The organism is Pseudoclavibacter sp. AY1H1, assembly GCF_002931055.1.
GTDB lineage: Bacteria > Actinomycetota > Actinomycetes > Actinomycetales > Microbacteriaceae > Pseudoclavibacter.
The window spans coordinates 1-113,332 of sequence record NZ_PSXX01000010.1; the positions used below are offsets into that span (position 1 = coordinate 1).

106 protein-coding genes and 2 pseudogenes (1 of these 108 cut by a window edge) are annotated in these 113,332 nt (G+C 68.6%); 49 read left to right on the forward strand and 59 right to left on the reverse strand.

Features of this window, described 5'->3' with window-relative positions; all coding sequences use genetic code 11:
* Positions 1–99 (reverse strand): annotated as a pseudogene (locus C5E05_RS14445) (P-II family nitrogen regulator); the annotation flags it as partial.
* A 2-nt stretch (positions 100–101) separates the two neighbouring features.
* Here C5E05_RS14445 and C5E05_RS14450 point away from each other — a divergent pair.
* Positions 102–392: a CGNR zinc finger domain-containing protein gene (locus C5E05_RS14450; RefSeq protein WP_104342323.1), complete on the forward strand. Its 291-nt coding sequence runs from the start codon at positions 102–104 to the stop codon at positions 390–392.
* Between the two features lie 22 nt (positions 393–414).
* Here the strand turns inward: C5E05_RS14450 and C5E05_RS14455 are convergent, their stop codons facing one another.
* Positions 415–1,335, reverse strand: coding sequence for a LysR family transcriptional regulator (locus tag C5E05_RS14455; protein WP_104244557.1), 921 nt, complete (start codon positions 1,333–1,335; stop codon positions 415–417).
* 70 nt (positions 1,336–1,405) lie between these two features.
* Here C5E05_RS14455 and C5E05_RS14460 point away from each other — a divergent pair, with 70 nt between their 5' ends.
* Entirely contained in the window at positions 1,406–1,900 is a 495-nt protein-coding gene (locus tag C5E05_RS14460) for a GNAT family N-acetyltransferase (RefSeq protein WP_104244559.1), read from the forward strand.
* Positions 1,901–2,006: 106 nt separating this feature from the next.
* Here the strand turns inward: C5E05_RS14460 and C5E05_RS14465 are convergent, their stop codons facing one another.
* The 3 genes from C5E05_RS14465 to C5E05_RS14475 form a co-directional block, all read right to left on the reverse strand.
* The gene (locus C5E05_RS14465) at positions 2,007–2,345 is read right to left on the reverse strand and encodes a P-II family nitrogen regulator (protein WP_104244561.1); all 339 of its coding nucleotides are present in this window, start codon (positions 2,343–2,345) and stop codon (positions 2,007–2,009) included.
* A 136-nt stretch (positions 2,346–2,481) separates the two neighbouring features.
* Positions 2,482–3,735: an ammonium transporter gene (locus C5E05_RS14470; RefSeq protein WP_104301531.1), complete on the reverse strand. Its 1,254-nt coding sequence runs from the start codon at positions 3,733–3,735 to the stop codon at positions 2,482–2,484.
* A gap of 157 nt (positions 3,736–3,892) precedes the next feature.
* Complete coding sequence (locus C5E05_RS14475; protein WP_181059623.1) at positions 3,893–4,942, reverse strand: phosphotransferase enzyme family protein; 1,050 nt, start codon at positions 4,940–4,942, stop codon at positions 3,893–3,895.
* A gap of 235 nt (positions 4,943–5,177) precedes the next feature.
* Between C5E05_RS14475 and C5E05_RS14480 the strand changes: the two genes are divergently transcribed.
* Together C5E05_RS14480 and C5E05_RS14485 are read left to right on the forward strand one after the other, a co-directional pair.
* The gene (locus C5E05_RS14480) at positions 5,178–6,509 is read left to right on the forward strand and encodes an aspartate aminotransferase family protein (RefSeq protein ID WP_219819548.1); all 1,332 of its coding nucleotides are present in this window, start codon (positions 5,178–5,180) and stop codon (positions 6,507–6,509) included.
* 235 nt (positions 6,510–6,744) lie between these two features.
* Positions 6,745–7,407, forward strand: coding sequence for a GAP family protein (locus C5E05_RS14485; protein WP_104342325.1), 663 nt, complete (start codon positions 6,745–6,747; stop codon positions 7,405–7,407).
* 224 nt (positions 7,408–7,631) lie between these two features.
* Here C5E05_RS14485 and C5E05_RS14490 read toward each other — a convergent pair whose 3' ends face one another.
* Positions 7,632–8,276: an NAD(P)-dependent oxidoreductase gene (locus tag C5E05_RS14490; RefSeq protein ID WP_104342326.1), complete on the reverse strand. Its 645-nt coding sequence runs from the start codon at positions 8,274–8,276 to the stop codon at positions 7,632–7,634.
* A 179-nt stretch (positions 8,277–8,455) separates the two neighbouring features.
* Here C5E05_RS14490 and C5E05_RS14495 point away from each other — a divergent pair, with 179 nt between their 5' ends.
* Positions 8,456–8,827, forward strand: coding sequence for a helix-turn-helix domain-containing protein (locus C5E05_RS14495; protein ID WP_104244573.1), 372 nt, complete (start codon positions 8,456–8,458; stop codon positions 8,825–8,827).
* On the forward strand, positions 8,824–9,675 hold the full coding sequence (locus tag C5E05_RS14500) for an SDR family oxidoreductase (protein ID WP_104342327.1): 852 nt from the start codon (positions 8,824–8,826) through the stop codon (positions 9,673–9,675). The genes C5E05_RS14495 and C5E05_RS14500 overlap by 4 nt, the downstream gene beginning before the upstream one ends.
* A gap of 18 nt (positions 9,676–9,693) precedes the next feature.
* Here the strand turns inward: C5E05_RS14500 and C5E05_RS14505 are convergent, their stop codons facing one another.
* From C5E05_RS14505 to C5E05_RS14515, 3 genes are all read right to left on the reverse strand, one after another.
* Entirely contained in the window at positions 9,694–10,131 is a 438-nt protein-coding gene (locus C5E05_RS14505; RefSeq protein WP_104342407.1) for a VOC family protein, read from the reverse strand.
* Between the two features lie 45 nt (positions 10,132–10,176).
* On the reverse strand, positions 10,177–10,941 hold the full coding sequence (locus C5E05_RS14510; RefSeq protein ID WP_104244577.1) for a class I SAM-dependent methyltransferase: 765 nt from the start codon (positions 10,939–10,941) through the stop codon (positions 10,177–10,179).
* 80 nt (positions 10,942–11,021) lie between these two features.
* Positions 11,022–11,768: a DUF429 domain-containing protein gene (locus C5E05_RS14515; protein WP_104342328.1), complete on the reverse strand. Its 747-nt coding sequence runs from the start codon at positions 11,766–11,768 to the stop codon at positions 11,022–11,024.
* 83 nt (positions 11,769–11,851) lie between these two features.
* Here C5E05_RS14515 and C5E05_RS14520 point away from each other — a divergent pair, with 83 nt between their 5' ends.
* Complete coding sequence (locus C5E05_RS14520) at positions 11,852–12,781, forward strand: DMT family transporter (protein ID WP_258064886.1); 930 nt, start codon at positions 11,852–11,854, stop codon at positions 12,779–12,781.
* Positions 12,782–12,829: 48 nt separating this feature from the next.
* On the opposite strand, the gene C5E05_RS14525 is transcribed toward C5E05_RS14520, so the two are convergent.
* The 4 genes and pseudogenes from C5E05_RS14525 to C5E05_RS14540 all read right to left on the reverse strand — a co-directional run bounded on the left by C5E05_RS14525 (position 12,830) and on the right by C5E05_RS14540 (position 15,923).
* A complete protein-coding gene (locus C5E05_RS14525) occupies positions 12,830–14,071 on the reverse strand; it encodes an MFS transporter (RefSeq protein ID WP_104342330.1) in 1,242 nt (413 codons plus the stop codon).
* A 41-nt stretch (positions 14,072–14,112) separates the two neighbouring features.
* A pseudogene (locus tag C5E05_RS14530) lies at positions 14,113–14,272 on the reverse strand (IS110 family transposase); the annotation flags it as partial.
* 216 nt (positions 14,273–14,488) lie between these two features.
* Entirely contained in the window at positions 14,489–14,830 is a 342-nt protein-coding gene (locus C5E05_RS14535) for a hypothetical protein (protein WP_146081129.1), read from the reverse strand.
* A 166-nt stretch (positions 14,831–14,996) separates the two neighbouring features.
* Positions 14,997–15,923, reverse strand: a complete 927-nt coding sequence (locus tag C5E05_RS14540) for a LysR family transcriptional regulator (protein ID WP_219819549.1) — start codon at positions 15,921–15,923, stop codon at positions 14,997–14,999.
* Between the two features lie 300 nt (positions 15,924–16,223).
* Here C5E05_RS14540 and C5E05_RS14545 point away from each other — a divergent pair, with 300 nt between their 5' ends.
* A complete protein-coding gene (locus C5E05_RS14545) occupies positions 16,224–16,562 on the forward strand; it encodes a DapH/DapD/GlmU-related protein (protein WP_258064887.1) in 339 nt (112 codons plus the stop codon).
* Positions 16,563–16,689: 127 nt separating this feature from the next.
* Here the strand turns inward: C5E05_RS14545 and C5E05_RS14550 are convergent, their stop codons facing one another.
* Together C5E05_RS14550 and C5E05_RS14555 are read right to left on the reverse strand one after the other, a co-directional pair.
* Positions 16,690–17,727, reverse strand: coding sequence for a hypothetical protein (locus C5E05_RS14550; RefSeq protein ID WP_104342333.1), 1,038 nt, complete (start codon positions 17,725–17,727; stop codon positions 16,690–16,692).
* 299 nt (positions 17,728–18,026) lie between these two features.
* The gene (locus C5E05_RS14555; RefSeq protein ID WP_146081130.1) at positions 18,027–19,403 is read right to left on the reverse strand and encodes a hypothetical protein; all 1,377 of its coding nucleotides are present in this window, start codon (positions 19,401–19,403) and stop codon (positions 18,027–18,029) included.
* Between the two features lie 123 nt (positions 19,404–19,526).
* Between C5E05_RS14555 and C5E05_RS19875 the strand changes: the two genes are divergently transcribed.
* The gene (locus tag C5E05_RS19875; protein ID WP_146081131.1) at positions 19,527–20,081 is read left to right on the forward strand and encodes a hypothetical protein; all 555 of its coding nucleotides are present in this window, start codon (positions 19,527–19,529) and stop codon (positions 20,079–20,081) included.
* 5 nt (positions 20,082–20,086) lie between these two features.
* Here C5E05_RS19875 and C5E05_RS14560 read toward each other — a convergent pair whose 3' ends face one another.
* From C5E05_RS14560 to C5E05_RS14575, 5 genes are all read right to left on the reverse strand, one after another.
* Positions 20,087–20,506, reverse strand: coding sequence for a hypothetical protein (locus C5E05_RS14560; RefSeq protein ID WP_104342335.1), 420 nt, complete (start codon positions 20,504–20,506; stop codon positions 20,087–20,089).
* Between the two features lie 232 nt (positions 20,507–20,738).
* The gene (locus tag C5E05_RS19880; protein ID WP_146081132.1) at positions 20,739–21,518 is read right to left on the reverse strand and encodes a hypothetical protein; all 780 of its coding nucleotides are present in this window, start codon (positions 21,516–21,518) and stop codon (positions 20,739–20,741) included.
* 677 nt (positions 21,519–22,195) lie between these two features.
* Positions 22,196–22,561 carry a GNAT family N-acetyltransferase gene (locus tag C5E05_RS19885; protein ID WP_146081133.1) on the reverse strand — a complete coding sequence of 122 codons (366 nt, stop codon included), beginning with the start codon at positions 22,559–22,561 and terminating at the stop codon, positions 22,196–22,198.
* A gap of 174 nt (positions 22,562–22,735) precedes the next feature.
* On the reverse strand, positions 22,736–23,263 hold the full coding sequence (locus tag C5E05_RS14570; RefSeq protein ID WP_258064888.1) for a hypothetical protein: 528 nt from the start codon (positions 23,261–23,263) through the stop codon (positions 22,736–22,738).
* A gap of 2 nt (positions 23,264–23,265) precedes the next feature.
* Positions 23,266–23,688 (reverse strand): PadR family transcriptional regulator, encoded by a 423-nt coding sequence (locus C5E05_RS14575; protein ID WP_308471903.1) that lies wholly within the window; start codon positions 23,686–23,688, stop codon positions 23,266–23,268.
* Here C5E05_RS14575 and C5E05_RS14580 point away from each other — a divergent pair.
* Together C5E05_RS14580 and C5E05_RS14585 are read left to right on the forward strand one after the other, a co-directional pair.
* Positions 23,648–23,749 (forward strand): helix-turn-helix domain-containing protein, encoded by a 102-nt coding sequence (locus tag C5E05_RS14580; RefSeq protein WP_258064054.1) that lies wholly within the window; start codon positions 23,648–23,650, stop codon positions 23,747–23,749. The genes C5E05_RS14575 and C5E05_RS14580 overlap by 41 nt on opposite strands.
* 99 nt (positions 23,750–23,848) lie before the next feature.
* Complete coding sequence (locus C5E05_RS14585) at positions 23,849–24,397, forward strand: recombinase family protein (RefSeq protein WP_104342338.1); 549 nt, start codon at positions 23,849–23,851, stop codon at positions 24,395–24,397.
* Positions 24,398–24,665: 268 nt separating this feature from the next.
* Here C5E05_RS14585 and C5E05_RS14590 read toward each other — a convergent pair whose 3' ends face one another.
* The 9 genes from C5E05_RS14590 to C5E05_RS14630 all read right to left on the reverse strand — a co-directional run bounded on the left by C5E05_RS14590 (position 24,666) and on the right by C5E05_RS14630 (position 39,919).
* Positions 24,666–26,213 carry a glycoside hydrolase family 1 protein gene (locus C5E05_RS14590; RefSeq protein WP_104307815.1) on the reverse strand — a complete coding sequence of 516 codons (1,548 nt, stop codon included), beginning with the start codon at positions 26,211–26,213 and terminating at the stop codon, positions 24,666–24,668.
* Complete coding sequence (locus tag C5E05_RS14595) at positions 26,210–28,162, reverse strand: beta-glucoside-specific PTS transporter subunit IIABC (RefSeq protein WP_104301498.1); 1,953 nt, start codon at positions 28,160–28,162, stop codon at positions 26,210–26,212. Before C5E05_RS14595 ends, C5E05_RS14590 begins: the two co-directional genes overlap by 4 nt.
* Positions 28,163–28,268: 106 nt before the next feature.
* Entirely contained in the window at positions 28,269–29,093 is an 825-nt protein-coding gene (locus C5E05_RS14600; RefSeq protein ID WP_104301496.1) for a PRD domain-containing protein, read from the reverse strand.
* Between the two features lie 122 nt (positions 29,094–29,215).
* Entirely contained in the window at positions 29,216–30,343 is a 1,128-nt protein-coding gene (locus C5E05_RS14605; protein WP_181059625.1) for a Gfo/Idh/MocA family protein, read from the reverse strand.
* 81 nt (positions 30,344–30,424) lie between these two features.
* Entirely contained in the window at positions 30,425–31,471 is a 1,047-nt protein-coding gene (locus C5E05_RS14610) for an NADPH:quinone oxidoreductase family protein (protein WP_258064889.1), read from the reverse strand.
* Positions 31,472–31,509: 38 nt separating this feature from the next.
* A complete protein-coding gene (locus C5E05_RS14615; protein ID WP_104342340.1) occupies positions 31,510–32,091 on the reverse strand; it encodes a GNAT family N-acetyltransferase in 582 nt (193 codons plus the stop codon).
* 248 nt (positions 32,092–32,339) lie between these two features.
* Positions 32,340–35,528, reverse strand: a complete 3,189-nt coding sequence (locus C5E05_RS14620) for a glycosyl hydrolase (protein ID WP_181059627.1) — start codon at positions 35,526–35,528, stop codon at positions 32,340–32,342.
* 167 nt (positions 35,529–35,695) lie between these two features.
* Positions 35,696–36,325: a TetR/AcrR family transcriptional regulator gene (locus C5E05_RS14625; RefSeq protein WP_104342342.1), complete on the reverse strand. Its 630-nt coding sequence runs from the start codon at positions 36,323–36,325 to the stop codon at positions 35,696–35,698.
* Positions 36,326–36,412: 87 nt separating this feature from the next.
* Positions 36,413–39,919 (reverse strand): glycosyl hydrolase, encoded by a 3,507-nt coding sequence (locus C5E05_RS14630; RefSeq protein ID WP_181059631.1) that lies wholly within the window; start codon positions 39,917–39,919, stop codon positions 36,413–36,415.
* A gap of 160 nt (positions 39,920–40,079) precedes the next feature.
* On the opposite strand from C5E05_RS14630, the gene C5E05_RS14635 reads away from it, so the two are divergent.
* Positions 40,080–40,703: a TetR/AcrR family transcriptional regulator gene (locus C5E05_RS14635; protein WP_181059633.1), complete on the forward strand. Its 624-nt coding sequence runs from the start codon at positions 40,080–40,082 to the stop codon at positions 40,701–40,703.
* 95 nt (positions 40,704–40,798) lie between these two features.
* On the opposite strand, the gene C5E05_RS14640 is transcribed toward C5E05_RS14635, so the two are convergent.
* The 3 genes from C5E05_RS14640 to C5E05_RS14650 form a co-directional block, all read right to left on the reverse strand.
* Positions 40,799–44,440, reverse strand: a complete 3,642-nt coding sequence (locus C5E05_RS14640) for a glycosyl hydrolase (protein WP_104342344.1) — start codon at positions 44,438–44,440, stop codon at positions 40,799–40,801.
* Between the two features lie 122 nt (positions 44,441–44,562).
* A complete protein-coding gene (locus tag C5E05_RS14645; protein ID WP_104342345.1) occupies positions 44,563–45,345 on the reverse strand; it encodes an SDR family NAD(P)-dependent oxidoreductase in 783 nt (260 codons plus the stop codon).
* Positions 45,345–46,178, reverse strand: coding sequence for an SDR family NAD(P)-dependent oxidoreductase (locus C5E05_RS14650; protein ID WP_104342346.1), 834 nt, complete (start codon positions 46,176–46,178; stop codon positions 45,345–45,347). Before C5E05_RS14650 ends, C5E05_RS14645 begins: the two co-directional genes overlap by 1 nt.
* Before the next feature lie 80 nt (positions 46,179–46,258).
* Here C5E05_RS14650 and C5E05_RS14655 point away from each other — a divergent pair, with 80 nt between their 5' ends.
* The 6 genes from C5E05_RS14655 to C5E05_RS14685 all read left to right on the forward strand — a co-directional run bounded on the left by C5E05_RS14655 (position 46,259) and on the right by C5E05_RS14685 (position 52,364).
* Positions 46,259–46,903 (forward strand): TetR/AcrR family transcriptional regulator, encoded by a 645-nt coding sequence (locus tag C5E05_RS14655; RefSeq protein WP_146080635.1) that lies wholly within the window; start codon positions 46,259–46,261, stop codon positions 46,901–46,903.
* A gap of 145 nt (positions 46,904–47,048) precedes the next feature.
* Positions 47,049–48,557, forward strand: a complete 1,509-nt coding sequence (locus C5E05_RS14660) for a sugar ABC transporter ATP-binding protein (RefSeq protein WP_104307828.1) — start codon at positions 47,049–47,051, stop codon at positions 48,555–48,557.
* A complete protein-coding gene (locus C5E05_RS14665) occupies positions 48,557–49,609 on the forward strand; it encodes an ABC transporter permease (RefSeq protein WP_104244625.1) in 1,053 nt (350 codons plus the stop codon). The genes C5E05_RS14660 and C5E05_RS14665 overlap by 1 nt, the downstream gene beginning before the upstream one ends.
* Positions 49,606–50,679: an ABC transporter permease gene (locus C5E05_RS14670; RefSeq protein WP_104300941.1), complete on the forward strand. Its 1,074-nt coding sequence runs from the start codon at positions 49,606–49,608 to the stop codon at positions 50,677–50,679. The genes C5E05_RS14665 and C5E05_RS14670 overlap by 4 nt, the downstream gene beginning before the upstream one ends.
* Positions 50,680–50,777: 98 nt before the next feature.
* Positions 50,778–51,809: a rhamnose ABC transporter substrate-binding protein gene (gene rhaS / locus C5E05_RS14675; RefSeq protein WP_104244629.1), complete on the forward strand. Its 1,032-nt coding sequence runs from the start codon at positions 50,778–50,780 to the stop codon at positions 51,807–51,809.
* Between the two features lie 222 nt (positions 51,810–52,031).
* On the forward strand, positions 52,032–52,364 hold the full coding sequence (locus C5E05_RS14685; RefSeq protein ID WP_104342348.1) for an L-rhamnose mutarotase: 333 nt from the start codon (positions 52,032–52,034) through the stop codon (positions 52,362–52,364).
* Between the two features lie 454 nt (positions 52,365–52,818).
* Here the strand turns inward: C5E05_RS14685 and C5E05_RS14690 are convergent, their stop codons facing one another.
* Positions 52,819–53,451 carry an NTP transferase domain-containing protein gene (locus C5E05_RS14690; RefSeq protein WP_104342349.1) on the reverse strand — a complete coding sequence of 211 codons (633 nt, stop codon included), beginning with the start codon at positions 53,449–53,451 and terminating at the stop codon, positions 52,819–52,821.
* A 411-nt stretch (positions 53,452–53,862) separates the two neighbouring features.
* Positions 53,863–54,897 (reverse strand): XdhC family protein, encoded by a 1,035-nt coding sequence (locus C5E05_RS14695; protein WP_104342350.1) that lies wholly within the window; start codon positions 54,895–54,897, stop codon positions 53,863–53,865.
* A gap of 168 nt (positions 54,898–55,065) precedes the next feature.
* On the opposite strand from C5E05_RS14695, the gene C5E05_RS14700 reads away from it, so the two are divergent.
* The 6 genes from C5E05_RS14700 (at position 55,066) to C5E05_RS14725 (ending at position 62,363) form a co-directional block, all read left to right on the forward strand.
* The gene (locus C5E05_RS14700; RefSeq protein ID WP_104342351.1) at positions 55,066–55,893 is read left to right on the forward strand and encodes an FAD binding domain-containing protein; all 828 of its coding nucleotides are present in this window, start codon (positions 55,066–55,068) and stop codon (positions 55,891–55,893) included.
* Positions 55,890–58,661, forward strand: a complete 2,772-nt coding sequence (locus C5E05_RS14705; protein WP_104342352.1) for a molybdopterin-dependent oxidoreductase — start codon at positions 55,890–55,892, stop codon at positions 58,659–58,661. The genes C5E05_RS14700 and C5E05_RS14705 overlap by 4 nt, the downstream gene beginning before the upstream one ends.
* Positions 58,662–58,755: 94 nt before the next feature.
* Positions 58,756–59,847, forward strand: coding sequence for an ABC transporter substrate-binding protein (locus tag C5E05_RS14710; RefSeq protein WP_104342353.1), 1,092 nt, complete (start codon positions 58,756–58,758; stop codon positions 59,845–59,847).
* Positions 59,848–59,851: 4 nt separating this feature from the next.
* On the forward strand, positions 59,852–60,676 hold the full coding sequence (locus tag C5E05_RS14715) for an ABC transporter ATP-binding protein (protein WP_104244643.1): 825 nt from the start codon (positions 59,852–59,854) through the stop codon (positions 60,674–60,676).
* A complete protein-coding gene (locus C5E05_RS14720) occupies positions 60,673–61,488 on the forward strand; it encodes an ABC transporter permease (RefSeq protein ID WP_258064018.1) in 816 nt (271 codons plus the stop codon). The genes C5E05_RS14715 and C5E05_RS14720 overlap by 4 nt, the downstream gene beginning before the upstream one ends.
* Complete coding sequence (locus C5E05_RS14725; RefSeq protein WP_104342354.1) at positions 61,485–62,363, forward strand: ABC transporter permease; 879 nt, start codon at positions 61,485–61,487, stop codon at positions 62,361–62,363. The genes C5E05_RS14720 and C5E05_RS14725 overlap by 4 nt, the downstream gene beginning before the upstream one ends.
* A gap of 54 nt (positions 62,364–62,417) precedes the next feature.
* Here the strand turns inward: C5E05_RS14725 and C5E05_RS14730 are convergent, their stop codons facing one another.
* From C5E05_RS14730 to C5E05_RS14760, 7 genes are all read right to left on the reverse strand, one after another.
* A complete protein-coding gene (locus C5E05_RS14730) occupies positions 62,418–63,785 on the reverse strand; it encodes an amidohydrolase family protein (protein ID WP_104342355.1) in 1,368 nt (455 codons plus the stop codon).
* 70 nt (positions 63,786–63,855) lie between these two features.
* A complete protein-coding gene (locus tag C5E05_RS14735) occupies positions 63,856–64,371 on the reverse strand; it encodes an adenine phosphoribosyltransferase (protein ID WP_104332571.1) in 516 nt (171 codons plus the stop codon).
* Positions 64,372–64,548: 177 nt separating this feature from the next.
* Positions 64,549–65,559, reverse strand: coding sequence for a LacI family DNA-binding transcriptional regulator (locus tag C5E05_RS14740; RefSeq protein WP_104342356.1), 1,011 nt, complete (start codon positions 65,557–65,559; stop codon positions 64,549–64,551).
* 100 nt (positions 65,560–65,659) lie between these two features.
* Positions 65,660–66,517: a DUF6807 family protein gene (locus C5E05_RS14745; protein WP_104342357.1), complete on the reverse strand. Its 858-nt coding sequence runs from the start codon at positions 66,515–66,517 to the stop codon at positions 65,660–65,662.
* Entirely contained in the window at positions 66,514–67,581 is a 1,068-nt protein-coding gene (locus C5E05_RS14750) for a Gfo/Idh/MocA family protein (RefSeq protein WP_104342358.1), read from the reverse strand. Before C5E05_RS14750 ends, C5E05_RS14745 begins: the two co-directional genes overlap by 4 nt.
* A gap of 118 nt (positions 67,582–67,699) precedes the next feature.
* Entirely contained in the window at positions 67,700–69,040 is a 1,341-nt protein-coding gene (locus C5E05_RS14755) for an MFS transporter (RefSeq protein WP_104342359.1), read from the reverse strand.
* Between the two features lie 111 nt (positions 69,041–69,151).
* Complete coding sequence (locus C5E05_RS14760; RefSeq protein WP_146081135.1) at positions 69,152–70,207, reverse strand: FUSC family protein; 1,056 nt, start codon at positions 70,205–70,207, stop codon at positions 69,152–69,154.
* 309 nt (positions 70,208–70,516) lie between these two features.
* Between C5E05_RS14760 and rhaI the strand changes: the two genes are divergently transcribed.
* Genes rhaI through C5E05_RS14780 form a run of 4 tightly spaced genes read left to right on the forward strand, consistent with a single transcriptional unit; the run spans position 70,517 to position 76,519 of the window.
* Entirely contained in the window at positions 70,517–71,683 is a 1,167-nt protein-coding gene (gene rhaI, locus C5E05_RS14765) for an L-rhamnose isomerase (RefSeq protein WP_104305669.1), read from the forward strand.
* 42 nt (positions 71,684–71,725) lie between these two features.
* On the forward strand, positions 71,726–73,762 hold the full coding sequence (locus C5E05_RS14770; protein WP_104342361.1) for a bifunctional aldolase/short-chain dehydrogenase: 2,037 nt from the start codon (positions 71,726–71,728) through the stop codon (positions 73,760–73,762).
* Positions 73,759–75,240 (forward strand): rhamnulokinase family protein, encoded by a 1,482-nt coding sequence (locus C5E05_RS14775; protein ID WP_104342362.1) that lies wholly within the window; start codon positions 73,759–73,761, stop codon positions 75,238–75,240. Before C5E05_RS14770 ends, C5E05_RS14775 begins: the two co-directional genes overlap by 4 nt.
* Positions 75,241–75,259: 19 nt before the next feature.
* A complete protein-coding gene (locus C5E05_RS14780; RefSeq protein ID WP_104244852.1) occupies positions 75,260–76,519 on the forward strand; it encodes an alpha-hydroxy acid oxidase in 1,260 nt (419 codons plus the stop codon).
* Positions 76,520–77,438: 919 nt separating this feature from the next.
* Here the strand turns inward: C5E05_RS14780 and C5E05_RS14785 are convergent.
* From C5E05_RS14785 to C5E05_RS14805, 5 genes are all read right to left on the reverse strand, one after another.
* The gene (locus tag C5E05_RS14785; protein ID WP_104305672.1) at positions 77,439–78,302 is read right to left on the reverse strand and encodes a Cof-type HAD-IIB family hydrolase; all 864 of its coding nucleotides are present in this window, start codon (positions 78,300–78,302) and stop codon (positions 77,439–77,441) included.
* 10 nt (positions 78,303–78,312) lie between these two features.
* On the reverse strand, positions 78,313–78,525 hold the full coding sequence (locus C5E05_RS14790) for a DUF2945 domain-containing protein (RefSeq protein ID WP_104244848.1): 213 nt from the start codon (positions 78,523–78,525) through the stop codon (positions 78,313–78,315).
* Entirely contained in the window at positions 78,522–78,716 is a 195-nt protein-coding gene (locus tag C5E05_RS14795) for a hypothetical protein (protein WP_146081136.1), read from the reverse strand. The genes C5E05_RS14790 and C5E05_RS14795 overlap by 4 nt, the downstream gene beginning before the upstream one ends.
* 69 nt (positions 78,717–78,785) lie before the next feature.
* Positions 78,786–80,231: an amino acid permease gene (locus tag C5E05_RS14800; protein ID WP_104342364.1), complete on the reverse strand. Its 1,446-nt coding sequence runs from the start codon at positions 80,229–80,231 to the stop codon at positions 78,786–78,788.
* 78 nt (positions 80,232–80,309) lie between these two features.
* Positions 80,310–81,857 carry an aminotransferase class I/II-fold pyridoxal phosphate-dependent enzyme gene (locus C5E05_RS14805; RefSeq protein WP_104342365.1) on the reverse strand — a complete coding sequence of 516 codons (1,548 nt, stop codon included), beginning with the start codon at positions 81,855–81,857 and terminating at the stop codon, positions 80,310–80,312.
* Between the two features lie 75 nt (positions 81,858–81,932).
* Here C5E05_RS14805 and C5E05_RS14810 point away from each other — a divergent pair, with 75 nt between their 5' ends.
* Positions 81,933–82,838 carry a LysR family transcriptional regulator gene (locus C5E05_RS14810; RefSeq protein WP_104342366.1) on the forward strand — a complete coding sequence of 302 codons (906 nt, stop codon included), beginning with the start codon at positions 81,933–81,935 and terminating at the stop codon, positions 82,836–82,838.
* On the opposite strand, the gene C5E05_RS14815 is transcribed toward C5E05_RS14810, so the two are convergent.
* The 4 genes from C5E05_RS14815 to C5E05_RS14830 all read right to left on the reverse strand — a co-directional run bounded on the left by C5E05_RS14815 (position 82,804) and on the right by C5E05_RS14830 (position 86,362).
* Entirely contained in the window at positions 82,804–83,310 is a 507-nt protein-coding gene (locus tag C5E05_RS14815; RefSeq protein WP_104342367.1) for a GNAT family N-acetyltransferase, read from the reverse strand. The genes C5E05_RS14810 and C5E05_RS14815 overlap by 35 nt on opposite strands.
* Before the next feature lie 28 nt (positions 83,311–83,338).
* Complete coding sequence (locus tag C5E05_RS14820; RefSeq protein ID WP_104342368.1) at positions 83,339–84,364, reverse strand: beta-propeller fold lactonase family protein; 1,026 nt, start codon at positions 84,362–84,364, stop codon at positions 83,339–83,341.
* On the reverse strand, positions 84,361–85,326 hold the full coding sequence (locus C5E05_RS14825; protein WP_104342369.1) for a Gfo/Idh/MocA family protein: 966 nt from the start codon (positions 85,324–85,326) through the stop codon (positions 84,361–84,363). The genes C5E05_RS14820 and C5E05_RS14825 overlap by 4 nt, the downstream gene beginning before the upstream one ends.
* 121 nt (positions 85,327–85,447) lie before the next feature.
* Complete coding sequence (locus C5E05_RS14830; protein ID WP_104342370.1) at positions 85,448–86,362, reverse strand: helix-turn-helix transcriptional regulator; 915 nt, start codon at positions 86,360–86,362, stop codon at positions 85,448–85,450.
* A gap of 140 nt (positions 86,363–86,502) precedes the next feature.
* On the opposite strand from C5E05_RS14830, the gene C5E05_RS14835 reads away from it, so the two are divergent.
* The 4 genes from C5E05_RS14835 (at position 86,503) to C5E05_RS14850 (ending at position 89,399) form a co-directional block, all read left to right on the forward strand.
* The gene (locus C5E05_RS14835; protein ID WP_104305681.1) at positions 86,503–87,057 is read left to right on the forward strand and encodes a cyclophilin-like fold protein; all 555 of its coding nucleotides are present in this window, start codon (positions 86,503–86,505) and stop codon (positions 87,055–87,057) included.
* Positions 87,054–88,289, forward strand: coding sequence for an MFS transporter (locus tag C5E05_RS14840; RefSeq protein WP_181059635.1), 1,236 nt, complete (start codon positions 87,054–87,056; stop codon positions 88,287–88,289). The genes C5E05_RS14835 and C5E05_RS14840 overlap by 4 nt, the downstream gene beginning before the upstream one ends.
* Positions 88,286–88,939: a GNAT family N-acetyltransferase gene (locus tag C5E05_RS14845; RefSeq protein WP_104342371.1), complete on the forward strand. Its 654-nt coding sequence runs from the start codon at positions 88,286–88,288 to the stop codon at positions 88,937–88,939. The genes C5E05_RS14840 and C5E05_RS14845 overlap by 4 nt, the downstream gene beginning before the upstream one ends.
* 235 nt (positions 88,940–89,174) lie before the next feature.
* Positions 89,175–89,399, forward strand: a complete 225-nt coding sequence (locus tag C5E05_RS14850) for a hypothetical protein (protein ID WP_104244826.1) — start codon at positions 89,175–89,177, stop codon at positions 89,397–89,399.
* Between the two features lie 1,011 nt (positions 89,400–90,410).
* Here the strand turns inward: C5E05_RS14850 and C5E05_RS14855 are convergent.
* Positions 90,411–91,907 (reverse strand): RNB domain-containing ribonuclease, encoded by a 1,497-nt coding sequence (locus C5E05_RS14855; RefSeq protein ID WP_104342372.1) that lies wholly within the window; start codon positions 91,905–91,907, stop codon positions 90,411–90,413.
* 61 nt (positions 91,908–91,968) lie between these two features.
* Positions 91,969–92,577: a hypothetical protein gene (locus C5E05_RS14860; RefSeq protein ID WP_104297956.1), complete on the reverse strand. Its 609-nt coding sequence runs from the start codon at positions 92,575–92,577 to the stop codon at positions 91,969–91,971.
* A gap of 169 nt (positions 92,578–92,746) precedes the next feature.
* Between C5E05_RS14860 and C5E05_RS14865 the strand changes: the two genes are divergently transcribed.
* The gene (locus C5E05_RS14865) at positions 92,747–93,805 is read left to right on the forward strand and encodes a hypothetical protein (protein ID WP_181059652.1); all 1,059 of its coding nucleotides are present in this window, start codon (positions 92,747–92,749) and stop codon (positions 93,803–93,805) included.
* Positions 93,806–93,856: 51 nt separating this feature from the next.
* On the opposite strand, the gene C5E05_RS14870 is transcribed toward C5E05_RS14865, so the two are convergent.
* Positions 93,857–94,609, reverse strand: coding sequence for an IclR family transcriptional regulator (locus C5E05_RS14870; protein ID WP_219819551.1), 753 nt, complete (start codon positions 94,607–94,609; stop codon positions 93,857–93,859).
* 165 nt (positions 94,610–94,774) lie between these two features.
* Here C5E05_RS14870 and C5E05_RS14875 point away from each other — a divergent pair, with 165 nt between their 5' ends.
* From C5E05_RS14875 to C5E05_RS14905, 7 genes are all read left to right on the forward strand, one after another.
* Positions 94,775–96,130 carry an NAD(P)-binding domain-containing protein gene (locus C5E05_RS14875; protein WP_181059654.1) on the forward strand — a complete coding sequence of 452 codons (1,356 nt, stop codon included), beginning with the start codon at positions 94,775–94,777 and terminating at the stop codon, positions 96,128–96,130.
* Between the two features lie 87 nt (positions 96,131–96,217).
* Positions 96,218–97,567, forward strand: coding sequence for a TRAP transporter large permease subunit (locus tag C5E05_RS14880; RefSeq protein ID WP_104244818.1), 1,350 nt, complete (start codon positions 96,218–96,220; stop codon positions 97,565–97,567).
* Between the two features lie 12 nt (positions 97,568–97,579).
* Positions 97,580–97,843: a hypothetical protein gene (locus C5E05_RS14885; RefSeq protein ID WP_104244816.1), complete on the forward strand. Its 264-nt coding sequence runs from the start codon at positions 97,580–97,582 to the stop codon at positions 97,841–97,843.
* Positions 97,844–97,922: 79 nt separating this feature from the next.
* Positions 97,923–99,008, forward strand: a complete 1,086-nt coding sequence (locus C5E05_RS14890) for a DUF4870 domain-containing protein (protein WP_104342373.1) — start codon at positions 97,923–97,925, stop codon at positions 99,006–99,008.
* A 145-nt stretch (positions 99,009–99,153) separates the two neighbouring features.
* Complete coding sequence (locus C5E05_RS14895; RefSeq protein WP_181059656.1) at positions 99,154–99,945, forward strand: FadR/GntR family transcriptional regulator; 792 nt, start codon at positions 99,154–99,156, stop codon at positions 99,943–99,945.
* A 61-nt stretch (positions 99,946–100,006) separates the two neighbouring features.
* Positions 100,007–100,510 (forward strand): DUF5956 family protein, encoded by a 504-nt coding sequence (locus C5E05_RS14900; RefSeq protein WP_104342375.1) that lies wholly within the window; start codon positions 100,007–100,009, stop codon positions 100,508–100,510.
* A 97-nt stretch (positions 100,511–100,607) separates the two neighbouring features.
* The gene (locus C5E05_RS14905) at positions 100,608–101,303 is read left to right on the forward strand and encodes a cache domain-containing protein (RefSeq protein ID WP_104342376.1); all 696 of its coding nucleotides are present in this window, start codon (positions 100,608–100,610) and stop codon (positions 101,301–101,303) included.
* A gap of 58 nt (positions 101,304–101,361) precedes the next feature.
* Here C5E05_RS14905 and C5E05_RS14910 read toward each other — a convergent pair whose 3' ends face one another.
* Entirely contained in the window at positions 101,362–101,541 is a 180-nt protein-coding gene (locus tag C5E05_RS14910; protein WP_104244806.1) for a hypothetical protein, read from the reverse strand.
* 122 nt (positions 101,542–101,663) lie between these two features.
* Between C5E05_RS14910 and C5E05_RS14915 the strand changes: the two genes are divergently transcribed.
* The gene (locus C5E05_RS14915) at positions 101,664–102,110 is read left to right on the forward strand and encodes a VOC family protein (RefSeq protein WP_104342377.1); all 447 of its coding nucleotides are present in this window, start codon (positions 101,664–101,666) and stop codon (positions 102,108–102,110) included.
* Here the strand turns inward: C5E05_RS14915 and C5E05_RS14920 are convergent.
* The 4 genes from C5E05_RS14920 to C5E05_RS14935 form a co-directional block, all read right to left on the reverse strand.
* On the reverse strand, positions 102,100–102,483 hold the full coding sequence (locus tag C5E05_RS14920) for a hypothetical protein (RefSeq protein WP_104244804.1): 384 nt from the start codon (positions 102,481–102,483) through the stop codon (positions 102,100–102,102). The two genes, C5E05_RS14915 and C5E05_RS14920, sit on opposite strands and share 11 nt — an antisense overlap.
* Positions 102,484–102,658: 175 nt before the next feature.
* Entirely contained in the window at positions 102,659–102,916 is a 258-nt protein-coding gene (locus tag C5E05_RS14925) for a hypothetical protein (protein WP_104244802.1), read from the reverse strand.
* Positions 102,917–103,013: 97 nt separating this feature from the next.
* Entirely contained in the window at positions 103,014–103,814 is an 801-nt protein-coding gene (gene fabG, locus C5E05_RS14930) for a 3-oxoacyl-ACP reductase FabG (RefSeq protein ID WP_219819552.1), read from the reverse strand.
* A gap of 138 nt (positions 103,815–103,952) precedes the next feature.
* The gene (locus tag C5E05_RS14935; protein ID WP_104342378.1) at positions 103,953–104,921 is read right to left on the reverse strand and encodes an aldo/keto reductase; all 969 of its coding nucleotides are present in this window, start codon (positions 104,919–104,921) and stop codon (positions 103,953–103,955) included.
* 655 nt (positions 104,922–105,576) lie between these two features.
* Here C5E05_RS14935 and glnT point away from each other — a divergent pair.
* From glnT to C5E05_RS14955, 4 genes are read left to right on the forward strand one after another with little or no spacing between them, the layout of a single operon-like run.
* Positions 105,577–107,034 carry a type III glutamate--ammonia ligase gene (gene glnT, locus C5E05_RS14940; protein ID WP_258064890.1) on the forward strand — a complete coding sequence of 486 codons (1,458 nt, stop codon included), beginning with the start codon at positions 105,577–105,579 and terminating at the stop codon, positions 107,032–107,034.
* Between the two features lie 50 nt (positions 107,035–107,084).
* The gene (locus C5E05_RS14945) at positions 107,085–107,993 is read left to right on the forward strand and encodes a glutamine amidotransferase (RefSeq protein WP_104342379.1); all 909 of its coding nucleotides are present in this window, start codon (positions 107,085–107,087) and stop codon (positions 107,991–107,993) included.
* A complete protein-coding gene (locus tag C5E05_RS14950; RefSeq protein WP_104342380.1) occupies positions 107,981–108,763 on the forward strand; it encodes a protein glxC in 783 nt (260 codons plus the stop codon). The genes C5E05_RS14945 and C5E05_RS14950 overlap by 13 nt, the downstream gene beginning before the upstream one ends.
* Positions 108,764–108,784: 21 nt before the next feature.
* Positions 108,785–110,155: an FMN-binding glutamate synthase family protein gene (locus tag C5E05_RS14955; RefSeq protein ID WP_201297698.1), complete on the forward strand. Its 1,371-nt coding sequence runs from the start codon at positions 108,785–108,787 to the stop codon at positions 110,153–110,155.
* 109 nt (positions 110,156–110,264) lie between these two features.
* Here C5E05_RS14955 and C5E05_RS14960 read toward each other — a convergent pair whose 3' ends face one another.
* Positions 110,265–110,807, reverse strand: a complete 543-nt coding sequence (locus C5E05_RS14960; RefSeq protein ID WP_104342381.1) for an AAA family ATPase — start codon at positions 110,805–110,807, stop codon at positions 110,265–110,267.
* 321 nt (positions 110,808–111,128) lie between these two features.
* Here C5E05_RS14960 and C5E05_RS14965 point away from each other — a divergent pair, with 321 nt between their 5' ends.
* The 3 genes from C5E05_RS14965 to C5E05_RS14975 all read left to right on the forward strand — a co-directional run.
* Entirely contained in the window at positions 111,129–112,373 is a 1,245-nt protein-coding gene (locus tag C5E05_RS14965; protein WP_219819553.1) for an FAD-binding protein, read from the forward strand.
* Between the two features lie 188 nt (positions 112,374–112,561).
* Entirely contained in the window at positions 112,562–113,236 is a 675-nt protein-coding gene (locus C5E05_RS14970; RefSeq protein WP_104342383.1) for a TetR/AcrR family transcriptional regulator, read from the forward strand.
* A gap of 14 nt (positions 113,237–113,250) precedes the next feature.
* Positions 113,251–113,332, forward strand: partial view of a YhgE/Pip domain-containing protein gene (locus C5E05_RS14975; RefSeq protein WP_104342384.1) — the 5' end (the start) only. It continues 2,399 nt past the right edge of the window; 82 of the gene's 2,481 nt are visible here — the first part of the coding sequence; its start codon is at positions 113,251–113,253; the stop codon falls past the right edge of the window.

The window sequence follows — 113,332 nt, forward strand, 5'->3', positions numbered from 1 at the left end:
GCGCACGCGGACGACGTGGCTGACATCCGTCACCCACACCTTCCCGTCGCCGACGTTGCCGGTGCGGGCCGCCTCGACCACGACGTCCAGAGCCTTCTCTTGTGCGCTACGCCAGCACTGACGGCCAGGGCTGGCACGACTGGCACCTCCACGCGGTTGACGCCGACCGGCCTCTCGCTGAGCGCATCATGGTCGAGACGGCGCTCGCGGTTGTCGATCTCATCCGAGCCGACGAGATGAGGCGTCTCGGCACCTGCGATGCCGATCGCTGCGAGGGTGTCGTCGTCGACCTCACCCGCAATCGCACCAAGCGGTTCTGCTCGACGCGGTGCGCGAATCGGTCTGCCGTCGCGGCCTACCGAGCTCGCCGCCGCGAGCACCCGGAGCTCTGACGCGGAGCGTCGAGCGCGATGGTCATGCAGTCGCCGTGACTTGCGGCGTGGTCGCCGCCCTCACCTCCGCGGCTGTCGCGCTGAATGCGCGCACCAGTGGGTTCGCATCGCTGGCCCTGTGCGCGAGCTGGACCAGGCTGACGGCCCCAGTCGAGGCGAGCGGGACCGCGACAGCTCCGCGCGGCAGGGGTGCGGCCGCGCTGGCAGGGGAGACTGCGACGCCCAGTCCCGCCGCGACGAGGTGGAAGATGGTGCCCCACTCCGAGCCGCTGAGGCCGAGCCATGGTTCGATGCCTGCCTCGCGGAAAGGCTGCAGGGTGAGGGAATGGGCGCGCGACCCGGAGGCCTGGGGGAAGAGCACAAGTGGAGACGACGCGAGCTGGGTCGCAGTCACCGCTGCGGCTCCGGCCAGTGCGTGGCTGGCCGGGAGGACGGCAACGAAGGGCTCTGCGAAGAGGGTCGAGACCGTGAGGCCCGCGTGTTCGTCTGCGTCGCGCACGATCCCGACGTCGGCTGTGCCGCGCTCCAGGCGGTCCAGCACCGCCGTGGTGGGGCCCTCGTGGAGCTCGACGAGCACGTTCGGGCGGCTGCGTGTGAAGTGGTGCAGGATCGTGCTCACGATGCCAGCCCCGGACGAGATGAACGAGATGTCGATGCGTCCTGACTCGCCGCGCGCGACGCGGCGCGCCTCATCCACGTCGGAGGCGAGCAAGGCGAGCAGCCCCTGTGCTCTCGGACGAAACCCGCTCCCAGCTTCCGTCAGCTCGACGGAACGCGACGTGCGCGCGAAGAGCGTGACGCCCATCAGCTCTTCGAGCTGGCGAATCTGCTGCGAGAGCGCGGGCTGCGCGATGTGGAGGCGGGCGGCGGCGCGGCCGAAGTGCAGCTCTTCGGCAAGCGCGAGGAAGTAGCGGAGGTGGCGCAATTCAACCCGGGAATCCATACCTCAAGCTTATTGATCACGCGTGCAACCAGTATTGGACCTCTTGGTGTGTGAGCGGCACTCTGGGGGAATGCCAGAGCTTCAGACCCACATCACCGTGACCTCACTCGTTTCCGCTGACGACGCCGCAGCCTTCCGGGAGATCAGCGAAGCCTGGATCTCGCGCCTCTTCAGCGTGACGACCGACGATCGCAGGCTGCTCGACGATCCTCTCGGGCAGATCGTGGAGCCGGGCGGCGACGTGCTGCTCGCGCGCGCGGTCTCCGGCGGGGTCGTCGGCTGCGTCGCGCTCCTTCCCCACAGAGAAGGGGTGTTCGAGCTAGCGAAGATGGGCGTGTCGCCGGAGGCTCAGGGCTCGGGAGTGGGCCGGCGCCTGATCGCGGCGGCGATCGAGCGTGCCCCGCAGCTCGGCGGTCGCCTGGTCTTCCTCGGCTCTCACTCGAGTCTCCGGGCCGCGCTGCACCTCTACGAGGCGGCAGGGTTCACGCGCATCACCCGGGAGCAGCTGCCCGTGGACGACTACTACGCGCGGGCAGACACCTTCATGCGGCTCGAACTCGGCTGACACCAGCGCGCAAAGTTGTGGCCCGTTGCTGCTCCCAGTGCCGGGAACAGCAACGGGCCACAACGATCTGGGGCGCCGCGATGGCGTGAGCTACACGGTGCGCGGACTACACGGCCGCGGGGCCCGACTCGCCCGTGCGCACGCGGACGACGTGGCTGACATCCGTCACCCACACCTTCCCGTCGCCGACGTTGCCGGTGCGGGCCGCCTCGACCACGACGTCCAGAGCCTTCTCGAGCGTCTCGTCGGCGACCAGCACCTCGACACGCGTCTTGGCGCGGAACGAGACTTTCACGGCCTGCCCGCGGTAGAACTCGGTGAGGCCCTTCTGGTGGCCATGCCCCTCCACCTCGGTAATCGTGAGGCCCGTGAAGCCTGCGGCCTCCAGAGCATCCTTCACATCGTCGACCTTCGTCGGCTGGATCACTGCGGTCACGAGCTTCATCGGCGTGCGCTCCTCTTCTGTGCTGGCGTTGTCTGTGCGTTCTGGTCGTGGGGGTCGCGCGTCGACTGCGTGTTCTGATCGCGCGGGGTGAACTCGGACCTGCCGAGCACACCGGAGCGGCCTGTCTCCATCATGGTCAACGTGCCTCGAACTCGTAGGCGCTCTCGGCGTGGATGCCGCGGTCGAGACCAACTGACTCCACCTCGTCGGGCACGCGGATCGGCACGATCTTGTTCATGACCCACGCGATCAGGTACGTGACGACGAACGCGTAGACGCACGTGACGACGATGGCGACGAGCTCACGCCACAGGAGGCTCGGGTCTCCGCCGAAGAAGAGGCCCGCGATGCCAGCCGGTGCCGCGGCCGCGCCGAGGAACACCACGAACAGGGCCCCGACGATGCCGCCGATGCCGTGCACCGAGAACGCGTCGAGCGCGTCGTCGACCTTGGCACGGTTCTTCCAGCTGATGCAGAGCGCCACCACGGCACCCGTGATGAAGCCGAGGGCCAGCGCGCCGAGCGGGGTGACGGCGTCCGCTGCCGGGGTGATGCCGACAAGGCCCGAGATCATGCCCGTCGCCATGCCGAGCGTCGTGGCGTGCTTGTCGCGGATGCGCTCGATGAGCAGGTAGCCCAACGCGCCGGTCAGCGCGGACAGGGTCGTCGTGAGCACCACGTAGCCGGCGAGGAAGTTCGCGCCTGCGGCCGTTCCGCCGTTGAAGCCGATCCAGCCGAAGAAGAGGAGGCCGGCGCCGAGAAGGACGAGCGGCATGTTGTGCGGGCGGAGCTCCGTGTTCTTGCGGCGGCCGAGCACGAGGGCGAGGGCCACAGCCGAAGCGCCGGCGTTCATGTGCACCGCCGTGCCACCCGCGTAGTCGTGCAGGCCGAGGACGTTGCGCATCCACCCGCCGACCGTCTCGCCGTCGTCGCTCGTGAACGCGAAGACCCAGTGGGCGAGGGGCGCGTAGACGAGGATCGTCCACAGTGCGGCGAAGACCAGCCACGCCCAGTACTTCATGCGCCCAGCCGCACCGGATGCGACGATCGCGATGCTGATGGCGGCGAACAGGATGTAGAAGGCACCCCAGTAGGCGTCGACGGCGATGATGTCGCCCTCGGACGAGTCCGTCATGAACGACTCCATGCCGACGAACGCGAGCGGGTCACCGATGATTCCGGCGCCCCCCACCGAGTTTCCGAGCACCATCCCGTGCACGAACAGCACGTAGATGACGGCGACCACGGCCATCGAGCCGAAGACCATCATGGCCATGTTGAGCATGTTCTTGCTGTTGAGCATTCCTCCGTAGAAGAACGAGATTCCGGGGAACATCAGGAGGACGAGTCCGAATGCGGCGAGCATCCAGGCGAGATCGGCAGCGGGCATACATGGCTCCTTGTGTTGGGGTCATGGAGGGAGATGGCGTGCGGGATGCACGGGTGGAGCAGTCTGGGGAGCGGGCGGCTCGCGGGCGCGCCACGCTCGTGATGGGGCTTTGGGCCTCGGGTGCGCGGCGGCGGTCAGCGGACCACAGCCGCGAGGGTCAGTCGATGAGCCAGGTCGGGGAGGCCAGGAACCGGTCGGCGGTGAACAGTGCGGCGTCGATGACGCCACCGCCCTGCAGGTCCGGCGGGAGCGCCTCATCGCGGTGGGTCGTGCTCCAGCCGAGCATCGTGAGCGTGCGCACCATGGAGAGGGCGCAGCCGAGCTCGAGCTGCGCATCCGTCAGTCGTCCCTCGGATCGATACCCATCGATCCAGTTGCGGGCCATGACGCGTGCCTCGGGCTTGTGCTCCTGGAAGGTGAGCGCCGACGCGAAGTCGTAGAGGAACCAGCTGAAGCCGGAGTCGTCGAAGTCGATGACGATCAGCCGCTCGCCGTCCCGGATCACATTCGTGGGGCGCAGGTCGGAGTGCACGAGCCCCCAGTCCTGCCAGCCAGCTGGCGCGGCCTGCACGAGGCTGAGAGCCGACATCTCGGCGCGCTCCAGCTGGTCGAGCTGCGCCGGCGTCAGCGAGGCGCGGCGCCAGTCGCCCCACCTCGCGGTCGAGCCGAGGAGGTCGGGGAGACCCCACGTGAACCGGTCGAACCCCGCCGGTCGCCGCCAGCTGCGCGCGTGGTCGTGGAGGCGGGCCGTGATCTGCCCGAGCTCCGTGAACCACGGCGTCGCGTCCTCGACGTCCTGCAGGATCGAGCCGCGAACATGCTCGAAGTACACAGCCTTGAGGGCCATCCCGTCGGGCGACGGGATGCTCTGCGTCACCTGTCCGTCGGCGCCCGGGATGGGAGACGGGACCTCCGCGCATCCCGAGTCGCGGATCGCCTCGACCCACAGCATCTCCGAGCGGAGCTGGCCCTCACCCTCCTGGTAGCCGGGCTGCTGCAGGCGAACCACGCCGATCGGCTGGCCTGCCAGCTCGACGAGGTACGACGCGTTCTCGGAGACGGAGATGAGCTGCGTCGCGGCCTCGGGCGGGAGCCCGAACGCTGCGAGCATCCCGTCGTGCAGCCAGGCGGGAGCCGATTCCCCCTTGACGAGGGCGTCGAAGACGCGCAGCCCCGAGACGGGTTGCTTGAGCGTTGCCTCGATCATGGTCGTCTCCTCGGGCTGGGGCGATTCGTGCAGCGGATGCACGGCTCGCGGCGGCTCTGGTGTGTGCCGGCTGAGTGCGGGGTGATCCATGTCTAGGTGCTGATTCGCTGAAGATGAGCGATGTACGGGCACTCGTTACACACGATTTACCAGGAGGAAACAGTGCGCTCGACTGGGCCGGACAGGATCGAAGCGCCGACCGGGCGAAGCGCGCCCGCGGGAGAGGACACGTCACGTGAGCAGATCGACGATCATGGACGGCAACAGCTACCGGGTGGGGGAGTCCTCAGCGGCGGCCGAGACCGAGGCCATGGTCGAGCGGCGAACGCGGCTCCTCGGACCCTCCTACCGGCTCTTCTACTCGAACCCCGTCCACCTCGTGCGGGGCAGCGGCACGTACCTCTACGACAACGACGGCGTCGAGTACCTCGACATGTACAACAACGTCGCGAGCCTCGGCCACGCGCATCCGCGGGTCGTGGCGGCGATGGCGGCGCAGGCTGGCACCCTCAACACCCACACCCGCTACCTGCACGAGGCGATCCTCGACTACACGGAGGACCTGCTCTCGACGATGCCGGCGGAGATCGGCCAGGTCATGTACCAGTGCACGGGGTCGGAGGCGAACGACCTCGCCCTGCGCGTCGCCGCCGCGTACACCGGCGGCAGCGGCGTCATCGTCACGAGCGAGGCGTACCACGGCACCTCTGGACTGACCTCGGGCGTCTCCCCGGCGCTCGGCAGCGGGCAGACGCTCGGGCTCGAGGTGCGCACCGTGCCAGGGCCGGATACCTACCGAACCGCCCCCGAGCTGGTCGGCGAGAAGCTCGCCGCCGACATCCGAGCGGCCATCGCCGACCTCGCCAGGCACGGGGTGAAGTTCTCGGCCTTCCTCGCCGACTCCGTCTTCTCGTCCGATGGCGTCGCCGCCGACCCGAGCGGCTTCCTCAAACCGGCGTTCGACGCCGTGCACGAGGCCGGCGGCGTGTGGATCGCCGACGAGGTGCAGCCGGGCTTCGGTCGCCTCGGACCCCGCATGTGGGGCTTCGCGAGGCACGACATCGTGCCCGACATCGTCACCATGGGGAAGCCCATGGGCAACGGCATCCCCGTCTCCGGCATGGCCGCGCGCCCCGAGGTGCTCGAGCCCTTCGCCACGAACATCCCGTACTTCAACACGTTCGGCGGGAACCCGGTCGCGATCTCCGCCGCGCAGGCGGTGCTCGATGTGCTGCGCGACGAAGGGCTGCCGGAACGTGCGGCGAGCGTCGGTGACCAGCTGCGCGCCGCGATCCGCTCGGTTGGGGATGCGCGCATCGGCGACGTCCGCGGCGCCGGGCAGTTCACGGGCGTCGAGATCGTCTCCGACGCATCCAGCAAGGAAGCCGACGGGGTGACAGCGCTCGCGCTCGTCAACGCGCTGCGCGAGCACCGCGTGCTCACCTCGACGGCAGGTCCCAGCAACAACGTGCTCAAGGTTCGGCCGCCCCTGTCGTTCCAGGAGCACGACATCGACCGGTTCACGGATGCGCTCGCCGCGGCGCTCGCGGACGTTCCGGTGCGCTGAGGCGAGGGCGCGCGGTCGCGGACTCGGACTGCGGTCGCCGCTGCCAGCCCCCGATCTGCCCTACCCCGGGCCGCCTGACCAACTTCAGTGCTCATCCAGGGCCTGGCCGGCTTTGAGGAGCGTTTTCAGCCGAATGAGCACTGAAGTTGGTCAGGCGCGGCGGGCATCGCGGCCGACGAGGCGAGTCAGCGGACGGCCCGCCCGGTAGAGTCCACGGCATGCGGGGGAGCGAGGGGTGAGCGGCGGTCTGGTCGCCGCGCTCATCGGCCTCGCCGTCATCGACTCGCTCAACCTGTCGACGATCGCGGTTGTCATCCTCATCCTGCTCACCGTTCAGCGACCGGTCCCGACGGGCTGGGTCTACGCGGCGGGCGCAGCGGTCGCCTTCTTCGGGCTGACGATGCTCGTGTACTTCGGGGCGAGCTTCGCCGGGACGCTCGTCGACGACCTCGCCACGTGGATGCGCCGCATCATCTTCCTCGGCTTCGGGATCCTGTTCGTCGTCTTCGGGGTGCGGCGCTTCCGAACTCGCGAGCGCCGCGGCTACCCGCTGCTGCGCTGGGTGAATCCGGCCACCGCGTTTCCGCTCGGGGTCGTCGCGACGGTCGCGGATCTGCCGAACGCGTTCCCGATGTTCTTTGCCGTGGAGCGCCTCATCGACGCCGAGGTCTCCGCCCCGACGGCGGTTGCGGCGCTCGCGGCCTACACGGTGATCTACGCGGTGCCGACCGTGATCGCGCTTGTGCTCGGAGTCCTGTTCAAGGATCGCCCCCGGGAGCGCTTCCGCGAGGTCTACGCGCGTCTCACGACCGGGGAGGTGAAGGCGAGCCGCAAGATGGCGACGCTGCACTTCGCGCTCGCGGCTGGCTGCTTCGCGGTCGCGCTGTTCTTCGTCTGAAACTCACGCGCGGTCGCTGACTCGGTACATAGCGAGACGTAGCATCGAACGGAACCCCACTTCCGGGTTCGCGGCGCTTCGCGTCGCCCGATGACGCCGGGCTGTCCCTCCGCCCGGAGACCTGGGGTTTGCGCATGCTTGCTGAGCAACGAGCATGCGCAACCCCCAGGTCTGCGACTGGATGAGGAGTGCTGCAAGCAGGGTGAGGCTGGGGGTACCGTCAGTCAGTACGCGACGCCGAAGCGGGCGCGGCGGTGGGTGGGCGTGTCGATCTCGGCGACGATCGCCGTCGCGAAGTCGGCACCGGAGATGTTCGAGTCGCCGTTCGCGTCGGTGAGGAGCACGTCGCCGCCGATGCGGTACTTGCCGGTCGCCTCGCCCGGCGCCCAGGCCCCGAACGCGGCAGCAGGGCTCACGTAGAACCAGTCGAGCTCGGGGGCGGATGCGCGCAGGTCGTCGAGCACGCCCGCCATCTCGGAGGCCTCGGGCTTCACCGCATCCGGGAAGCCCTCCGTGTCGAAGAGCCTCGGGCCGCCCTCGGCGACGAACAGCGAGCCGGCGCCGCCGATGACACCGAAGCGCACCCCCTTGGAAGCCGCGAGCTCGGCGGCCTTCGCGAGGAGTCCCCGGGTGCGTCCCTCGAGTTCGCCGCGGGGTGCCAGTGCAGAGACGACGACCTCCGCGCCGTCGATCGCGTGCTCCAGCGTGCCGTCCTCGAGCACGCTGCCGTTGACGTATGAGACGCCCTCGATCGGCTCCGCGGGACGCGAACGGCTGAACGAGGTGACCTCGTGGCCAGCGGCGGCTGCCGCCCGGACGAGGTGGCTGCCGGCGTATCCGGTCCCGCCGAGGATGGTGATCTTGGCCATGATGGTCCTTTCGTCGCGGCGGCCGTTTCAGCCGCCGAAGGTCACCGTAGGAGACCGACTGCGGGGAGGGGAAGAAGGCACTTTGCGGGGAGTCGGTTACCGCGAAGTGCCCTTTGCGCACCTCTTGAGTCTCCGCTGGTGACTGGGTAACCTGTGGATACTCCGAGGAAGGGTGGACCATGTCCGAGCCGCTGTGGGACCCGTACGTCCGTGACTGCCCGTCGCGGCGACTGCTGGATCGGATCGGCGATCGCTGGACGGTGCTGGTCGTCGGCACGCTGCACGACGGGCCGAAGCGATTCTCGGAGATCCAGGCGGCCGTCGATGGCGTCTCGCAGAAGATGCTCACCCAGACGCTCCGCGGCCTCGAACGTGATGGCCTCGTCACGCGCACCGTCTTCCCGCAGGTGCCGCCCCGTGTCGACTACGAGCTGACGGAGGTCGGCCGCAGCCTGCTCGGTCCGCTCCGCATCCTCACCGACTGGGCTGCCGAGCACATGTCCGACGTCGGGGATGCCCAGCTCCGGTACGACGAGAGCAGGGCGGCATGAGCGAATCACGCGTCGATCGCATCGCGGTGACCGGCAGCACGGGCGCTGTCGGCGGACGCGTCGCCAGGCAGCTCGCGGATGTGGGAGCACCGCAGCTCCTCCTCGCGCGCACGCCGGCGAAGGCGCCCCAGCTGCCCGGCTGCGTCGTCGCGCCCTTCAGCTACGCGGATCGTGCCGCATCGACGGCCGCCCTGCGCGGCGTCCACACGCTCTTCATGGTGTCGGCGTCCGAGAGCGAGACACGGCTCGACGAGCATCGCGCGTTCATCGACGCGGCGGCAGACGCCGGGGTCGAGCACGTCGTCTACACGTCGTTCTTCGGGGCATCGCCGGACTCGACCTTCACGCTGGCGCGAGACCACTTCGCGACGGAGGAGCACCTCAAGGCGTCTGGGATGGCGTGGACGTTCCTGCGTGACAACTTCTACATGGACGTCATGCCCATGTTCGTCGGCGACGACGGCGTGCTGCGCGGCCCCTCGGGAGACGGACGTGTGTCGATCGTGAGCCGCGCCGACGTCGCCGCGGTCGCATCGAGCGTGCTGCTCGCGCCGGATGCGCACCAGGGTGCGACGTACGACCTGACGGGACCTGAGGCCCTCAGTGCGGCCGAGATCGCGGACGCGATCGCGCTCGCCAGCGGCACCGCCGTCACGTTCCACGACGAGACGCTCGACGAGGCATACGAGTCGCGGGCGAAGTGGGGCGCGCCGCCTTGGCAGAACGATGCCTGGGTGAGCACGTACACGGCGATCGCGAGCGGTGAGCTGTCGAGGGTCTCGGTCGACGTCGAACGGGTCACGGGCAGGGCCCCCGTCTCGTTCGCCGAGTACCTGGCCGGCCGGTAGCCGCGCTTCGGCTTCTGCTCAGCTCTTCGTGAGGTCCTGGGCGAGCATCACGATGATGCCGCTCGGCCCGCGCAGGTAGGTGAGCCTGTACACGTCCTGGTAGTTCGCGACACCGCGAAGCGGAAGGCAGCCGTGCCTGGCGGCGATCGCGAGCGAGGCGTCGAGGTCGTCGACGGAGAACGCCACGCGGTGCATGCCGATCTCGTTGGGCAGCGTCGGCTCGGTCTCGATGGCCTCTGGGCTGAGGTATTCGAAGAGCTCGAGTTGTCCGTGTCCGTCCGGTGTCTGCAGCACGGCGATCTTCGCGTGGTTCCCGTCGAGGCCGACGGCCGTGGACGCCCACTCGCCGCTCACCTCGTCGCGGCCGAGCACGGTCAGGCCGAGGTCGGTGAAGAAGGCGATGGTCGCTTCGAGGTCACGGACGGCGATGCCGACATTCTCGAGTCTGATGGGCATGGTCGGCATGCTACTCAGCTTTGCCGAGCGGATGCGGGGCCTGCGCTACCGGTTCACTCGCCCGACCCGACCGCCGATTGGCCAGGTCGTCCGCCGCTCGGTCGAGGGGTCGCCCCAGAGCTCGGCGAGGTCACGGCCGACGGCTTCGAGGAGGTGCTCCTGGCCGGCCTCGCGGGCGGCGCGGACGGCCGACCAGGTCGAGAAGTAGCCGAGCAGCGCATCCAGCGTGAGGTTCTTCTCGATGCTGGGGGCGCGGAACTCGAGCTCCTCGAACGGGAAGGGGAGGTCGCGGTACTCGCGTTCGACGAGGCGCCGTGTCGGCGGCCAGTAGGCGTCGAGGTCGTCGGCGTAGAAGCGCTGGGCGCGTTCGTCGATCGCCGGATCGTCGATGTGGAGGATGCCATAGCAGAGGAGTGCGAGGATGCCGCCGTCGGCGCTCACTCGGGTGACCTCGTCGTAGAACTTGGGCAGGTCGAACCAGTGCGCGGCCTGGGCGACGCTGACCAGGCTGGCGGAGCCGTCGTGGATGCTGCTCGGCAGCGATTCGGCGGGCGCCTGCACGTACTCGACGCGCGGATGCGGCGCGGCGTTGGCGATCTGCTCCTCGCTCGGGTCGAGGCCGATGACCTCCTCGAAGACGTCGCCGAGGGTGGTCGTGAACTGGCCGTTCCCGCAGCCCACGTCGAGGGCGAGGGCCGTGCTCGGCGTGAGCTCGGCCAGCTCAGCGGCCAGCGTCGAGGGGTAGCTCGGGCGGAAGTCGGCGTAGGCCCGCCCGCCCTCGGTGAACCAGTTGCGCGCAGCTCGAGTCATGCGCTGATGCTAGGCGCGGTGGCTGAGCGCTCGGCGGCGGTTCCGGCTGGCGTCAGGCGTCAGGCGTCAGGCGTCAGGCGTTAGGCGTGGGGCGCCAGCTCGGCGATGGAGCAGGTCGGCAGGGCGACCCAGCCTTCCACCTTCGCTGCGTCGAGCTGGTCTGGTGCGACGGGCAGCGTCTTGCCGAGCGCGTGGGCGCGCGCGTTGAGGGATGCGGCGAGTGCATCGAGGGCGTCGTCGGAGCGGCCGAGGAGCAGGCGCTGCTCGTCGGTCGTCTCGAGCCAGGGGAGCGCATCCAGCAGTGCCGCCGCCGCCAGGACGCGCGCCTCCGGCTTGGTCTTGTACCCGGGAGTGAGCAGCCCCCAGGCGCGCAGGGCTGCGGCGGGGTAGACCTCGGCGAAGCGTCCGCCGCCGGAGCGGTCGACCTCCTCGCCGGTCGATTCGAACGCCTCGAGCAGCTCGGCGCAGTGGATGGCCGTCATGCCGAGCCGGTCCGTGGATACGCTCAGCGGCCACCGCCCCGTGCGCTCGCGCACGACCCGGTCCGTGTTTCGGTAGGCGAGACGCCGACGCAGGTCGATGCCGGAGTGCGTGCGCGCCCCCGTCGCCCGTCCTGCGTGCGCCGTCACGAACTCGACGAACTCGATGGGCCAGCCGAACGCGCAGTCGATGCCGATGCTCGTCGCATCCACCGACAGGTCGACGATGTCCGCGTCGTGGATGCCGAGCCGCAGCTCGGCCACGCGGGCCGTATCCGCTCCCCACTCGATGGCGGCGAGCGCCGTCCGGGTGGGCTCGGCGGCCAGGTCAACGCCAACGGTTCTCATGCCGCCAACGCTAGCGGGCGAGCCGCCTGGCTAGGCTGACGTGGTCGAGCCGCGTTCCGCTGCCCGGGTCAGGGAGGGTGCTCGTGAGTGTGGGCTCGTTGGGTGCGGCGCAGGATGCATCCGCTCGTCGCTCGCTGGTGATCGCAGTGCTGTCGCTGCTCGGGGCGACCCTGTTCTGGGCGAGCAACTACATCGTCGGCGAGGCAGTGCTCAAGACCTTGGACCCGCTCAGCCTCGTGCTGTGGCGTTGGACGCTCGCCGCCGTGCCGCTGCTCGCGATCGCGCATTTCGTGGAGCGTCCCAAATGGCGTGAGGTGCTGCGAGCCTGGCCGTGGCTGCTCGCCCTCAGCTGCACGGGGCTCGTCGGCTACAACCTGACGCTCTACGCCGCCCTGCAGTACAGCGATGCCTTCAGCGCATCCCTCATCAACGCGTTCAACCCGGCGGTGATCGCGGTCGCCGCCGCGGTCTTCCTGAACCAGCGCCTCACCAGCACCGGCGTCTGGGGTGTCGTGATCGCCCTCGTCGGCGTGTTCGTCGTCGTCAGCGGCGGCGATGTCGGTGCGTTCCTGGAGGCGGGGTTCGGGATCGGGCAGCTGCTCATGTTCGGCGCCGTCGGCATCTGGACGGCCTACACGATCATCGGCCGCCGATCGCCGCCGCTGCCCCCGATCACCTCGACGTCGATCCAGGCGGTCATCACCGTGCTCCTCGTCGCGCCGGTCACCCTCGCGACGGGCGGCCCGCAGCTCCCGGTCTCAGCGGAAGCGCTCACGTCGCTGCTGCTCATCGCGGTGTTCCCGTCGGTGCTGTCCTACCTGCTCTGGAACCGCGCGCTCGCCGTCATCCCGGCGGCCAGAGCAGGGGTGTTCCTGAACCTGATCACCGTGTTCACGGTCGCGTTCACCCTGCTGGCAGGACAGCCGTTCACGATCGGGCAGCTTGTGGGCGGGGCGATCGTCATCGTCGGCGTGGTCGTCGCGAACGCGCAGGCGTTCCGGCGGGCGGCTTGAATCCGCCTGTGTCGCAACGAACCGGGTAGCTGACGAGCGCGGGCGTCTTCAGCGCTGCGAGGTCGAGTTCTCGGAGCTCGATCGCGGTGCGACTGCGACGTCGGAGCCCTCCTGCCGCGGTGCCCCGCGGCCGACCCGCCAGCTCGCGACGGCGGCGACGGCGACGAGGGCCAGCACGGCGATGAGCGCGGACCTCAGCCCGAAGTCCTCGCCGAGGAAGCCGAGCGCGGGTGGACCGACGAGGAACGCGATGTACCCGAGCGTCGCGGCGAACGCGACACGTGCATCCGGCCGGTTGCCCGAGGCACCAGCGGCGGAGAGCGCCACGGGGAAGCCGAGTGCCGTGCCGAGGCCCCACAGGATCGCGGCGCAGGCGGCGACCGCCTGGTTGTCGACGAAGATGATGAGCGCCAACCCCGCCGCGCCGATCAGCGCGCTCGCGCACAGCACCGCGGGCCGTCCGAAGCGGTCGACGAACGAGCCGCCCACGAACCGTCCGACGGTCATCGACAGGGCAAAGACTGCGAAGATGCCGGAGCCCCAGGCCGCGTCGAAGCCGTGTCCGTCGACCATGACCAGAGGGAGCCAGTCGTTGGCGCTGCCCTCCGCCATGGCAAGCGCGAGCACGATGACGCCGATCAGCAGCAGCGTCCTGTCGCGCCAGAGCGGACTGCTGGTTGGCGCATCTTCCTTGTCGGTGCTCGCCTCGAGCGCCGCCCTGCCGGTAGCCCGGGGAAGGAGGCGGATGGAGGCGACGAGCCCCACCGCGACGACCACGGCGGCGAAGCTGAGGTGCGCCAGGATGGGGAAGGACGTGGCGGTCGCGACGATGCCGCCGACTGCGCCGATGGTGGTGCCGAGGCTGAAGAAGCCGTGCATGGCGGGCAGCGTCGATTTGCCGAGCTGCCGCTCCACGTCAGCCCCCTCGATGTTGAGCGCCACCTCTGCGCCGCCCATGCCGAGGCCGAAGAGGGCGAGCCCGAGGGCCACGACGATGCCGGAGGCCAGCGCCGCACCCGCCCCGATCGTCAGCGCGCTCGCCGCGACGAGGGTCACGCCGACGGCGATGACCGGGCGCGCGCCGAACCTGCTGACGAGCCGGCCCGAGCTGAGGATGCCGACCATCGACCCGACCGACAGGCCGAAGAGGATCAGCCCCATCTCCGCGGTCGACGCGCCGAGCGCATCCCGGACGTCGGGGGTGCGGGTCACCCAGGATGCGATCGTGATGCCCGGCAGGAAGAAGAGCACGAACAGCGCGAAGCGGCGGCGCTGGGGGGAAGCGGGCAATTGGGGTCCGTTTCAGATGGGGGGGTGTCCCTATGGTCTTGTCAAGCGGCAGGAGCCATAGGTGGCTGGTAGATGGTGCCGTCTCGGAGTATTGCGCAGAGAACGTCGCAGCGTCGTCTCGCGAGAGTTCACGAGTGCTTGGTTGTGGCGTTTGCCTTGCCCTCGTTGCCGGTTGTAGTACGACCCTGAAACTGGGTCTCTGAAAGTGGTGCGGATGCGGTCTTGTGGATTTCAGGAATCGCTCGAAACTGATCGTTTATGACGGTGACTGGACCGAGATCGCAGGCCATGGGTCGCTCCCGCTTCGACCAGACGGCTCGGGTCTATGGGGCGAGTGATGTCAGCTGCTGACCTCCAGCGCCAGAGCCTGGATGCCCGAGCCGCTGCCGGAACCGGTCAGTGACCGCCGTCCTGCTGTCAGTCAATGGAACCGCGTTCGCCGAGCGCGACTGCGGCTTGACAGATCTCCACGACTACGTCGGGGCCGTCGAAGGCCTGGCTCGGGTTCACGTCTTCCCCCTCGTTGGCCGCGTGGATGATGAACGTCTCGCTGATGAGCCGGTTGCCCACGAGTCCCGTCTTGCGAGAGACGACGTTTCCCGTCACCTCGATCTTGCCGATTGCCCCGGAGGACCACTTCACCTCGCAGTACGTTGGCCTCACGAGATAGCCACCCTTGGAGGTCTCGAAATCGGCCGCGTCGTGCAGGCGGTACGAGATCGTGGTCATCCGCTTCGGGCTGTCTAGACGGACGGTCATCAGCTTGCTCCTCGGCGTCGCGCTCGGCTCGTTCCCACAAGCGTGGCCCGGCAGCTGCTCCCCCGCAAACGATCGTTTGCGGCACGCTTGATGCCGGAGCCTCGAACGTGCCGCCGGAAACGATGCTCAGAATCAGCATTCGGCAGACGTTTTCGGCGGTCACGGGTCAGGAGTCGGGGCTCCGTGATGGTGCCCATGTCGTGCTTGACGCTGGTGGCCGGTGCTGTTCGCGCATGTAGTCGAGGAACGCTGTGAGAACAGGATGACGGTTGTCAGCTCGCCAGAGGATCGAGTGCGGGTAGGTCGGCGTTGGATCGATGATCGGTATCCGTCGCAGATCGTACGACTCGGGCCAGAGGTAGCGCGATCCTTCGCCAACGAGCGTTGAGAGGTTCGCGGATTCGGCAAGTTCATCGAGCAGCGAGTCGACGCCGGAGCTTGGCCCCATGGTGTCGATTTGTAGGCCGAACTCGTTGCTGAGTTCTGCGTAGTAGTCGCCCCACTCGGTGTTTGCGCGCATGCCGGGCATCCAAATCCGAAACGGTCGGAGATCCGCGAGCGTGACGGTGGTGGAGTCGGCGAGCGGGTGTCGTGGCCCGACGAGCAGCTGGTGGTGATCCTCGATCACTCGTCCGGCGCGGATCGCTGTTGGGATGCGGATTGTGGAGTCCGTGAGGGCTCGGAAGGTCGCGTCTATGGTGCCGTCGAGGACTGCGGTGATCGCCGCGGCTGTGTCTGCGTCGGGGAGCGTGACAACGTCCAGTGTGACTTCGGGCTGCAAGCGGCGAAACCTCCACAGCTCCGTCGCGGGTGCCGTCCTGGTGTTCAGGACGTCGACGCGGAACTCGCGGTTCTCTTTCTGCACCGATCCCTCTGCACGCGAGGCTGCCTTGAGGAGGTCGCGCGCGTGCGGGAGGAAGACCTGTCCATCGACGCTCAGCCGCGCGCGCCGTGTCGAGCGATCGAGCAGGCTAACCCCAAGGGCGCGTTCGAGTTTCGCGACCCTCTTCGACACTGCTTGGTGAGTGAGTCCCAGGTCGTCACCCGCCGCCTGGAATTGCTCGGCATCCGCGACCGCGACGAAGGTGCGCACCGCCTCAAGATCCATCCCTCAACCCTAGACACAACGAATGGTTGTGCGACACGACGCTCAGCGGTTGTTTGTCTCGTTGACCAGGCGCTGATTGGCTTTAGGAAGTCCACGGAGTTTTGTTCAAGGGAGTGTTTCATGGGGTTTGCTGCGTGAGTTCAGCGAGCGATTCGGATGACGGAGCAGCTCAAGACGCTGCCTTACTCGTGACAGGAGGAGGTTCGAGCGACGTGGGGTGACCTCACTGGGCAGCCGGTCGACGAATCCTTCAACCTCTTCCCGCCCGTCTACACCGACCACGGCGTGAACATTCGGATAGGTGAGAACGTGTTCATCAATCAGGGATGCCGGCTCAACGACATCGGCGGGATCGAGATCGGCGACGATGTGATGCTCGGCCCGAACGTGAGCCTCCTAACCTCGGGACATCCTGTTGATCCCGCCCGTCGGCGCACGGAGATCACATCCGCGCCGATTCGGATCGGCAAGAACGTCTGGATCGGAGCTTCAGCGCTCATCATGCAGGGCGTTACGATCGGCGACGATGCTGCGGTCGCGGCCGGAGCAGTCGTCACGCACGATGTGGCCGCGCGCACGGTCGTCGGCGGAGTCTCGGCGACCGTGATTAAGAGCCTCGACTAACCCATGAGCGCGGATTGTTCTAGGCCCGCCGCAAACGATCGCTTCCGGCTGATGCGCACGAATCACGGTTGGTGGTTCACCGGAACCGATCACCGATTATGAGCCTGCGGGGTGGCAATCGTGCGTGTCAGCGAGCGCCTAGGAATTTAGAGCCGAGCACGTGCTCAAGCACCTGGTTCATGAAGCGAACGGCCTCTTCCGCGTCGTCTTGTTCGATCCGCGTGTCGAGGCCGTGGACGGCGGTGTGGCGTAGCTTGTTGAGCGCCATCGCTGCATCCGAAACTTCAGGAGAATCTGCTAGGCGATTCGCAACGGTGAGACCTCGACCGCCGCAGGCGGCCTCGATCGCGAGCCGGGCCGAGAGCACAGCCTCGCGGTATCGCCCATCGCGGAGGTGCGTTGCTGCGGTTCGTGCGTGTGCGGTGGCTGCTGTTTCTTCGTCCACAATTCTGAACGCGTCGCGGTAGGCGGTGTCTGTTGTCGGACCGATGATGTAACTGAGTTTGCTGTCGTCTTCGTACCGGATCACGTCGTACGTGTCGACAGTCGTGCCACCTGACACCAGCACATAGTCGCGGTGTCCATCCTTCTCGTAGAGGTTCGCGAGGAGCTGGTCACTTCCGGTGGCCTGTGGGCTGGTGAGGAAGGCGATCAGGTGGTCCTTGGTTTTGCCGTACATCTCGACCTTGCGTCCCGTCCCCTTCTCGCGGAGGCGGAGACCCGGCCCACCGTCCTCATCGGAGTACTTCTCGATGAAGCACCACACAGAGGTCGGCGGGGAGACGACGGCCGCGGTCTGGATGCGCACCGTCACACCAAAGTTTTGATCGAACCAGAAGCACACCTCCTTCGAGTTCTGATCAACGATCGGAGCGGCGATAGCGATGTGCTCGTCGCGGCCGGCTGGCTTTGTCAGGCCATGCCCGTGGGAGTAGCACTCTGCCATCAGTGTCGCGAGGGGAGTGATCTGGTGCATGAGTGGGTCGTCCGAGAGAACTCGAATGATTCGACGGGTGACCTTCTCCCTCAAGCGAAGGTCAGGTTTCCCGTCGGGGCGTTCAAACGACTCCACGTAGGCTCTGACCACACCCGTGCTCTGTGCACGCCACGCAGCGATCTTGACCGCATGCGACGCGCGACGCGCCCGTGAGATCGACGGTGCCATGGTTCTCCCTCATTTGCAATTTCTTCGGCTTGGATGCTCAGGTCAGGTGCCCGCGCACATGTTCAAGCAGTGCCAGCTCGGCGTCCCGTGGCCAGTATCCGGCAAGCTGAGAAAAGCGGGTTGCGCTCTCCCCGGTACAGACGGAACGAGCCGGTACACCTGCCAAGCGATATCAGCAGCGGCCTCGAAGTCGGTCACGGCCGCACTCTAGTTCGGGGCAGGCCAACCGCGCTGCGGAGGAACCAACTAAAGGGCAGTGCGTCTCACCGGCCAGAGGCCGGACGGCCGTAACCGCTGGTTTACGGACGGCCTCGGTAGTGCGAGACGATCTCCGTCGTGCTCGACACGAGGTGACCGGCGGGGGAGACCTGCTTGCGTAACCCGTCCTCTTCGAAGACGTGTGCGGCTCCTGGGAATGCCTCGAAGGGAAGCGGATTGAGCGCATTCGGATTGTGGAAGACGGTGAAGCCGTCGGTCCAGTCTTCCTCATAACCGGGAGTCACCATCTGCGAAAAGACTTCTTCAACACCCGTGTTGTCTTTCGAGAAGCGTCGCCCTTCGTGCTTCACGGCCACACTCGGATCACCCATGCCTGCCGCGATCCCCAATCGGTTGAACTTGGTCAGTGTTCCAGCCGCGTTGAATGCGACAGCGCTGACGTGCTCCGAGTCGGGCAGCTTGAAGAAGCCCGAAGGGAACTCCTTCGTACCCCACTTGATTTGAGCAACCGGCACTTCAACCCTCTGTATCTTGCCCTTGCTCTCCACGTCTTCGATGCGCACGCCGTACAGGTATTCGTAGAGGGCCGATTGGGTCCAAGTCATAGAGAGAGGATGGTGGAAGTCCTGGATCGCGATGACGAACGGGATAGTCAGATCCAAGCCCTCGCGGGTCCAGTACCCCTTATCGTTCAACTTCTCCCACAGTCGCCCCGAGAACCGAGTCGGCAGGTAGTTGTGCACGTACTCGAAGATGTCTTCCTCGGTCGTGGGGGGCGGCACCACCTGATTGGCAGGCGGAGGGTTCGAGGTGGTTGCTTCCACATAGAAATCGCCAACGATGCCTCGTGCCAAGAAGTCAGGCGCAGGCTTGGGCTGCTCTACGCGGTGGCCCGCCTCTCTCAGCACGGCCCACAAATAGAGTTCCCAGACCCGCGCATCGAAGCCGGTCGTCTGAAACTGCTCGATGTAGGAGCCGTCCTGGTTCTCGTACCAGCGCATAGCGACCTCGATCAGCCGCTTTGCCGCGATGGCACTCGGGCTGTCGCGAAGGTACTTAAAACGTTCGTGCAACTTGTTCTCATTCGCCACCTTCGCGAAGAAGTCCAGTGAAGGCTTCTCGTCGCCCTTTGCTCGCTCGTTGTCGTAGTCGTTGTGAACACGAGCCATGCTCGCCGCAGTCCGTTCTACGGCCTCACGGATGCTCGTGTGGTCTTGGAGGATGTTCACGCCGCGATACCGCCCAGCGAGGTCCGGAGCCAGGATGGCGCTGTGTAAGTCCATGTCGGTGAGGTCCAGAAAGATCGTCCCGAAGACCCGTGCGGGCTCGATCTCCAGCCACTCAACTTCTTTGATCGGCGGCAACCCTCCAGGTCCGCGCGCCCAAACCACATGAGCTTTGAACCGCTGCTCGGACACGGCTCGAATCTCGTCGGGCTCTACTTCTTTGTTCCCCACCGGGACCCCCTTGTTGGTCACCTCAGGCTAGCGGTGGGTTGGGCCACCTGTTGGTCGTGCCCCGTACTTCGTCCTGTGCCTGTTCCAAAACGATCGATTCTGGCAGCCCGGCAGCATGCGGGCATGCCTTCCACCGCTCGGACTCGACTCGACATCGTTCTCGCAGACGTCGACGCGCACATCGCTCACGCTCGCTCATTTGCGGCCGGCAGACGGGGAGCCCCCGCGGCGGTTGCGGGCGTGAAGAGGCCGGGGCGTCCGTTCACGCGAGCAGCGACGGTGCTGCTCGCTGGCGCTATGGAGGGCTATGTTGAGGCGGTTGCTCTTGAGACCGCAGGAGCTATGTCCTTCTCGCCCCAGCAGCTGTCGGACTTCAAGCGTCAGGTCGACATGAGCCATGGCGTCACGGTCCGCCATTTGCATCAAATCACGGCGGTCATTGGCCTACCATTTGTGGCCGATGAAATCGGATGGAACGGTCTTTCACAGGGAGGCGTCCGCCAGCTTTTGGTCGATCTATCGTCTCGTCGAAACAAGATTGCTCACGGCGCGGCCCCAGACGAAGCTCGGGTAAGTGACGTTGAAAGATGGCGCAAACTGTGTGTTCGATTCGCGGATGAGTTAGACAAGAAGTGCGCCGCCGCGGTTCAGGTGAAGACCGGGGCTCTACCGTGGTGAGCTGACTAGTTCAATCCATGAGCTCGAGCGATGATGTCAGCTTCGGCGCTGTAGCCGCGGGCGCGTAGCTCTCGCACGAAAACATCCATCGGCGGGGTGGATGCCATGTAGGGGTGCCCGCACGGGCCGTCATAGAGCCCACCTCCAGGTCCGTCATAGAGGCCCCCACCCGGCGAGGTGTCGAGGCCACCCCCGTTGTAGGTGTCGAGGCCACCCCCGTTGTATGTGTCGAGACCGCCCCCGTTGTACGTGTCAAGACCGCCCCCGTTGTACGTGTCAAGACCGCCCCCGTTGTACGTGTCAAGGCCACCCCCGTTGTACATATCGGCACCGCCGCCGTTGTAGGGGTCAAGGCCACCCCCTGGTCCTCCATAGAGGCCCCCGCCGGGCCCGTTGTAGCGGTCTCTAGGCCATTTCTTCGCCATGGTCTTTCCTCTCAAGCCGGAGTGATGCAGCTGGTAAGGGCCAGCGCGCTCGTTGTACCACATAGAAGCACATCGCCGTCGGGGACCACAGGACCTGCACACCAATGAGTGCGGAACAGTTTGCTGAGCACTGTTAGTTGCACGGCTCTTCTAGCATCTCGCGTGGCTGCGCCCGAAACGATTGGGTTCGGCGCGTCTCTGGCTCCACGTCGACTACAGGACCACGCGGAAATTAAGCAGCGTTCGCGATGACCCGGAACGTGACGTAGGCCGACTCAGCGTAACCAGGAAGAAACTCGCCGGTTGCTTCTTCGGAAGCGATAGGGAGACCGGAGCCGGACACCAACTCGTACGTCGCCAGGGGCAGCCCTTCCGGGTGTCGGTTGCTTTCGAGTTGCGCCGAGTCGGGCACAACGGTCAAGGTGAAGTCGTCCCGCGACCAGAACTCCGCTCCGTCCCAGATCCGCGCTGGGAACGTTTGGTCGGAGGACAGAGTTGCCATCACGCCGATGCGATGGGCTGTGCAGTCTGGCAGGTTGAAGTTCAAGACGACATCCTTGGCGACCTGATCGGCGGGACCGTCGAGACTCAGGTAAGCGCGCACAAAGTACTCTGCACCTGGCTCGATCTCCATTTCGTCGTACCAGACCTGCTCCCCCGAGCTCATGGCAGGTCTGATCCCAACCCAATTGCGCTCATCACCCAGACCTTCGTTCTCGTAGGTGGAATTGAACGTCAAAGAGTCGGGGTAGGCAGTGTCTGTGAAGATGGCCCGTTCGGGACCCCAGCCGACAGGCAGATCCGTTTCGGAACTGGGCCCGCAGAGGTCCTGCCCATCGACTTTAGCTTCGGCTACTGGCTCAGCGCTGCCGGCTGTGCCGTTCACTCGAGTGCTGTCACCGTTAGCTGACAAGGTCGCGATCAGCGCAGCGACACCTAGGACAGCAGTCACGATGACGCCAGTGCGAGTCCAGTGTGGAGCGCCCGAGCCCCAGCGAGAGTTTGTCTCCATGAGGGAAGTATGCCTGGTGTGGCGCAACAGCGTGGTGGTTGAGTGCAACGCAATGCCCAATTCGAGGACACGTGGCGCACGTGCCCGAAATCCGATGCAAGCGCCCGTTCGTTTGGCAGGCGATATCACTCACCGTTGAAGACACGAGATCTACTGTCGCGTTCCACGCTCCGCCCGTGTCGAGGAATTATGCGCCAGAATCGATCGTTTGTAGGGGAGAGGTTGAGTCGGACGCCGTCATCGTCGACACGCCGCGTCGGGGTCGCCCGAAACTGTGCACCGAAACTCATGCTGCCCGCAACCTGCTAGCCAACATTTTTGGGTCGCTGGGTCCGATTGCTGTGAATCACGGTGGTAGGTGTCATGGTTTCAGCGCCGTTTAGCGTCCGATGAGTAGGGCCTCCCGCGTGGCGTCAACGGATTAGGGGGCGAGCGCGTCCCTTCGGACGGGTCGGTATTCGTCGGCGAACCCGATGCGGCTGTATAGCGGGCGGTAGCGCGCAGGCGTTTCTCGATGCCGGGCGTTCGAGCATCCGCGAGATGCTCGGCGTTACGGATCTTCATAGACGGCGGCTGAGAGAGACCGGGCCACCGCCAACGAAGCCCATCGCGCGGTACATCGGTTCGGCCGTAGAGCTTACGTGCAGCTCTACGACGCCGGCATCGCGTTTCTTGAATCAGCAGAGGAGTTCGGTGACAGCAGCCCGCGCCAATCCGCGCCGGCGCATTTCAGGATCGGTCGCTACCCACTCAACATATCCGGCAGATGTCCCACGGCGACGAGGGATTGGAAAGGTCGTTTGAACGCGGCCGACCGCCACAGCGGCGACGTCGCCCGAGTTCGAGGGGCGGTCGACAACGAACGCCATAACGTCGCCTCCGAGACGTTCCGAGAGGTTCGACTCCGCCGCGCGCATGCACTCAGGATCGACTGGCGGTCGGACAGCGGCATATTCCTCGGCCATGTCGGCATACATGCCGTTTACGAGCCGAATGATGCCGGGGACGTCTTGGTTCCTGGCGATACGGGCGATGGAAGTCACGGGACAAACGGTACTTTTGTGAATCACAGCCGCAAATGTCGCCGTGATCACGGCGATGTATGTCCTGTCTCATGCGTGAGTCAATTCGCCTCGTGGCGGCGCAGTGACGCCGATCTCTGTCATCGACCTTGGGGAGTGGTGGTTGTCCCCGCCATCACCGATTGATCCTTCGATCTACTCGGTGGTCGTTCTGTCGCGACGGAATAGGCGCCAGACCCTTGCGCCGACGAGCAGGAAGATGGCGATGATGACGATGGGCACGACGAGCCATTCCCATCCCCCCGACCACCCAATGCCGAAGCCCTGATCATTCGAGAACGCGTTGACGGGCACGAAGAAGAAGGTTGCCTCCGCCTTCATCGGTGCAACGCTATCCACCACTGCCAGCATGCCCCCGGCGAACGAGAGGAACACGACCCAGTACGTGCCGAGCGCTGCCGCGGCAGTCAACGTGCCGATTGACCAGAGCGGCCGCATCCATCCTCCCTCGCCATAGCGTGCTGCAAGTGTTCGCGGGGCACCCAGGTCGGCAATTACCGCTTGCACCGGCCGCCCATCCGTGTCAATCTCGTCGCGCAGCGTTCTCAGGATGCGCCTACGCTCGGAGGCAGAGACGACTCCCTCGAGGTGCCAGTCCAGACGAAGCAAGTACATGGATGCGCGCATGGATGTCGAATGTTTGGCTTGAGTGAAGTGTGACATGCTCATTCCTTTTCGAGTTCGATGGCTTCGGACACGGCCGTAGCAGTTTGCTCCCACTGATGTCGGGCGACCGCGAGTGCAATTGCGCCTGCATCCGTCAGCGCGAAGTACTTACGAGGCGGGCCACTCGGCGACGACCTGGAGAACGTCGTGACGAGAGAGTCCCGTTCGAGCCGGTTCAGGACGGGATATACCAACCCCGTACTGACTTCGAGGTCGAGCGCCGTCAAGCGCTCGACCAACTCATACCCGTAGGACTCCTCCTGCTGAATAAGTTGCAGAACTACCAACGGGAGCACTGCGCGCGTCAGTTGCGCATCCTGTCGAGCTTGTATACGAGACACGCTAGTAGTGAAGCATGAATAGCGAGAGCCTGGCAAGCTGATTCTCGAATGCGGCCACACCGTGCAGGAAATTGCCGACACGTTCGGGGTGTCCCGGCCCACGATCTATCGGCACTTGGCCGAGCACGTCGAGCGGGCCTGACAAGGGATCATGGCGCACCTCAGCGACCGGCAGAAAGCCGAGCTCGTGCGCCAACACCAGGACGGCGTGCCGTGAACGCGTTTTGCGGAGCACTCCGGCGTGGCGGTGCGGACTCTGCGACGCTGGGCCCCGCAGTGTCTGGAGGCCACTCGACCCGGCGCCGGAACGGGCACCGCCAAGCGGCCGCAGGGGCTCGCCTGCCTCGACTATCTGCGCGAGGGTGACACCCTCGTCGTGCGCCGTCTCGACCGCATCGCGGGTAGCGAGACGATGGCCATTCAGGCCATCAGTGAGCTGCACGATCGCGGCATCAACATCAAGAGTCTCACTGAGCCCAACATCGACACGACCACGCCGATGGGGCGCGCATTGTTCGGCATCGTCGCCGTTTTCGCGCAGCTCCGCGTGGACACGATCCGGGAGAACACACAGCGCGGGCTCGCGCACGCGCGAGCCCAGGGCCGCGTCGGCGGCCGCCCGTCCGTGATGACGCCCGAGCGCGCAGAGCAGGCGCTGAACATGCGCGCCCAAGGGCACAGCATCCAGCGCATCGCGACCGTGCTCGGCGTCGGCAGCTCGTCCGTTTCGCGTGCGCTCGGTCGCGCCGCCGAAGACGCCAAGCTCGACGGCACGCAGCTCTCCGCGTAAGCGGCCTGCCCGCTTCTTCCCCGTCCTCCCAATACCTGCTGCCCCTCGATGGGAGAGGCCGCGGCCCAGGGTGCGGCTTGCCGCATCGCATGCGACGCGGAACGCTCTTGACGAGGGCCCCTCGCGTGACAGAATCTGCGCATTGGGGGACGGGGAGTGGCTTCGAGCGTATCGCCCGGCTGGCCGATGCCGCGCGGCAGAAGAGGGCCGCCATGCACGCATGGCGGCCCTCTCGGGACGAACGGCCGTGGTCACTGGCCGGTGTTGCCTACGCGCCGGTTGCGGGCAGCGCCTCGAGCGTGGCGCCGTTCGAGGCGATGAGCTCCCGATACCAGTGGAAGCTGTCCTTCCGCACGCGGTCGCCGCTGCCGGCGCCCTCGTCGTCGAGGTCGACGTAGATGACCCCGTACCGCTTCGTCATCTGCGACGTGGAGGCGCTGACGATGTCGAGTCCGCCCCACGACGTGTAGCCGAGCAGGTCGACGCCGTCCTCGATGGCCTCCCGAACCTGCTGCAGGTGCTGGCGGAAATAGTCGATCCGGTACTCGTCGTGCACGGCCCGGTCGTCGCCGGACCCTTCGAGCACATCCGTCGCCCCGAGGCCGTTCTCGACGATGAACAGCGGCACCTGGTAGCGGTCCCACAGGTCGTTGAGCACAAACCGCAGGCCCTCGGGGTCGAGGTGCCAGCCCCATTCGGTGGTCTGCAGGTGGGGGTTCTTGATCGTCGAGAACAGGTTGCCGCCCGTTGCGCCGTACTGCTCGGGGCTCACGGAGGAGACGAGGCTCATGTAGTAGCTGAACGAGATGAAGTCGACCGTGTTGGCGGCGAGGAGCGCCTCGTCGCCCGGCTCCATGGCGACGTGGATGCCCGTGTCGCGCCAGAAGCGCCGCACGGTTCCCGAGTACCGGCCGCGCACCTGCACGTCGGTGTGGAACAGGTTCATGTTGTTGTCCCACTGGGCCCGCACGATGTCGGCGGGCGCCGAGGTGGCCGGGTAGTGGGCCATGCGGGCGAGCATGCAGCCGACCTGCGCATCCGGGGCGATCTCGCGGGCGGCCTTCGTGGCGAGGGCGCTCGCGACGAACTGGTGGTGCAGCGCCTGGTAGCCGACCTGGCGTGGGTCGACGCCGTCCTCGGGTTCGCGCTCGATGATGCCGCCGCCCGTGTACGGCTCGATGAGGGTCGTGTTGATCTCGTTGAACGTGAGCCAGTAGCGCACGAGTCCCCGGTACCGCGTGAGGATGGTCCTCGCGTACGTCTCGAAGAGGCCGACGACGGCGCGGTTCGACCATCCGCCGTACTCGGTGACGAGGTGCAGGGGCATCTCGTAGTGCGACATCGTGACGACCGGTTCGATGCCGCGCTCGCGGAGGCGCGTGAAGAGACGCTCGTAGAAGAGGAGGCCTTCCTCGTTGGGCTGGGCGTCGTCGCCGTTGGGGAAGATGCGCGACCAGGCGATCGACATGCGCAGCGACTTCAGGCCGAGCTCCGCGAAGAGCTCGACGTCGCCCTCCCAGCGGTTGTAGAAGTCGCTTGCCGAGCGCTTGGGGTAGCCGGCAGCGCCCGGGGTGGCGATGGCTTCGGCGATCTGCGCATCCGTCGCCTTCATGAGCGAGGTGATGTCGACGTAGTCGCCGGTCTTGCGGAAGGGGATGACGTCGGCCTGCGAGAGGCCCTTGCCGTCTTGGTCGAAGCCACCCTCGACCTGGTTCGCGGCGAACGCAGTTCCCCAGAGGAATCCCTCGGGGAAGGCGCCGGAGGCTCCGTGCGGGCTCGGGTCGGTTGCGGTGCGCTGCTCCGTGGTGCGGGTCATGCGGTTGCCTCCTTGTGGCTGGCCTCGGCGTCGATGGTGGAGAGGACGTGCATGAGCGCGTCGCCGTTCCCGCGCGTGCCGGGAGTACCCGGCACGATCGAGCGCAGGCCGAGGTTGGTGATGACGATGACCGTCACGGTGTCGTTGGTGGCGCTGACAGCGTCGAGGTCGACGTCGATGAGCGGGTCGCCGATGGTGACGCGGTCGCCTTCCGCGACGTGCGCCTCGAAGCCGCGGCCCTGCAGGGAGACCGTGTCGATGCCGATGTGGATGAGCACTTCGGTGCCCTGGTCGCTGCGGATGGCGACGGCGTGCTTGGTCGGGAAGACGGTGACGACTTCTCCCGTGACGGGCGACGTGACGTGACCGCTGGTCGGGCGGATGGCGGCGCCGTCGCCGACGAGACGCTGCGAGAACGTCTTGTCTGGCACGTCGTCGAGGGGGATGAGCTCGCCTGCCATGGGGGAGGCGATGAGCTCGCCGCTCGAGGGCGCGAGGGGTGCATCCGTCGTCGAGGCGGCGCTGGCTGCGGTGGCTGCGGCCGCCGGCTTCTCGTGCGCCGCGACGGTCTGGGAGGCCTTGGCGAGGATTGACTCGTCGATGCCGAGGATGGCGGAGACGACGGTCGAGACGATGAACGCGAGGACGATGCCGAGGATCGCCCACCCGAAGGTGGCTCCGACGAGGCCCGGCAGGCCGGGGAGGCCGCCGTTGCCGGCGAGCACGTAGGCCTGCACGCCGAAGCCGAGCGAGATGGCGCCGCCGACGCCGGCTCCCGCCATGGAGGCGATGAGGGGGCGGCGCAGCGGGAGTGCGAGTCCGTAGAGGGCTGGCTCGGTGACGCCCATGAGGGCCGTGAAGGTCGTCGAGAGGGAGAGTGCCTTGATCTGCGCGTTCTTGGCGCGGAGGAAGACGCCGAAGACTGCACCGGCGGTCGCGAAGGTCTGCACGTAGGTGAGGGGCAGGAACTTGTCGTAGCCGAGGGTGGCGAGGTTCTGCAGGATGAACGGGACGAGCGCGTAGTGCATCCCGGTCATGATGATGAGCGGGAGCAGCGCGCCGATCACGAAGCCGGCGGGTGCGCCGCCGTTGTCGAGCGCCCAGTTGATGCCGCCCGCGACGCCGTTGCCGACGAAGGTGCCGAGCGGGCCGAGGGCGACGAGCGTGATCGGGACAACCGTGACGAGCGTGAGCATTGGCACGAAGGTCAGCTTCAGGAACGACGGGATGATCTTCGTGAAGAGGCGCTCAGCCCACGACATGAGGTAGACGCCCAGGAGCACCGGGATGACGGAGTACGCGTAGGAGACCGACGTGACCGTGACCCCGAGGAGCGCGACCGGCTCGCCGGCGCTGAGCATGGTCGTGAGCGCCGGGTAGACGAGCACCGCGCCGAGGGATGCCGCGACGTAGGGGTTCGCGTTGAGCTTCCGCGCTGCCGAGACGGCGACGACGATCGGCAGGAAGAAGAAGACCGCGTCGGCGATGGCCGAGAAGATGAGGAACGTCTGCGAGCTCGGGTCGACCCAGCCGAACGCGTTGATGAGGGCGAGCACACCCTTGAGGAGGCCCGCGCCGGCGATGGCCGGGAGGATGGGGGCGAAGACGCCGGAGATGAAGTCGAAGAAGCGGGTGTGCAGCTTCTGCTTGCCGCCCTTGGTGCCGGCGGATGCATCCGCTGCCCCTTCCTCGGAGCTCGCGAGGCGCGGCAGCTCGGCGACGATCGCCTTGTGCACCAGCGGCACGTCGTTGCCGATGATGACCTGGTACTGCGAGCCGGCGTCGTTGACGCCGACGACGGGCCCGATCGCGGTGAGCGCGGCCTGGTCTGCCTTGGTGTTGTCCTTCAGGCCGAAGCGCAGGCGGGTGACGCAGTGGTAGAGCGAGGAGATGTTCTCTTCGCCGCCGACCGCGGCGATGATCGCTGCGGCGTCTTTCTCATACTTCATGGGGTGTCTCCTGGTTGGGGAGAATCCCGGCTTCACGCGGTTGCCCTCACGCTGCGGTGGATTCTTGGGGTGTTGAAAACTGTGGGGTGGATGCGGCGGTGCCGTGTCAGAGGAAGTTCGCGATGTGCAGGCCGAGGTAGACCTTCTCGGAGGCGCTCATCGCGTGCCCGTGGCTGCGCTTCACGAACGCATCCACCTTGTCGACGCTCGAGAACGCTGCCGGCTTCTGCTCGGTGAGGATGCGCAGCAGCTCGGCGTCGTCGCGTTGCACGGTCTCGCCGAGGAGCACACGCTGCGCGAAGAAGCGCACGTGGGTGACGAAGCGGAGGTACGACGAGTTGGCGTCGTCGTAGTGCAGGCCGAAGTGGAGGCGCACGATGTCGAGGATCGAGTGGGTGAGCTCCATGAGGCGGGCCGCGCTGTCGGCGGCGCCGCCGACCTGGGCGTTGATGACGTGGAGGGCGATGCTCGTCGCCTCCTCCTCGGGGAGTTCGACGTCGAGGCGCGAGTTGAGCTCGGCGACGGCGCTCTTCGCGAAGGCGTACTCGCTCGGGTAGTAGCGGCGCACCTCGACGGCGAGTGGCACGGTGAAGTCGCCGCCGTCGCGGGCACGCTGCACGGCGAACACGAAGTGGTCGGCGAGGCTCGCGTAGAGGCTGTCGCTGATCTTCGCGCTCAACTCGGCGCGCGCGCGGGCGACGAGGTCGGCGGTGGCGGTGAGGATCTCGGCCGGGATCGAGTCGACGATGGAGGCGAAATGCCGGCTGGCCGCGTCGTCCTCGAGCCGGAAGACCTTCTCGACGAGCGACTGGTCGACGCGCTCGCCCGGTTTCGAGCGGAACCCGAGTCCCTTGCCGAAGACGATGACCTCCTGCAGGGAGTCGTCCAACGCGTCAACAACGTTGTTGTTGAGTACCCGCCGAATGATCATCTTGCTCTCCTAGGAACACGCTTGCTGAAATCGTCGTCGAAACAGCTGCGGTGTTGCCTGCGGAAGCAGTGACAAGCCGCTGTCACTGTAACCACATCCTCGAGACATGGCAAGCGGGAGGGCTACGGGGTCGTCTCGCCCGGGTAGACAACGCCAACCGCGGCCCGGGCCTGGTCGAGCACTTCCAAGATCTCGATGGATGCCTGCCAGGGCATCACGGGAGACTGCGTGGCCCCGCCTGCGAGGAGGCGCGCGAACTCGGCGGCCTCGAACTGGAAGCCGCCTGGCACCGTCGCGTCCCACTCGCTGACGGTGGCGCCGCCGACGCCATCGGTCGACTCGTCCGTGGCCTCCCCGGACCCGTCTCGGTCGAACTCGCTCACGCGGAGCATTCCCGGAATGAAGAACTCCCCGGGCAGTTCGACGATGCCGTGCTCGAACACGAACTCCGCGCTCGACGCGGCTCGTCCCTCGAAACTGCACCGAGCCGTGCCGACGGCGCTCGCGGTGCGCATGATGACGGATGCGGACCCGTCGACGGCGTACCCGGGAATCAGGTTGCCTGCCGCGGCGACCTCGACGGGCGAGCCCATGAGGTCGTGGACCGCGGCGACCGAGTAGACGCCGATGTCGAGCAGCGCGCCACCGCCTTGTTCGACGTCCACGATGCGCGGGACGGGGGCATCCATGATCCCGGCGAAGTTCGCGTGGGCGGTGACGAGGCGACCGAGCATTCCGTTGGCGGCGATCTGCCTCGTCACCGTGAACTGGGGGAGGAACCGCGTCCACATGCCGTCGACGACGAGCACTCCACGCTGTTCTGCAGCGGCGAAGACCTCGCGGGCCTCGCGGGCATTGAGCGTGAACGGCTTCTCGACGAGCACCGGCTTGCCTGCGCGGATGCACGCGAGCGCGAGCTCGTGGTGTGTCGAGTTGATGGTTGCCAGGTAGATCGCGTCGACGCTCGGATCCGCGATGAGCTCGGCGTAGGAACCGTGCGCACGCTCGACGTCGAGCTCCTGGGCGAAGGCCTCGGCGCGCGACAGTTCGCGCGCCCCGACCGCCGCAATCGCCGACCGGGTGTGACGCGGCACCTCGTGCGCGAATCTGCGCGCGATGTGGCCGGCGCCGAGGATTCCCCAGCGCAACGGGGCAGCATCCGCCGGGTCGAGCAGCTCGACACCCTCCGCGAGGCGAGCGATGGGGGCGGGGAGTTCGGCGACGAACGCGGGGGCGGTGGGGTCGGTCATCATCCGAGTCTGGCATCGGGCGAGGGAGTGAGTCGAGGGGCGCGTCGTCTCGTGAGCCGCGGTGCAGCTCGCGGCGTCCGCCTACTCCAGGCCGAGGTCGATCACGACCTTGCCGCGGGCGCGGCGCTCCTCAAGGCTCGCGACGGCCTCGGCTGCTTCGCGGAGGGGGACGACGGCGGTGATCGAGGCGCGCAGCTCGCCGCGCTCGACGGCGGGCGAGAGCCGTGCCCACTGCTCGGGGAGCGACACGAGGCACTCGGGCATGAGCCCCTCCCAGGCCGCGCCGACGACGGAGATGTTGCCAAGCAGCAGCCGGTTGGTCTTGACGGTCGGGATGCTGCCGCCGGTGAAGCCGAGCACGACGAGGCGCCCGCGCTTCGCGAGGCATCGCAGGGAGTCGGTGAAGCGGTCGCCGCCGACGGGGTCGAGGACGACGTCGACGCCGCGATGGTCGGTGAGCTGGCGGACCTCGGCGAGGAAGTCTGCGGCGAAGACCGTGTGGTCTGCGCCGACCGAGCGTGCGAGCGCAGCCTTCTCCTCGGTCGAGACGACGGCGATGACGGTGGCGCCGATGAGCTTCGCCTGCTGGATGAGCGCGACGCCGAGCCCGCCAGCGGCCCCCTGGATGAGGACGGTCTCCCCTGCCCGCACCTGCCCGCGGTCGCGGAGGGCGAAGTCGGCGCTCAGGAGGTTGATGGGCAGCGCCGCGGCATCCACGAAGCTGATCGAGTCGGGCAGCGGCAGCACCCGGTCGGCCGGTGCGACGACGTACTCGGCGAAGGCGCCATGGCTGGCGACGCCGAAGACCCGGTCGCCCTCTGCGAACCCGGAGTCTTCGCCGGCCTCGGCGACAACTCCCGCGAACTCGCTGCCGAGCACAAACGGATTCGGGATGCGGTGCTGGTACTCGCTGCGCGACTGCAGCACGTCGGGGAACGCGACGCCGGCCGCCCGCACCTCGACGAGCACATGACCGGGCGCCCGGTGGGGGACCGGCACCCCGCGGAGCTGCAGGCTCCGCGGGCCGCCATCCGTCGAGTTCACGACCGCCCGCATCGAGGTGGCTCGGCCGGGCACAGGGTCGCGTGGCGCGTCGTGCGTGGGCTGGTCTGGCAGAGCATCCGGCATGCGTTTCACGCTAGCCGCTGCTCCCCTGTGTTCGGCGATCATGGCTGCGCGGCCCGCCCACCCGTGGAAACCCAGGACCCGAGCGGTCGATCTGGGAGGTCCTCGAAGGTCTCCTCGGTTCCGGTGATCACGAATCCACGTGCTTGGTAGTTCGCCAGGGCCAGCGGGCCGTCGAGGGTGCAGGTGTGCACCCAGACCCGTGAGACGGGTGCGAGCTGGGCGCGCTCCGGCAGCGTCCACGCGGCGAGGACGCCGTGCTCGAGCAATCGTCCCCCGAGTCCGCGACCCTGGGCCGCCTCGGCGAGGCCGAAGTACCGGATCTCCACCTCGGTTCCCTTGTCGGACGGCTTCGGCTGAAGGTGGACGTACCCGAGCGGATTGCCGTCGCCGTAGAGGATCCAGAACTCGGTCCCTGGCTCCGCGAGCTCATCCACCCACTGGCGCCTCGTCCAGTCGAGCCGCTCCGTCCAGAACCATGGCCCGCCGACGAGTCCGTAGAGGAACCGTGCGTACTCCGGCGAGATCGAACCCGCACGGTCGAGGCGGACGTCGTCGGGAAACGCCCGAGGCTCGTCTCGGGGCTGCTCGAGCATCTCCAGGGTCGTGGTGGTGACCTTCATCGGGACTCCTTGCGCGGGGCGAGCTGGCTTGGTGCTCGGGTGAGCGCGAACACCTCGTGTCGCGGGCCACGCTATTGGCGTCGGGGGAGTTCGCCAAGTGCGCGGTCGAGAGCTGTGGCGAAGGCGCGGTCGCGCACCAGGTCGCTCTTGGGCAGGCAGAGCAGTTGAAGGTGCAGAAAGAGCCCGGGCGGATGAACTGGTGAGTGCCAGCCCATCCGCCCGGGCGATCTCGTTCGGACCGAGAGCGGTTACTCGCTTGTCACGCGTCCGCGGCGCTTCTTGATGAGGAACGCCGCCCCGGTGCCAGCGAGCACAGCCCCGAGGAGGGCGAGGAAGACGGCGAGGCTGCCGTCGACGCCCGTCGTGGCGAGGTCGCCGTCCTGGCCGCCGGCGTCGGAGCCGCCGTTCCCGGACCCGTTCCCGTTCCCGGACCCGTTGCCGCCGCCGTTGCCGGGGCTCGACGTCGGCGCGGTGGTCCCGGTGCCGTCGGTGGAGGTCGGCTGCGGCGTGGGCTCAGTCGTCGGCTCCGGGGCGACGTCAACAGGCACTTGCTGTGTCGAGATCAGCAGTACCGGGCCGGTGAGGCCCACCGCGTGCGTCTTCACCTGGCCGGGGTTCGGGAACGGCGCGGGAACGCCGCCAGCCGCTGAGACGGCATTGCGGAGCGTCGTCGCCAGTTCGATCTCGATGATGTTCTCGCCTGGGCGAAGCGCGTCGGTGATGTCGTGTGTCGTGTCGCGACCCACGTGGCGCGAGACCACGGTGTCGTTGACGCTGACGACGCTGGTTCCGAGCGCGCCGTCGATGTCCAGCTCCACTCCGGCCCCCGAATCGAACCAGCTCTCTGGCAGGTCGAAGGTCGACGTGTACGTGCCAGTCCCCGACTTGTCTTCGAGTCCCGGGATCTCTCGCCAGTCCTTCAGCTCAGTGAGGCCTTCGACGTGAATCGTCGCGCCTCCGTCGGCTGCGGCGCTCGTGACCTGGAGATCCCAAGTGTTCAGTTCAATGGGAGCGCGATCGGTACCGAGCTCAGCTGCGACGGACGCGGTCGAGCCGTCCGCGCGGCTCAGCTCTGCGCCACCGGTCACCTTCGTCGTCCAGACCGGGGATCCTCCATCATCGAACGTGAGCGGGAGCGGCTCGGTGTTCGTGATCGCTCCGGACCACGGCGCCTGGGTCGAGTCGATCTCGATGACCCTCGTGCCGAGCGGCTCCAGCGAAAGCGGAACGACCGTGGTCGTGCCGCTGGCTGCGAACTGGGCCAGCGGGTTGCGTTCGCCCTCCCACAGGTCGATCTCGCTGACCGACCCGTGCACGTTGATCTCTGGCGCGAAGTTCACGGTCTCCGAAGAGGTGTTGTAGAGGTAGACGTACGTGGTGTCACCGCTCTGACGGTACTGGGTCAGTACAGGCGCGGAGTCCCAGGAGACGCGGGCGGATACGCCGAGGTCTTCGAGGGCGGGCTGCACGTCGGCCTGCGTGGACACCGTGCGCGTGTTCTCCGACGCGAGAACCGTTGACATCGCCGCTTCGACCTTCGCGTTGCCAGCCTCGCCGCTCGTGAAGCTCGAGTCGACCTTCGGCGCATCGCCGACGACGACGACCGCGAGACCGCCGGTGGCGGCGTCGGCGAGCGCTCCGGCGGCCGCGCCGTCCATGCTCCGCTCATCAATGACAAGCGCCTGGTAGGCGGGGCCATCAGGGAAGAGCGTCCCATCGCGAACGGGGCCCGCATCGACAATTCCTTGGGGGTCGAGGTACTGCACCGAGTACCCATGGTTCTCGAGGCCTCGTGTCTCGAACAGCTGGTCCGGTGTCGTCGCATCCTCGCTCGGGTCGAAAACGCCTCTGGCGGACGTCGTGAGGAAGTCCGTGGAGTAGATCGCGACGTCCGTCTTCGGGGTTCCCGTTTCAAGAACCAGCGTGCCGCGTGCCCAGTAGTCGGTGAGCTCGCTCCAAGCTGCCCATTGTGGGTACGTCTCGTCGTTCCAGCTCTCACCGGTCAATCCCCAGAATCGGTCCTGGGTGGGCCACGGCGCGTCGTCGGCCTGGCTGGCATAACCGTGGACGTACGGCTGCGTCATGCCAGCGGCCCATTCCTTGTCCATGAGCTGCTGGTAATCGTTGAGGGTGATCTCGAAGGCTCCCTGGAACTGTGCGCCAAGCTCCGATGAAACTCGGTTCGCACCGCCCTGGTGGGCTCCGGCGACGAGGGTGCGCTGCCAGTCGAGCGCGAACCGCCACGTTGCTTCGTCGGACCGGACGGGGAACCTGTCTCCAGAGTTGAGGGACTCGCCTTCTATGCCCGCGCCCATGAGTGCCAGCTCGCGTGCGCTGCGGATGACGTCGAGGTTCTGACCGTAGGCGGGCTGCGTCTTGAAGTCGATGCCGTAGCCCTCGGCCCATTCCTGGTACGGCTTCAGGTGGCCGTCGACGTAGAGATCTGTGAGCGTCGTGTAGTAGTCGGTCCGGACTCGCTCGCCAGTCTCATCAACCGCGGCAAAGTCGGGAGTCGGCTCCTCGTTGGGGACCCAGTAGTGCGACATCCCATGTGCAAAGAAGAACGGGAGATACGCCGTGGCGTCGTAGCCCCGCGTCTTCTCGAAAGAAGCCAAGAAATCCTGAGTCCAGAACAAGGAATCAGCGTGCAGCTCGAGTGAATCCTCGAAAAGATCGCCACCGACCTTCCCGAGCTGTTCGCCGTTGTCGCCGATCTGCTGCTCGTCGAGGTACTCGGTTGCGGCCTTCGCGGCTGCCGGGTCGAAGGCGCTCGTGACATTCTGCTCGGCATCGCGTTGCCAGTATGCAAAGAGGATCCAGTCGCCTTCGGCAGGGGCGGCCCAAGAGATCGAGCCGTCGACAGCCGCTGACGTGAGGTCCACTACGGAGTTCGGATCGAGGATCGTCGACTTCTCCGGGGGAGTCGCTTCACCCGCGACAACCGGGCCCGCTTCGACGACGCGTGCCGCCGTGACCGCGACGAGCTCAGCGGGCCGTTCCCCAGACGCATCGTCGAGCGCTCGAGGGAGAGCGCCCGAGAACACGGATCCTGCGCTGACATCGACGCGACCGTACTGGAGCTCCTTCTGCACGTAGGGCGTTCCGATACCGGTGTTCGGCGTCTGCACCGGCCAGGCCGCGCCCATGGTCATGCTCACCTCGATGCCAAGAGTCTCGGCTTCATCGAGGACAACGCCGAGCATCTGGCGCTGTATGTCGCTCGCCCAGAACGTTGATGAAAAGGCGATCTCGACGGAACTGAAGCCTGCTTCGGCGATGGCACGGACCTCGCGGAGGGCTTCCGCCTCAGAGATCGGGGTCTGCCACCACCAACGCATCCCAGGCCTGGACTCGGAGCCGGGATCGGAGAGCTCTTCGGCAGAAAGAGCTCCGGTTTGGGTGACGGCGCTCGCGGGTGAGGCGAGCGGTCCCGTCACGAGTCCAGTCGCGCCGACCGCCAGCACAGCCCCGGCGGCACAGGCTCTGACCCAGCGGGGCAAGATGGGTGGTGTGGAACGTTTCAATGACATGCAGTTCTCCCTTGAACACGATGTCGCCTCGATGGCGCAACCGAATCAAGTAATAACTGATTATTTATAAGTAATCAAGAAGTTTGCTTGTCCGGGGCCGGCGCGGCGTCCGTCACTGCTGTGCCAAGGCCGAGAGCGTGCACTGCGTGCTCGAGTTCGGAGCGCATATCGACGTCCGCATCGATGAGCCAACGGGTGAGGAGGCCATCGCTGAGTGTCAGGAGGAGCGTCGCCGCACGTCGCGCGTCGAAGTCCTGAGGGAGCTGGGCACGCGCGGCACGCGCCTGTACGCCGAGCGTGAAGTAATGCAGCATCAGACGCTGGCGTTCCAGGAAGTAGGCATGCGCAGGATGCTGCTCGTCGGACGCGGAACTCGCGTAGTGGGTGAACAGCGCGGCCAGATGGCGGCTCTTGGCGCTGTTGCTCGCCGCACTGAGGAGCGCGGAGATCGCATCAGGCTCGACGACTTCAACCGCGTGCGTGTCTCGGTACCTGAGCAACTCGACGAACAGCTCGTCGCGACTGGGGAAGTGGTGATGGATCGCCGGTTGGCTGATGCCCACCTCATCCGCGATCATCTGCAGGGAGACTCGCAGATGGCCGTGCTCCCGCACGAGCCGCTCCGCCGCGGCGAGAATCTCCTCCCGCCGCCGGATGCCGGCTCGATTCGGCTTCCTGCCGGCAGGTTCTCCTGTTGCCACCACGCAATGCTATGCGCCTTCCCACGACCGCGGCCCCGCGCATCCACGCTGAAGTGGATGCGCGGGGCCGCGGTTGCGAGGCCCGTCGGATTACTCGCTCGTCACGCGTCCGCGGCGCTTCTTGATGAGGAACGCGGCTCCGGTGCCAGCGAGCACAGCCCCGAGGAGGGCGAGGAAGCCGGCGAGGCTGCCGTCGACGCCCGTCGTTGCGAGGTCGCCGTCCTGGCCGCCGGCGTCGGATCCGCCGTTCCCGGACCCGTTCCCGCCGCCGTCACCGCCGCCGTTCCCGGGGCTCGTGGTCGGCGCCGTGGTCCCGGTACCGTCCGTCGAGGTCGGCTGCGGTGTGGGATCAGTCGTGCCAGTCGGGCTCGGCTCCGCGATGCTCTCGACAGCGCTGTTCAGCGTGACCGGGCCGACGAGGCCGGCCGGAATGAGGCCGGACCCGCCGTGCACGCTGTTGTACGCCTGGTACTTCACGTTGGCGACCGGGTCGCTGTTGTACAGCTCCTTGAGGCCCTCGCGGCGGTTGCTCTGAACGGGCTGTACGTCGATCTCGATGACATTGGAGCCGTTCACGAGCGCCGGCGCGATGTCGACCTCGTACGGCGCGGCGTACAGCTGCGTCACGAGCTCGTGCTCGGTGCCGGGATTCACGCGCACCGTCGCCGCGTTGCTCACGGTGCCGAGGTTCAGCACCGCGCCGCCCTCGAGGAGGTCGGCCGCATCCGGGATCTCGACCGTGGTTCGGTACGTTCCCGAGTCGGTGACGTACCGCAGCTCGTTGCCGAGGAACCCGTCGGCGCTCCAGTCGCCGAGGACCTCGCCCGTGTACTCGGACGTGCTCGGCTCACCCGGTGCGTTCGTGCCCAGGTTGTCTGCCGTGACCTCGAGCGAGAAGGCACCGAGCTGGTGGCCGACACTGCGCTCGGTCGTGTCGATCGACGAGGGGGTCCCGTCGGAGACGGCGGAATCGGCGATGCCGGTGCCTGCTGGCTCGCAGAGCAGGACAACCGCTCCGCTCGCGTCGAGCGTCGCCGAGACGACGTTGCCGTCGACCTCCGCGTCGAAGATCTCGCCCGTCTCGGGGTCGAGCCACCAGCAGGAGTCGAGGCCGTCGGCGACCGTCAGGTTGACACCCGTTGCCGCCTCCGCGGAGGTGTTGCGCACGTACGCGAGCTCGCCTCCGGTCGGCAGCGTGCGGCGCCCGAAGCGGATGTCCGCGTTCTCCTCGTAGGAAATGGGAGCGTCGACCGAGGCTGCGAGTGCCGCGGGGACGGCGGCTGCCTCGACGGCGCCACCCATGGCGGCGGCGATCTCGCTCACCTGAGCATCGAGGGCCGCGTACTCGCCGCCTGCGTAGCCGGGCTGCGCGGCGGGAGCTGAATCGACGAAGACGATCGGAGCGCCCGCATCCTTGAGCTTCTGCAGCGCCTGCATCGTCTCGAGGGGCACGGTGCCGCTCTCGACGAGCATGGCGTCGAAGGATGCGTTGCCGCCGTTCGCGACGAGGTGCGAGCCGTCCCAGCTCAGGCCCGTCTGGATGGTGTCGTCGTTGATGGCATCCCACGCCCAGCCGTTTGCCTGGGCCGTGGTGACGGATGCGAGCGGCGTGGAGCCGCCGCCGAAGCCGCCGCCGCTCGCCAGCGCCCCGAAGAGGGGCATGTAGATCGCCACGTCGCTGCTGTTCGTGCCCGACTGCATGACGTAGTTGGCGCGCGACGCGTAGTCGTTCATCGACGCGTAGTAGTCGGCGATGCCGGCCGTGTCGGCCATCTCGACGCCGATCGTGGGCCAGGCGCGCCAGCCCTCCTCGGCGAAGAGGTTGTCGTCGGATGTGAAGGCGGGGTCGTCGTTGCCGCTGTAGTTGGCACTGAGCCCGTGGTAGAAGAAGTTGTTCACACCGCTCGTGGCCATGAGGTCGTACCCCTGCTTCATGAACTCCGGCGTGATCTGGAACGGCACCGAGCCCAGCGTGAAGACCTCCGAGGTGACGAGGTTCTTGCCGTAGAGGTGCGCTCCGGATGCGACGCGCTTCAGCTGGTATTCGTCGAGGCCCTCGGTCTCGGGGATGTCGACGTACTGCGACGACTTCAGGGTGTCGATGGGCGGGTTGTACGCCTGCTGGCGGTAGTCGATGCCGTACTCGCCGAGGGTGCTCGAGAACGCCTCGAGGCCCTGGAGGAACGAGTCGTTGAGGAGCACGCCGTAGTCGTGCACGATGCGCTGCGATTCCTCTTCGCTGAGGTTGCTGGCGAGCAGCGGCACTCCGCTGCCGCCGCCGAAGCGGCTGACCTCCGGAGTCTGCAGTCCAAGCGCGGCATACTCCGGTTTGACCGTCGGGGTTCCGTCGATGAGGAACGAGTCCTGGTAGATGGAGTAGAGGGAGGGGAGGTACGGCGTGATGTCGTAGCCGAGCAGTTCCTGCGACTCCGCCGCGGCCTGGATGAGATCGTTGTAGTGGCGGTCGGTGTAGAACTCGTAGCTGTCGTTGAAGGCCGCGCGGATGTCGCGCGACTCGACGATGTCGTTCAGCGCGGCTTCGCCGAGCCAGCCGTTGACGAGCTTCGTGATCGCGACCGGGTTGAGGTGGTCGACGACGTAGTTGCGCTTGTCGGTCGTCGTGTTCTCGATGATCGAGTTGAAGCCGTACGCGCCCGTCGTGGCACTGTAGAGCGCGACGATCTCGTAGTCGCCTGCCGCGAGGGTCGAGGTGTCGACGCCGAAGGTCGTCTGCCCGTCGCTCGGGTAGGAGAGCTGCGCGGTATCGAGGTCGAGCACCGACTGCTGCTCGTAGGTCTTGACCGAGCTGAAGTCGGAGGTGAGGGTCTGGTTGGCCGTCGTCAGGTCGGCGCCCTGTCCGGTGATCGGCGCGAGCATGACCGAGTTCAGGTGCACGTTGGCCGGGTCCCACTCGCCGAAGTCGAAGCCGAACTTCTCCGAGGCGAAGAACGGGCTGACCTCCGCCTTGGGGATGCCGAGCGAGAGCTTGCCCGTGCCGGTCGGGACCGAGACGTCGCCGGACACGAGGGTGAGCGCGCCAGCCGCATCCACCCGAACGGTGGCCCGGCCCAGCGCCATCGTGTTCTGGCTGTCCTCGAGGTCGATGGAGTCGTCGCTTGCGAGGTAACCGCTGCCGATGTTGAGGTCGACGGTGATGCCGAGCTCGTTGGCGCGGGCGATGACCGCGTCGAGCTTCGCGAAGTACTCGGGCGACTCGTAGCCGAGCACGGCCTCCGTGTCGTAGCCCGGGGCGGCGTCGTAGATCGAGCCGCCGTTGCCGCCGTTGCCCGCGATGCCCTCCTCGGTCAGGAACCCCTTCGAGAAGGCCACGATCTCGACGGCGCCGAAGCCGTTCTCGTGCAGGTAGTCGACCTGCGCGAGCAGGTCCTCCTGGCTCGCCGCGTTGCCGGGCCACCACCAGCGCACGCCTGGGCGGAAGTCGACGCCCGGCTCCGCGAACGCGGCGGGGTCGATGGCGCTGGTCGTGGTGGCGTGCTCGTCGCCGACGGCTGGGCCGGCTACGGCGAGCGTGCAGGCGACGGTGAGCGCTGCGCCGAGCGCAACGGCTCGTCGCCCTCGTCTTCGTGGATCGTTCATCTTGTGACCTCTCTGGCATCTTTGCCAACGACGGGGTGTGAACTGCCGCGCCAGCTCGTGGTGTCCGAGGGCGCGAGTGAGACCGGATTCTGGGAGTTGAATCGATTCAGTCGCGAACCTAACACGTGTTAGACAATCTCGGCAAGGGAGAATGGTCGCCATGTCCCCAGGAGCAGCCGCCGATCCCGTCCCGCGGTTCTCGCAGAGGGACGTCACTCCGCATCCGAGGCGCGACCAGATTCTGGATGCGGCCACGCGGGTCTTCACGGTCAAGGGTTTCAACGCGGCGTCGATCCGCGAGATCGCCGTCGAGGCTGGCATGTCCCACACAGGAGTGCTCCACCACTTCCCCGACAAGGCGGTGCTGCTCGAGACGCTCCTCGAGCGTCGTGGCCAGCGCGCCGCCGCGGAGGTCGGCCTCGACTTCTCCACCGGGCTCTCCTACCTGCGCGGACTCCTGGCGCTCGCGGAACGCGACGTTGCGAAGCCGGACGGGGTCCTGATGTTCAGCATCGTGTCCGCGGAGGCGTTGGCCCCGACGCATCCAGCACACGCCTCGATCGCGCGGTGGTACGAGTTCCTGCGGTCGACGGCGTTCGACGCGCTCACGGATCTGCAGGAGAAGGGGCTCTACGCTCGCGCCGGCGTTCCCGTCGAGCTCGCGGCCGTCCAGATCGCCGGCCTCAGGGCCGGGCTGACGCAGCAGTGGCTCCTGGCGCCCGAAGTGGATGCGGTCGCCGCGTTCCGCGTGCAGCTGCAGTCGTACGTGAGCGAGCCGCTGTAAGGCAGGAACCGCGCCAAGAATCGTCGGGCTCGTGCAACGAAAGCGGCCCCTGCATCCACACGATCATGGAAGCAGGGGCCGCATTCTGAGCCGAACTACTCGCTCGTCACGCGTCCGCGGCGCTTCCTGATGAGGAACGCGGCTCCGGTGCCGGCGAGCACGACCCCGAGGAGCGCGAGGAGGCCCGCGAGGCTGCCGTCGACGCCCGTCGTGGCGAGGTCGCCGTCCTGGCCACCAGCATCCGAGTCGCCGTTGCTCGAACCGTTGCCACCGTTGCCACCGTTGCCCGGTGCCGAGGTCGGCGCCGTGGTCCCGGTGCCGTCAGTCGACGTCGGCTGCGGCTCGCCGGTCGGCTGCGGGGTGGCCGTCGCCGTCGGTGCCTCGAACGCGACCGTGTCGCGGTACGGCGTCAACGTGACCGGGCCCATGAGGCCGGTCCGCTGCTGCTCCGCGGTCTGGTAGTTCGAGTCGCCGGTCGCCTTGACTGCATTGAACATCGTCGTGGCAACCCGAACCTCGATGCGGTTCTCGCCCGGCTCCAGGTGGTGGCCGAGGTCGATGCGTGCTCGGTCGGCCTGGTTCACGACGACCTGCACGCCGTTCACCCAGACCTGGGCCGTATCGAGGACGTCACCGAGGCTGAGGTAGGCTCCATCCGATTCCGTCCAGGCCTCCGGAAGCGTGACCGTCGTCGAGTACGTGCCGAGCCCGGATGCGTTGCTCAGGTCGACCTCGCCGGTCACCTCTCGCCACGACGGCAGCTTCCCGTCGGCGTCGGCCGTGATGTCGATGGCTGGCTGGTCGACCTTCTCGGTCTTGGATGCGGTCATTCCCGTCGCATCGGGCGCCGGGCCCCACGTCTGGGCGGCGAGCGACCAGGTGCTCAGGCCCTGCGGAGCCGCCAGGCCGGTCACGTCGGTCGTCGTCGACGAGCCGTCGCTGAACTCCGTCCCGAACGTGCCGTCGCCGGTCGCGCGCACCGAAATGCTGCCGTCGGCTGCCGGTGCCAGCACATCAGCATCGCTGGACACCGCGTGCACGGCGGATCCGTCGTCGTCGACGAGGGCGAAGATCGCCGTGTCGTGAGCGGCGACGTCGACGGAGACCGTGACGCTGTCACCATCCTGCGTGAACTCGCCGATCGGAGTCACTTCTCCAGACCAGGGGTCGAGCTGGTAGGGGCGGCCGGTGCCCGCGAGGGTCAGCGACTGCTGGACAGCCTCACCGGACCGGTTGTACACGAAGTCGTACGTGACGCCTTCTGCCGCGCGACGGACGAAGCCGAGTGCTGAGCCCTGGTCGCTCGGGGACACGGCGGGCGCGATCGAGTCGCCGCTGAGGGCAGAGGGCAGCTCCGCCTCGGTGCCGAGCTGCGTGACACTCGGCTGCGCGAGGAGGTCCGAGACGACCGTCGCCAGCTCCTCAGCTCCCGGCTCAGCGCCCGTCAGCTCGCTCGGCGCCTGGCCGACGACATACACGCGGAGCCCCTGCTTCGCGAGGTCACGCAGTGAGCGTGCCCCGTCGAGGGAGATCGTGCGCTGCTCGTTGAGGACAACCGCCTTGTAGCCGGAACGGTCGCCGAACAGGCCGCCGTCCGCATCCGGTGCCAGTCCTTCTTCCGCGACGAACTGGGGCGCGAAGTAGTCGTAGGTGTACCCGGCCGATGAGGTCGCGGAGTCGGTGCCGAGCATGTGCTGCTCTGCCTGCTGTCCGCTCACCGACGAGCCCTTGAGGCCCAGGTCCTCGTAGTAAACGCCGAGGTCGAGCTTCGCCTGGCCTTCACGCAGCACGTACTGCGTGCGGGCGAGGGCGTCGTTGACCCCCGTCATGTCCTCCCAGTTGGCCTGGCGGGGTCCGAAGACATCGTTCACGTTGAGCGCGCCGAAGATATCCCACGGCTGGTAACCGGGCCAGGTGCCGCCATCGCGGCCCGCCGTGCCCACACCCGCAGGTGCATCCGGGTAGGCGAAGCCATGCCAGACCAGCTGATTCACACCACCCGCGTAGCTCTTGTAGACGCTGTCGAGGAGACCCTGCGAGTACTTGCCGCCGAGCACTGAGCCCTCGCCGCTGTCGGAGAACTGACCACCGATGTTCGGGCCGGCCATGCCGGAGCGGTAGCCGCCGAAGAACACGGCGCAGCACTCGACCGAGACGGTGTCCTTGCCGGCGAGGTGGGCGCCACCGCTGACGACGCGGTAGTTCTGCTCAGCGCCGAGCGGGTTCGGGCTGCCGAAGTTCAGCGACTCGCCCTCGGGGATGCCTGATGCGGAGGAAGCGTGCGACGTCGAGGTGGGCAGGCCGTACGCCTGGACTCGGAAGTCGAGGCCATGCGTCTGGGCCCAGGACTGCATGGGGGTCACGTACTCGTCGACGAACAGGTCGCTGACGGTCTCGCGGTAGTCCTCGCGGGCTTTCTCGCCGACCTCTCCGATCTCGAATGCCGCCTCGTGCGAGCCCTGGATGCCGATACCTGCGAGTGCGGGCAGTACCTCCGTGGCGTCGTAGCCGCGGCGCTCCTCGAACTGGTCGAGGAAGCTCCAGGTCCACTTCTGTGACTCGCCGAGCTCGAGGGAGTCCTCGAAGATGGCGCCGCCTCCGACCTTGTCGAGGTTCGCCTTCACGGCGTCGGTGAGGATGTTCTCGTCCCAGAAGTCGGCCTGGATGTCGACGCCGCCCCTGCCGAGGTGATCCACCACGTAGTTGGGCTGTGTCGCCGTGTAGCCTCCGCGCTGTCCGACCAGACCGGATGCGGTCTGCTGGAAGTCGATGATCACCCAGCGTGCGCCGTCGGCTGGGAACGTGTAGTCGAGCTGGCCATCGACGACCTTGTCGGTCACGTCGACGATCGATCCCGGCACGAGTGCGGCGGGCCCTTCGCTGCCGGGGGCGCATTCGGCTTCGCACTGTGCGATCACGGTGCGGAGGCGCGTGGTCTCCGCGACGTTCACGAGGGGCGCGTCGACAGCGTGATCGCCGGAGATCGGCGTCACGCTGAGCATTCCGGTTGCGCCGAGGCGGTCGCCGACGGCAGTGACGGTGACGGTTTCGGACGTTCCCTCTGCCCCGAGCGTCACGACGTCGCCGATCGCGAAGCCACCGAGACTCGCGACGGTCAGGGCCGTCTGGCCTGCGGTCGCTCCCTCGGCGAGCTTCGTCGCGACCGAGGGCGGTGCTGTCAGGGGCGAGGGGAGGGCGCCGGTGACGGCCTCGCCTGCTGCGTGAGCTGACCAGCCGAAGATGAGCTGCTGCTCTGCCTCCGGCTGGTTGAAGCTGTTCAGCGTCGGCACGGTCGGCGGGTAGTGCGGCCCGAGGTTCTGGTCGACGATGAGGCCCAGCTCGGCGGCCTTCTCGGTGATGACCTCCATCTTGTGTGCCCACGCGGGGGTGCCCCAGCCGTACTCGGCCAGGAACGCGTTGCTCTGGTTGCCTTCGCCGGCGACGATGAAGGGAGCGACCTCGACACCGCCGGCGCCGGAGGCGGCGATCTGGTCGAGCTGCTCGCGCAGCACGCTGTCCTCCGTGTAGGCCAATGGCATCCACCACCGGAACATCGGGCGAACGGCTGAGGGCGGGTCAGCGAAGGCGGCGGTGTCGATGACGGGGACCGCGGCCGTGGGAGGCGTCGGGTCGGCCGTTGCGGGAGTGGCGAGCAGTGGGCTGAGGAGGACGGACAGGCTCGCTGCCGTGGCGATGGCGACGGTGCGCCGCCTTCGACCTCGTCTTGGTTGGGTCACGGAGTGTTCCTCTCCCTGCGCTCGGCAGGATTCGAGTGGTTCGATCGGAAGGTGAAACGATTCATAACTAGGCCGGAAGAACCCCGCTCCCTCGACTGCTCGAGGAAGCGGGGGTGACGGACTCAGGCTTGGATGACGGCTCCGCCGTCGGCGTTGAAGTTCTGGCCGGTGATCCAGCGGCTGTCGTCGCTGGCGAGGAAGATCAGGACCGGGGCGATGTCCGTCGCTGGGTCGCCGAACCTGCCAAGCGGGTTCACCGACATCTGCTGCTTCACGAACTCCGAGTACTCGGGCGCGAGGCCGTGCAGGATCGTGTCAGTGAGTGCAACCGGCGCGAGCGTGTTCACGCGGATGCCACTCGCCCCGAGCTCTCGGGCAGCCACCATGGAGAGGCCTCGGATCGCCGCCTTGTCGGGAACGTAGGACGCGTAGCCCTCCATCCCGGTCTCGTACACGCCGGAGACCAGATTGATGATGGAAGCTGTCCCCTCCGTCCTGGACATGTGCGGATGGCAGAGCTGCATGAGGCGCCACACGGCGACCACGCCGACCTCGAACGCGGTGCGAAGCGACGACACGTCCTGCTCCAGGAACGGCGTGAGCTCAGCTTCGAAGTTGGCGTTGTTGACCAGCACGTCGATGCGGCCGAAGCGCTCGACGGTTCGCGCGACATAGCGCTCGAGGTGCTCCACGTCGGTCACGTCGCAGACCACGCCGAGAACCTTTGCCCCTTCGGCTTCGCAGAGCGCCACGGTCTCGCGCAGTGCGGTCTCGCTCCGTGCTGAGATCGAGAGCTTCGCTCCGGCCTTCGCCAGCTCGATCGCGTTCTGCTTGCCGAGCCCCTTGCTGACGCCCGTCATCATGACGACCCTGCCGTGCAGGCGCCCCTGGTGCTGCGCCGACATCAGATCGTCTCCCCGGCGTCGGCGAGGAGCGTGCTGCCGGTCATGATCATCGACAGATCACTGGCGGCGAACAGCACGACGCGCGCGATGTCATCCGGAGTGCCGGTGCGGCCGATCAAGCTGTGGTTCATGACGTCGAGCTCCGGCAGTTCCACGCCGGCGGCCTTCGCGGCTTCCATGCCGGCGGCGGCAGCGGCGATATTGCCCTCGGTCGGCACGTAGCTCGGGGCGACCCCGAGGACGCGGATCCCCATGGGAGCGAGATCGAGCGCGAGCGACTTCGTGAGTCCGCGTTCCGCGTGCTTCGAACTTGCGTAGGCGGCCATGCCGGGGAATCCGACCGTGAACCCCGCTGTCGAGATGACGTTGACGATCACGCCGCCGGAGGTGTTCCCGCTCATGTGCTTCGCCGCCTCGCGGGAGCCGAGGAAGGTGCCTCGGGCGTTCACCGCGAAGACCTGGTCCCACATCTCGACCGGCATGTCGAGGACGGGGGCGTTCGGGGAGATGCCCGCGTTGTTGACCCAGATATCGATTCCTCCGAGCTCAGCGGCGGCGCGGGCGGCTGCGGCGGAGATGGAGTCGGGGACGCTCACGTCTGCGGCGGCGCCCATGGCGCGGGTGCCGTGCTTGGCGGCGATCTCGTCAGCTGCGGCTGTCGCACGGGTCGCGTCGAGATCGACGATGAGCAGATCTGCACCGGCTTCGGCGAGTCGTTCGCAGATGGCCCGCCCCAGGCCCTGGGCGCCTCCGGTCACGACGGCGCGCCGTCCTCTGAGTGAGACGAGGTCCGAGATCGGGGCGTTCGAGACGTCGGGGAGCGGATGCGGCATGAGACCTCCACGTTGAGTTCAGGCGAGTATTGGCAGAGTATGTCAATACTCCGGACCCGGCAAGGAGCAACAATGTGGACATGAGTGAGACACGTCGGCCCGGGCGACCCGCGTCTGCAGATCCGCGCCAGCTCCGCGTGCAGATGCTGGAGATCATCCTCCGCGAGGGGTATGAGCACGTCACCATGGCGCAGCTCGCCGCCGAGGCGGGCATCAGCCTGCGCACCCTGCATCGGTACTTTCCGGCCAAGGGTGACATCGTCTGGTTGGGTGCCGAGGGTGGGCACGAAGCGCTCAGGCGCGAGCTCGACGCGGTCGACCAGGGGCTGGCGCCCCTCCAGGCGCTCGCCGTCGCTGTCGGTAGGGTCTTCGACCTCGAGGTCGAGGAGGAGCCGACCGCACGCCTCCGGCTCCGCGCCATCGCCGCGATGCCTCCAGGGCAGTCTTCGCGCCCGGATGCCTATCTCGGCTGGCGGCAAGAGGTCGCCGTGTTCCTGGCGCGCAGGGGCGGACTGCATCCGGACGGCCTTGTTGCGCGTGCCGCGAGTGCGGCCGTGCAGGCTGCCATGGCCGAGGCGCTCTCCTGGTGGGCGACCGAGGCGGGCGCAGATGAGGCCGCCCACACTGCCGTCGCGCGAGCTTTCCAGGGGTTGGAGGGGCTGTTGGGGTCAGCTTCCGAGGAGCGCGGCACGCCCTCCGGTAACAACTCTGCATCCTTGGCTTGACGTTTTCTGCGAGCGTCGCGTAGTGTCGCATCCAGTCGCTTGAAACGATTCACAAAGTCCGTGAAACAGCAGGCAGGCTCACGCCGCTCACCACCGAGCACCCCTCAACACCCCCGCAATACTCAACGAAGAGAACGGAGCCACCGTGACGAGTTCGCAAGTCGTACTCGAGCTGCGCGATGTGCAGAAGTCATTCGGATCCGTCGTCGCACTCCGATCCGGCACGATCGCCGTCGAGTCCGGTTCCATCCACGCACTCGTGGGTGAGAACGGCGCCGGCAAGTCCACGCTCGTCAAGATCGTCGCTGGCCTCTACCAGCGCGACGCCGGCACCTTCCAGCTCGGCGGCGAAGACGTCAACTTCACATCCACGGCCCAGTCGAAGGCCGCGGGCGTCGCGGTCATCTACCAGGAGCCGACGCTCTTCCCCGACCTCTCGGTCACCGAGAACATCTTCATGGGCCGCCAGCCCACGAACCGCTTCGGCCGCATCAACCGCTCGGCGATGCGCGACGAGGCGAAGGCGCTGTTCGCCAGACTCGGCGTGAACATCGACCCCGACCGCCCCGCCGAAGGCCTCTCCATCGCCGACCAGCAGGTCATCGAGATCGCCAAGGCCGTCTCGCTCAACGCGCGGGTGCTCATCATGGACGAGCCGACCGCCGCCCTCTCCGGCGTCGAGGTCGACCGGCTCTTCGCCATCGCCCGCAGCCTGCGCGACGAGGGCCGCGGCCTCATGTTCATCTCCCACCGCTTCGACGAGGTCTTCGCCCTCTGCGACAAGGTCACCGTCATGCGCGACGGCAGCTACATCGCGACGAACCTCATCAGCGAGACGACCGTGGATGCGCTCGTGCAGCAGATGGTCGGCCGCGAGGTCACCGAGCTGTTCCCGAAGCAGGAAGCCGTCATCGGCGAGCCAGTGCTCGTCGTCGAGGACCTCGAGAGCCCCGGCGTCTTCCACGACATCAACTTCACCGTCCGCTCCGGCGAGATCGTCGGCCTCGCCGGCCTCGTCGGCGCCGGCCGCAGCGAGGTCGCCCGCGCCGTGTTCGGGGTCGACAAGTACAAGTCGGGTCGCGTCAGCGTCGAGGGCAAGGTCGTCAAGCCGGGCTCGCCCGTCGCCGCCATGCAGGCCGGCCTCGCGCTCATCCCAGAAGACCGCCGCAAGCAGGGCCTCGTCGTCGACTCCGGAGTCGGCGAGAACATCACGAGCGTCATCCTGAACCAGCTCACGAAGCTCGGCGTCATCAGCGGCCGCAAGCAGCACGACGACGCCCGCACCTGGGCGACCAAGCTCGAAGTGAAGGCGCAGGCGCTCGACACGATCGCCGGCACCCTCTCGGGCGGCAACCAGCAGAAGGTCGTCATCGCCAAGTGGCTCGCGACGAACCCCAAGCTCCTCATCATCGATGAGCCGACACGAGGAATCGACGTCGGCACCAAGTCAGAAGTGCACCGCCTGCTCTCCGAGCTCGCGGGCACCGGAATGGGAATCCTCATGATCTCCTCGGAGCTCCCAGAGGTCCTCGGCATGGCAGACCGCGTGCTCGTCATGCACGAAGGCCGCATCGCCCAGGAAATCGACCGCAGCCAGGCGACCAGCGAAAGCGTCATGCGCGCCGCGACCGGCGCAGTGACGGTGGTGCTCTGATGACCACGACCACCACCCAGGGGCCGCACCCCACCGCCGGCGCGCCCATGCCGCCCAAGAAGGCCATCCGCTTCGGCAACTTCGGCAAGGCCCGCGAGCTCGGCATCCTCCTCGCCCTCGCGGTCGTCCTCATCGTCGCGACCATCGCCAACCCGAACTTCCTCTTCAGCCCCGACGGCTGGAGAGACCTGTTCCTCACGCCGTCCATCCTGCTGCTCGTCGCAGTCGGCCAGGCGATCGTGCTCATCACCCGCAACGTCGACCTGTCGGTCGGCTCCGTGATCGGCCTCACCGCCTTCCTCACGGGCCGCCTGTTCATCGACTACCCGGGCATCCCCATCCCCGTCGTCGTCGTCGCGGCAGTGCTGTTCGGCGCGATCCTCGGCTTCGTCAACGGCGCACTCGTCGCCTACGTGCGAGTGCCGGCCATGGTGATCACGCTGGGCACGCTCTACGCGTACCGAGGCATCAACGTCATGTGGGCCGGCTCGAGCCGCATCAACGCGAGCGACATGCCCCGCGACTTCCTCGCACTCGGCACGGGTCAGATCCTGACCATCCCGATCCTCACGATCATCGCCGTCATCGTGCTCGCCATCGCCGCCTGGGTCATGAAGAACACGCGAGCGGGCCGCGAGTTCTACGCCATCGGCTCAGACCCGGACGCCGCGAAGCTCTACGGCCTCCCCGACGTGCGCCGCGTGCTCACCGCGTTCGTGCTCTCGGGCGCACTCGCCGGCCTCGCCGGTGTCTTCTACGCCGCCCGCTACGGCACGGTCAGCTCGCAGGCCGGTGCCGGTTGGGAACTGGATGCGGTGGGCGCTGCCGTCATCGGAGGCGTCGCCATCACCGGCGGCGTCGGAACCCTGTGGGGCGCCGCCATCGGCGCGATGCTCCTCATGACCATCAACCGAGTACTCCCGCTCGTCGGTATCCCGGACTTCTGGCAGCGCGCCGTCGTCGGTGTGCTCATCCTCGCCGCGATCGTGCTCGATCGCGTCCTCGCCATCCGTCAATCCCGCAAGCTCGTCGAAGCGAGGGAGGAATCATGACCGCTCTCACGACCCCAACGTCGTCCGCTGCAACGCAGCGCACCATCGAGAACTACTCGCAGCCAGCCTGGCGTCGGATGCTGTTCACTCGCGAGATGGCGATCGTCGCCCTCCTCGTCGTGGTGTGCGTCGTCTCGATGTCCGCGGTCAAGGGCTTCTCGCAGCCCATCACCATCACGTACCTGCTCATGGACGTCGCCGCGGTACTCATCATCGCCCTGCCGATGACGCTCATCATGATCACGGGCGAGATCGACCTGTCGGTCGGCTCCATGGTCGGCCTCTCGAGCGTCACCACGGGTGCCCTCTACCAGGCTGGCGTGCCGTTCGAAATCGCCGCCCTCGCCGCCCTCATCGTCGGCGTCGTCGGCGGAGCCTTCAACGGCTTCCTCGTCACGAAGGTCGGCCTGCCGTCGCTCGCCGTCACGATCGGTACCCTCGCCCTCTTCCGCGGCATCGCGGTCGGCGTGCTCGGCACCGCCGCGGTCACCTCGTTCCCCGAGTTCTGGACGGACATCGCGAAGGCCAAGATCGTGGGCACGCCCATCCCGGCCATCATGATCCCGTTCCTCATCCTGCTCGCGATCTTCATTATCGTGCTCCACTACACGCCCTTCGGCCGAGGCGTCTACGCCATCGGCCTCTCGAAGGAAGCCGCCCACTTCTCGGGAGTGCCCGTCGGCCGCACGAAGTTCGTCCTCTTCGTGCTCGCAGGCGGCCTCGCCGCCCTCGCCGGCATCTACTTCACGCTGCGCTACGGCTCAGCGCGAGGCGACAACGCGACCGGCCTCGAACTGCAGGTCATCGCAGCCGTCGTCCTCGGTGGCGTGTCCGTCTTCGGCGGACGCGGCAAGCTCTACGGAGTCGTCGCGGCAGTCCTCCTCATCGGCGTCCTCGCCAGCGCCCTGCGCCTCGCGAACGTCACCTCCGACGTCATCAACATCATCACCGGAGTGCTCCTCGTGGCCTCCGTCGTCGGAGCAAGCCTCCTGCCCAGGATCCGCCGCAAGCGGCCCAAGGCAGAGAAACCGCTGGTCGGCACGACCAGCGGGACAGTTCCCAAGGGCTGATCGCCTCCCAAGAACTGCAGCCCCACCTCGAACCCAACACGCAACACCCCAACCGTCGCCCGGAACACCGAGCGGCTCAGTACCCGAAGGGAACCCCCATGAAGCTCGCAACGAAGCGGCTGAGCGCAGCAGGCGCACTCGCAGTAAGCGCTGCACTCGTGCTCACTGGATGCACCACCGGCGGCGACGACACCGCCGCAGGCGGCGGAGACACCGGCAACCTCACCGTCACCTTCCTCCCGAAGAACCTCGGAAACCCCTACTTCGAGGCATCCTCCGTCGGCGGACAGGCAGCCGCCACCGAGTTCGGCGGAACGTTCGCCGAGGTCGGCCCGTCGGAAGCCACCCCCGACGCGCAGGTCAGCTACATCAACACGCTCACGCAGCAGGCCGTCGGCGGCATCGTCATCTCCGCCAACGACCCCGAAGCGATCTGCGACGCCCTCAACGAGGCACGCGAAGCCGGCACGAAGGTCGTCACCTTCGACTCCGACACGAACCCCGAGTGCCGCGACCTGTTCGTGAACCAGGCAGACGCTGACGGCATCGCGAAGGCGCAGATCGACCTCATCGCCGAGCAGATCGGCGGATCTGGCGAGATCGCCATCCTCTCCGCCGCGGCCAACGCCACGAACCAGAACGCCTGGATCGAGAAGATGGAAGCGTACGTCGGCACCGAGTACCCCGACATCACCATCGTCGAGACCGTCTACGGCGACGACGATGACCAGACCTCGTTCGATAAGACCGCCGCGCTCCTCCAGACGCACCCGAACCTCAAGGGCATCGTCTCGCCCACGACGGTCGGCATCGCGGCTGCGGCACGCTACATCCAGACCTCTGACTTCAAGGGCAAGGTCGCGGTGACCGGTCTCGGCACGCCGAACCAGATGCGCGAGTTCGTCGAAGACGGCACCGTCACCTCGTTCGCGCTCTGGAACCCGGAAGACCTCGGCTACCTGTCGGCGTTCGCCGCCCAGGCGCTCATCGCCGGCGACATCACCGGCGCCGAGGGCGACACCTTCGAAGCCGGCAAGCTCGGCGAGTACACGGTCGGCGCCGACGGCGTCGTCCTCCTCGGCGACCCCTTCGTCTTCGACAAGGCCAACATCGGCGACTTCAGCTTCTAGGAGCTGAAGAGCTTTTCGAAGCAGGATGCGGGGGGCCAGTCGCCCCGCTGAGCTGAACTGCGGACGCCGCGCCGGGACCATCTCCCGGCGCGGCGTTCGCGCATCCCGGCCCAAGTCCCGGCGCGCGTCGTGGCCGCGGCCACGTCCGCGTCCGCGCGGTTCTGCCCGGCACGGTCCGGGGTCACGAAATCCGGGAACACGAACGCAGATAGGAAGAACCACATGCCAAGAATCGGATTCCAGCTGAAGGTCGCACCTCAGCACATCGACGAGTACGTGCGCCGTCACGCGGAGGTGTGGCCGGAGATGCTCGCCGAGATCGCCGCCGCCGGCCGCCGCAACTACTCCTTGTTCCTCGCTCCGGACGGCACCCTGTTCGGCAGCTACGACGTCGACGACGAGGCGGCCGCGAACGCCTACCTCGCAGCCTCGCCGGTCGCGGCGCGCTGGGAAGCGGACATGTCGCAGTTCTTCGACGGCCTCGAGGGCCGCGCCGACCAGGCGGCGTCGCCCCTCGTCGAGGTCTTCAACCTCGAAGACCAGCTCGGCGTGTAGCGGCCCGTCCCCGAGGCCTCGACGCTGCATCCATCGCCGATGGGTCACTTTCACCCCGTTTTGGCGCCCGCTATGGGGTGAAAGTGACCCAATCGGCGGGGGTCGTGCTGTGGAGGGTTCGTCGACCGGGTCCTCCGCCGGGGATGGGGTGCTTTCGTCCCGCTCCGCTGCCGCATCTCCCGCGTCCGGCGTCGATGGAGACAGCTGCGCCCCGCTCCGCGTCGCATCGGCGTCCGCATCCGCCGCATCCCCCGTGGATGGGGCATCTTCGCCCCGTTTCGCCGCCCTGTCTGCCGCCGATAGGGCAGTTTCGCCCCGTTTTGGTGCCCGCTACGGGGTGAAAGTGACCCAGTGAGCGGAGGTCGGGGCGCGGAGGGTTTGTCGACCGGGTCCTCCGCCGGGATGGGGCGCTTTCGCCCCACTCGACGCTGCTTCTATCGCCGATGGGTCAGTTTCACCCGGTTTTGGCGTCCCAGATGGGGTGAAAGTGACCCAGTGAGCGGAGGTCGGGGCGCGGAGAGCGTGCCGCGACGGGAGGGGCGACCGGCTCGTCGATGTCGCGGCCGTGCCACAGGTCGCCGCACTCCACCACGACAGCGCCCTGCTCGGCCAGGTACCGGCCCGCGCCTCGGTCACCGTCGAGCGTCGATGCGAGGGCGGCCCAGTGCGTGCGCCCGATGAGCACCGGATGCCCGGGCTCGCCGCGGTAGGTCGCCCGGGCGAGTACCCCACCCGCGCTGAGGACCCTCCGGCAGGACGCGACTGACAGGTCGGGCGTGTCGACGGGAACGAGCAGGACGGCGTCCGCGTCGGTCATGGCGGCAGCGTGCAGCGCGGCGCGGACCGAGGCGGCGAGCCCTCCAGACCACTCCGGCACGGGCACAACCGTCGCGCTCGCCGGTACGAGCGCGGCCGCCTCCGAGCGACCGGCGCCCAGGGCGACCAGCACATCAGAGCATCCGGCCTTGAGCAAGGTCCCCACGGCGCGCGCAACCCAGGGTGTGCCGTCGGGCAGGGATGCCAGGGCCTTCGGCCCGCCGAATCGCGACCCGGCGCCGGCCGCGAGGACGACTCCGCACACGTTCATTCGCGCACCGTCTTCCGCGCGGCTGGGGTGGATGCGCTTGGGTGGGTCTCGCCGCGGGTTTGGGTCGTGGGTCTGTTGGCGCGTCCGCTGCGTCGCGGACGGGCGCCGGCCGCGAGGACAACTCCGCAGACGTTCATTTGCGCACCGTCTTCCGCGCGGCTGGGGTGGATGCGCTTGGGTTGGTCTCGCCGCAGCTGCACGCCGCAGGCACGAGCCCAGGGTCCATCCGCGCCCCCGCCGCAGACCTGTGCTTTCGCCACCCGCATTCGCCAGCCCAGGCGCAGGAACCCGGACTGCGCACAACCCCCGCCAAGCCCCTGGCCCCGACCTCCGAACTCCGCAGCCCGACCTCCGAACCTCGCCCCCAGCACCAGCACCAGCACCCCCACCCCACCCCGCACCCGTCACCGCTCACGAGGCGACGCGCGCTCCCAGCGGTCGGTGCACCGGCCCCGACAGCTCGGACAGGCGGCGACCGGATGCGCCGTGCCGGTCGGCGACGATCTCGGCGAGGATCGAGAGGGCCGTCTCCTCGGGGGAGCGCCCGCCCAGGTCGAGCCCGATCGGCGAGCGCAGCCGCTCCAGCTGCTCGGCTGGCACAGCCTCTGCGGCGGGTGCCGATGCGTCGGTGAGCGGCTCGAGCCGCTCGAGCCGCTCGAGCCGCTCCTCATGGGTCCGACGGCTCCCCATGACACCGACATAGCCGGCGGCAGAGGCCAGGGCGACGCGCAGCGCGGGCACGTCGAACTTCGGGTCGTGCGTGAGGACGCACACGGCGGTGCGCGCGTCCACCTCCGCGGTCTCCAGGTAGCGGTGCGGCCAGGCGACAACCACCTCGGCGCCCGGGAACCGGGCCGTCGTCGCGAACACCTCGCGCGGGTCGACGACGGTGACCTGCATGCCCGCGGCGATCGCGATGCGGGAGAGCGCCACGGCGAACTCGACCGCGCCCACGATGATCAGCCGGGGCGGCGAGCCGAGGGCGATCGTCACGGCTCCCGACGAGGGCGGCGATGTCTGGTCGATCACGCCGCGGCCCACGTCGGCTCCGGCGACCGTCAGCGTGTAGCTCGCGGGCATCGCGCGCGCCTCACGCTCCGCCAGCAGCAGCACGTCAGCGGCCGCCGCGCTGCCCGGCAGGACTGGGCGGACCAGGACCTCGATGACCCCTCCGCAGCTCAACCCGACCGAGAACGCCGCTGCCGCGCTGTACCCGAAGGTCTCGACGCTCGCGCTGCCGCTCTGGATCGCGTGCAGGCACTGCTCGAAGACGGCCCCCTCCACGCATCCGCCGGACACGTTGCCGAACACCTCGCCGTCGGCCGACACGATCATGCTCGCGCCCACCTCTCGGGGCGCGCTGCCGCTGACGGCGACGAGCGTCGCCATCGCGAACGGTCGACCTCGGCGCGCCCACTCGGCGCCCATCGGCAGGATTCCACGCATGACGAAACGCTAAGCCGGGCCCATTGCGTGGCTGTTGCGGGCACGTGAAGGTCGTCACGACCCCCGACCCACGATCGAAACACCGCCGAAACGGCGTTCTGGTTCACTCCCGAGAATCCACTCGCGCCAGCAAGCGACCGACGGCGCGGAGCCACGACCGGGAGGGCCATGGACATCACGACGGTGCGCTCGTACCGCGTCGCACGAACCCGCGAGGAGCTGCTTCTCGCCCCTGGGGAGGCCATCCTGGCTGGCGGCACGTGGCTCATGAGCGAGCCGCAGCCGACGACGACGGGCTTCGTCGACGTGACCGCCATGGGGTGGCCCGATATCGAGGCCGACGACGGTGGGCTCCGGATCTCGGCCACATGCACCATCGCGACGCTGGTCGCGTGGGCCAAGGAGGCACGGGATGCTGGCACGCTCCCGTCGCAGCAGGACTGGCCGGCGCTCTCGCTCGTGCCGGCCGCGGCGGATGCTCTCCTCGCGTCGTTCAAGATCTGGAACACGGCGACGGTCGGCGGCAACATCTGCCGGGCGTTCGCAGCTGCCGGCATGGTCTCGCTGTGCGTCGCGCTCGATGGGGAGGCGGAGATCTGGCGAGGAGCCGAGGTGGTGCGCCTGCCGGTCGCTGACCTCGTGACCGGGGACGGGACGACCATCCTCCAACCGGGCGACGTGCTCCGCAGCATCCACCTGCCCGCAGCCGCGCTGCGCTCGCGGGCGCTGCTCCTCAAGATCGCGCTCGCAGAGCATGGGCGCTCTGGCGCCGTCGTCACGGGGCGCGTCGATCCCTCAGGGCGCAGCGTCTTCACGGTCACCGCAGCCACGCAGACCCCGACCGTGCTCGTGTTCCCGCACCTCCCGACCGCAGGCGACCTCGCCGCGCGCGTCGCTGACGCGGACGGCTACTACAGCGACCCGCTCGGCTCAGCAGATTGGCGCCGCGGTGTGAGCATCGTGTTGGCGGAGCGTATCCGGAAGGGACTCGCGTGAAGTTCGAAGTAGACGGCACAGACCGCTCGGCCGAGCCGCGGGCGGGCCAATGCCTGCGGACCCTGTTGCGCGAGACGGGTTCCACGACGGTGAAGAAGGGATGCGATGCCGGCGACTGCGGAGCCTGCTCGGTCCTGCTCGACGGCGCTCCCGTGCACTCCTGCATCGTGCCGGCGGTGCGGGCGGAGGGGCGCAGCGTCACGACGGCGGCCGGCCTCGCACCCGGCGATCAGCTGCATCCCGTGCAGGAGGCGCTCGCTGAGGGGTTCGGCTTCCAGTGCGGCTTCTGCACGCCGGGGATGAGCGTGACCGCGTCGACCCTCGGTGAAGCCGACCTGGGCGAGTTCGACAAGCGGATGCGGGGAAACCTGTGCCGCTGCACGGGCTACCGCCCCATCCGGGAGGCGATCTGCGGTTCCGTGCGAGCGGGCGCCTGCGCGCAGACGTGCGTCACGCCCAAGGCCGCCGACCCGGAAGCGCGGGCCCCAGCGCAGACCGTCGGCAACTCCGTCGTCCCTGAGGCCGCGCGCCGGATCGTGCAGGGCCTCGAGCCGTTCACGTTCGACCTGCCACTCGGGCATCCGGCGCTCGATGCCCTGACCTTGCGGGTCGTGACGAGCCCGCACGCGCACGCGCGCATCCTGAGCATCGACACCACCGAGGCCCTCACCGTGCCCGGGGTCGTGCAGATCTTCACGCACGAGGACGTGCCACAGCTCCGGTACTCCTCGGCCCGCCATGAGCACCGCACCGACGACCCGGACGACACGCTCTTGCTCGACCACGTGGTGCGCCACGTCGGGCAGCGCGTGGCGGCCGTCGTCGCGGAGACCGGTGAGGCGGCCGACGCCGCGCGCCGACTCGTCCGCGTCGAGTACGAGCTGCTGCCGGCGGTCTTCGACCCGGAAGAGGCCCGCAGGCCAGGCGCGCCGCTGCTCCACCCGGACCGCACCGCACAGGAGCGGGTCGACGAGGCCGCCCGCAACGTCATCACGAGCGTCCACGCCGGATCGGATGTCACCGAAGCGCTTGCCTCGAGCGCCGCCACCGTCTCCGGCACGTGGCAGACGGCCCGCGTCACGCACGCGCAACTCGAGACCCACGGCTCGATCGGCTGGCTCGACGACGACGGACGCCTCGTGATCCGCTCCTCCACGCAGGTTCCGTTCCTCGCCCGCGACGAGATCGCGCGCCTGTTCGACCTGGACCGTGACCGCGTGCGGGTGCTCGCGGCACGGCTCGGCGGCGGGTTCGGCGGCAAGCAGGAGATCTTCACGGAGGATCTCGTCGCGCTCGCGGTGCTCAGGACCGGCCGACCCGTCGCGTACGAGTTCTCGCGCACCGATGAGTTCCAGCGCGCCGCCGTCAGGCACCCGATGCGGGTGTCGGTGACACTTGGCGCGGACGCGGACGGGGCGCTCACGGCCATGCAGCTCGACGTGCTCAGCGACACCGGCGCCTACGGCAACCACTCGCGTGGCGTCCTCTTCCACTCCCTCGCCGAGTCGACGACGATCTACCGCGTCCCGCTGCGGCGACTGGATGCGGAGGTCGTGTACACGAACACGGTGCCGTCCGGCGCGTTCCGCGGCTACGGCCTCGGCCAGGTGATCCTCGGCGTCGAATCGGCGATGGACATGCTCGCCGAGAAGCTCGGTCTCGACCCGTTCGAGCTGCGCCGACGCAACGCCATCAGGGAAGGCGACGATCCGGGGCACGACGACCTCGTGTGGGGAAGCTACGGCTTCGACCAGTGCCTCGACCTGGCGCAGGACGCGCTCCGCCGAGGAAACGGCCAGGCGGCTCCGCCCGGCTGGCTCGTCGGCGAGGGGGTCGCGGCGGCGATGATCGCCACCATGGCGCCGTTCGGGCACATCGCGCACACGACGGCCACGCTCCGGGCCGACGGCACGTACCTGCTGCGCACGGGGACGGCCGAGTTCGGCAACGGCACGACAACCGTGCTCAAGCAGATCGCGGCGACAGACCTGAACACGAGCTTCGAGCGGCTGGAGCTGTGGAACTCGGACACGGATGCGGTCGAGCACGACACGGGCGCCTTCGCATCCGCGGGCATCACGGTCGCGGGCAAGGCGCTGCACGCCGCCTGCCTGACCCTGGCGATGCGGATGCGGGAGCGGGCCGCCGAGCTCACCGGCTCGGCCCCCGACGGCGGCGAGCTCACCGCGGACGGGGTGCTGACGCCCGCGGGGTTCGTCACCTTCGCGCAGCTGGCAGCCGAGGAGAACGGCGGGGAGATCACGGCAGACGGCAGCGAGCTCGGCGCGCAACGCTCGCTCGCCTTCAACGTGCACGCCGTCAGGCTGGCCGTCGACCCGGAGACGGGAACGGTGCGCATCCTGCAGTCGGTGCACGCCGCCGACGCCGGCTACGTCATGAACCCAGCCCAGTGCCGCGGGCAGATCGAGGGAGGCGTCGCGCAGGGCCTCGGCAGCGCGCTGTACGAGGAGGTGACGCTCGACGACGAGGGGCGCGTCGCCAACCCCGTCTTCCGCCTCTACCGGGTGCCGCAGTTCGCCGACGTGCCCGTCACCGAGGTGTACTTCGCCGACACGAGCGACGACCTCGGGCCGTTCGGCGCGAAATCGATGAGCGAGTCGCCGTACAACCCCGTCGCTCCCGCGATCGGGAACGCCATCGCGCGCGCCATCGGCAGCCGCCCGTTCGAGCAGCCCTTCAGCCGCGACCGGGTCTGGCGGATTGCGAATCACGCCCGTAACACCCACGACCCCGTCCCCGAAATATGAACTGCCTAGTGTCGCGGCTAGGGAGTGTCAGGACGAGCTGAGCAGGCGAGACACCGGCAGACACGACCCAGCCCACTGCAGTCAAGGAGATCCGATGCACACACTCACCAGACCACGCCGACGCGTCACCGCGGCCCTCGCTCTCGCAGCCACCGCCGCGCTTGCCCTCACCGCGTGCTCACCCACCGCATCCGAGACGTCCCCAGGGAGCGCATCCGTCGACCACGGTGAGATCAGCGTGCAGTACTCGTGGATCAAGAACGAGGAGTTCGCGGGCGAGTACTACGCCTACGACAACGGCTACTACGACGAGGCGGGGTTCTCCGCGGTGCAGGGCATCGCCGGCCCCGACACGGGCGTCGCGAAGTTGCTCTCCGGGTCGGTGCAGTTCGCCCTCAGCGACGCCGCCTCAGTCGGCGCCGCGGTCGCCGAGCAGGACGCGCCCCTGAAGATCGTCGCGACCACCTTCCAGAAGAACCCGTTCACGGTGCTCTCGCTGACGGACAAGGGGAACATCGCGACGCCGCAGGACCTGATCGGCAAGAAGATCGGAGTGCAGGACTCGAACGCGTCCGTGTTCAAGGCGCTCCTCGCCGCGAACGACATCGACGAGGACCAGGTGACCGTCGTCCCTGTCGACTTCGACCCGACGCCCCTCATGAACGGGGAGGTCGACGGCTTCATGGCCTACCTGACGAACGAGGCCATCACGGTCGAGATGGAGGGCTACGAGGTCACGAACCTCGCCTACGCCGACAACGGCCTGCCGTACGTCGCCGAGGCGGTCACGGTGACCCAGCAGTACCTGGATGAGAACCCCGACCTCGTGAAGGCGTTCCTCATCGCCGAGATCAAGGGCTGGACCGACACGTTCACGCAGCCGACGGATGACACCGTCACGAAGGTGACCGAGCACTACAACGCCTCGGCCGCAGCTGGCGACCTCACCTTCGGGGAGCTCGACCCAGCCAAGGTGAAGGCGGGCCTCGAAGCCCAGGCGGCGCTGATCTCGACCCCGGAGACGGAGGCGAACGGCCTGTTCACGATCTCCGACGAGCTCAAGGCCCAGTCCATCGCCTCCCTCGCGGCCGCAGGGTGGGAGCTCGAGGTCGACGACCTCTTCGACACGACGATTCTCGACGAGATCTACACCGAGAACCCCGAGCTGAAGAACTACCAGCCCTAAGCTCATGACCCTCACCGATACAACGACGGATTCCGGTGCCGCAACCGGCACCGGAATCCAGATCTCCGGAGTGTCCAAGTCCTTCGACCTGCGCGGCGGCAAGTCGCTGCTGGCGCTGCAGGACACGGACCTGCACACCGACAAGGGCTCGTTCCTGGCGCTGCTCGGCCCTTCCGGATGCGGCAAGTCCACGATCCTCCGCATCCTCGCCGCGCTCGACCACCCGACGACCGGCAGCGCGCTCGTCGACGGGCAGACGCCCGACCAGCTGCGCGCGAACAGCGAGCTCGGGATCGCCTTCCAGGACCACGCGCTGCTTCCCTGGCGGAGCATCCGCAAGAACATCGAGCTGCCGTTCGAGGTCGCGGGGCGACCGGTCGACAAGGCGTACGTGGACGAGCTGATCGCCCTCGTGGGGCTCAGCGACTTCGCGAACGCGAAGCCGGCGCAGCTCTCCGGCGGCATGCGGCAGCGGGCGTCGATCGCGCGGGCCCTCGTGCTCAAGCCGTCGGTGCTGCTGCTCGACGAGCCCTTCGGAGCGCTCGACGACATGACTCGGCAGAACCTCAACCTGGAGCTGCTGCGCATCTGGACGGAGAAGCCCGCGACGACGCTGCTCGTCACGCACGGCATCAGCGAGGCGATCTTCCTCGCAGACCGGGTCGCCGTCATGTCGGCCCGCCCCGGGCGCGTGCAGGAGATCATCGAGGTCGACCTGCCGCGGCCGCGCACCCCGGAGATGATGCGCACTCCCGAGTTCCACGCGCTGGTCGACCGTGCCTCCGAGCTGCTGTTCGGCGTGCACGGGCACGCAGAAGCCGAGGCGTGACGGTGGCGAGGGAGCGCATCCCAGGCTGGCTCGCCGCGCTCATCGGCGGGGCCGCCCTCGTCGCGATCTGGTGGCTGGCATCGGCAACGGCGTTCCGGCCGCAGGAGGGCACGAGCTTCACGCCGGTGCCCTCACCGCTCGCCGTCATCGACTGGCTCTTCGTGCAGGGCAACATCGCGGGCACCTGGGGCGTCTTCGCTCCGACGGTCACCGCGGCGGCGATCGGCTACGTGTGGGGCAACGGCATCGCGCTGCTCCTGGCGACCGTCGTGCTCGTGTTCCCCCGCCTGGAGACCGTGATCACGCAGATCGCCGTCGTCACCTACTGCCTGCCGATCGTCGCCGTCGGCGGCATCTCCATCGTGGTGCTCGGCGGCGCGAAGAGCCCGGGCGACCCCTCGGAGACGGCCGTCTTCCTCGCCGCCCTCGTGTGCGTGTTCACGACCGTCGTCGGCGCCATCCTCGGGTTCAAGTCCGCGGACAAGGCCTCGCTCGACGTCGTCCGCGTCTTCGGCGGCGGCTCGTGGATGCAGATGCGCAAGGTCCGTCTCGTGGCCGCGCTGCCCGCCATCCTCAACGCGCTCCAGATCGCCGTCCCCTCGGCGTTCCTCGGCGCCGTGCTCGGCGAGTACCTCGGCTCCATCACGGCGGGAGTCGGGCCCACCCTCATCCGCCTGCAGGGGCAGCTCGACTCCGCCGGCGTCTGGTCGGTGTTCCTGCTGTGCGCCGTGTTCGCGCTCGCCGCGTACGGGCTCTTCGGGCTGGTCATCCGCTTCATCACGCCGTGGGTCTCAGGGAAGGCAGTGCGATGACCGTGATCGTGCAGGACAAGCAGACAGCGACGACGGCCGATCACGCCGCCGAGACGCGGATCGCGCGCGAGCGGCGCAGCGCGCTCCGGAAGACGGTGCTCCGCTCCCTGGGCTCCGCCGGCATCACGCTGCTCGTGCTCCTCCTGCTCTGGCAGGCGGTGGTGAGCCTCACCGGCATCTCCTCGTTCATCGCGAAGGGGCCGCTCGACGTGTGGCAGTTCCTGTTCGTGGGCGAGGACGCCGCCGAGCACCGCGCGCAGATGTTCCCCCTCGTAGGGCAGACGCTCATGGACTCGGCGCTCGGCTTCGTCGCAGGCATGGCCGTCGCCATCGTCCTGGCGATCGCCTTCAGCCTCTCCAGAGCCATCGAGGCCGGCGTCATGCCGCTTGTACTCCTGCTGCGCACCATCCCGCTCGTCTCCATCGCACCCGTCATCATCCTCATGACCGGTCGAGGAACCACGGCCTCCGTGGCGGTGATCGGGACGATCGTCGTGCTCTTCCCAGCGCTCGCCAACGTGCTGTTCGGCCTCAGCCGTGCCAGCCAGGAGAGCCTCGACGTCGTGCACGTCTTCGGCGGCGGCCGGCTCGCCGGCCTCACGAAGGTCAACCTGCCCGGGGCGCTCCCGTCGATCTTCGCCGCCGCCCGGGTCTCCGTGCCGGGAGCCGTGACCGGTGCGCTGCTCGCCGAATGGCTCTCGACCGGGACGGGCATCGGCGGGGCGATCCTGAAGTTCAACGCGCAGGCGCAGTTCGCCGAGCTGTGGACCTCGATCGCGCTCATCACCATCATCACGCTGGTGTCGTACAACCTCGTGCAGATCGTCGAGAACATCGTCCTCGACCGCATGGGGATGGGCGTCTCCCAGCGCTGAGCAGTCTGCGCTCGAACCTCGCGGCCGGGAGCATCCTCCCGGCCGCGACGTCGTTCAGTGCGGGTGGCCGCGCAGCGGGATGATCGCCGCCGGCAGCTCGTGGAGCCTCGCCGATGCCTCCTCGGCGAGGGGGTTCGTGGATGTCCCGTCGCGGTTCACGAGCTGACCGCCCACGTAGACGGCCTTGAGGTTCCGCGGGCTCATCGCGAGCACGTACGACCGCACGGGGTGCCAGAGCGGCCCGACGTCGGGGGAGCGCGGGTCGACGATGACGAAGTCGGCGAACTTGCCGACCTCCAGCGAGCCGACCCGGTCGGCGACTCCCATGATCTCGGCCCCGCCGAGCGTGTGGAGGCGCAGCATCAGCTCGGGCATCATCGACAGGGGATCCTTCGTGCGCGAGCGCTGCATGTAGATGCCCATGCGCATGTTCTGCCACGGGTCGCTCACGTCGGTGCAGGCCTGGTCGTCGAGGCCGACGCCGACCTTCATGCCGAGCTCGAGCATCTCCGGCACGAGCGCGACGCCGGAGGCGAGTCGCCCGTTCGAGGCCGGCTGCCAGGACATGCTCGCCCCGCGAGCGGCGGCCTCGGCGATGATCTCCGGAGTGGTCTGGATGAAGTGCCCGAACATGAGGCCAAGCTCGAGGGCCCCAGCATCCCGGTACAGGGCGAACTTCGACTGCTGGTGCTCGACGGCCTCTGGCGACTCGAGGAAGTGCGCCTGGTTCGTGATGCCGAAGCGACGCATGGCCTCGGCTTCCAGGTCGGCGGCATCGGCCCGAGGCGACCACTGCACCTGGCCCATGATGGACGAGCCGAGGGCGTACGCCGGGTCCATGGCCCTCGTGTGGGCGACCTCCGCCTGGAGCCGGTCGAAGATCTCGTCGTCGCTGCCGACGGTCGCATCCATCCCCGAGGCGTCGACGAAGCGGATGCCGGAATCGAGCGTGCCGTCCGCCTGGCGGTAGTGGTACTCGAGGGGGCGCATGCCCGCGGTTCCCGTTCGCTTCCCGTCGACCATCGACTCCCACGCCTGCAGCGGGTCGGTGAAGTTGTATGCGGTCGTGACGCCGTTGGAAAGGAAGTCGAGCGAGCCGTGCAGGGTCGACCAGTACAGCTGCTCCGGCGTCATGTGGGCGGTCGTGCCGAGCATGGAGTCGCACCAGCCGTACAGGGTGTCGGCGACGCCGAGGCCCCTGAGGCCGCTCGTGAAGAGATGCGAGTGGCTCGACACGAAGCCGGGGGCGACGAATCTGCCGGCCACGTCGATCGTCTCGTCGGCGGTGACGGACGGCGTCCCGCTCCCGATCGCGGCGATGCGGCCGTCTTCGACGAGCATCCATCCGTCTTCGATGTAACCGGCATCCGTGGAGCCCGTTGGGATCGTGATGAGGCGCGCGTGGGTGACAAGAAGGGACATGCTCGCAACGCTAGCCAGCCCATGTTTCGGGCCTGTCACGACTCGGAGGCGCCCCGGGGCGAGTTGCGTTTCAGACCTCGAAGAGGCTGTGCACGGGGCCGGCGACCTGCTGCCCGTCGAGGTCGACGAGCTCCATGAGTACGGCCGTGCCCATCAGCGTGTAGCCGAGCTGCTCGAGGAGCTCCTGGCCCGCACGGAGGGTGCCGCCCGTTGCGAGGATGTCGTCGACGAGCAGGACGCGGGTGCCGGCCGGCAGGTCCTGTGCCGCCTCCAGGCTGTCCGACCCGTATTCGAGGTCGTACGTGATCGACGCCGCTGGGCGGGGCAGCTTCCCGGCCTTGCGGATGGGGATGAGGCCGACGCCCGCGGCGTTGGCGATGGCGCCTGCGAGCAGGAACCCTCGCGCCTCGACGCCCGCGACGACATCGAAGGTGCCGGCGAAGGGCTCGATCACGGCGTCGACGGCGGTGCGCAGGGCGGCGCCGTCGGCGAAGAGCGGGGTGATGTCACGGAACTGGATGCCCGCTTCGGGGAAATCCGGGATGGTCGCGATGAGCGACTCGGCGCGCGCGAGCTCTGGGGTCACGGCTCCAGGATACGTGCGATCCGCATCAGTCCGCGGCGATGACCGCGCGCAGGACCGACCGGTGGTCGTCGCCGCGCTCGGCCGCCCGGAGCTGAGTTGTGGTCGTTCAGCAGCGTTCTTGACGACCACAACTCAGCCCTGGGCGGGGGCGGGCGCGGGGACGGGGACGGGGCGGGGTCAGGCGCGGGGTGCCGTCGAGGCGCGGGCGACGAGCTCGGGGGTGAAGCGGATGTGCTCGGGGGTCGACTTCGGGTCCCGGGCCGCGGCGACGAGCAGGTCCATGGCCTTCGAGCCGATGAGGTGCGCCGGCTGGTGGATGGAGCTGAGCGAGGTCGAGGCGAAAGCCGCGAAGTCGATGTCGTCGTAGCCGATGAGCGCGATGCTCTCGGGCACCGTCGCGTGGCTGGTGCCCTGGAGGCTCTGCAGGAGCCCGAGCGCGAGCATGTCGTTGGCCGCGAAGACCGCGTCGGGGAGATCGGCGCCGTCGCGCTCGGCGAGGAGCAGCCCCGCCCGCCTGCCCTCGGACATGGAGAGCGCATCCGTCGTCAGTACCTCGAGCGTCGCGCCCGGGACCTCGCGCACCGCGTCGCGGGCGCCCTCGAAGCGGTCGGTGACCTGCTGGATCTCCATCGGCCCGCCGAGGAACGCGACGCGGCGGTGCCCTGTCTCGAGGAGATGCTCGACGGCGATGCGGCCGCCGGTGCGGTCGTCCACGGCGACGGACGGGTAGCGTTCGTCGGCGCTCTCGCGGTCGACGAGCACGACGGGGGTTCCGCGCTTGTGGAGCCGCTCGAGCTGGGGCATGTTGGCGGCCATGGGGGTGACGAGCACGCCGAAGACCCGCTGCTCCTCGAAGAGGCCGAGGTGGGTGCGCTCGCGTTCCTCCTGCTCGTCGCTGTTGGCGACGAGGACGGAGAAGCCGAGCTCGGCGGCGCGCTCTTCGGCGCCTCGCGCGACCTCGGTGAAGAACGGGTTGCGGAGGTCGAGGACGATGAGGCCGACGGTGCGGCTCTCGCCTGCGCGCAGCTGCCTGGCGGCGTCGTTGCGCACGAAGCCGAGCTCCTCGATGGCCGACTGCACCTTGTCGACGGTGGCCTTCGAGACCTTCTCTGGGTGGTTCAGCACGTTCGAGACCGTGCCAACGGAGACGCCTGCGAGTGTCGCGACGTCGCGCACGCTGACTGCCATGGGCCTCCTTCGGTGTACAGCGATGCTAGGGCACGCGGGGTCTGCGGGGCGGGTGCCTCGCTCGTGGGCGGCAACTCCGAAGGCCACGGAGGCTCGCCGCTCAGGCCTCGTCGAGCAGGTGGGTGATGCGTTCGGCGCGGAGCGGCGAGTCGGAGAGGAGGATGCGCCAGCGCCACGTCGCGCCCCCGCCGGGCCCCAGCCTCCACTCCTCGTGGAAGAACGGAGCCGCGCAGAGCATGGGGGTGCCGTCGTTCCGCACGAACCACGGGGTGGGGGAGACCGGGTTCGCCGGATGCGCGCCCATGACGACGGTCACGGGTCCGCTCTCGAGACCCAGCCAGGCGGCTTCCGCGCCGTGCAGGGTGGCGTCCGGGTCGGCGGGCAGCAGCGGCGACAGCGGGCGCGCGCCCGAGAAGCTGGGGTGCAGTCGCAGGAACAGTCCGCCGTAGCCGGCGTCCGGGCGGCCGGCGGTCGTGGGCGAGCCGAACGCGAGCTCGGCGTCGCGGAGGTTCGTCCAGCGGCTGCTGACATCGAGGACGCCGACGCTGCGCCCGTCGTCGTCGCGGATGCTCGCGTCGAGCATCCGCTCTTCCCGCAGGAACGCGGAGCCGTCGGCCTCGCGCCACGTGAGCCGCGTGCCGTCGGCCGGCTGCGTCTCGTCGACCGTCTGCGAGCCGTTGTTGTCGAGCTGCACGTAGCCTCGACCATCCACCCAGGTCACGCCGCCCCACAGGTTGACGTCGTGAGCGGCGTCGTCGATGCGGATGTTCGCGACGGTCACGGAGAGGCCCCAGTGCCAGGTGTGGTCGGCGGGCCGGAAGTCGCTCACGACGGCGCCCGCGGGGGTGCGCAGCGGATGCACGTAGGGGCGGGGCGACTCGATCGGCAGCGCGCTCGGGTCGCGGTGCACGACCGTGCCGAGGCCGAAGGGCAGCTCTTCGCGGGAGGGGGAGCTCATGACCGGCGCTCGTCGCGCACTCGCGCGGACATCTGTCCGCGCAGCTCGCCCGACTCCATGACCTCACGGAGGGCGACGGCGGCCGAGCGCTCGCTCGACGCGTAGAGGGCGGCCACGATCTCCATGGACCTGGCGGGCGCGGAGGCGATGTCCGGCAGCGCGGCACCTGCCGCGAGGGCGGGGTAGACGGCGTCGATGTAGGCGTCGTGCCCGCTCGGCCGCTCGGCCGCGGGGAACGCCCAGCTGCTCGGCGCATCCGCCCCCGGGCGTGGGGTGATGCGCCAGTTGGCGTGCCCGTGGCCGTAGAGGTGCTCGAGCTCGACCGTCGCGAGCTCGGTGTCGATGCGGATGGAGCTCGCCTGCCTGGGTGAGACGGCGCTGGTCATCGCCGTCGCGACGACGCCGGACTCGAAGCGCAGCACCGCCGTCGAGACGTCCTCCGTCTCGATGTCGCGCGCGAGGCGCCAGGTCTGGCCGTGCACCTCATCCACCTCGCCGAGGAGATAGGCGAGCAGGTCGAGCTGGTGGATGCCGTGGCCGAGGGTCGTCCCGCCGCCTTCGTTCGCCCACGTGCCTCGCCAGGGCGCGGCGAAGTACGTGTCGTCCCTGAACCAGAAGGTGTCGCAGCGGGCGAGGAGCGGGCGCCCGAGGTGGCCGTCGTCGAGGAGGCGCTTGACGTGCGCCGTCGCGGTGCCGGTGCGCTGCTGGAAGACCACGGCGAGGTGCCTGCCCGCGGCCTCGCCGGCTGCGACCATCCGGTCGACGTCGCGGAGGGTGAGCGCCGGCGGCTTCTCGACGACGACGTGAGCTCCGCGCGCGAAGGCGTCTTCTGCCTGGGCCGCGTGGCCTGCCGGCGGGGTGCAGAGGTGCACGACGTCGAGGTGCCCGTCTGGCAGCGAGGTCGCGGAGCGCGGGATGCCGTACTTCTGGGCGAAGGCGGCTGCCCGGTCCGCGTCGACGTCCACGGCGACCACGACCTCCGCGTCATCCCTGGCGGCGATCGCCTCGGCGTGCAGTCGAGCGACGTCGCCGGTGCCCACGATGGCTGCGCGCATTCTCGTCATGGTGTCCTCGTTCCGTCGTGATGCAGTCTCGCCGATGCCGGCGCGTGCGGTGTCCTCGATGCCGGTCGAGGCCGCCCCCGCGCGGGGACGGCCTCGGTCAACGCCCCTTCGGGTCGGTTCAGTCGTGGTTCTCGATGTCCTTGCCGCGCGTCTCCGGAGTGAACAGCGTCGCGAGGGCTGAGACGGTGGCGATGGCGAGGGTGAGCCCGCCGACGACCAGCGGCACGTTGTCCGAGCCTGGAGGGGCCACGAACGTGAAGATCGAGGGCAGGAAGGCGACGATCATGAGGCCGACGTTCTGCGAGATCGCGAAGCCGGTCACTCGGGTCTGCGTCGGGAACAGCTCCTGGAAGAACGTCGCGAAGGTGGCGTTCCACATCTGGAAGAGCACGCCCATCATGAGGATCGCGAGCACGATCGTGAGCACGAGGTTGCCGGACTGGATGGCGGTGAGGTAGCCGATCGCGACGAGCCCGGATCCGAACGAGCCGACGATCATGAGCGTGCGGCGCCCGATCTTGTCGGAGAGCATGCCGAAGACGGGGATGACGATGACGGCCGCCACGTTGGCGATGAGCGGCACCCACAGGAACGTGGAGGCGGGCATCGCGACGCCGTAGGCCTCCTGCGTCGCGAAGCTCGTTCCGAAGACGAGGGTCGTGACGCCGGCGACGTTGGCGAGGGTCATGAGGATGGCGCGGAAGACCGTCCAGCCGTTGTTCTTGAAGAGCTCGATGACGGGCGCCTGGCGGTTCTGGGCCTGCTGGACCGCGAGCGAGCGGGTGTAGGCCGGCGGCTCTTCGACGTGCTTGCGGATGAGGAAGCCGGCGAGGACGACGACGGCACTCAGCATGAACGGGATGCGCCAGCCCCACTCGATGAAGGCTTCGTCCGTGAGGACCGCGGTGAGGGGGATGAACACGGCGGTCGCGATGATCGAGCCGGCCTGGGTGCCCTGCAGGCCGAAGCTCGCGAAGAACCCTCGTCTGCCTGCTGGGGCGTGCTCGACGATCATGGCGCTCGCACCGCCGAGTTCTCCGGCGACGGCGAAGCCCTGGATGAGGCGCAGGAACACCAGGATCAGGGGCGCCCAGAGGCCGATCTGGTCGTAGGTGGGGAGGAACCCGACGGCGAGCGTCGAGAGGCCCATGAGGAGCATCGCGATGACGAGCACGTTCTTGCGGCCGTGCTTGTCTCCCCAGTTGCCGAGCACGATGGCGCCGATGGGGCGCGCGACGTAGCCGACGGCGTAGGTCGCGAGCGAGGAGATGAGGGCGACGGTGGGGTCGCCGGTCGGGAAGAAGACGACGGGGAAGACCAGCGCCGCCGCCTGCGAGTAGAGCGTGAAGTCGTAGTACTCGAGGACGCTGCCGATCCATCCGCTGAGCGCGGCCTTGCGGGGCGTCTTGCCCTCGTTCTCCTGTGACACCGCACCAGTGTCACTCTGTGTTCTCGTCATTGAAAATCCTCGTCATCTTTGACCGTGGTCGATATCCCGCTCGGAGCGGGTAAGCGCTTTCCACTTTGCCACTCGCTCTGAAACGTGTCAAGCGAGATCGCGACGAGGGTCTCAACCCGCCGACTGCGCCCGCGAGCGCTCCACCCAGCGCCAGGCCAGGGCGGCCGCGATCACGACGGCGACGCCGACGCCCGTCTCCAGGATCCTGGCCAAGAGCAGGGTGAGATCGGGCTGCGGGTGCGCGAAGTCGAGCATGACCAGCGCCAGTGGGGTGACGAAGACGAGGGCGAGTCCGTAGTTGCGCACGACGAACAGCTCCGCGCACATCTGCAGCACGCAGATGATGGCGATCGTCACGAGCGGAGGCAGGTCGACGGCCATGATCAGCCACGCGACGCCCACTCCGGCGATGGTCCCCGTGAGGCGGTGGCCGGCCCGTACCAGCTGCTCGTCGGGGCCCGAGGTCGCGAGCGCGGCGGCGGCCGCGACCATGGCCCAGTAGGGGTAGTCGAGCCCGAGAGATGTGGGGATGAGCCCCGCGACGCCGACGACGAGGCCGGCCCCCACTGCCGCGCTGATGCGCAGTCTCTCGGGTCTGGTCGGGGCGGCGGATGCTCGTGCCCGGCGCTCGAACTCGCGGGCGGCTGGGCGGGCCAGGCCCGAGATGCAGACGATCAGGGCGAAGGCCGCCGACGCGGCGGCCGTGCCGGCCGCGAGGAGCGCATCCGCCTCGCCTCCCGGGATGGAGGCCGTCGCGGAGAGCGCGAAGACGGGAAAGAGCGCGCCAGTCGGCTTCCATCCGAACCGCTGGGCGGCGCCCGTGATGACCGCCGCGTAGGCGGCGGTCGCCGGGAGGACGAGCCACTCGCGCTGCTCGGAGAGGCTCACTGCGGCGCCGACGCTGACAGCGCCGACCATGCCGACGGCCACGCCGCTCTGCAGGCGAGCGCGGATCACGTGCGAGTGGCTGCGCCCGTAGAACGAGACGAAGGCGCCGAAGGTCGAGTAGAGCGCGAGCTCGACGTGCCCGATGCTCCACAGGATCAGGAGTGGGGCGCCCACGGAGATGCCGGCGCGGATCGCGACACGGTGGGCGCCGTTGTGGGGGCCGAGGTCGAAGAGGCGGCGGGGGTGTGGCAGCTCGGCCATCGGGTGGGTTCGTGTCATGTGCGTGCGATGGTCCCTGCTCGTGCGGTGTCCTGGAATGCGCTTTCCGAGGGTAGTGGATGCGGGTTTCGCCCGTGTTCACGCGGATGTCCCGCCCGGCTCACCCCGGTGGGCGGACGTGAACCGCCGCGCGTGCTTGACACGATTCACTCCGGCTCGTAATCTGAGATCACTGAAACGATTCAATACGGTTCGGCGCGAACAGGCATCCCCGCTCGCCCACATACCGTGAATCGAGTTCCCGAAGCCGTGGACGACGTCGTTCGGCCCGGGAGCGCATCCGCAACCGACCAACGAAGGCGACGAACCGTGAGCATCCTCTCCGCAGACCAGCTTGCAGCGCTCGAAGGACAGGGCATCGAGCTCCCGTCCTGGGCGTTCGGCAACTCAGGCACCCGATTCAAGGTGTTCCAGACGGCAGGCACGCCGCGCGACCCGTTCGAGAAGATCTCCGACGCAGCCCAGGTCAACACGTACACCGCGCTCGCCCCGAGCGTGGCCCTGCACATCCCGTGGGACGTCGTCGACGACTTCGGCGCGCTCCGCAAGCACGCCGAAGACCTCGGTGTCGAGCTCGGCACGATCAACTCCAACACGTTCCAGGACGACGACTACAAGTTCGGCGCCCTCACGCACGAGGACGCAGCGGTGCGCCGCAAGGCCATCGACCACCACCTCCGCTGCATCGACGTCATGGACGAGACCGGATCGCGCGACCTGAAGATCTGGCTCGCCGAGGGCTCCAACTACCCCGGCCAGGCCGACCTGCGCGGCCGTCAGGACCGCCTGCACGACTCGCTGCAGGAGATCTACGCCCGCATCGGCGACGACCAGCGCCTCGTGCTCGAGTACAAGTTCTTCGAACCGGCGTTCTACCACACCGACGTTCCGGACTGGGGCACGAGCTACGTGCAGGTCGCGGCCCTCGGCGAGAAGGCCATGGTCTGCCTCGACACCGGCCACCACGCGCCCGGCACCAACATCGAGTTCATCGTCATGCAGCTGCTGCGCCTCGGACGCCTCGGCTCCTTCGACTTCAACTCGCGCTTCTACGCCGACGACGACCTCATCGTCGGCTCGGCCGACCCGTTCCAGCTGTTCCGCATCCTCGCCGAGGTCATCCGCGGCGGTGGGCTCAACAACCCCGACGTGGCCTTCATGCTCGACCAGTGCCACAACGTGGAGTCGAAGATCCAGGGCCAGATGCGCTCCGTCCTCAACGTGCAGGAGATGACGGCCCGCGCGCTGCTCATCGACAAGGACGCCCTCACGGCGGCGCAGAAGGCCGGCGACGTGCTCGTCGCACACGAGATCTACATGGACGCGTTCTCGACCGACGTGCGCCCCGCCCTCGCCGAGTGGCGCGAGTCGCGCGGCCTGCCCGCGAACCCGCTCGCCGCGTTCCGTGCATCCGGGTACGAGCAGCAGGTCGCCGAGGAGCGCGTCGGCGGCGTCCAGGCCAGCTGGGGCGCGTAAGCGTCACCCCTCACCGACCTCACGAGCTTCGAAGGAACTGACATGACGAACCCAGCAGCAGCCGATCTCATCTCGCGCAGCAACCGCCTCGGCGAAGACCCGAAGAACACGAACTACGCGGGTGGGAACACCTCCGCGAAGGGCACCGAGACCGACCCCGTGACGGGCGAGCCCGTCGAGCTGCTCTGGGTGAAGGGCTCCGGGGGAGACCTCGGAACGCTCACCGAGCAGGGCCTCGCCGTGCTCCGCCTCGACCGCTTCCGCGCGCTCACGAACGTCTACCCGGGCGTCGAGCGCGAGGACGAGATGGTCGCGGCCTTCGACTTCTGCCTGCACGGCAAGGGAGGCGCGGCCCCGTCGATCGACACGGCCATGCACGGCCTCGTGGATGCGGCGCACGTCGACCACCTGCACCCCGACTCGGGCATCGCGATCGCGACAGCGGCCGATGGCGAGGAGCTGACGGCGAAGATCTTCGGCGACAAGGTGGTCTGGGTGCCCTGGCGCCGCCCCGGCTTCCAGCTCGGCCTCGACATCGCCAACATCAAGGACGAGAACCCGCAGGCCATCGGCTGCATCCTCGGCGGGCACGGCATCACCGCGTGGGGCGACACCTCCGAGGAGTCGGAGCGCAACTCGCTCTGGATCATCGAGACCGCATCGGCGTACATCGATGCAGATGGCAAGGCCGACCCCTTCGGCGGCGTCGTGAGCGGCTTCGAGGCGCTCCCCGCCGACGAGCGCCGTGCACGCGCGGCGGCCCTCGCGCCGTCGATCCGCGCCGTCGCCTCGCACGACGCCCCCATGATCGGTCACTTCACCGACGATGAGCGCGTGCTCGACTTCCTCGCGAGCGAGAAGCTCACCGAGCTCGCCGCCCTCGGCACGAGCTGCCCCGACCACTTCCTGCGCACCAAGGTCAAGCCGCTCGTGCTCGACCTGCCGACCACGGCATCCGTCGAGGAGCAGCGCGCTCGCCTCGAGGAGCTGCACGCGGCGTACCGCGCCGACTACAAGGCCTACTACGACAAGTTCGCGACGGCCGAGTCGCCCGCCATCCGTGGCGCCGACCCGCTCATCGTGCTCGTCCCCGGCGTCGGCATGTTCTCCTACGGCAAGAACAAGCAGACCGCGCGCGTCGCCGGTGAGTTCTACTTGAACGCGATCAACGTGATGCGCGGCGCCGAGGCGCTCTCGAGCTACTCCCCGATCTCCGACGAGGAGAAGTTCCGCATCGAGTACTGGGCGCTCGAGGAGGCGAAGCTGCAGCGCATGCCGAAGCCGAAGACGCACCAGGGCCGCATCGCCTTCGTCACGGGCGCCGCATCCGGTATCGGCAAGGCCATTGCGACCCGCCTCGCAGCCGAAGGCGCGTGCGTCGTCGTCGCCGACCTCGACCTCGAGAAGGCGCAGGCCGCCGCCGCCGAGCTCGGCGGCACCGACGTCGCGATCGGCGTCGCAGCGAACGTCGCGGACGCCGCCGGCGTGCAGGCCGCCATCGACGCGACCCTCCTCGCGTTCGGCGGCATCGACCTCGTCGTCAACAACGCCGGCCTCTCCCTCTCGAAGCCGCTCCTCGAGACGACCGAGAAGGACTGGGACCTGCAGCACGACGTCATGGCGAAGGGCTCCTTCCTCGTGTCGAAGGCCGCCGCCAAGGCGCTCATCGAGCAGAAGCTCGGTGGCGACGTCATCTACATCTCCTCGAAGAACTCCGTCTTCGCGGGCCCGAACAACATCGCGTACTCGGCGACGAAGGCCGACCAGGCCCACCAGGTCCGCCTCCTCGCGGTCGAGCTCGGCGAGCACGGCATCCGCGTCAACGGCATCAACCCCGACGGCGTCGTCCGCGGCTCCGGCATCTTCGCGGCAGGCTGGGGCGCCAACCGCGCCGCGACCTACGGCGTGAAGGAAGAGGACCTCGGCCAGTACTACGCGAACCGCACCATCCTCAAGCGCGAGGTCGTGCCGGAGAACGTCGCCGACGCGGTGTACGTGCTCACGGGGCCAGAGCTCACACGCACGACCGGTCTGCACATCCCCGTCGACTCGGGCGTCGCGGCGGCCTTCCTGCGATGACCGAGTCTGCTGCGCAGGGATCGAGCGCCGCAGGCCGGGGCGGGGCGGATGCGCCCCGCACGGTCGCGGCGGTCGATCTCGGAGCCACGAGCGGTCGCGTCATCACGGGCACGATCACGGACGGCGTGCTCACGATGCGCCACGAGGCGCGCTTCCCGAACAACCCCGTCCGCACACGCGACGGGCTGCACTGGAACCTCCTCGGCCTCTACCAGCATGTCCTCGACGGGCTGGCCGCGGCTGAGCGTGACGCGCCTGGCCAGATCGCGAGCATCGGCATCGACTCGTGGGCGGTCGACTACGCGCTGCTGCGCGAGGGGCGCGTCCTCGGGGTCCCGTACGCGTACCGCGACGAGCGGACCGCCCGGGGCGTCGAAGCCGTGCACGCCATCACCTCCGCCGAGGAGCTCTACCGCCGCAACGGCCTCCAGCACCTGCCCTTCAACACGGTCTTCCAGCTCGCGACCGACGGTGAGCTGCTGGGCCTCGCCGACCAGCTGCTGCTCCTGCCCGACCTACTCGCCTACTGGCTGACGGGCGCGCAGGTCGCCGAGCGCACCAACGCCTCGACGACGGGTCTGCTTTGCGCCGACACGCGTGAGTGGGATGCGGAGCTCGCCGAGCGCGTGGGGGTTCCCGCCCGCATCCTGCCGCACCTCGTCGACCCTGGTGCCGTGCTCGGCTCGCTCGAGGGCGAGGCGGCGCGCATCGTCGGGCGTGACATCGACGTCGTCGCGGTCGGCTCCCATGACACGGCCTCCGCGATCGTCGCCATCCCCAACGAGGGGCGCGACTTCGCGTACATCTCGTGCGGCACGTGGGGTCTCGTGGGCCTCGAGCTCGACGAGGCGGTCGTCACCGACGCCGCCCGCGAGGCGAACTTCACGAACGAGGGCGGCGTCGACGGCCGCGTGCGCTTCCTGCACAACGTCATGGGCCTCTGGCTGCTGTCGGAATCGCAGCGGCACTGGGAGCCGGCGGCGACGGATGCGCAGCGCTCGAGCACCCTCCAGCAGCTGCTCGCCGACGCCGCCCAGGTGGGCGGCGACGTGCCGATCTTCGACGTCAACGACCCCGTCTTCATGGCGCCAGGCGACATCCCAGGGCGCATCGCCGAGTGGCTCACCCAGCGCGGCCTCGAGGCGCCGACGACACCAGCCGGCATCGTCCGCTCGATCGTGGAGAGCCTCGCGCAGGCCTTCGCCGAGGCCGTCACGACAGCCGCGGCCCTCGCCGAGCATCCGGTGAGCGTCATCCACATCGTCGGCGGCGGATCGCAGAACGCGCTTCTCTGCCAGGCGACGGCCGACCGATCCGGGATGCCCGTGCTCGCGGGCCCCGTCGAGGCGACCGCGATGGGTAACCTGCTTGTGCAGGCGCGCGCGCACGGCTGGATCCCCGACAGTCTCTCTGAGATCCGCTCCATCGTCGCCAGATCGACGCAGATCATCCGCTACGACCCGAAGATCACCCGATAGAAGCAAAGGCAGCTGCCCCATGGTGAAACGTCAAGCCCCCAAGCCCCTCGAGCTGCTCGAGCTCATGCAGTTCAAGAAACCCGACCTCAACGGCCGTCGCCGCCGCCTCAACTCGGCGCTCACGATCGAGGACCTGCGGCGCATCGCGAAGCGGCGCACCCCGAAGGCGGCGTTCGACTACACCGACGGCGCCGCCGAGGGCGAGCTGTCGCTGCGCCGCGCGCGCACCGCGTTCCGGGATGTGGAGTTCAACCCGTCCGTGCTGCGCGACGTCGCGAACGTCGACACGTCGAGCACTGTGCTCGGCGGGCCGATGGCGATGCCGTTCGCGATCGCCCCGACCGGGTTCACGCGCCTCATGCAGACCGAGGGCGAGACCGCCGGTGCCGGCGCCGCCGCCGCCGCGGGCATCCCCTTCACCCTGTCGACGCTCGGCACGACGACGATCGAAGAGGTCGCGAAGGTCAACCCGAACGGCCGCAACTGGTTCCAGCTGTACGTCATGAAGGACCGCTCGATCTCCTACGGCCTCGTGGAGCGCGCCGCGAAGGCGGGCTTCGACACGCTGCACTTCACGGTCGACACCCCCGTCGCCGGCGCCCGCCTGCGCGACAAGCGCAACGGCTTCTCGATCCCGCCGCAGCTGACCGTCGGCACGATCATCAACGCCATCCCGCGCCCCTGGTGGTGGATCGACTTCCTCACGACCCCGAAGCTCGAGTTCGCGTCGCTCGCGACGACGGGCGGCACGGTCGGCGAGCTGCTCGACTCGGCGATGGACCCGACGATCAACTTCGAGGACCTCAAGGTCATCCGCGAGATGTGGCCGGGCAAGATCGTCATCAAGGGCGTCCAGAACCTGGAGGACTCCAAGACGTTCGCCGACCTCGGCGTCGACGGCATCGTCCTCTCCAACCACGGCGGGCGGCAGCTGGATCGGGCTCCGATCCCCTTCCACCTGCTCCCCGCCGTTGCACGCGAGGTCGGCAAAGATCTCGAGATCGGCGTCGACACGGGCATCATGAACGGCGCCGACATCGTCGCGTCCGTGGCACTCGGCGCGAACTTCACGATGATCGGCCGCGCCTACCTGTACGGCCTCATGGCCGGCGGGCGCGAGGGCGTCGACCGCACCATCGCGATCCTCTCCGACGAGATCATCCGCACCATGAAGCTGCTCGGTGCGCACTCCCTCGAGGAGCTGAACCCGTCGCACGTCACGCAGCTGAAGCGCTACGTGCCGACGACGTTCATCGAAGCGGCCCCCGACCGCGTGTAGCCCGCGCGAGTCCGCCCGGTCAGGCCTCGCGTGCTCGCGCCCGCGAGGGCTGAGGCTGGCGGGGTCTCGCGCGGCCGGCGGATGCGCCCGCCGGCCGCGCGCATCCACGCGGCAGAGTTGTGGCCTGGTGTCGTTCCCTCTCCGTGGAACAGCACTAGGCCACAACTGTCTGCGGCAGCGTCAGCCCACCACTCCGCGCGACACTGTCAGCCCACCACTCCGCGCGACACTGTCGGCCCACGACTTCGCGCGACAGCCTCGGCCCACTCCTCCGCGGCAGAGTTGTGGCCTGATGCCGTTCCCTCTCCGTGGAACAGCGTCAGCCCACAACTGTCCGCGACTCCACGAGCCCACTTCTCCGCGCGACACTGCCGGCCCACGACTTTGCGCGGCAGTGCCAGCCCACCACTACGCGGCAGAGTTGTGGCCTGATGTCGTTCCCTCTCCGTGGAACAGCACCAGGCCACAACTGTCTGCGACAGCGTCGGCCCGCCACCGCGCGGCAGCACCAGCCCACCACTCACCGGCAGAGTTGTGGCCTGATGTCGTTCCCTCTCCGTGGAACAGCACCAGGCCACAACGGTCCGCGGCAGCGTCCGCCCGCCACCGCGCGGCAGCGTCACCCCACAACCTTGCGCGACAGCGTCAGCCCACAACTGTCTGGGGTGCAGGCCTTGCCTGTGGAGCCCCTCGCGCGGGCCCTTGGGTGCTCTGCCGGTGCCCCGAGCGGTGGCCGTGATGGGTTTCGGTGACCGTGATGGGAATTAACCCATCACCAGTCGCGAAAACCCATCACGAGGCCGCGCGAAAACCCATCACGGTCACGAAAACCCATCACGAGCCCGAGCGAAAACCCATCACGGTCGCCGAAACCCATCACGGTCGCATCCCGGGGCGCGGGAACAACTGGTCCGGAGCGCTACGCCTGCGCGTCGAGGAGCGCGCTCACGACGGTGACGACGCCCTGCTCCTGGTTGGAGGGGGCGAGGTACTTTGCGAGTTCCTTGACCTCGGGATGCGCGCCAACCATCGCGTAGGAGCGCTCGGCCTCGGCGAACATCTCGACGTCGTTGAAGAAGTCGCCGAAGACCGCTGTCTGCGCCGCAGTCACTCCGAGGCGCTCCTGCAGCTGTCGCACAGCGAGGCCCTTGTTGGCCTCAGGCGGCATGATGTCCATCCAGTGGTGGCCCGACACGACGACCCGGTGGGACTCGCGCAGCTCGTCCACCTCGGCGGCCGCCCCGGTCTCGACCTCGGCGAAGTCGTAGACGGCGATCTTCACGTACTCATCATCGGTGTCGAGCATGTCGTCGACGACCGTGAGCGCCTCGTAGTAGTTGCGGGCTTCTGCGATGAACACGTCGTCGCCGCGCTCGATGTACGCCGACTTCTTGCCGCACAGCACGATCCCGAGGTCGTGACCTCTCTCGATGAGGCCGCGCAGCAGCGCGATCGCCTGCCGGATGAACGACTCATCGAGCGTCAGCGAGCTGACCTCCTGGCCGTCGCGGACCACGAACGTGCCGTTCTCGGCGATGAACGACATGCCGTCGGAGTCGCGTTCGAAGAGCTTCGCGAGGGTCGCGTACTGTCGGCCGCTCGCGGGGGTGAACTCGACGCCGGCCTCGCGCATCCGCTGCAGGAGAGCCCAGAACGCGTCGGGAACCGTGTGGTCGTCGAGCAGCAGCGTGCCGTCCATGTCGGCGACGACGAGGCGCACGTCGTTGCCCTCGAGCGAGGACTCGTAGTGGCGGTCGGCGGTCTCGAGAACGGTATCTGCCATGCGCCCCAGCCTACGAGAGCTTGCGCAGCGCTGATCCCTTGTGCGCGGCCCTCGCCCCAGACTTCTCCGACTCGATGATGTACGCCGGCTCGTCCTCTGAGGCGGTGAACTTCTGCTTGTCGAACTGGAAGTCCTTCGTCTTCTTCTCGACGACCTCGCCCTGCGTGCGGCCCTGCGGGGTGTTCCAGCTCACGCGGTCGCCCTTGCTCAGATCTGCGGTCACGGTCTCTCCTCCTGCTCGGCGGTCTCGGGGTGAGGCTCGGGCTTCGGCCTCCGGAAGGCGATGACCGTGAACACCACGCCGAGGGCGAACCAGACGATCCAGATGCTGCCGTCGTTCGCGAGATCGGCGAGGGCGATGACGTAGAAGGCGACCGCCACCCACAGGTACGTGTTCAGCATCAGCTTCCTCATGCGCAGAGCATGCCCGGCCGTCCTGGGCGGAGGGTGGAGGTGCGACGCGCATGCCGCACCTCCACCCGGTCAGTCCCGCTCGTCGAGCGGATGCGGGATGGTCGGGATCGGGGCGGTCAGCGGACGCCCCTCCCGCTGCAGCTTCCGCTTCCGCAGCTGCCACAGGACGGAGAGGATGATGAACCAGACCGGGGCCGCGAGGAACGGCAGCCGGGTGTCGTCGCCGTACAGCAGCGTGCCGGCGATGAAGACGAAGAAGGCGAGCACGAGCCAGGGTGCGACGCGCGCCATCGGCATCTTGAACTTCGACGCTCGGTGCTTCTCGGGGAAGCGGCGCAGGTACACGATGTAGCTGACCACGATGGAGCCCCAGGTGAAGAGGATGAGGGTCGCGCACATCGAGGAGACGAACGTGAAGGCGGCGATGACCTCGTCGCCCGCGAAGAGCAGCGGGATGGCGGAGAACAGGAAGACGCAGGTGAAGAAGACGGCCTTCGTCGGCACGCCCTGGCTGCTGGTCATCGCGAACGCCTTCGGGGCGTGGCCGTCCTTCGAGAGCCCGAACAGCATCCGCGTGCCCGAGTACAGGCCGGAGTTGGCGCTCGACGCGGCCGAGCTGAGCACCACCAGCTGGATCGCGAACGCGGCGAGGCCGAACCCGGCGATCGCGAGCGTCGACACGAACGGGCTCTTGCCCGGCTCGATCTTGTCCCACGGCGTGACGCTCATGATGACGATGAGGGCGCCCACGTAGAAGATGAGAATGCGAGCGACGATCGAGTTGATGGCCTTCGGCAGGGTCTTGCGCGGGTTCTCGGTCTCTGCGGCGGCCGTGCCGACGAGCTCGACGCCGATGAACGAGAAGATGCCCATCTGGAAGCCGAGCACGAACCCGCTCGCGCCCATGGGGAACATCCCGCCGTGCTCCCAGAGGTTCGCGAGCGTGGCGGTGTCACCGTCTGGGCTCTGGAACCGGGTGAGGATGAGCACGATGCCCACGGCGATGAGGCCGAGGATGGCGACGATCTTGATGATCGCGAACCAGAACTCGGTCTCCCCGAACCACTTCACGGGCTGGAGGTTCAGGACGGTGAGCACGACGACCGCGATGAGCGCGGGCAGCCAGTTCGGGATGTCGGCGTTGAACCACTGCACGTAGGCGGTGATGGCGACGATGTCGGCGACGCACGCGATCACCCACGAGAACCAGTAGTTCCAGGACACGAAGAAGCCCGCCCACGGCCCGAGCATGTCCTTCGCGATGTCGCCGAAGGTCTTGTAGTGCAGGTTCGAGAGCAGCAGCTCGCCGAGGGCGCGCATGATGAAGAAGACGAAGAACCCGATCACCATGTAGACGAAGATGATCGACGGCCCGGAGACGCTGATGAGCTTGCCGGAGCCGAGGAACAGCCCCGTTCCGATGGCGCCGCCGATGGCGATGAGCTGCAGGTGGCGGTTCTTGAGGCCGCGCTGCATCTCGCCTTGAGGCGGATGTGCGGTGGTTGTCGTGGACATGACACTCCCTTGTGCTGATGTCGTGGTGCTGAGGTTGGGCGCCGCGTGCGCGCTGGTGGTTGTGGGCAGAACTGGGGGTCAGGCGACGACGCGGAACGTGGAGAGCTCTGGGTCGTTCGCGCCGCGCACGTAGCCGGACGGCGCTGCGCCCGTGTGCCGCAGGAAGTCGACGACCTCCTGGCTGAGCACCTCGCCTGGCAGCACGTTGGGCACACCTGGCGGGTAGGCAGCGAGTGAGTCGGCGGAGATGCGGCCGACCGCCTCCGTGTGCGGCACCGTCTCGACGGGGCTGAAGAACGCGTCCGAGAGGCCCATCGCGCGCTCGCAGCTCGCGGGGAGCGAGACGGGGCGGATCGGCTCGACCTCCGCCTCGGGGAGCGCCTGCAGTGCGCCCCACAGGCGCTCGACGTCCACCCGAGCCGTCGCGCCGACCAGCACCAGCAACGCGGAGGGGGTCGACAGCTCGCAGTAGACACGATGGTCGCGGAGCAGCTGGTAGTGCGCATCCGTGCCCGTGATGCCGGCACCTCGAGTGTCGATGGCGATCTTGAAGGGGTCGTTCGCGATGGCATCGGGGCTGGCGAGGATGTCGGGAGTCGCGTCGCGGTACCTGCGGTCGTCGTGCACGAGTCGGCGGATGCGCTGCGCGGATGCGAGGGCCTCTTCGACCGCGTCTGGCCGCGTCACGAGATGCCTCCTCGCCTCGTCGAGCGAGGCGAGCAACAGGGCGCTGCAGCTCGTCGACTGGTAGGAGCGGACGACCCGGTCGACGAGCGACTCCAGGTGCCGGGCGTGGGGCCCGTGGCCGAGTTGCAGCATGGCCGACTGCGTGAGCGAGCCCGCGCCCTTGTGGGTGCTGGAGATGACGAGGTCTGCGCCGAGGCGTGCCGCGTTCGTGGGGAGCGCCGGGTGCATCCCGAAGTGCGAACCCCACGCCTCGTCGACGATGAGCGGCACCCCGTGCCCGTGGGCGACTGCCGCGATCGCCGCGACATCGGCCACCGCCCCGAAGTAGCTCGGCGAGACGATGTAGACGGCAGCGGACCGGGGATGCTCGGCGAGGGTCGCCGCGACCTGCTCCGCAGTCACCCCGTGCGCGGCACCCAGGCCGGAGTCGACGGCGCCGTGCACGAAGTGCGGGGTCAGGTTGGCGTGCGTGATGCCGTCGATGACGCTCGAGTGCACGCTGCGCTGCACGGCGAACTCGGTGCCGAGGCCACGCACGACGGTCGTCGCGACGTGGTTGCCGCCGGAGGCTCCGTTGGTCGTGAACCAGACGCGGCTCGCTCCCCACGCATCGGCGGCGAGGTCCTGCGCCCGCATGAGCGGGGTGACTCGGCCCGGCGTCGTGAGGCGCCACGTGTCCTGGTCGACGCCGCTGAACAGCATCGGGAAGTCGAGGCTCAGCGCGTCGGCACCGACGATGCTCGCGACGCCGGGCGCATTCACCGCCTTCGCGTGATGTGCCGGCACGTGCATCCGCTGCCAGTCGTGGGTGGCGAGGGAGCGGAGAGCGTCGGCGTACGGGGTCTCGAACTGCGCTCGCGGGATGCGGTGCCCGGCGGGGGTCGTGATGCCGTCGACCTGAGCTGCGCTGCTCGGGACGGGTGCGTGGAGGATGGACATGCGTTCAGGTTAGGAACGAACTGACGACGGCGATATAGCAGGATCCTGCCGTCAGTGACATACGGTCTAGGGGTGATGAACCTCCAGCAGTTCCGCGTGCTCCTCGCCGTCCAGGAGCACGGAAGCCTCACGGGGGCTGCGAAGGCGCTGCAGTACGGGGTGCCGACGGTGACGCACCATCTGCGCAGCCTCGAGTCGCACCTCGGCGCCCGCCTCGTCGACCGCGGGCGGCGGGGCACGTCGCTGACCCCGCTCGGAGTGTCGTTCGCCGCCGAGATCGAGCAGGCGATCGCGCGTGTCGACCGGGCCGAGCAGCTGGTCGCCGATCAGCGCGACGCGGGCGTCGTCACCCTGCGCGTGGGCACGTTCGCCTCGATGGGCTCACGCCTGCTGCCCTCGGCGATCGCCAGCCTGCAGAAGCGCACGTCGGTGCGGGTCGAGGTGGTCGAAGGGGAGCCGACGGAGATCGTGCGGATGCTCAGGAGCGGCGAGGTGCACGCGGGGCTCATCTTCGACGTGTCCGTCGAGCCCGCCTTCGCCGTCCCGGACCTCATGCTGCAGCGTCTCCTCACCGAGCCATACGGCGTGATGGTCGCGCGCGACAGCGAATGGGCGAGCCGCGACAGCATCGACTTCGCCGACCTGCGGGAGGTGCCGTGGGTCTTCAGCCGCAGCAACGACGAGGCCTCAGACCGCGTGCTGCGCCGCGTCGGCCAATCGCTCGGCTACCCGGTGCGTGAGCTCATGCGCACGGACGACCTCTACATGATCCACGGCCTCGTCGCCGAGGGGCTCGGCTTCGCCCTCTCGACGGACGCCGCCATCGACCACGACTTCGACGTCGTGCTTCGGCCCGCCGTGCAGGATCTGGGGGAGCGGCACGTGTCGTACGTCACCCGACGGGGCGCCGTGCCACCCGCCGCCGCCTGGCTCGGCGAGATCCTGCTCAGCCGCCCAGCGCCTGCAGCGGATCGCCCGTGAGCCGGAACGTGTCCCACTCGTCCATGGGGAACGCGCCGAGGCTCCTGTAGAAGCCGATGGACGGCTCGTTCCACTTGAGGACCGACCACTCGAGGCGCCGGTAGCCCTTCGCGACGCACTCCTGCGCGAGCGAGCGGAGGAGTGCCCTCCCGAGGCCGCTGCCCCGCGTAGCCTCGCGCACGTAGAGATCTTCGAGCCAGATGCCGTGCTCGCCCTCCCACGTCGAGTAGCTCAGGAACCAGAGCGCCATGCCGTCGAGGCGAGGGGCACCGGGCTGGCTTGTGCTCGCTCCCGCCGCCTCGGCGACGGTCGCGAACACCGCAGGCCGCTCGCCGAAGAAGCTCCTGTGCAGCTGCGCCTCGGTCGTCTTCACCGCATCCGGTTCGCGCTCGTACACGGCGAGGCCGCGGATGAGGTCGAGGATCTGCGGGACATCGGAGGGAACGGCGGGGCGGATGATCGGCTCGGTCACGGCACGACGCTAACAGCCGACCCCGGCCTCAGGCCCAGCGCACCCAGTTCGCGCCGGCGCCGGTCTCGACCTGCTGCAACTCGGCGAGGTGGTCGCCGCGCACTTCGTAGAGCGACACCTGCGCCCCACCCTCGCCTGCGGCGACGAGGAAGCGGCCGTCGGGGCTGAGCGCGAACCCGCGGGGATGCTGCTGGGTGACGGTGAACGACCGCGCATCCTCGAGGGAGCCGTCCTCGGCGACCTCGAGCGGCGCGAGGGTGCTCGTCGTGCGCTCCGAGGTCCACAGGAACCGCTCATCCGCGCCCCAGTGCACGTCGGCACCCCAGATCGAGCGGGGCTCCAGCGGATTCGCGCCGAGGGTTCCGCGCTGCAGGCCCTGCAGCGCGTCCGCGTAGCTCGCCGAATCGAGGAGCGAGAGCACACCGGTGCTCGTGTCGCGTTCGAAGCGCAGCACCTCGCCGCTGAACTCGGTGATCACGTAGGCCTGCGTCTGGGCACCGTTGAGCACGATGTGGCGCGGGCCGCTGCCGGTCGGCGCGGTCGCACCCACCGGGTGGAGCGCCTCGAGCTCGAGGTCATCGGTGATGGCGTACTGCCCGACGAGATCGTCGCCGAGCGACACGAAGTACGCGAAACGGCCGTCCTTGCTCGCCACGACGGAGTGCAGGTGCAGATGCTCCACGATCGTCGTCGGCTCGCCGACCGTGCCCTCGTCGATCGGCGCGATGAGGCCGTAGCTGGCGGAGTAGGCCGCGCCGAGCAGCGCGGATCCGTCCCGTGTGAGCGCGACGTAGTTCAGACCGCCGCGGGGCGTCTCGCGACGCGAGATCGGGGTGAGCTCGCCCGCCTCGCGGTCGAGGCGCAACGTGACGATCGCCGCGGGGCTGCCCTTCACCGCGGCGTAGACGAGGTCGCGGCTGGCGTCGACGACGAAGTTCGAGCATCCCTGCAGATCCGTTGCGACCGAGGTCCGCTCGAGGGCGGCGCCGTCGAAGCGGAAGACCGAGATCGAGCCTTCGCCTGCGTTCGCGACGAGGATGAGTGGTGTGGTCATGCGAGCCCCTCTCGGGCGATGGTCAGGACGGAGAGCACGTCGGCGCTGTGGTCGAGGCGCCGGTCGCGTTCGTTGGTGTCGTGTTCGCGGATGATGCGCTCGAACTCGCGGAACTCCTCCACCATGCGGTGCGGGTACTTCGTGAGGTCGATCTGCTCGGCCTCGCCGCCGCGGGTCGCGTAGCTCAGCGATGGCAGGACGTTCGGGGAGCCGTCGGCCACGATCCACCCGTCCTCTCCCTGGATCTTGCTGCGGATGGGGCCATCCGAGTCCTTCGCGCACACGCAGACCGCCGTGGTCTCGCCGTAGTCGAGGATCAGGACGCCGGACGTGTCGACGCCGCGCTGCACGTTCGCGGTGTAGCTGACCCGCTTCGGCCGGCCGAGCAACCCCACGACGAAGTGGATGGCGTAGATGCCGAGGTCCATGAGCGCACCGCCGCCCTGCGCGGGGTCGAACGCCGGCAGCACTGTGCCCTCGCGGAAGGCGTCGTAGCGGGACGAGTACTGGGAGTAGTCCGACTGGACGACCTTGATCCTGCCGACGAGGTCGAGATGCTCCTTGATCCACCGGTAGTTCGCGAGGTACTGCGTCGTGATCGCCTCGATCAGGATCAGGTCACGCGCCGTCGCGAGTCTGCGCAGCTCCTGCAGCTCCCGTTCTTGGAGCACGAACGGCTTCTCGCAGATGACGTGCTTCCCCGCCTCGAGCGCCTTGCGCGACACCTCGAAGTGCAGCGAGTTCGGGACGGCGACCCAGACCGTGTCGACGCTCGGGTCGGCGAGGCACTCGTCGAGGTCGGTGAAGACGCGCTCGATGCCGAACCGCTCCTGCAGCTCCTCCAGGTGCTGGAGACGCGGCGGGCGACCGTAGATCGCCGCCAGCTCCAGCCCGGGTACGTTCACGACGTGCGGCAGGAAGTCTGCGACGATCTGGCCGGCACCGATGACGGCGAGCCTCATCGGATCGACCTCGACTGCGTGACGGCGCCTGCCTGCTTGGGGGAGCTCGAGAAATGCACGCGATCGATCGTAGTCGGAGCTCGACGGACCCGGCAGGTAGCCCTCGACCTGCGCGACGCTGCTAGGCGTCAGCGCGGTCAGCCTGCGCGATGCTCCGCGCCGTTCCTTCGCGGGCGATGGCCGCGATGTTCTCCGTGGCGGCCCAGGACGAGAGCAGACGCAGGCCTTCCTCGGAAGAGCTGCCTGGCACGGGGGTGTAGACCGTCATGGTGTGGCCGGGGTCGTCTTCGAGGTCCATTGCGTGGTACACCAGCTCGAGCGCGCCGACCGCCGAGTGTCGGAAGTGCTTCGCGCCGGAGTAATGTCGGCGGACATCGTGGGCTGCCCATCGGATGCGGAACTCGTCGCTGCGCACAGACAGCTCTCCGACCAGGTCCGTGAGCTGCTTGTCGAACGGCGAACGGCCGGCCTCTCGCCGGAGGATCTCGACGTTGACGTTGGCTGCCCGCTCCCAGTCAGGGTAGAAGTCGCGCGCACGAGGGTCGAGGAAGATGAATCGGGAGTGGTTCGCGGGCCGCGCAGTGCCCCGGTACATCTCCGAATAGAGCGCGAAGCCGAGCTCGTTCGCGGCCACGATATCCATGCGGCTGTTCCCGATGATCGCGGCACCGCCCGTGATCGAGTCGAGCAGATGCTGCGCGGTCGGGCGCAGCCCGGACGCCCGCGGCTTGGGAGAGCGGACCTTCGCGCCCAGGTTGGCCGTCCGAGCGAGATCCCTCAGATGGTCGTGCTCCGCCTGGGTGAGCTGCAGCGCCCGAGCCACAGCATCGAGCACGTTCTCAGAGACACCCGTCAGGTTGCCCCGGTCCACGCGGGTGTAGTACTCCACGCTCACCCCCGCGAGCCGTGCCACCTCATCCCGTCGGAGGCCGGTCACACGCCGTCGGGTCGTGCCCGGATCGATCCCCGCCTGCTCTGGGGTCAGCCTGCCTCTGCGGGAGCTGATGAATGCTCGCACTTCGCCCCGGTTGTCCATGGATCCACGGTACGACCAGTGTCCGCCTTCTGGGGTGCCTCTGCTGGAACCCCTTTAGCGGGACTCTCCCTCCCACCTCACGTGAGGCGTTGACTGCTGGACGACACAGGGACGACGACCGCTCCCTCGGAGAGGACAACATGAGCAGCATCGCAATCGACTGCGCAGGGAAGGTGCGCGCTGCCGCCGCGGGCCTGCTCGCGGCAGGACTCCTGCTGGCGGGCTGCACGGGTGTGGATGCCTCCGGAGAGAGCGCGAGCGAGGCGGCACCGCACGCTACTGGCGCCACGAGCTCGACACCACCATCGGCGGCGAGCGAAACGGAGGGCGAAGACCTGATGCCCACCACGACGAACATCACGATCAGCATGGGGGACGTCACCGTCCGCGGCGTGCTGAACCAGTCCGCGACCTCCGCCGATCTCCTCACGCAGCTGCCCCTCGAGCTGTCGTTCGAGGACTTCGGCGGTCAGGAGAAGATCGCGACCCTCCCCAGGGCGCTCTCCCTCGAGGGCATGCCGTCCGGAAGCGCCGCCGAAGCGGGGACGATCGGCTACTACGCACCCAATGAGGGGCTCGTCCTCTACTACGACTCCGTCGGTCACTTCCCCGGGATCATCCCGATCGGCACGTTCGAAGACGTCGAGGCAGTGCGTGCTGCTGTGCCTGCGACTGGAACGGTGTCCGCCGAATGACCTCACCCTCATCGCGCACATCCGAAGCGCCGGCGTCCACTGGAGGCGCGAGGGCTCCGCAGCTGCGCCTCGCACCGCTCATCGTCCTCGCACTCATGGGATTCATCCTGGTCGCGATGGAGACCATGCCCGCCGGTCTTCTGCCGGAGATCGCCGACGGGCTGAAAGCCGCGGAGGGCACCGTGGGGCTCTTCGTCAGCGCCTACGCACTTGGCACGGTCATCGTCACGATTCCCGCCATCTCGCTAACGCGCCGCCTCCGTCGAAAGCCCCTGCTGCTCGTCAGCATCGCGGGGTTGGTTGCGGCCAACACCGTGACCGCGTTCTCGTCTGACATCGCGCTGTCACTCGTCACGAGGTTCATCGCCGGGGCATTCTCTGGAGTGATCTGGGGGATGCTCGCGCCCTACGCCGTGCGAATCAGTCCGCCCTCGCGGCTGGGGGCCGCGATCGCGATCGTCGCGATCGGCGCGCCCCTCGGGTTCGCGTTCGGGACGCCACTTGGGGCTTGGATCGGAGCCGTGTCCGACTGGAGATGGTCGTTCGCCGGTCTCTCCGCGCTCGCAGCACTGGTCGCCATAGCGGTTGTCCTTGTCGTCCCGGACGCGCCAGGCCGTCCCGCGCTCGCGGGCCTGCCCATGGCGCGGGTGCTCCGCCTGCGAGGGGTCCCCGTCGTGCTCGCGGTGATCTTCGTCTGGATGCTCGCGCACAGCACGATCTACACGTACGTCGCGCCCTACCTCCGTGAGACGGGCACCGCGATAACCCCGGACCTGATGCTGCTCGCCTACGGGATCGCTTCTCTACTCGGCGTGGCGGTGACCGGCCTGCTCCTCGATAGGTATCCGAGCCTGCTGCTCCACCTCAGCGTGCTGGCCTTCATCGTCGCTGCGGTCGTGCTGCTGGCAGGGCAGGGCTCGCCCGTCGCGCTCCTGGCGGCGGCGGCGCTGTGGGGTGTGAGCTTCGGAGGGGCTTCGCCGCAGCTGCAGAACGCGCTCACGCGAGCCGGGGGCGAGAATTCGGACGTCGCGAACTCATTCCTTCCCGTCGCGTTCAATCTCGCGATCTTCGGCGCCGGCATTCTCGGCGCAGGGCTCCTCGAAGTCTTCGATGGCCTTGTCCTGCCCGCTGCCATGATGCTGCTCGGGGCGGTGGCGTTGCTGCTGACCTTCGTCGGCCGGCGGTCGGCATTCCGGCAGAGGGAGACGGGATCAGGTGATGGGAAAGCATGAGCTTCCGCGCTTTCCTGAGGGCGAGCGTGGGGCGACTCCGGGGGAAAGGCATCGGCGAAGCGGTCTCCGCTCCGACGCTCGAGACTCGACGTCTCCTTCTGCGCGCCCACACTCTGGCGAGCGCTGAGGAGTGGTTCCTCCTCCACGAGGAAGCGCGAGTTCGCGAGTTCCTGAACTGGCCACCGAGGAGTCGCGGCCAGGCACTGCGCCACCTCCGTGTCCGCACGCAGTCCACGAGGCTCTGCAGGGCCGAGGACTTCATGGCGCTGGCCGTCGAACTCGAGGGGCGGCTCATCGGTGATATCTCCCTGCAGCTGCGGGCCGTTGCCAGCGAAGTGCGCAGCGTCGAGATCGGGTGGGTGCTGCATCCCGATGCTCAGGGCAATGGATACGCGCGGGAGGCGGCGGAGGCCGTCATCCAGTTCGCATTCGAGGCTGTGCATGCCCGGATGGTCCTCGCGGTCGTGCATTCGCGCAACACCGGATCGCTCAGGCTCGCGGAGCGTCTGGGATTCCACGAGCTGAGCCGCCGCGAGAGCGAACGGCTGCTCGTCTTGACCCGAGATGACTTCGCCTTGGCCGACCGCGGTGCCGAGCGGGATCCGGACATGGCGCTTCCTCGACCGGCGAGTGGGGGCAGGCTCTGCTGAGCTGCTCACATCGTCCGGGTGATCCTGTTTCTCCTCCGGGTCAATAGCACTCTCTGCTCCAAGACCCGGCGAGATCGCCAAGGAAACGCCCAGCTCGGCGCCGCTTCGCCCGCTGATTCGGGGGAGGGGAGTTCTCCCCGTCCCATCTCGGAGCGCGAATCCACCAGCCCGCCCCAATCCGCGGGACTACGCTCGCCGACACCCCGGACCAGCCGGGCCTGTCGAAGGAGTCAACATGCGTCGCATCGTCTCGACCGTCACCGCAGCCCTCTTCGCCGTCGGCATCGCCGTCTCAGCACCCGCGATAGCAAGCGCCGGCACCACGCAGTCGTACTGGACCGGCGGATCGCTCGCCGACTGCCAGGCCGTGCAGCGCACCTACATCAGCTCGTGGACCAAGATCACCGAGGCCTGCCACCGCAACGGCAACGGCTACTCGTTCACCTGGACCTCGCTCTAAGGCGTCTCCGGCGAGGTCGTGGATGCTCCGTTCGGCCTGATTGGTTCGTCCTGATAGCTCTGTCCTGACCGGTTTGGCCTGATTGGTTCGCCCTGGTCGGCTTCTCCTGACCGCGCCTTCTGCGCGCGTCGCCTGCGCACCGCCGGGCAACGCATCTGCGGCAAGAAGGTCACTTTCGCCCCACCCGGGCTCCCGGAGCGGGCAGAAAGTGGCCTACTCGGCGGCGGCGGATACGTGGCGCGGCGTCGCGCGGTTCAAGCGGGCTCATGCGGCTCAGCCGGGCTCAAGCGGATCCGGCAAGCTCACGCGGCTCAAGCGGGTCACTGTCGCCCCACCCGGGCCCCGCAACGGGATGAAAGTGGCCTACTCGGCGCCGGCAGCGGCAGCGGTGTAAGGGGCGGCGCCGCGGCGTCGCGCAGGTAGAGCGGGCTCACGCGGTTCAGATGGGCCACTTTCGCCCCACCTGGGCTCCCGAGATGGGCTGAAAGTGGCCTTCTTGGCAGCGGCAGCGGCAGCGGCAGCGGCAGCGGCAGCGGCAGCGCGGCGCCCGCGGCGCTGCGCGGTTCAGCGGGCTCGCGCAGGCCAGGCGGGCTCATGCGGTTCAGGCGGGTCACTTTCGCCCCACTCGGGCTGCCGGGATGGGCTGAAAGTGGCCTACTTGGCGGCGGCGGCAGCGGCGTCGCGCGGGCCAGGCGGGCCACTTTCGCCCCAGTTGGGCTGCCGGGATGGGCTGAAAGTGGCCTTCTTGGCGGCGGTAGCGCGGCGCCCGCGGCGCTGCGCGGTTCGGCGGGCTCGCGCAGGCCAGGCGGGCTCATCCGGTCCAGATGGGCCACTTTCGTCCCACTTGGGCTCCCGGGATGGGCTGAAGGTGGCCTACTTGGAGGCGGCGGCGGGGGTGGCAGCGCGGCGTCGCGCGGTTCAGGCGAGCTCGCGCGGCTCAAGCGGGTCACTTTCGCCCCACCTGGGCCCCCGCGACGGGCTGAAAGCGCCCTACTCGGCGGCAGGGGCGGATCACGCGACGCTCAGCGTGACGGCGCGCTTCTCCGGATCAGCCGAGTCGACGCGGACTCTCACGGCGGCGCCCAGCTCCAGGGCCGCGGCGCCGCCGACGACCCTCGCCCGCACTGCGGGGTCGCGCAACAGCACGGTCGCCTTCGCCTGACCCGCATCGGCGGCCCCGGTGGGCGACGAATCGACGACGATCCCGTCGAGCTCCTCGCCGACACGGGGCGCGAGCAGGACCGCCTCGAGCAGATCGACCGCCGCCCGCTCGTACGCGTTCGCACGGCGTGAGCCCTCGGCCATCTCGCCGGGCAGTGCCTCGAGCGCATCCACGACCCACGACGGCACGGGTTCTCCGGCGCAGAACGCCAGCGCGATCTCGGTGCCGTAGCGGTCGACGAGGCGCCGCAGCGGGGCGGTCACGTGCGCGTACTCGGCGGCGATGGCGCTGTGGGATGCGGCGCTCGGCACGTCCGGATGCTCGGGCGTGCCGAAGGCCGCGTACCCGGCTCCGCGGAACAGGCGGGTGGCTTCGGTCGCGAACGCCGCGTACTCGGGCCGGGCCACGTCGATGGTCCGGACGAACTGGGCGTACGAGACGTCCGGTGCCCAGTCGAAGCCGAGGGAGGCGGCGACGCGACGCAGGCGCTCGACGTCCTCGTCGCGGGCGGGATCCAAGGTGCGCCAGATGCCCACTCCCGCGCGCCGCTGCAGGGTCGCGGCTGCGATTCCCGTGAGCAGCGACAGCTGCGCGTTGAACTCCTCGCAGGCGAGCGGCTCACGCAGCACGAGCCGGTAGCGCTTGTCGTCGTCGCTGCGCTCGATCTCCTGGTCGGGCACCTCGAGCGTCGCGCCGCCGCGCGCGAACTGGGCGTCGATGCGCAGCCGGCCGATCTCCGCCAGCAGCCCGAGCAGCTCGTCGGCGGTTCCGGCGTCGAGCCGTGCCTGAACCGAGGGGTAGTCGAGTTGCGCCCGGGAACGCACCATGGATCGACGCACCTCGATGTCATCGAGCAGCGCGCCCGAGCTGTCGAGACGCATCCGCCACACGACGGCGGGCCGATCGACCCCGGGGAGCAGGCTCGCGGCGCCCTCGCTGAGCACGGCCGGGTGCAGGCCGAATCGGCCGTCCGGCCCGTAGACGGTGAGGGCGCGGCGGTGCGTCTCCGCGTCCAGCGCCCCACCGGGCTCGACGAAGGATGCGACGTCCGCGACCGCGTAGAACACCTCGAAACCGTCAGCGTCCTCGCCGGTGGCCTCGACGCGGCGAAGGAAGAACGCCTGGTCGAGGTCACGCGAGCCGACAGGGTCGAGGGTCACGAACGGCAGCTCGCGGAGATCGTGTCGCCCGGAGTCCGAGCCGAACTCGTGGGCTGCGGCTACCTCGGCCTCGGCTCGCGCGTCGGCTGGGTAGTCGGCCGGGATCTCGAGCTCGGTGCGGAGCCGCTCCAGATACGGGCCGAGCACCTCCGCGGCCGCACCGGCCTGCACAGCACGCGTGCTCATCGGCGGGGGACGGATGCAGGTTCGACGGTGAACTTCATGGCGTCACGCTACCCGCACCAGATCAGGGGGCGCCGATGCCGTCAGTGCCGTAGGTCATCGTCCACGCCGTCTGCACGTTGTCGGCGACGGCTTTCGCCGACTCGACCTCGATGGTGTGGCTGGTCTCCGTGAGCAGGTACTGTCCGCCGGTGTCGACCGTGATCCCGGAATTCGTGTCCGACTGCAGGTAGCCGCGGATGCCGACGGAGCCCTCCATGTAGCCCGAGTAGGTGACGCGCAGCTTGGTGCCCTCCTGCGCGTAGCTCCATTGTCCGGTCGTCTCCGGGTCGGTGGTGATCGGGCCGAACGCGGAGAGGGTGGCGATCACCGTATCCGTCTCGCGGGAGGGGGAGATGAGGATCGACACGGTGCCCGTGTAGTCGACGCCGGAGGTCTCGATGAAGGCGATGACCGCCTCCGTGCTCTGGCCGACTGCCAGCTCGGTGTCGAAGGGCGTGAAGTTGCCTTCGATCGTGGAGAGGGCCGTGGATGCGGCGGCGAGGGGAGTTGCCAGGGCGGCGGCGAAGACAGGGGTGGTCCAGGCCGCGGTCGAGAGCAGTGCTCGGCGGGACGGGCGGCCAGGCGCAGGCCGTTCTGCGGTCGTGTGGCTCGAGGGGAGGAAGGAAGGCATGATGCTCCGGTCTGCGGCGTGGGGGCGCCGCTCTGCGAACGATACGGCCTGCGGGCGTCGGGCAGAAGAGGTCGGTTGTCGGACTCTGCCGGATGCTGCCGAAGACGCTCTGAGCGGACGCGCACGCGCTCCATACGTTCTCCATAGATCAATAGGTGACGATAAGCGCATGGTTGACTTCAACAAGATCCTCGGCGCGGCCTCGAAGGCCCTCGGCAACTCCGGCAATTCCGGGGGCAACCGGGGCGGCAAGAGCGGCTCCGGGGACTGGAAGGACATGGTCCGCAAGGTCGCCGATCAGGTGACGGGGGATGGGCAGCAGCCACGCGGCCAGCAGGGCTACCCCGCCCGGGACGCCGCGCAGCAGCGTGACCAGCACCAGCAGCGCGACCAGTACCAGCAGTCTGACCAGTACACCGGCCGCGACTCCGGCCCACGGTACGGGCAGCAGCCGCCGAGCGCTCCGAGCTATGGCTCGCGCCCGGCCTCTAATCCGAGCTCAGGGACTGCCGCGGACAAGGCGGCCATTGCGAAGTACGACTACCTCCTCAAGACCGCGGCGCCTGACCAGCTCGAGCAGGCGCACCGTGAGGCGTTCCAGCGACTCACGCCGGAGCAGCGCGACCAGGTGCGTGAGCGCCTGAGCGCGGAGTCCGGTCCGTACGACCGCCCGCAGTCGAGCTCCCCTGACGACCTGGCACGGGCGGCGACGCGCGGCGAGGTGCAGCGACCCGGGTTCATGGCGAAGGTGCTCGGGGCGGGCAAGCGCATCGCGGGCTCCCGCGGTGGCTCCAACTTCACGCCCGGCTCGAGTCGTGGCGGGTCCGCTCGCTTCGGCCGTGGCGCGGGCGTCGCCGGTGCAGCTGCGGCGGGTGTCGGGGCTGGTGCGCTCGGCGGCATCGCGCTCGGCGTCGTCGGCGGTGCCGTCGCCAGCTCCGTCGCGCTTCCGCTGATCGGCGACGCGATGGCATCCGGAATCGACTTCGACGGCATCGCCGCGTCCGGGATCGAGGGCTTCGAGGGGCTCACGGCCGACCTCGGCGAGTTCGGCGGGATCGGTGAGGCCGTCTCGGGGCTCGGCGACCAGGTCAGCGGATTCGGCGACCAGTTCGCGGGCGCCGGCGACCAGCTCACGGGCGCGGGCGACCAGTTCCTCGGCGGCGTCGAGGAGCAGGCAGGCAACTTCGGCTTCGACATCCCCGGCCTCGGAGACCTGTTCGGCAAGTGATGCACGCCTTGGCGCACCCGGGAGAAGGGCCGGCGCTGGGAGCCTGATCCGTCAGAGCTGCTCGCCGATGACGCGAGCTGCCTGGATGACGCGGGACCTGAACCTCGCGAGCCCGTCCTCGCTGATCGTCTCTTCCGTCGTCACGAGATTCACGACGCCGATGACGGTGCCGCGCGAGTCCGTGATGGCGGCGGTGAGGCTCACCGTTCCCGGGTAGCGCTCTGAATGGCTCTCGTAGGTGCCCGTCGCCGCGGCTTCGGCGAGCTCAGATCGAAGCGAGTCGGCGGTCTGATGCCGTCCGCTGGCGAGTGCGAGCCCCGAGTAGTCCTTCAGGAACTCGTCGAGTTCTTCCGGTGCGACGGCCGCGAGCAGCACCTTGCCGCCACCGACGTCGAGGTCGAGGCGCTGCCCGATCGGGAACCGGTAGCGGAGCGACTCGGGTGGCTCGACGCGCGCGACGAGGATGCGCGACCAGCCCGAGCGCACGTAGACGGACGACGTGAATCCGGTCGTTTCGGTGAGGTTCTGCAGCACCGGATGCGAGACGGAGGCGAGCCGATCCTGGAGCATGAACGCGTGCGCGTGCGCGAGGACGACGGGACCGAGCGTGTAGCCGGCCTCGGTCGAGTTGAGGTACCCGCGCCGCGCGAGGGTCGTGGTGATGCGCTGCGTGGTCGTGATGTGCAGGCCGGTGGCCTTGGAGATCTGCGTCAGCTTCAGCGGCGTCCGTGATGCCTCGACGCACTCGATGACGTCGAGCGCTCGTTCGAGCGTCCGGCCTTGATTGACGCGCTCAACGCTCACTGCGTTTTCCCCTCCGTGCCAGGTGATTCCTCAACGTACCACCGGGTGCAACGAGACCCTGCTTGGTCCCGTCCCTGGCCGCGAACGTGGACGCCTGCTATCGTTACGCGAAATCAACTTGCGCAGAGTGATAGAAAACTCTGCCTGATGACAACGGAGTCGATCATGAGAATCGCTGTCCTCGGCCTCGGTGAAGCCGGAAGCATGTACGCGAAGGCGTTCGTCGAAGCCTCCTGGGAGGTCGTCGGCTTCGACCCCAGGAGCGTCGAGATCCCCGGAATGACCAGCGCCACCTCGATCGCCGAGGCGGTCGCCGGCGCCGACGCGGTGCTCGGCCTCACCACGGCGGCCCACGCCGCAGGGGCAGCGCGAGACGCGGCACCGCACCTCGAGCCGACCGCGGTGTTCCTCGACCTCAACGCCGGATCCCCGCAGCTGAAGCGGGCCGTCGCCGACGAGATCGGCGAACGCGCCAAGGTCGTCGACGGGGCCGTGATCGGCTCGGTGAAGAAGTTCGGCGCGCAGGTGCGCGTCATCCTCTCCGGCCCCGACGCGGACTCGGCCGCCGACGTACTGCGCTCCATCGGCGCCACTGCGGACGTCGTCAGTGACACCATCGGGGACGCATCCGGCCGCAAGCTCCTGCGCAGCGTGTACATGAAGGGACTCGGCGCGCTCATCAGCGAGGCCATGTCCGCCGGCCGTGCTGCTGGCGAGGAAGCGTGGATGCGCGCCCAGATCGTCGAGACCCTGGTCGACGGAGAGGCCGCCGTCACGCGTCTCGACGAGGGCACGCGCATCCACGCAGACCGGCGAAGCCACGAGCTCGGCGACAGCCTGGAGCTGCTGAGCGCGCTTCCGGGGAACTGGCCCGTCACCGAAGGCGCCAGGCGCCGACACGTCGACCTCGCCTTCGAGGCGAAGCCCGACTTCGCGGCGGAACTCGAGTCGGTGCCGACGGCGGCGCTCGGCGATGGCGGGGACCGGCTCGGATTCGCGCACTCGAGCATCAAGCCCATCTGGCCCTCCGGCCCGATCGCCGGACGCGCACGCACCGTGCTCGTCAACCCAGGCGACAACCGGGCCCTGCACGAGGCGCTCAAGGTGGTCCGGCCCGGCGAGGTGCTCGTCATCGCGGGTGGCGGGTACGCCGAGCGTGCGCTGCTCGGCGAGCTCATCGCGGAGCGCGCGGTCAACGCGGGGGTGCGCGGCATCATCGTCGACGGCGCAGTGCGCGACGTCTCCGCCATCGCCGAGATCGGACTACCCGTCTGGGCTGTCGCAGTCTCCCCGGCGGGCCCCTACAAGTCCGGCCCCGGGCGGGTCGGCGAGACCATCTCGCTCGGAGGCGCCATCTGCTCGACCGGCGACTACGTGGTCGCCGACGAGGATGGCGTGCTCGTCCTCCCGATCGACCGCGCGGTTGCCGCGCTCAGGGCAGGCCGGGCGGTGCTCGCCGATGAGGCGGGCCGCCGTGTCGAGATCCTGCGCCAGCGCGCCGAAGCGAATCCCAGCGCCTGATCCGGCGCACCAGACCATAGACAGCAAAGGAGCTGCCATGAGCATCACCGACCAGGGGCACCCGCCCCGCCGACGTAGGGGAGGGTCATGCCTGTCGCACTGATCGCCCTCGTCGCCTTCATCGCGACGATCGTCACCTGGAACGTCGTCGTCAAGCGCAACATGGCGGAAGCCATGATCCTCGGCTTCCTCGTCACGCTCGCCTTCGCCGGGTTCAACGCCCCCGAGTACGCCGTGACCGCCGTCGTCGAAGCATCCGAGAACCAGGTCCTCTACGCCGCCGTCGCGTTCGTCTTCATGACGCACTTCGTCGAGCGCACCGGCGTCATCGATCGCCTCATCGCCATCCTCTCCTCGCTCTTCGGCAAGCTGCCGGGCGGCCCCGCGATCGTCGACACGCTCGCATCCGGTGCCATGGGAGCCGTCGCGGGCGGCTCCAACACGGGCAACGCGGCCTCCTCCGGAGCGATCACCGGTCCGTGGATGGTGCGCACCGGATGGAAGCGCTCGCGCGCCGCGACCGTCATCGCCGGCAACGCGGGCCTCGGCACCGCGCTTCCTCCGAGCGCGTCCATGGTCATCATGATCGGATTCGCCGGCACGCTCGTGACGACCAGCGAGGTCTACCTGGCGCTGCTCGTCGCCGGCATCTACCAGTTCGTGTTCCGGATGGGCCTCATCGGCTGGTTCGTGAAGCGCGACAAGATCACGGCAGCCTCGGGACCCGAGATCCTGCCGTGGCGCAGCGCGATGAAGCGCGGCGGAACGTCGACCCTCATCTTCCTTGGCGCGATCATCCCGATCGCGATCTCGGTCGGGCCCCTCGCCGACGCCCTCAAGGCGTCGCCGGTGCTCTCCGAAGCCATGGGATCGATCTCGCTCATCGTGTGGATCCCCGTCCTCATCATGTTCTTCGCCGCGCTCGTCGCCTGGAAGGACCTGCCGCGCTCGCCGCGCGGATGGTGGGAGCTCATCACGAGCGGGGCGCCGAAGTTCTACACGATCGTCGCGCTCCTCTTCTTCGCCGTCGTCGCGAGCGAGGTGCTCGCCGAGCTCGGCCTCGCGGAGGACGTCGACAACCTGCTGAGCGGCGTCGACATCCCGCTGTGGCTGCTCGTGACGTTCATCGGGCTGCTGATCGTGCTGGTCGCGGGCCCGCTGTCGTCGACGGCAACCCTCACCGCCGTCGGTCAGGTGTCGCTGTTCACGCTCATCGCCGCGGGCATCGACCCGCTGCTCGCCGTCATCGCGATCCTCGTGTTCGCCTCGACGGAGGGCGCCTCCCCGCCCGCCTCCGGCGCCATCTTCGTCGCGAGCGGCCTCACGGGAGCCAAACCGGAGTCCACGTTCGTGCCGCTCATCATCTACTACGTCGTGCCGTTCTTCGCGCTCGGCGTCCTGATCGCGCTCGGGATCGTCCCGGTCCCCGGCGGATAGGAGTCTGAAATCATGCGCACCTCACTGCACCGCATCCTGCATCCGCTCTTCGGCATCGCGATGATCGTCTTCCTGCTGCTGGCGTTCGTGCTCGTCTTCGCCCAGGTCATCGGGCTCATCTTCGCGCAGCCCTGGCTCATCGAGGGAGCCTCGGAGACGCTCCTCCATCCGGCCATCATCTCGGCCATCGTCGTCGGCCTCATCGGCTACGCCCTCTTCAACTGCCTCCCGAAGGTGGAGAAGAAGGCCGAGCTGGAGGATGAGGACGAAGACTGACCGGGTCGATCTCGACGCCCGCACCCCGGATCGCCGCGAGCGATCTCGGCGTGCGGGCGTCTCCCGTTAGGCTCGCGTGATGGCGAACCGCAGCTATCTCTACGTTGTCGACGAGGTTCCGGGGCAGGGGGCTCCGCTCACTCGTGTCTCCGGGCTGTCGGAGTGGAACTGGGATGTGCCGCTCGTGCACGAGCTGCTCGTCTCGGGGTCTGGTCGGCTGGTGCCGTCGACGATCTGGGATGCGCCGGCGGCAGCGATCCTCGGCGACTACGACCAGGGCGTCGCCAACCTCGAGCGCCTCTTCGCTCGGCTCCCGCAGGACCAGGAGACGCAGCGGCAGATCGCCGAGGCGCGCAGCGTGCTGCGCGACCCCGCGAACCGTGGACGCTACCTGCTGCTCGAGGTCGCGGAGATCCACGTGCTCAGCGCCACGGACGACGAGAACCCGCACCCCGAGATGCTCCGGGAGGCGCAGGGGATGGTCTGCGACACCGAGCAGCACGTGGACGCGCTCATCCGCACAGCACTCGAGCTGCCGCCGGAGCGGCTGCAGGAGCTGACGGGCTCCGGGGCGTGGGCGAGCAACCTCTACTTCGAGCCGTCCGGAGAGCCGCAGCCGCCCGCCCAGGCGGCACCGGTCCAGGCGGCGCCGAATATCCCTGCGACGAGCCTGCCCTCCCAGAGCGCCCCGCCGACGAGCCCGAACGCACCGCAGTTCGCCCCGCCCACCGGTGCGTCGGCTTCGCCGGTCTTCCTGACGCGGCCGCTGGCGAACGGCGCGACACAGTGGAGCCTCGGGCTGATCGCGGTCATCCCGTTCCCGTTCGTGACCGCCATCACGGCAGGCATCGTGATGATCGCGGCCGGCCGGTCGCGCGCGCCCGCCACCGAGGCAGGCGAGCGAAACCGCACCAACGCCGCCAACTGGGGGCTCACCTACCTGCTCTCCTCGATCATCCTCATCGCCCTGCACATCGCGTTCCTCTTCGTCCTCGACGACAACTACTCTGGGTCGTTCTTCCCCATCGGCATCCCCATCACGCTCTGGTTCGCCGTCTCCGTGACGCACATCGTGTTCTCGATCGTGGGCAGCGTGAAGGCCTCGCGCGGCGTGGTGTTCGCCCCCATCGCGCTGCCGTTCTTCAGTCCGCGCCTGCGGGGCTGACCATCTTCAGTGCAGACTCGTCGCCTCTGGACGTCACTGGCGATTCAGGGGCCGATTCTGCACTCATGTTGGACAGGGGCCGCCGCGCCCGCCGCGTCTGATCTGCACCCTGCCAGTACAGGGGCGGATGGGCGACAATGGCGGGGTGCCAACGCCGCAGCGGACAAACCCCGAAGCCGGGGTGCCGTCGCGCCTGCGCAACGCGGTGTTTCGGTCCGTCGCCGACCAGGGCAAGGCCGCGCTCGTCGAGCGTCGCTTGAGCGTCGCCATCAACCGCGGCGTTCTGCAAGCAGGGGAGCGCCTGCCCCCAGAGAGCGAGCTCGCCAAGTCGCTCGGGGTCTCGCCGGTCACCGTTCGCGAAGCGCTGGTCCTCCTGCGGCAACGCGGCCTCGTCACGACGAAACGAGGACGCGGAGGCGGCAGCTTCGTCACCGCGGGCGCCGACCCTGCCTCACACGCCGCCGCCGAGCTCGCATCCATCTCCCGCACGGCGCTGCGTGACCTCGCCGCCCATTACTTCGCCGTCACCGCTGGCTGCCTCGAACTCGCAGCCTCCAGGGCTGCGCCGAGCGAGGTCGACGCGATCCGCGCCCGGCTCACGGCGTTCGGCGACGCCGCGATCTCCGGGCGGCAGGCTCAGCCGACGCCCGCGCTGTGGCGACACGTCGCCGACGACATCGTCGTCGAACTGTGCGCACTCGGGCAGTCGGTGCGGCTCACCAAGGAGCAGATGCGCGTGCAATCCGAGCTCTCCCCGCTGCTCGGGCTGCTCGCTGGGGACGACGCCGAGCGGGAGGCGCAGCGAGGCGAGATACTTGGACTCGTCGATGATGTCGCTCGGGGGGACACCGCTGGCGCGCGCGAGACTCTGCGCGCGACGGTGAGCGACGTCGTCGAACGGCTCGAGGCAAAGCGCAGGTCGCTGCTCGAGCGGTAGGCGCGCCGGCGCCGTGATGGTGCCGGGTGCCGGGGAACGACTATGGCTGGGGGGCCAACGTATGCCGATCAACGACAACGAGGTGAGGATCGCCGCACTCGCGGGGCTGCCGAACTGGTCTTGGAGCGACTTCACGGAGAACGTGATGCAGACCACCAACCTCATGAGGCTGGAGCCGAACGGGTGGCTGGCGCTCATCGCCTACCTCGCCGGCCCCAGCTGGGTGTATCAGGAGCCGGCGCGGTACGACCCCGTCATCGAGACGGACGGCGGTGGCCAGCGTGTCGGCGGGCCAGCCGACGGCACCTTCTCAAGTGAGGAGGACATCAGCGGGATCCACGACGACATGGTCCAGTACCTCGCAGATGCTGGGGTGCCGGCGCCCCCGCGGGCGGTGCAGTGGATGCTGTGCCTCCCCGACGGGGTCACAGAACGAGACCTCGAGGGAGTGTGCCTCCGTGCGGCGCGGGACGTCGCACCCGACGACCACCGAAGGAACGCGCTCGAGGTGCACGCGGCGCTGCGGGTGCTGTTGAATGGTCGCATGTCGCCGCTCGCCTGGTGACGCGGAACGGGCTCTCGCCGATCTTCGCCGGTCGACCCAGTGAAAGCGGCCCTCCGCTGTGTACCATCGGCCAACACCGAGGCAGAGGAGCCGCTCTATGACGATCGACGCCACCGCGGTTCGACGCGGCCCAGCTGCGCTCCTCGACGACTACTTCCGATCGACACTCGACGTGCTCGAAACGCTCAGCCGCGACCTCGGTGCCGTGCTCGGCGACCTCGAGTCGCGGGGCGAACTCAGCGACCGTCGCCTCGACGAGCTGGTCGAGCCGCTCGCGCTCGCGGTCTTCACTCGTACCTGGCCGGCCGCGTTCGGGGCCGGATTCGTCGCATCTCTCGACCTTCGCGGCCCGTCCCGCGGCCACCTGTCCTGGTGGCAGGGCCCGATGCGCTCGCAGCTGCGGCTCGCAGCGCAGACGCCAAGCCGAGAGCACATCGACTACAGCGGATTCGAATGGTTCCGCGTGCCCCGGGAGACCGGCGAGGGTCATGTCGCGGGCCCGCACGTCGACTACCTGTGCAGCGACGAGTACACGCTCACCGTCAGCATGCCCGTCTGGAACGGGCGGCGATTCCTCGGCGTCGTCGCCATGGACCTCCTCGTCGACGACGTCGAACGAGAGCTGCTCCCGGCGCTGCGTGAGTTCGGCGACGTGAGCGTCGTGAACGCAGCCCAGCGCGTGCTCGCATCCACCGAATCGCGGCTCGCGCCGGGAGATTCGGTGCGCGACCTCGACGGCTACGGGAGCACCGACTGCGCGATCGCCGGACTCCGCGTGCTCACCCGGGTCTAGGCCTCGACGCGCGGGACCTCGGGGCCGGTCGGAGTCCCGAGTCCGGGTTCAGTCGATCTCAGTCGATCTCGGGCGGAGCTGGCGGCTGCAGCCGCTGCTGCGCATCCGGGGTGCGCAGGTACTTGCGAAGGGCTTTGATGGCGAGGATCAGTGCCCAGATGGTGAGGACCAGGATCGCAAGGATGACCGCGAAGTAGGCGACCATCACGACGGTGTGCATTGGGTTGAGTCCGATCATCGATCGACGGTACGTCGCGAGACTGGGCGTCGGGTCAGTGGAAGCGGGCGGCGGATGCGGGTCACGCCGTAGCTCGGCGACACGACGGGAACATGGCTGCATCGACGTGCGACGATGCGGACATGAGTGCTCTCGCCCCATCCGAGTATCTGCCCGACCTCGTACCCGAGCTGCTCGTCACCGACGTCCGAATCAGCCTTGCGTTCTGGGTCGATGGATGCGGTTTCGAGGTGAAGTATGACCGACCCGAGGAGGGGTTCGCGTATCTGACCCGTGGCAACGCTCATCTCATGCTCGAACAGCGCGGCGTCGGCCGGAACTGGGTAACCGGGCCGCTCGAGCCGCCGCTCGGGAGGGGCATCAACTTCCAGATCTCCGTGGCCGATGCTGACGAGGTCGCGGCGGCTGTCCTCGCGACCGGTCGGGAGCTCTTCATGCCGCCGGAAACGAAGTGGTACCGGGTGGGTGGGGACGAAGTCGGGGTCCGCCAATTCCTTGTGACGGACCCCGACGGGTACTTGATCCGCTTCCAGGCGAGCCTGGGGCGGGGAGCTGCCGCTAGCTCGTGACGGCTGACGTCTGGCGGCTGCGGCGGGCGGCGATGAACGAGCGCACGCCGGCGGTGATGAGGGCGACGAGCAGGACCAGCATGACGGTGCTGCTGATGACCGCGCCGGGGCGCTCGGCGGTGCCGGCGAAGAGGTCTCCCAGCTGGGCGACGTTCATGAGCGACCCGAGCGCGCCGAGGAGCGCGACGGCGAGCGCGCCGTGGATGGCGTGCTTGCGGAGCTTCGGGTTGCGGGCGATGAGGCCGGCGATGACGAGCAGGAGGCCGACGGCGGCCGGGATGAGGGCCGTGAGGCTGCCGGTGTCGCTGACGAAGTAGGCGACCGCGCCCGTCACGACGAGGGCGGCACCGATGAGGATGGTGAGGAGAGGCATGCGGGATGGGATCCAATCTCGCGGTAGGCCAGCAGCGTCCTCGGCGGACCGCTTCGCGCGGGCTCAGCCCTGGCGCGCGACGGCCGGCGACGGAAGCGTCGCTGGTCGTTGGTGTCTGGTGGCCCCAACTTTACCAGCTGGTCGGTTCCGGTCTCCGGTCGCTCGGTGCGCCGGTTCAGCTGCGGACTGCGCCCTCGATGGCGTCGCGCCCGGCCTCGCGCGTGGCGAAGGCGCCGAGGAAGGTGCCCTGCCCGTCGTGTGCGCGAAACTCTCCGTGCACGAGCTCCACGAACCCGGCGAAGTCGTCGCCGGAGGCCGTCTCCCGCATCGCGACCCAGAGTCCGTTCGCGGGGGAGAGCCAGCGGAGCTGTCGAGGAGCGGAATCGACGACCGCTCGGGTCGTGGACTCGCGGGGGATCTCGAGCAGGCTCATGGGGTTCCTTGGTTCAAGAGTGGATGATCGAATAGTTAGGTTAGCTAGCTAATCCTGAGAGTCGCCACAGGGTTCGCTGGACGCGGTGCTGCTCGGGTCAGCCCAGTGCATCCGGAGACTCGGGGAGCGTCTGGCCGCCGTCGACGACGATCGTCTGACCCGTGATGTACCCCGCCTCGCGGCTCGCGAGAAACGCCGCGGCGTAGCCGATCTCCTCGGCTCGGCCCAGTCTCCGCAGCGGGACGGCGGAGGTCATCGACGCGAGGTAGTCCGCGCCCATCTCGTCGAGCCCCGCGGATTCGACGTTGCCCGGCAGCACCGCGTTCACGGTGATGGCGTGCTTCGCGAGCTCGATCGCGGCGGTGCGCATGAAGCCCAGCTGCGCGGCCTTGGAGGCCCCGTAGTGCGACCAGCCCGGGTAGCCGGTCGTCGGGCCCGTGATGGATGAGGTCAGCACGACACGACCGCGGCCTGATTCCTGCAGGGCGGGCAGGCAGGCCTGCACGGCGTAGATGGTGCCCTTCACGTTCGTGTCGAGCACCTCGTCGAGCTGTGCCGGCGTCATCGTCGCGAGGTCCGCCTGCGGGAAGATCCCCGCGTTGGCGCAGAGCACGTCGATGCCGCCGAACGCCGCCGCGGTCGACGCCGCAAGCGCGCGGCACGACTCGGGGTCGGTGACGTCGACCGTGAACCCCGAGATCTGAGCTCGAGTGTCCGCGTCGGCGACGAGCGAGAGCGCGGCGACGGCCGTATCCACCCCCGCCTGCGAGCGACCAGCGACGGCGACCCGTGCGCCCGCCTGCGCGAACACGCTGGCGATGCCGAAGCCGATGCCCTTCGTGCCGCCGGTGACGACGACGCGAGTGTCGGAGAGGTCGAACAAGGGAGCAGCTGGCATGGTGCGCCTTTCGCGAATGGGGTGGATGCGCCCATTCCATCGCCCCGGAAGGGCGCGATGCCCCTCCGGAAACCTGCCTGCGACCGCTCTTAACGCAGTGTTTACGCCCGCCGCTCGATCACCGCCAGGGGCGTCGGGTCACCACCAGAATGGAGGCTGGGTCACGTACGGCGCCTCGAGTCGCGCGACCTCGTCCTCGGTGAGCGTCAGCTCGAGGGCCGCGACGGCGTCATCGAGGTGCTTCGCCTTGGTCGCCCCGACGATGGGCGCTGCGACCGTCGGGTTGCGCAGCACCCACGCCAGTGCGACTCGTGCCATCGGGACCTCGCGCTCGGTCGCGATCTGCTCGACGACGTCGATGATGGGGCCGTCGGCATCGGCATCGAACGCCTTCGCGACCGAGTCGAGCTCGGCGCGTGCCGTCAATTCGCCGCGCGGCCGGGTCAGGCGCCCCTTGCCGTTCGGCGAGTACGGGACGAGGCCGACGCCCATGTCGGCGCACATGGGGATCATCTCCCGCTCCTCCTCGCGCTTCAGCAGGTTGTACTGGTCCTGCATGGCGACGAACGGGGTCCATCCGCCTACCACGGCGGCCTGCTGCAGCTTCGCGAACTGCCACGCGTGCATCGACGATGCGCCGAGATAGCGCACCTTGCCGGCACGCACGAGGTCGTCGAGCGCCTGCATGGTCTCCTCGACGGGGGTGCTGTCGTCGAAGCGGTGGATGTAGAGCACATCGATGTGGTCGGTGCCGAGTCGCTCGAGGGACGCGTTCGCCTGTTCGAGGACCGCCGTGCGGGACAGGCCGGAGCCGCCGGGGCCGTCGTGCATCTTGCCGGAGAGCTTCGTCGCGAGCACGATCTCCTCCCGACGGCTGAAGCGACGCATCGCGCGCCCGATGATCTCCTCGCTCGTGCCCTGCTGGTACACGTTCGCCGTGTCCCAGAAGGTGATGCCGAGCTCGACCGCCTGGCGGAGCAGCGGTGCTGCCGCGTCGTCGTCGAGGGTCCAGCTGTGCAGGCCGCGCTCCGGGTCGCCGAAGCTCATGCAGCCGAGTGCGAGGCGGCTGACGCGGAGGCCGGTGCGGCCGAGGTTCGTGTACTCCATGCCAGGAGCGTATGTCGCACCACCGACACCAGGGAGGCCCTGGCAGTGCCCCCTGCGCCGCGCCCTGCCCTGCGCTGTCCTGCGCCGCGTCCTGCCCTGCGCTGCGCCCTGCCCTGCCCTGCGCTGCGCCCTGGCCTGGCCTGTCGGCTGCAGACCTTGGGCTAGGGCACCAGGAGGCGCCAGCTGGGGTGCGCAAGTGCGAGGTCTGCGGATGCGTGGGGGCTGCGGATGCGGCTTCGCTGCACCTGGGGGTTGTGCACGCCTTTCTGGGCGCAGGGGTGCGCAGGCGCGAGGTCTGCGGGTGGGGCTTCGCCAGACCTGGGGCTAGGGCACCAGGAGGCGCCAGCTGGGGTGCGCAAGTGCGAGGTCTGCGCAAGTGCGAGGTCTGCGGATGCGTGGGGGCTGCGGATGCGGCTTCGCTGCACCTGGGGGTTGTGCACGCCTTTCCGGGCGCGGGGGTGCGCAGGCGCGAGGTCTGCGGGTGGGGCTTCGCCAGACCTGGGGGTTGTGCACGCGTTTCGGCGCGCAGGGGTGCGCAGGCGCGACGTCTGTGGATGCGGATGGGCGGCCCTCACCCCGTTTCCCGTAACCCAGTGTTTACAGGGGCGAACGCTGCGGAAACATCCATCTGTCTACTATTGGCGAACAAGGTTTCATGTCAGGTAACATCAACACCATGCGGGAGACGACCATGACACAACTAGCCCCCAAGCTGGTCGAAGGAGAGCTCGCGGCAGGCGACCGCATCACGCTCCGCGACCTCGCCCAGGCGCACGGCGTGCAGTTCATCCTCGCCACGTTCGTCGACCTCAACGGCAAGCCGTGCGCGAAGCTCGTGCCGACCTCGGCCGCCGACGAGCTCGAGGCGGGCGCCCTCGGGTTCGCGGGTTTCGCCGCCGGCCTCATCGGCCAGGAGCAGCACGACCCCGACCTCATCGCGATCCCCGACCTCGACTCGTTCACCCCTCTGCCGTTCGTCCGCGAGGGCCTCGCGCTCGTGCACTGCGACCCGCACGTCAACGGGGAGCCGTGGCCGTACGCGCCCCGCAACATCCTGAAGCGCGCCATCGCCGAGCTCGCCACGCGCGGCATGACCGCCAAGGTCGGCGCCGAAGTCGAGTACTTCCTCGTCGACCGCGCCGAAGACGGCACCCTCGCCCCCGCCGACAAGCGCGACAACGGCCCTCGCCCCTGCTACGACGCCCGCGGCGTGACTCGCATGTACGACCACCTCGCCTCCGTCTCGACCGCCATCAACTCGCTCGGCTGGGGCAACTACGCCAACGACCACGAAGACGGCGCCGGCCAGTTCGAGCAGAACTTCGACTACGCCGACGCGCTCACGACCGCCGACCGCGTCATCACGCTCCGCTACATCCTCAACGTGCTCGCCGAAGAGCGCGGCATGACGGCGACGTTCATGCCGAAGCCCTTCACGAACCGCACGGGCACGGGCCTGCACCTCCACCTGTCGCTGTGGAGCGAGCAGGACGAGCCGCTCTTCCCGGCGGACCCGAGCGCGAGCGGCACCGCCGCATCCACCGGCGACGCCGCGAGCGAGTCGGCACCGGATGCGCGGGGCCTCGGCCTCTCGCCCGTCGCGTACGGCTTCGTGGCAGGGCTCCTCGAGCACGCGCCCGCCCTGCAGGCGTTCCTCGCTCCCTCGGTGAACTCGTACAAGCGGATCGGCACGGCCACGTCCAGCTCGGGCGCGACCTGGTCGCCGCGAAAGGCGTCGTACGGTGGCAACGACCGCACGCACATGGTGCGGGTTCCTGACAACAAGCGCGTCGAGCTCCGCTCGGGGGACGGTGCAGCGAACCCCTACCTGGCGGTCGCGACCTCGATCATGGCCGGCCTCGATGGCATCGACAACAGCATCGACCCAGGCAACCCCTCCGGCCCAGGCCAGGCACCCGAAGGCGCGGCCGTGCTGCCCGCGACGCTCCTCCACGCCGTCGAGGCGCTGCGCCGCGATCCCGTGATCCTCGCCAGCCTCAGCGGTGACGAGGCCACCGGCCGCTACTTCGCCGACGCGAAGGAGACCGAGTTCCTCACCTGGCACGCGCAGGTCAGCGACTGGGAACTCGACACCTACCTCACCGCCTTCTGACCCACCCGCATCCAGAGACCAGACAAGACCACCCCGAAAGGACCACGCCCGTGTGTGGAATCGCCGCGCTGCAGTTGCGCAACCCCCAGCTCAGGCCGCAGATGGGCGACCTGCTCCAGACCATGCTCTGCGAGATGGTCGACCGTGGACCCGACTCCGCGGGCCTCGCCGTGTACGACAACCCCGACCTCACGGGCAGCGCCGCGTCGACGCTCAGCCTCCTCGGCGGCACGCAGCTGCTCACCGTGGAGGAGCTCACCGCCGAACTCGAGCGCACCCTCCCAGCCGGGGCGGCGCCGAAGGTGTCCGTCGTGGGTGACACGACGCTCGTGAGCGGCGAGCTGTCGACGAGCATCCTCGCGGATGCGGTCAGCGCGGCCCTCCCCGCCGCCACGATCATCGGCCGCGGCGGCCACCTCGCCGTCATGAAGAGCGTCGGCAATCCCATGGACGTCGCCTCCAACCACGGCCTCGAGTCCATGTCGGGGAGCCAGGGCGTCTCGCACACCCGCATGGCCACCGAATCGGCCGTGACCGCGGGCGGCACGCACCCCTTCGCCGTCGCCGACGACCTCTGCCTCGTGCACAACGGATCCTTCTCGAACCACGCCTCCATCCGTCGCGAGCTGAAGCGCACGGGCGTGCAGTTCGACTCCGAGAACGACACCGAGGTCGGTGCGCGCTACATCGCCTCCCGCCTCGAGCAGGGCGACACCCTCGAGGAGGCGCTCATCAACCTCGGCGACGTCTTCGACGGCTTCTACACGCTTGTCGTCACGACCGCCGACAGCATGGCCATCGTGCGCGACCCCATCGCCTGCAAGCCCGCCATCGTGGCCGTCACCGACGACTACGTGGCCATGGCCTCCGAGTACCGCGCCCTCGCGCAGCTCCCCGGCATCGAGTCCGCCGACATCTTCGAACCAGTCCCCGGAAAGGTCTACACGTGGTCACTCTAGACAGCACCCAGTACGCGGCAGCCCCAGCGGCCGCACCCGCAGCTCCTCGCGCCGCTGCTCCCGCGGCGGCCCCCTCGTCGTCCGCCACGGCTGCGGCCAGTCCCACCACGATCGACCTCGCCGGCCAGGATGTGCGAGTCGTGAACGCAGCCGTCCAGGCGGCGGAAGACGGAACCAGGTGGAGCATCCAGCACCCCGCCGGCAAGCACAACGTGGCCGTCGGCATCAGCTCGGCCATCGACGTCACGATCGACGGGCACGTCGGCTACTACGCCGCCGGAATGCACCAGCGGGGCGCCGTCACCATCAACGGCAACGCCGGAGTCGGGCTCGCCGAGAACATCATGAGCGGCACCGTGCACGTCACGGGCGACGCCTCCCAGTCCGCCGCCGCGACCGGCCACGGCGGCCTCGTCGTCATCGACGGCAACGCCGGAGCCCGCTGCGGCATCTCCATGAAGGGCGTCGACATCGTCGTGGGTGGCAGCATCGGGCACATGTCGGCGTTCATGGCGCAGGCCGGACGCCTCGTCGTGTGCGGCGACGCCGGGGAGGCGCTCGGCGACTCCATCTACGAGACCCGCATCTACGTGCAGGGTGCCGTCGAATCGCTCGGCGCCGACTGCATCGAGAAGCCCATGCGCGAGGAGCACCTCGCCGAGCTCGCCGAGCTGCTCGTCGCAGCCGGCCGCGACGACGACCCGGCCGCGTTCAAGCGCTACGGCTCGGCCCGCAAGCTCTACCACTTCAACGTCGACAACGCCTACTAGGCCGAGCAGGAAGCGCCACTCATGACTCTCATCGACCAGCCCACGTCCACCGTCGGCGCACCGCAGTCACCCGCTCGCCTCGCCGAGCTCGGCCTCCGCGAGTCCGCGACGTTCGACCGCGCGACGATCTCCGACATCCAGCGCGCCGCCCGCACGGGCATCTACGACATCCGCGGGTGGGGCGCGAAGCGGCAGCTGCCGCACTTCGACGACCTGCTGTTCCTCGGCGCATCCATGTCGCGCTACCCGCTCGAGGGGTACCGCGAGCGCTGCGGCACCGACGTCGTGCTCGGCGACCGCTTCGCCTCGAAGCCCCTGCACCTCGACATTCCGGTCACGATCGCCGGGATGAGCTTCGGCGCTCTCTCCGCGAACGCCAAGGAGGCCCTCGGGCGCGGCGCCTCCGAGGTCGGCACCTCGACGACGACGGGCGACGGCGGCATGACGCCGGAGGAGCGTGGACAGTCGAAGCACCTCGTCTACCAGTACCTGCCCTCCCGGTACGGCATGAACCCCGACGATCTGCGCAAGGCGGATGCGATCGAGATCGTCCTCGGCCAGGGCGCGAAGCCGGGCGGCGGCGGCATGCTGCTCGGGCAGAAGATCACCGAGCGCGTCGCCGGGATGCGGACCCTGCCGATCGGCATCGACCAGCGATCCGCGAGCCGCCACCCCGACTGGACGGGCCCGGACGACCTGACCATCAAGATCGCCGAGCTTCGCGAGATCACCGGCTGGGAGAAGCCGATCTACGTGAAGATCGGGGCATCCCGCCCCTACTACGACACGGCGCTCGCGGTGAAGGCCGGTGCCGACGTGGTGGTGCTCGACGGCATGCAGGGAGGCACGGCTGCGACGCAGCAGGTGTTCATCGAGAACGTCGGCATTCCGACGCTCGCCGCGATCCCGCAGGCCGTCGCGGCGCTCCAGGAGCTCGGCATGCACCGCAAGGTGCAGCTCATCGTGTCCGGCGGCATCCGCACGGGAGCCGACGTCGCGAAGGCCATGGCGCTCGGCGCCGACGCCGTCGCGATCGGCACGGCCGCGCTCATCGCGCTCGGCGACAACGACCCCCGCTACCAGCAGGAGTACGCCGACATCGGCTCGGCCGCCGGCTTCTACGACGACTTCCAGGACGGGCGCGACCCGGCCGGCATCTCGACGCAGGACCCGGAGCTCGCCTCCCGCCTCAACCCCGTCGAGGGAGGGCGTCGCCTCGCGAACTACCTGCGCGTGCTCACCATGGAGGCGCAGACCATCGCCCGCGCGTGCGGCAAGTCGCACATCCGCAACCTCGAGCCGGAGGACCTCGTCGCGCTGACCGTCGAGTCGGCCGCGATGGCGAACGTGCCGCTCGCCGGCACGAGCTGGATCCCCGGCAAGCAGTACTAGGGCGACGGCCGGTCTGCGGCCACCGACGCCGCCTGACCGACTTCCGTGACGAGACCCCCACCTCCCGGCTTTGAAGCCCCGGAGCTGGGGGTCTTGTCACGGAGGCTGGTCAGAGCTCGAGGCAGGCCGCCTCGAGCCCCGCGAGGCGCTCCGCTCGGTCGCCCGTGAGCTCCACGACGCGTGGGCTGCTGAGCTCCGGCTCGGCGGCGAGGTCCAGGAGCGCGTCGTTCATGGCATCCCGGAGTTCGAGGTCCTCGTCATCGCTCACCGAGATCTGGTCGCGGTAAGCGAGGGGGAGCAGTACCAGGAGATCCACCCGCTCGGCCGCGTGCCGGGTGAGCGCTGCACCGCGCCCGATCGCCGCGCGCGAGCGCCCGGGCCTGCCGAGCGCCTCGAGCGCGTGCAGGTAGGCGAGGAAATCGAGCGGGCCGCGCTCCGCGATGACGTCGGAGCCGCCCGGCAGCTCGGCAAGCCGGTGGGCGGCGATGTCGAGCTGGCGGCTGAACAGGCCAGCGTCGAGGTCGTCGAAGCGGTCGTCGAGGAGCTCCTCGAAGGGGTCGGGGAGGACGCGGTACTCCGGATGCGCGGCCACGACGTCGCCGATGAGCGTGCTCTTGCCGCTTGCGTGGGTTCCCGACACGACGATCCGCATGGCAGGCGAGCCTAGGTGGTGCGCGGCTTCACCGCCAGGGGGCGGGTCCGCGAGCTCGCGCTCGGCTGGCCAACATCAGTGCGAAGACAGCGCGTTGCCGGTGTCCGGCGGCGATTGGGCGCGAAATCGCGCTCATGTTGGTCAGGCGGGCCGGCGCGCTGCCCGAGTCGGACGTGCGGGTTTGGTCGCGGAAGTCGGCCAGCGACTGATCAACCCGCCCTGCCCCCGTATGGTGGTCGGCGGTGGAGCTTCGGGCCTGACTCTCTGGCCTGGCTCCGCCGGGTGCATCCACTTCGCAACGTCGCAGAAAGCAGGACCGCAGTGACCTCCAACTGGGCCGGGAACATCACCTTCGAGGCGGAGCAGATCGCCACCCCCACGAGCACGGCCGAGGTCAGCGAGGTGGTGCGGGCCGCGGTGGCCGGCGGGCACTCGGTGCGCGCGCTCGGCAGTGGGCACTCGTTCAACCGCATAGCGGACACGGGCGGCGTGCAGGTCTCGACGCGCGGCCTGCGCAGCCCGCTCCGCATCGACGAGGACCGGCGGTGGGTGTCCATCGGAGCGGGCACCCGCTACGGCGAGCTCGCGATCGACCTCGCCGAACACGGCCTGGCGCTCGCGAACCTCGCCTCCCTCCCGCACATCTCCATCGCCGGCGCGGTCGCCACGGGAACGCACGGCTCCGGCAACACCAACCGGAGCCTCGCGGCAGCCGTCGCCGCCATCGAGTTCGTCGCCGGCGATGGGGATGTCGTCGTGCTCGAGCGGGGAGACGAGGGGTTCGACGGGGCCGTCGTGTCGCTTGGCGCTCTCGGCGTCGTCACGCGCATCCGCCTCGACGTCGTGCCCCACTTCGAGGTGCGGCAGCGCGTCTTCGAGAACCTGCCGTTCGCGGCGCTGCTCGAGAACTTCGACGAGATCACGGGCGCCGGGTACAGCGTGAGCGCCTTCACGACGTGGGCGGAGCCCGAGCTCATCGACCAGGTGTGGGTGAAACAGCTCGCGAGCGAGGTGGCACCTGGCGACTTCTTCGGCGCAACACCCGCCACCGAGGCGATGCACCCCATCCGCGGCGTCTCCGCCGTGGCCTGCAGCGAGCAGTTCGGCGTCGCCGGCCCCTGGTACGAGCGCCTGCCGCACTTCAAGCTCGAGTTCCAGCCCTCCAACGGCGCCGAGCTGCAGAGCGAGTACCTCATCCCACGGCTTCGGGCACAGGATGCGCTGCTCGCGCTCGCGGGCATCGCCGACCGCATCCGCCCCCACCTGCTGGTCAACGAGGTGCGGACGGTCGCGCGCGACTCGCTGTGGCTGAGCCCCATGCACGGCAACGACGTCGTCGGCCTGCACTTCACGTGGAAGCAGGACCCGGAGGTCGCCGAGCTGCTGCCGCTGCTCGACGAGATCTTCGCGCCGCTCGGCGGGCGCCCCCACTGGGGCAAGGTGTTCGATGAGCGCGTGAAGGCCTCGGAACTGTACCCGCGCTTCGCCGACTTCCGGAAGCTCGTCGAACGCTACGACCCCAGCGGCGTCTTCGCGAACGACTTCACGCGGCGCGTGCTGCGGTAGGTGGCGCCGCCAACTCGCGTGATCAAACGCGACTTCCGGGGCCCTTGCTGGCGGATGCGCGTGATCGGTCCCGGAAGTCGGCCGGAGTCTGGGTGAGCCAGAGTCGGCGCTGACCCATCTGGCCCCCTTGCGTTCTCACTCGATCGTGCTAATTTACATTTGTAAATTAGATCTGATCGAGGAGTGCCGTGACCCAGGAAGATGCGAGGTTCGTCCGTTCGCGGGCGGCGCTCGTCGCAGCCGTCGTCGAACTGCTGGATGAGGGGACGGATGCGGCGCAGCTCAGCATCACCGACATCGTTGGTCGCGCAGGAGTGAGCCGCCCCACCTTCTACAAGCACTTCGACGACACCGCCGCCCTCATCCGCGAGGCTGCGCTGCGGCGTCTGCAGTCGGCGTTCGACCGCATCCCGAGCGTCGGCGACGACCCCTCGTGGCCGACCTTCGTGCGGGGCACGCTGCGCGCCCTGCTCGGCGAGCTCGCCGCCGACGCGCCCTTCTACCGGGCGGCGCTCGAGAGCAGCTTCGGTCTCCTCACGGGCGACATCATCGCCTACCTCGCGACGCGCCTGCTCGAGTCGTCGCCGCTCGGCCCCGTCATCCGCCGCCGCCGCGGTCCCGACACCCCGCAGGATCGCGCCGAGTTCCTCGCGGCCGGCGCGATGTGGCACGTCACGAGGTGGCTCTTCGCCGCCGCTGAGGTCGCGACCCCGGCCGAGGCGACCACGGCTGCCGGCACGGCAGCGGATGCACGCGCATCCATCGACGAGCTCGTCGAACGCCTCTCCTCCCTGCTTCTCGCATCCTCCGGCGCGACTGTCGCCGAGCTTGACGCCCTCCGCGTCGAGCACGCTCGCTCATAGGACTCCCCACGCCCATGCGTTCCTTCTCCCTCCCCGACTTCGTGCGCACGCACCGGCGGACGCTCGTCGTCATCGTCGGCATCATGCTCATCCCCC

Coding starts and splice junctions, on each gene's coding strand:
- C5E05_RS14775 (WP_104342362.1), top strand. CDS start 73,759: ATGACCGAGTCTGCTGCGCAGGGATCGAGCGCCGCAGGCCGGGGCGGG.
- C5E05_RS14655 (WP_146080635.1), top strand. CDS start 46,259: ATGAGTGAGACACGTCGGCCCGGGCGACCCGCGTCTGCAGATCCGCGC.
- C5E05_RS14605 (WP_181059625.1), bottom strand. CDS start 30,343: ATGACCGACCCCACCGCCCCCGCGTTCGTCGCCGAACTCCCCGCCCCC.
- rhaS (WP_104244629.1), top strand. CDS start 50,778: ATGAAGCTCGCAACGAAGCGGCTGAGCGCAGCAGGCGCACTCGCAGTA.
- C5E05_RS14490 (WP_104342326.1), bottom strand. CDS start 8,276: ATGGCCAAGATCACCATCCTCGGCGGGACCGGATACGCCGGCAGCCAC.
- C5E05_RS14840 (WP_181059635.1), top strand. CDS start 87,054: ATGACCTCACCCTCATCGCGCACATCCGAAGCGCCGGCGTCCACTGGA.
- C5E05_RS14700 (WP_104342351.1), top strand. CDS start 55,066: ATGGACATCACGACGGTGCGCTCGTACCGCGTCGCACGAACCCGCGAG.
- C5E05_RS14665 (WP_104244625.1), top strand. CDS start 48,557: ATGACCACGACCACCACCCAGGGGCCGCACCCCACCGCCGGCGCGCCC.
- C5E05_RS14475 (WP_181059623.1), bottom strand. CDS start 4,942: ATGATCGAGGCAACGCTCAAGCAACCCGTCTCGGGGCTGCGCGTCTTC.
- C5E05_RS14635 (WP_181059633.1), top strand. CDS start 40,080: ATGTCCCCAGGAGCAGCCGCCGATCCCGTCCCGCGGTTCTCGCAGAGG.
- fabG (WP_219819552.1), bottom strand. CDS start 103,814: ATGCCAGCTGCTCCCTTGTTCGACCTCTCCGACACTCGCGTCGTCGTC.
- C5E05_RS14615 (WP_104342340.1), bottom strand. CDS start 32,091: ATGAAGGTCACCACCACGACCCTGGAGATGCTCGAGCAGCCCCGAGAC.
- C5E05_RS14670 (WP_104300941.1), top strand. CDS start 49,606: ATGACCGCTCTCACGACCCCAACGTCGTCCGCTGCAACGCAGCGCACC.
- C5E05_RS14685 (WP_104342348.1), top strand. CDS start 52,032: ATGCCAAGAATCGGATTCCAGCTGAAGGTCGCACCTCAGCACATCGAC.
- C5E05_RS14905 (WP_104342376.1), top strand. CDS start 100,608: ATGACGATCGACGCCACCGCGGTTCGACGCGGCCCAGCTGCGCTCCTC.
- C5E05_RS14855 (WP_104342372.1), bottom strand. CDS start 91,907: ATGAGCACGCGTGCTGTGCAGGCCGGTGCGGCCGCGGAGGTGCTCGGC.
- C5E05_RS14805 (WP_104342365.1), bottom strand. CDS start 81,857: ATGTCCATCCTCCACGCACCCGTCCCGAGCAGCGCAGCTCAGGTCGAC.
- C5E05_RS14630 (WP_181059631.1), bottom strand. CDS start 39,919: ATGAACGATCCACGAAGACGAGGGCGACGAGCCGTTGCGCTCGGCGCA.
- C5E05_RS14750 (WP_104342358.1), bottom strand. CDS start 67,581: ATGACGAGAATGCGCGCAGCCATCGTGGGCACCGGCGACGTCGCTCGA.
- C5E05_RS14865 (WP_181059652.1), top strand. CDS start 92,747: ATGGTTGACTTCAACAAGATCCTCGGCGCGGCCTCGAAGGCCCTCGGC.
- C5E05_RS14725 (WP_104342354.1), top strand. CDS start 61,485: ATGACCGTGATCGTGCAGGACAAGCAGACAGCGACGACGGCCGATCAC.
- C5E05_RS14825 (WP_104342369.1), bottom strand. CDS start 85,326: ATGAGGCTCGCCGTCATCGGTGCCGGCCAGATCGTCGCAGACTTCCTG.
- C5E05_RS14600 (WP_104301496.1), bottom strand. CDS start 29,093: ATGATCATTCGGCGGGTACTCAACAACAACGTTGTTGACGCGTTGGAC.
- C5E05_RS14560 (WP_104342335.1), bottom strand. CDS start 20,506: ATGGCGAAGAAATGGCCTAGAGACCGCTACAACGGGCCCGGCGGGGGC.
- C5E05_RS14550 (WP_104342333.1), bottom strand. CDS start 17,727: ATGGCACCGTCGATCTCACGGGCGCGTCGCGCGTCGCATGCGGTCAAG.
- C5E05_RS14645 (WP_104342345.1), bottom strand. CDS start 45,345: ATGTCGGCGCAGCACCAGGGGCGCCTGCACGGCAGGGTCGTCATGATG.
- C5E05_RS14495 (WP_104244573.1), top strand. CDS start 8,456: ATGTCCGAGCCGCTGTGGGACCCGTACGTCCGTGACTGCCCGTCGCGG.
- C5E05_RS14760 (WP_146081135.1), bottom strand. CDS start 70,207: ATGACACGAACCCACCCGATGGCCGAGCTGCCACACCCCCGCCGCCTC.
- C5E05_RS14770 (WP_104342361.1), top strand. CDS start 71,726: ATGACGAACCCAGCAGCAGCCGATCTCATCTCGCGCAGCAACCGCCTC.
- C5E05_RS14830 (WP_104342370.1), bottom strand. CDS start 86,362: ATGGACAACCGGGGCGAAGTGCGAGCATTCATCAGCTCCCGCAGAGGC.
- C5E05_RS14505 (WP_104342407.1), bottom strand. CDS start 10,131: ATGCCCATCAGACTCGAGAATGTCGGCATCGCCGTCCGTGACCTCGAA.
- C5E05_RS14920 (WP_104244804.1), bottom strand. CDS start 102,483: ATGCCTCTCCTCACCATCCTCATCGGTGCCGCCCTCGTCGTGACGGGC.
- C5E05_RS14785 (WP_104305672.1), bottom strand. CDS start 78,302: ATGGCAGATACCGTTCTCGAGACCGCCGACCGCCACTACGAGTCCTCG.
- C5E05_RS14880 (WP_104244818.1), top strand. CDS start 96,218: ATGCCTGTCGCACTGATCGCCCTCGTCGCCTTCATCGCGACGATCGTC.
- C5E05_RS14740 (WP_104342356.1), bottom strand. CDS start 65,559: ATGGCAGTCAGCGTGCGCGACGTCGCGACACTCGCAGGCGTCTCCGTT.
- C5E05_RS14780 (WP_104244852.1), top strand. CDS start 75,260: ATGGTGAAACGTCAAGCCCCCAAGCCCCTCGAGCTGCTCGAGCTCATG.
- C5E05_RS14915 (WP_104342377.1), top strand. CDS start 101,664: ATGAGTGCTCTCGCCCCATCCGAGTATCTGCCCGACCTCGTACCCGAG.
- C5E05_RS14510 (WP_104244577.1), bottom strand. CDS start 10,941: ATGACTCGAGCTGCGCGCAACTGGTTCACCGAGGGCGGGCGGGCCTAC.
- C5E05_RS14955 (WP_201297698.1), top strand. CDS start 108,785: ATGACTCTCATCGACCAGCCCACGTCCACCGTCGGCGCACCGCAGTCA.
- C5E05_RS14860 (WP_104297956.1), bottom strand. CDS start 92,577: ATGCCTTCCTTCCTCCCCTCGAGCCACACGACCGCAGAACGGCCTGCG.
- C5E05_RS14800 (WP_104342364.1), bottom strand. CDS start 80,231: ATGTCCACGACAACCACCGCACATCCGCCTCAAGGCGAGATGCAGCGC.
- C5E05_RS14650 (WP_104342346.1), bottom strand. CDS start 46,178: ATGCCGCATCCGCTCCCCGACGTCTCGAACGCCCCGATCTCGGACCTC.
- C5E05_RS14695 (WP_104342350.1), bottom strand. CDS start 54,897: ATGCGTGGAATCCTGCCGATGGGCGCCGAGTGGGCGCGCCGAGGTCGA.
- C5E05_RS19880 (WP_146081132.1), bottom strand. CDS start 21,518: ATGGAGACAAACTCTCGCTGGGGCTCGGGCGCTCCACACTGGACTCGC.
- C5E05_RS14595 (WP_104301498.1), bottom strand. CDS start 28,162: ATGAAGTATGAGAAAGACGCCGCAGCGATCATCGCCGCGGTCGGCGGC.
- C5E05_RS14795 (WP_146081136.1), bottom strand. CDS start 78,716: ATGAGGAAGCTGATGCTGAACACGTACCTGTGGGTGGCGGTCGCCTTC.
- C5E05_RS14885 (WP_104244816.1), top strand. CDS start 97,580: ATGCGCACCTCACTGCACCGCATCCTGCATCCGCTCTTCGGCATCGCG.
- C5E05_RS14960 (WP_104342381.1), bottom strand. CDS start 110,807: ATGCGGATCGTCGTGTCGGGAACCCACGCAAGCGGCAAGAGCACGCTC.
- C5E05_RS14730 (WP_104342355.1), bottom strand. CDS start 63,785: ATGTCCCTTCTTGTCACCCACGCGCGCCTCATCACGATCCCAACGGGC.
- C5E05_RS19875 (WP_146081131.1), top strand. CDS start 19,527: ATGCCTTCCACCGCTCGGACTCGACTCGACATCGTTCTCGCAGACGTC.
- C5E05_RS14935 (WP_104342378.1), bottom strand. CDS start 104,921: ATGGAGTACACGAACCTCGGCCGCACCGGCCTCCGCGTCAGCCGCCTC.
- glnT (WP_258064890.1), top strand. CDS start 105,577: ATGTCAGGTAACATCAACACCATGCGGGAGACGACCATGACACAACTA.
- C5E05_RS14820 (WP_104342368.1), bottom strand. CDS start 84,364: ATGACCACACCACTCATCCTCGTCGCGAACGCAGGCGAAGGCTCGATC.
- C5E05_RS14850 (WP_104244826.1), top strand. CDS start 89,175: ATGCGTCGCATCGTCTCGACCGTCACCGCAGCCCTCTTCGCCGTCGGC.
- C5E05_RS14910 (WP_104244806.1), bottom strand. CDS start 101,541: ATGATCGGACTCAACCCAATGCACACCGTCGTGATGGTCGCCTACTTC.
- C5E05_RS14925 (WP_104244802.1), bottom strand. CDS start 102,916: ATGAGCCTGCTCGAGATCCCCCGCGAGTCCACGACCCGAGCGGTCGTC.
- C5E05_RS14710 (WP_104342353.1), top strand. CDS start 58,756: ATGCACACACTCACCAGACCACGCCGACGCGTCACCGCGGCCCTCGCT.
- C5E05_RS14570 (WP_258064888.1), bottom strand. CDS start 23,263: ATGTCACACTTCACTCAAGCCAAACATTCGACATCCATGCGCGCATCC.
- C5E05_RS14610 (WP_258064889.1), bottom strand. CDS start 31,471: ATGCCGGATGCTCTGCCAGACCAGCCCACGCACGACGCGCCACGCGAC.
- C5E05_RS14465 (WP_104244561.1), bottom strand. CDS start 2,345: ATGAAGCTCGTGACCGCAGTGATCCAGCCGACGAAGGTCGACGATGTG.
- C5E05_RS14455 (WP_104244557.1), bottom strand. CDS start 1,335: ATGGATTCCCGGGTTGAATTGCGCCACCTCCGCTACTTCCTCGCGCTT.
- C5E05_RS14715 (WP_104244643.1), top strand. CDS start 59,852: ATGACCCTCACCGATACAACGACGGATTCCGGTGCCGCAACCGGCACC.
- C5E05_RS14810 (WP_104342366.1), top strand. CDS start 81,933: ATGAACCTCCAGCAGTTCCGCGTGCTCCTCGCCGTCCAGGAGCACGGA.
- C5E05_RS14535 (WP_146081129.1), bottom strand. CDS start 14,830: ATGACCGTCCGTCTAGACAGCCCGAAGCGGATGACCACGATCTCGTAC.
- C5E05_RS14835 (WP_104305681.1), top strand. CDS start 86,503: ATGAGCAGCATCGCAATCGACTGCGCAGGGAAGGTGCGCGCTGCCGCC.
- C5E05_RS14900 (WP_104342375.1), top strand. CDS start 100,007: ATGCCGATCAACGACAACGAGGTGAGGATCGCCGCACTCGCGGGGCTG.
- C5E05_RS14590 (WP_104307815.1), bottom strand. CDS start 26,213: ATGACCCGCACCACGGAGCAGCGCACCGCAACCGACCCGAGCCCGCAC.
- C5E05_RS14755 (WP_104342359.1), bottom strand. CDS start 69,040: ATGACGAGAACACAGAGTGACACTGGTGCGGTGTCACAGGAGAACGAG.
- C5E05_RS14460 (WP_104244559.1), top strand. CDS start 1,406: ATGCCAGAGCTTCAGACCCACATCACCGTGACCTCACTCGTTTCCGCT.
- C5E05_RS14690 (WP_104342349.1), bottom strand. CDS start 53,451: ATGAACGTGTGCGGAGTCGTCCTCGCGGCCGGCGCCGGGTCGCGATTC.
- C5E05_RS14875 (WP_181059654.1), top strand. CDS start 94,775: ATGAGAATCGCTGTCCTCGGCCTCGGTGAAGCCGGAAGCATGTACGCG.
- C5E05_RS14515 (WP_104342328.1), bottom strand. CDS start 11,768: ATGAGAACCGTTGGCGTTGACCTGGCCGCCGAGCCCACCCGGACGGCG.
- C5E05_RS14890 (WP_104342373.1), top strand. CDS start 97,923: ATGGCGAACCGCAGCTATCTCTACGTTGTCGACGAGGTTCCGGGGCAG.
- C5E05_RS14500 (WP_104342327.1), top strand. CDS start 8,824: ATGAGCGAATCACGCGTCGATCGCATCGCGGTGACCGGCAGCACGGGC.
- C5E05_RS14845 (WP_104342371.1), top strand. CDS start 88,286: ATGAGCTTCCGCGCTTTCCTGAGGGCGAGCGTGGGGCGACTCCGGGGG.
- C5E05_RS14470 (WP_104301531.1), bottom strand. CDS start 3,735: ATGCCCGCTGCCGATCTCGCCTGGATGCTCGCCGCATTCGGACTCGTC.
- C5E05_RS14745 (WP_104342357.1), bottom strand. CDS start 66,517: ATGAGCTCCCCCTCCCGCGAAGAGCTGCCCTTCGGCCTCGGCACGGTC.